Consider the following 115,343-nt stretch of genomic DNA (forward strand, 5'->3'; position numbering starts at 1 on the left):
GCCGCGTTCCTTGGCCATCAGGGTCAGTGCGGCGGTCATGTTGCCGCCGACCGAGTCACCGGCGACGGCGATGCGGGTGGCGTCCAGGTTCTGGGCGGCGCCGTGGTCGACGACCCAGCGGGCGACCGCGTAGTTCTGCTCGATGGCGACCGGGTAGCGGGCCTCGGGGGCGAGGTCGTACTCGGGGAAGACCACGGCGGCCCTCGCGCCCACGGCGAGTTCGCGCACCAGCCGGTCGTGGGTGTGGGCGTTGCCGAACACCCAGCCCGCTCCGTGGATGTAGATGATCACCGGCAGGGTTTCCCGGGCGCCCGCGGGCCTGACGACACGGGCCCGGACGCTGCCCGTGGGACCGCCCTGGACGGTGATCCACTCCTCGTCGGTCTCCGGCTTGTCGATCTCGCCGGACTGCACCTCGTCGACCGCCTTGCGGCCCTCCGCGGGCGGGAGGTCGAAGAGGTAGGGCGGATTCGCGGTCGCCTCGGCGAAGGCCTGGGCGGCGGGCTCGAGGACCGGGCGGGTTTCGGTCATGGCGATCTCCTCGGATGGGGTGCCGCGGGCAGGCTCCGGCGGGGGGATCCCGGCCCGGAGAGGCGGCATACAGGGAGAGTAGCGCTCGATTCAGTCGTGCACAACTAATTAGGCCGCGATATTATCGACTGGACTTCAACGCTAGGGTGGTGCGAACAGATGACCAGCACAGGAATCAGGAGCCGACCCGTGAGCACAGCCCCCGAACCGGCCGACGGGTCGCTGCTCCTGGACGACCAGCTCTGCTTCGCCCTGTACGCCGCCTCCCGTGCGGTCACGGCGCGCTACCGGCCGCTGCTGGACGAGCTGGGCCTGACCTATCCGCAGTACCTGGTCATGCTCGTGCTGTGGGAGCAGGACTCGATCTCGGTCCGTGAGCTGGGCGCCTCGCTCCAGTTGGAGTCCAGCACCCTCTCCCCCCTGCTCAAGCGCCTGGAGGCGAACGGCCTGCTGCACCGCGAGCGGCGGGCGGACGACGAGCGCTCGGTCGCCATCCGCCTCAGCGACGCCGGAGCCCGGCTCCGGGACCGCGCGGGTACGGTGCCGCTCGCCATCGGTGACGCCATGGGCCTGACCCCGGAGCAGGACGCCCTGGCCAAGCAACTGCTCCGCCTGCTCACCTCGAACGTCGCCGCCGACTGAGTTCCCGAGGCGCGGGGCGGAGCAGCCGTCCGCCTACTCGTTGTGCAGCACCTCGGCGACCGTCAGCCGTGCCGCTCTGCGCGCCGGGACGTACGCACCCAGGACGGCGATCGCCACGCCCGCCGGGGCCAGGGCGAGCAGCGCGGGCGCCTGCCACACGTCCGTCATGTACGAGGGCAGGGTGATGTCCACGGCCTCCGCCATCCGCGGGACGACCAGCTCGTGGCCGAGCATGCCCAGCGGTATGCCGACCACGGTTCCGAGGGCGCCGAGCACCGCCATCGAGGTCACCGTCATCGCCGTGACCTGCCGTGGCGTCATGCCGATGGACTTGAGCATGCCGAGGTCGCGGCGGCGGTCGCGGGTGTTGAGGACGACCGTGTTGAAGACGCCGAGGGAGGCGACCACGGCGAGCATCACCGTGAGGACCGTCGCCGAGCCGACGATGGTCTGCGTGACGGTGTTGGCGCCGACCGGGTCCGGTCTGATCCCGGGGTCGGCGGCCCGGGCCGCGCGGGCGTAGGCGGCCGAGTCCGTTCCCTCGCGGAGTTTGACGTGGTAGGCGATGGGCTTCTCCTGGGGGGCCAGGGCGGTCAGCGTCGACTGGTCGGTGACGACGAGTCGACGGTCGTTGTGCATGTACTCCCCCACGATCGCCAGCGTCTGGTGCCGGTCACCCTTCTCCAGACGGACGCGGTCGCCGACCCGCAGGTCGTTGTGGCGCAGGAAGGCCGAGCCGGCCACGATCTCGCCGCTCCGGTGCATCCACCGGCCGTCGGTCAGGACGCTGTCCAGCTGTGGCCGGTCGCCCCGGCGGCCTTCGAGCATCACCTTTTGCGCGGAGCCGGCCATGCGCACCTCGACGTCCGCCCTGGCGGTGACCTCGTCGGCGCCCGGCAGGGACCGCAACAGTGACCGGAGCTCGGCGTCGGTGTGCGTCGGCCGGATCTCCTTGCCGTCCTTGTACGTGCCGACGTACACCGTGACCTGGAAGGCGTCGCGGCCCGCCTCGCCGAATCTCGTCATCGACGTGGCCAGGCCACTCGCAAACGTCACGGTGGTCACACCCAGGACCACTGCGGCGAGGGTGAGGGCACTGCGCCCGGGCCGGGCGAACGGCAGGCCGACTCCCAGGCTCACCGAGCGCGGCAGTCTGCTGCTCGCCAGCCGCCGCTGGATGCCCAGGGCGCGCCCGGCCCGCGGGGCGCTGCCCGCGCTGATCGCCCGCGCCGCGGGCAGCCGGTGCGCGCGGGCCGCCGGGGCGAGCGCGGCGAGGAGGCACACGCCGGGCATGCCGAGCAGGGCGAGGACATTCACCCAGGGCGCGATGCCCACGCTGTCGTGGAACACCCCGGCGTCCGGCCCCGTGAAGACGAACTCGAAGAGAGGGCGGGCCACGAGGTTGCCGGCGACGGTGCCGAGGACACAGCCGACGCCCGCGGGGACGGAGATCATCGTGAGGTACACGGCGAGCACCTGTCCCGGGGTGAAGCCGAGGGCCTTGAGGATGCCGATGTGCCGGAAGCCGGAGATCACCGCGCCGCTGACGACGTTGGCGACGATGAGCACCGCCACGACGATGCCGAGGATGCCGAAGGCCATCAGGTAGGGCGTGAACGCGCGGGCGGAACCGCCGATCTGCTGCTTGAGGGTGAGGTACGACTGCGAGGCGGTCAGCGCGCCCTGCGGCAGCCCGTCGGTGACGGCGGCCAGGTTCGCGCGGAGCCGGTCCTGCGAGGAGGCGTCCGTGAAGCGGAAGAGCATCTGCGTGGTGGTGGGGTGCAGGGCCGTGATCTGCTCGGGGGCGACCCAGGCGTCCGCGGTCCGGCCGAGGTCGAAGGCGAACCCGACGACGGTGAGGTCCGGGCCCGCGGGCACCCGGAGCTTCTTGCCGAGGTCGTCCGCGGTCCAGTCGGGCTGCCGGTTCAGGACGACCTCGCCCGGCCCGGTGGCCCAGCGCCCCGCCCACAGGTCCAGTCGGCCCACCGGGCCCGCCGGGTCGTCGCGGCCCACGACGGTGAGCTCGCCGCCGAGGCCGAAGTCCATGGTCCCGCGCGGCAGTTCGACCGCGGCCTGGGCGAAGGGCCCGGCGGCGGCCTCGACGCCGGGCTGCCGGGCCGCCCGCGCCAGCTCCGCGTCCGAGACCCTGGAGGGATCGAAGGCGGCGGTGACATGCGCGCCGCGCTGCTTACCGAAGGCCTTGTCGAAGGGTGCGGAGGCCGCGTCGACCAGGCCGAGCGCCACCACGATCGCCGCCGTCGAGGTCAGCGTGACCAGGGCGATGACGAGGGTCTGGAGTCTGCGCCGCCGCACCGCCGCGCGGGCGGCCCGCCACACCGCCCTCATGCGGACGGCTCCAGGCTGTGCTCGCCGGTCACCCGGCCGTCGGCGAACTCGACCAGCCGGCTGGCGCAGCGCCGGGCCAGTTGGTCGTCGTGGGTCACCAGGATCAGGGTCTGGCCGATCTGGTTGAGGTCGAGCAGCAGGTCCATCACCTGTTCGCCGGCGCGGCTGTCCAGGGCGCCGGTCGGCTCGTCGGCCAGCAGCAGGGCCGGACGGTTCATCAACGCCCTGGCCACGGCGACGCGTTGCCGCTCGCCGCCGCTGAGCACCGCCGGATAGGCGTTGCGGCGGTCCGCGATGCCGAGTTCGTCGAAGAGCTCCAGGGCGCGTCGGCGGGCCTGCCGCGCCGGCGTGCCGGTCAGCTGCGCGGCCAGCGCCACGTTGTCGAGCGCCGACAGGTCGTCGACGAGGTTGAAGAACTGGAAGATCATGCCGATGCGGCGGCGCCGGTACAGGGCGAGGCCCTTCTCGCTCAACTCCCCCACGTTCTCGCCGTGCACGACGACCGTGCCGCCGGTCGGCCGGTCCAACCCGGCGATCATGTTGAGGAAGGTGGACTTCCCGCACCCCGAGGGCCCCATCACGGCGACCGCCTCCCCCGCCCGGATCTCCAGCGACACTCCGTCCAGCGCGGTCGTCTCGCCGTACTCCTTGCGCACTCCGTCGAGTCGTACGACGGCCTCTCCCCTGTTCTCCCCAGTGATCATGTGCTCTCCTCGGTGATCATGCGGAAGACGCTACGGAGGGTACGACGGCCTGAACATCCCTCCACGGATGGCACATCGGGCGCCCGCTCATCCTGGAGATGCAGGGCCCTCGATCCACAGGCTGATGCGGATCCCGTGCCGGTCTGCCAAGGTGAGGCCCGTGGCGAACGGGGAGACGAACGCGCTGATGGCGGCGCTGGGGGTGGCGTGCGCGGCGGCCGTCGGGCTGGCGGTCGCGCTGTGGCGTACGCGGCGCCGGTGGCAGGCGGCCGTCGGGGAGCGCGGCTGGCTGCTGGAGCGGGAGCGGGAGAGCGCCGCGCGGTCCGCCGTCGCGGCCGAACGCGACCGCATCGCAAGGGAGTTGCACGACATCGTCAGTCACAATGTCAGCCTGATGGTGGTGCAGGCCGGGGCGGCCCGCGAGGTGCTGGGCACGATGCCGGACGAGGCCGCGGCAGCGCTGCGGGCGGTGGAGGAGGCGGGACGCGGTGCGATGACCGATCTACGGCATCTGCTGGGGCTGTTGGCTCCGTCGGCGAGCGGCGAGGACGTGGATCCCGGCCCTGTCGGCGACGCCGGCGACTCGGTGGAGCTGGCTCCGCAGCCCGGCCTCGACCGGCTCGGCCCGCTCGTCGACCGGGTCTCCTTCGCCGGGCTGCCCGTGGAGGTGCGGATCTCGGGTGAGCCGCGCCCGCTACCGCAGGGGATCGACGTGACCGCGTACCGGATCGTCCAGGAGGCGCTGACCAACGCGCTCAGACACGGCGACGGAGGAAAAGCCGAGGTCACCGTGCGGTACGCGGACCACGCGCTGCGCGTGGAGGTCCTGAACTCCGGCCCGAGCGTCCTGACCGGCGCCGCGCCCGCGCGGACGGCACCCCGGCACCCGGACGGCACCGGACGCGGACTGCTCGGCCTGCGCGAGCGGGTCGCGGTCTACGGCGGCGACCTGGACGCCCGGCGCCGGCTCGGCGGCGGCTACCGGGTCAGGGCGCGCATCCCCCTGGACCGCCCGTGACGACGGCCGAGCGGACGCCCCGCGTGCTCATCGCCGACGACCAGAACCTGATCCGCACCGGCTTCCGACTGATCCTGAACGCGCGGGGCATAGAGGTGGTCGGCGAGGCGGCCGACGGCGCCGAGGCGGTGGCGATGGCCCGCGAACTCGGCCCGGACGTCGTGCTGATGGACATCCGCATGCCGAACGTGGACGGCCTGGAGGCCACCCGCCGCATCCTGGCACACGCCCCGCACTGCCGGGTGCTGATGCTGACCACCTTCGACCTGGACCGCTATGTCTACACCGCGCTGTCCCTCGGGGCGAGCGGCTTCCTGCTGAAGGACGTCACCCCCGAACACCTGGCGGCGGCCGTACGGCTGGTCGACACGGGTGACGCCCTGTTGGCCCCGTCCATCACCCGGCGCCTGGTGGAACGCTTCGCCTCGCACGGCGACCGTCCCGGCGTCGCGCCCGCGGATCTCGCCGCTCTGACGCCTCGCGAACTGGAGGTCCTGACCCTGCTGGGCCGCGGCCTGTCCAACACCGAGCTCGCCGCCGAACTGACCCTGAGCGAGGCCACGGTGAAGTCGCACGTGGCCCGCATCTTCGCCAAGCTGGCCCTGCGCGACCGCGCCCAGGCCGTCGTCCTGGCGTATGAGACGGGGCTGGTCAGGCCGGGCGGGCTGCCGGACCGGTGAGACTCACGGACCCTTCCGGTGAAGTACCGGGACGCTTAGCGTACGGCCCATGGATCACCAGGAGCCGTCCGTACGGCACTTCGACCACTGCCCCTGGCTGTTCGCGGGGGAGGCGACCGAGGAGCAGCGCCTCGCCCAGCGGGAACGGCAGCGGGCGATCGGCGGGGACGTCGAGATCGGCGAGCGGTGCTACGTCGCCGAGTCGGCTGCCGTGTTCCCGGACCGGCTGCGGCTCGGGGCCGGCTCGTACATCGCCGCCCACGCCTATGTCACCGGGGAGTTGGCCGCCGGCGCGGACTGCACGCTGAATCCGTTCACCACCGTGCGAGGTGCCGTGGCACTGGGCGACGGTGTACGGATCGGGGCCCACACCTCGCTGCTCGGATTCAACCACTCCATGGACCCCGACCGGCCGGTCCACCGGCAACCGCTCACCAGCAGCGGGATCAAGGTCGGGGACGACGTGTGGATCGGCTCGCACGTGGTCGTGGTGGACGGCGTGACCCTCGGCGACCACTGTGTGATCGGCGCGGGAGCGGTCGTCACGAAGGACCTTCCGGCGTGGACGGTGGCCGCGGGGAATCCGGCCCGCCCGATCCGTGACCGCCGGGACACCGCGCCGGCCCCTGCGGGCGGCACGGATCTCAGCCGCTTCGCCGACACCGCCCGCGCCCAGGCTCCCGGCCTGCTGGCCCGCTGCTGGGACGGCGAGCGGTACGTCGACCGTCCCGGCGCCGCGCCCACCGTCCGGGCGCACTGCGACGCCGTGGAGATCGCCGACCTGCTGCTGGGCTCCGCCCCGGGGCAGTTGACGGCCGACGAGCACAGCGGGCGCCTGGCCGCGCTCCAGGACCCGGCGACCGGGTTGGTGCCCGAGTTCGGCGCGTCCCTGCCGGACGACGGCTTTCCCGGCGAGGGAGCGGCGCTCTACCACGTCCTGTGCGTCGGCTACGCGCTGGACCTGCTGGGCGTGGCCCTCCCCCATCCGGTGCGGGGGGTCCAGGACATGACGGCCTCTCAACTCGTCGCACGGCTGGACGAGTTGCCCTGGCGGGACAACGCATGGGGCGCCGGAGCCTGGATCGACGCCTGGGCCACGGCCGCCCACGGGAACCTGCGGCGCCCTCACGGTGGCGGAACGCAGCCCGGAGCGCTGGAGGCGCTGTTCGGCTGGCTGCTCACCCGTGCCGACCCCTGGACGGGGATGTGGGGCGTCCTCTCACCAGGCGCAGGGCGACTGCAGGTGGTCAACGGCTACTACCGGCTGACGCGCGGGTCGTTCGCCCAGTTCGGACTGCCCGTGCCCCACCCGGAGCGAGTCGTGGACGCCGTCCTGGACCACGCCCGGGACACCCGGTACTTCGGGGCGGGCCAGGAGAACGCCTGCAACGTGCTGGACGTCGCCCACCCCTTGTGGCTGTGCACACGACAGCTCGGGACGGGCTCCGGGGCCGCCGGCTACCGCACCGCCGAGATCCGGGCCTGGGCCGAGCGGCAGCTTGCCCTCGCCCTCACCCGATGGCGGGACGGCCGCGGCTTCGGCTTCGGCTTCGGCTTCGGCCCGGGCACGGTGGGCCCGGGCCCGGAACCGGGCCTCCAGAGCACCGAGATGTGGCTGGCCATCGTCTGGCTCCTGGCCGACCTGCTGGGCCGCTCCGACGAACTCGGCTACCGCCCCCGCGGCATCCACCGGCCCGAGGCGGCCCGCAAAGGTGCCGAGGACCACAGACACCCGGAGCAGGGGCTGCGGCTCTGACGCCGACATCAGGACAGAACACCCACGGCGAACCCACATGCCTTCCCGTAGCCACCGACAACGATCACAACTCGGCCATTGATGTTCCCTTCCGGAAGGGCATGCCCGACTCTGGCCGGGGGCACGGATCGCGTGCCCCCGGGCGTACCGGTGAGCGGGACTGAGGAGTGAGGCGTGGGCAAAGGCGGGGCGACGGTCGTCGCGGTGACCGGCGGCAGTGGTTTTGTCGGCAGTCATCTGGTCCGACGGCTGTTGGAGCGTGGCTACGCGGTGCGCACCACCGTGCGGAGCCTCGCACACACGGTGAAGGTCAGGCCGCTGCGGGAGATGCAGGAGGAGTTCCCGGGCCTGCTGGACCTGTTCGAGGCGGACCTGCTGCGCGAGGGGTCCTTCGACGACGCGATCCGCGGCTGCCGGGTGGTCTTCCATGTGGCGTCGCCGTTCCTCATGCCGGAGAAGATCAAGGACGGCCGACGGGACATGGTGGACCCGGCCCTGCTCGGCACCCGCAACGTGCTGGCGAGCCTGGAGAGAACGCCGACGGTCGAGCGACTGGTCTTCACCTCCACCGTCGGCGCCATCTTCGGCGACTACGCCGACGTGCTGGCCATGGACGGCCAGGTGCTCTCGGAGAAGTACTTCAACACCACCAGCACGGTGCGGAACAACCCCTACCACTACGCGAAGACGGTCGCGGAACGCGCGGCGTGGGAGGCGGAGGCCGCCCAGGACCGCTGGCGCATGGTCTCCGTCAACCCCGGCCTGATCCTGGGCCCTTCCCTCTCCCCCGCGTCGGAGTCCGGCAGCCTCTTCCTGCTGGAGGAACTGTTCAAGGGCTACTTCTTCTACGGAGCACCGGACTTCGCCTTCACGACGGCCGACGTGCGGGAGGTGGCCGACGCGCACATCGCGGCGGCCGAGAACCCCGACGCGAAAGGGCGCTACATCGTCGCGGCCGAGACGATGACGTCGTTCCACGAGATGTCCCGCATCATCCGGGCGCGGCACCCCCGTGCCGTGCGCCTGCCGCGCACCGCGCTCCCGCACTGGCCGGTACGCGTCCTCGGCCCCGCCTTCGGCCTGACCCAGGACTACATCCGGGCGCACCTCGGCATCCGCTTCCGGGTGGACAACAGCAGGAGCGTGCGCGAACTCGGCATCAGCTACCGCCCTGTCGAGCAGACGGTGCTGGACCACTACGAGGCCTGGCAGGGGCAGCGGGCCGCGCGCTGACCGGCGTCGCGTCAGGGGCGGGCGCCGGGCTTGTCCACGCCCGGAACGAGTTCACGCACCGACGCAGGTCCGCCGGAGGCCCGTTGGAGGCCCGTTGGAGGCCCGTCGGAGCAACACGACGAAGGTCACAGTTACGTATCGGGCATTTCACCCTTCAATCTTCACACCAGTCACACAAGTTGGTTAAGTTGGCCGCCTGACCGCACGACTTCCTCCGGCGAACCCCGCCGTGTCGCGCGTTTCTTGGTCGAGTCACCCTCTGACCGGGCCCACCAGCCGCTTCGGCTAGCGGAGTTCGGGCACGGGTTACGGAAGGAGTACGTCTTCCATGGCGCCGGAGCGAACCCCGCGACCCGGAGGGATCAACCTCCCGGGCATGCGCAACTCCGCACTCGCCACGGCGGCTCTCACCTCCGTGGCCCTCCTCTCCCAGACCGCGAGCGCCACTCCCGCGACCGGGGACGACGGACCGAGCCGCGAAGAGGTCCGGCAGCGGGTCGACAACCTCTACAACCGGGCCGAGAGCGACACCGGGACCTTCAACGCGACCCGCGCGGCAGCGATCCCCCGCCAACGCGCCGGTTCGCCCGCCGATGCCGGGCGAGGGGGCGCGGGAGCGGGCCCGGTCACCGACGGCGGTCGCGGACGCGTCGACGCCCGGACCGACGACGCGCGCAGGCAGGCCGATCCCGCCATCACCGACGTCGCCCGGCAGTGGTTCGACGTGGCACGTGCCAAGCTGGGTCCGACCGTTCCGGCAGCCCTGCCGACCGACCGGAGACAGGCCCCACCGGCCGCCGCCCGGCCCGCGCGCCCGGTGGCCGCCCCCGGCATCCCCGCCCCGGCGGCTGCCGACCGCTCCACCCCGGAGCTGACCGCCGGGTCCACACCGGCACTGCCGTCCACGCCCGTGGCGCAGTCGGACACTGGGCAGCAGGCGGCTCCCAGGGCACTGCCCGCCGCCGCGGCCGAGTCGGGGCAGTCCTCGCTGCGGACCTCGAAGGAACGCATCCAGCGCCAACTCGCCACAGCCCGCGACCTGCTGGCCACGCGCACCGCTCAGGCAGCCCAGCCGAGCACGTCGCTCACGGCGATCGGGTCCGGCCCGGCCGAGGACATATGGCCCGCCCCGGCCCCGGAGACCCGCCTCGACCCCGACCCTCTCTGGCAGCAACAGCAGCCGCTCGCCACGGAGACATCCCTTGCCATGGACCTGCCGCTCAGCACGGGCACGTCCTTCACCATGGAGACGCCGCCGGCCACGGATCCGTTCACCGCGCAGGGTGCTCCGCTGACCTCGAACTCGTCCTTCGGTGCGGGCACGTCCTTCGCCATGGAAACGCCGCCGGCCACGGACCCGTTCACCGCGCAGGGTGCTCCGCTGACCTCGAACTCGTCCTTCGGTGCGGGCACGTCCTTCGGCGCGGGGACGTCCTTCGCCATGGAAACGCCGCCGGCCACGGACCCGTTCACCACCACGGGCGCACCCCTGACCTCCAACACGTCCTTCGGCGCAGGCACGTCCTTCGCCATGGAGACGCCGGCGGCCACGGACCCGTTCACCACCGCGGCGACGCCTCCCCCCATGGGCGCTCAGCTCACCGCCAACACGCCCCTCGCCACGAACTCGCCCCTGGTGGACGCGTCGCCCTCCATGGACGCGTCCATCGCCATGGCGCCCCCCACGGCCGCTCCGCTCCCCCCGTCCACGCCGCTGCCCTCGGACGCGTCCCTCACGTTCGCCACCCCCGCCACGGCCGCGCCCACCACCGCACAGCCGCCCTTCGGCACCACCGCGCCTTTCCCCACGGCCGCGCCCTTCCAGCCGGACGGCACCTCCGGCGCGGGCATCCCCCTCGCCCCCGCAGCACCGGCAGCACCGGCACCGGTCGGCCTCACCCAGGCACCGGAAGCCCCGGCCCACGAGCCCAAGGCCTCCCGCGCGCTCGCCTTCGCCCGCGCCCAGATCGGCAAGCCGTGCGTCTGGGGCGCGGCCGGCCCGGGCTCGTACGACAACGCCGGCCTCATCCAGGCCGCCTGGCGGGCCGCCGGCGTCGACCTTCCCCGCGCCACACTCGCCCAGGCGGCCTCCGGCACGCTGGTGCCCCTTGCCGACACGCGCCTCGGCGACCTGGTCTTCTTCTACGACGACCTCAGCCACGTGGGCCTCTACATCGGCAACGGCACGATGATCCACGCGCCGGGCCCGGGGGCGTACATCCGCGAGGAATCCGTCTTCTACGCAGGGGAGTCGGCGATCCGCGGCGCGGTACGGCCCGCCTGAACGTCCGCAGGAACGCAGACGCGACGCGCCGGACCGGCCCCAGCAAGGCCGGCATCGCCGCACCTGCCGCACCCGCCGCACGAGTGCGGCAGCAACAATGCCGGTCGCATCCAACCGACCCCCGTCATCCCGGGCGCCTCAGACGCCTGTCCGCTCCCCCGTCGGCACTCCGGTCACGCACGACTCTGGACGCCTCGTCCGGCCCTGGCCTAAAGTGCGACAGCAAGCGCTTTCTAAGCACTTTCCCACCTGCGCATGACCACGCAAGCGTTCCACTTCCGTCGCTCTTCGGCCTACTCCCCAGCCCCTGCGCCCAGCCCTGCCGGACGGTCCGCACCAGGGGCCGCCGAGGGTGCCCCGGGGCGGAAAGGAAGCGTCTCGTGCCGCACAACGAACCGCAGGGTTCCTCGCAGTCATGGACCCGCAAGTCGTTCCTGCGCGGAATGACGGCTGTCGGGGTCACCCCATTGCTCCCGGGGGTCTTTCCCACGACCGCCCGGGCCGCCGAGGCCGCCCCCTCGCACCGCCCGGCCTTCCCCCTCGTCCAGGGCGGCGTCGCCGCGGACGTGTTCGTGGACGCGGCGGACGACCATGCCGTGGTCCGCGCGGCCGGGGACCTGCCCGCCGACATCGAACGGGTCAGCGGCGTACGGCCGCGGTTGCTGCACTCCCTGCCCGAACGGGCGACGCACCTGGTCCTGGTGGGCACGCTCGGCGCCAGTCCCGTCATCGACCGGCTCGTCGCGGACCGGCGTCTGGACGTGTCCGGGGTGAAGGGGCGCTGGGAGGCGTCGGTGACCCAGGTGGTCGAGCGCCCCTTACCGGGAGTGGACCGCGCCCTGGTGATCGCGGGCAGCGACCGGCGGGGCACCGTCTACGGTGTGTACGACACCTCGGAGCGCATCGGCGTCTCCCCCTGGTACTGGTGGGCCGACGTGCCCGTCGTACACCGCGACACCGTGACGGTGCCTGCGGGACCCCTCAAACGGCGTGAACCCTCCGTCCGCTATCGGGGCATTTTCATCAACGACGAGCAGAACCTCACCACTTGGTCGCGTCGCACCCAGGAGCCGGACAAGAACATCGGCCCCGAGACGTACAAACGCGTCTTCGAACTGCTGCTCCGTCTGAAGGCCAACTACCTGTGGCCGGCCATGCATCCGTACTCCGACTTCTTCAACAAGCACCGCGACAACCCGCAACTCGCCGACCTCTACGGCATCGTCGTCGGCTCCAGTCACCCGGAGGCTCTGCTGCGCAACGGCGTCCACGAGTGGGAGCCGTGGGCGAAGGAGCATCCCGGCGCGGACGGCACCCTGCCCCTCTACGACTACACGGTGAACCCGGGTGTCATCTCCGACTACTGGAGAGCCAGAGCGCGGCAGAACGCGTCGTACGAGAGCAGCTGGACGCTCGGCATGCGCGGGCTGCACGACTCCGCGCTGGAGACGAAGCACGCGACGACCATTCCGGAGAAGGTCGTGGTGATGAACGACATCATCGCGGACCAGCGCCGGATCCTGGCCGAGGAGGTCGGTGCGGCGGCCGAGCCGCAGATCTTCATTCCGTACAAGGAGGTCCTGGACCTGTACAACGCGGGTGTGCGGGTCCCCGACGACGTCACGCTGATCTGGCCGGATGACAACCACGGCAACATGCGCCAGCTGCCGAACGAGGCGGAGCGCGTCCGCGCGGGCGGCAACGGCATCTACTACCACCTCTCCTACTGGGGCCGTCCGCGCAGCTATCTGTGGCTGGACACCACCCAACTGTCCAAGGTGTGGCAGGAGTTGCGCCGGGTGTACGAGCACGGCGCCGACCGGATGTGGATCTTCAACGTCGGTGACGTGAAGTCGATCGAGACCGGGCTGTCCTTCTCCATGGACATGGCCTGGGACGTGGACCGGTGGGACGCCGACGAGGTCGAGGGCTTCCTGGCCGAATGGGCCGGGCGGCAGTTCGGGCGCCGCCACGGACCGGAGATCGCCGCGATCCGTACCGAGTACTACCGGCTCGCCGCCGAGCGGCGCCCGGAGTTCATCGACCGCACCATGTTCTCCGTCATCCACCACGGTGACGAGGCCGGGCGCCGGACGGACGCCTACGGCCGGCTGCTGGAGCGCACCCGGGTCTTGGGCGCCATGCTGCCCGAGGCCTACCGGGACGCCTACTACGAGCTGGTCGAGTACCCGGTGCACGGGGCGTACTTGATGAACCTCAAGTACTACTGGGCGGACCGCAACGCACTCGCCGTGCGGCAGGGGCAGGGGGCCGGCGCGAACCGCTTCGCGGACCTGGCCGAGGCGGCCCACGCCGAGGAAGCGGCGATCACCAAGCGGTACAACACCGAGGTGGCGGGCGGGAAGTGGGACGGGATCGTCAATCCGTACCCCTCCCAGATCCCGAAGGCGCCGGGCCGGCCGGCCGTCACCAGGGTCGCCCGGAAGGAGACCTCGGGGCTCGGGGTGGCGGCCGAGGGGAACGAGACCGGGGTGGACCGGCCGCTGTCCTTCTCCTCCTACACCCGCGGCCGGCGTTTCGTGGACGTCTTCAACACCGGCTTCCTGAGCGTGGACTGGGCGGCCGAGGCCGGTCACCCGTGGATCCGGCTGAGCACGACGGGCGGCACGATCACCGAGCAGACCCGGGTGTGGGTGGAGATCGACTGGGCGCGCGTTCCCGAAGGGGCGCAGGAGTCCACGGTCGTCGTCACCGGTGCGGGCCGGCGTGTCGAGGTGCCGTTGCGGGTGGTCAACGACGGGGAGCGGGCTCGCCGGCGGGCCCGCGGGTTCGTCGAGGCGCACGGATACGTGTCGATCGACGCCGTGCACTTCGAGCACCGGGTGGCGCGCGGCGGATCCCGCTGGCGGACCGTGCGCGGGCTGGGCCGCCGTTCGGGTGCGGTGGAGGCGGTGCCGTCGACGGCCGCACCGGTCACCGGGGACTTCGCCGCCCGGGCACCGGAGTTGCGGTACCGGGTGCGTTTCGCGAGCGCCGGGAGCTTCCCGGTCACCGTCTTCCGGCTGCCCTCCCTGGACGAACGCGGTCACCGCCGGATCGCCGTCGCCCTCGACGACCAGCCGGTCGCCGTGCTGTCCGGACAGTCCGTCGCCACCGGCAACCGCGGCGACGCCTGGGCCCGCAACGTGGAGGAGGGAATCGAGAAGCTGACCGCCACCATCACCGTCACCGAACCCGGCGAACACGTCCTGCGGCTCTTCATGGTCGACCCGTCGATCGCGGTGGACCAGATCGTCGTCGACACCGGCGGCCTGCCCGCCACCTATCTCGCGCCGCCGGAGAGCTATCACCCGGTGTTCAACCCCGATCCCCACCTCTGATTGCCCGGCCCGTCCATTCCCTTCGGATTCGCCGCATGCGAATAAGGAGCACGAAAGACGTCTGAGTGACAGAAGGCGACAATTCTTGGGTGTATTACACACCCAAGGTCGCCCGCTCCACGCGTCTCCGTGCTCCCGTGCGCCCCCGCGCACAGGGGATTCGGGGCACCGTCAACAGCTTGGACTGGGCAGGACATGTCTCGAACGCCAAGTCGGTGGACCGACCACCGACTTTCGCGCGTCGACTGAGACAGGTGGTATTCGATGAGCAATGCCGTACCTGAGACAGAACGAGCATGGACTGTGGGTACTGCTCCGGGCATATTCCCGTCCATCGGCCACTCTATCGCCTTGTTCCGTCGGCCGCTGGAATTCCTGAATTCCCTGCCGGCCCAAGGTGATCTGGTCGAAGTACGTCTGGGCCCGCTCCGCGCCTGGATGGCGTGCCACCCCGAAGTGGCCCACCAGGTCCTCATGGACCCGCGGACCTTCGACAAGGGGGGACCGCTGTACAACAGGCTGCGGCCGCTGATGGGCAACGGGCTGGTGACGTGCGGCAAGGACACGCACCGACGCCAACGCAGGCTGCTGCAACCCGACTTCCGCCCCTCCCGGGTTGCCGGCCACACGGACATGCTGGGCCGGGAGGCGGAGTTGACGTGCCGCGACTGGCGGGCCGGGGACCAGGTCGACGTCAGCGCGACGACGATGGCCCTGACAACCCGGGTGATGAACCACGTCCTCTTCTCCGACTCGCTCGGCGCCGCCGCGGCGGCCGAGGTGGGCGACTGTCTCGCCGTCATCGTCCGGGGCCTGTTCGTCCGCACGGCCGTGCCGGTCGACGCCCTGTTCCGCGTCCCGACGCCCGCGAACCTCCGTTATCGCCGGGCGGTCGCCCGGGTGCACGCGATCGTCGGCGAGGTCGTCGCGGAGCGCCGGCGCGGCGTCCCGGACGGCCACCGGGACGACGTACTCGAAACGCTCCTGTCCGCCGCACGCGACGGATCATCAGAGGTCACCCCACAGGAGGTGCACGACCAGCTCGTCACGCTGCTGCTCACCGGAGCCGAGAGTACCGCCCTGTGCCTGGCCTCCGCTTTCGATCTGCTGGCCCGGCATCCGGAGGCGGAACGCCGCCTGCATGCCGAGGTCGACGCCGTAACCGCCGGCCGGCGACGCCCCGGCCACGACGCGCTGCCGCGGCTCACCTACACCCGGAGCGTCGTCGCCGAGACACTGCGGCACCGACCGCCCGGCTGGCTCTTCACCCGCATCACCACCCGGGAGACGACGCTCGCCGGGCACCGGCTCCCCCGCGGAACCACCGTTCTGTACAGCCCCTACCTGCTGCACCACGACCCCGCCTCGTTCCCCGAACCCGAGCGTTTCCTTCCCGAGCGCTGGCTCCCGGGGCCGCCCGCTGTGCCCCACGGCGCGATGCTCCCTTTCGCCGCCGGCAGCCGGAAGTGCCTCGGCGACACCTTCGCCCTCGCGGAGGCCACACTGGCCCTGGCCACCGTCGCCGGCCGCTGGCGGCTGCGCCACCTGCCCGGATACGCCGAACGGCTGCGCCCGGCAGCGACGTTGGGGCCGCGCTCACTGGTGATGACATGCGAACCGCGTGCGCACGCACCGGCCGGCACAACGCCCCGTGCACGATCCCTCGCTCCCCGAGCGACCGCAGCAGCCCGCGTACAGGAACCCCGAACGGCAGGTGACAACGGTGTCGACGACGCATGAGGAAATCGCAGCGGTTCCGCAGGACGTGATCACGTCCGGCAGCCTCAGGGATCTGATCGACGCCCACCTGTACATGCCCTTCCCGTTCCAGAGCAATCGCCACGCCGCCGAGGCGGCGGCGGGCGTCGACACCTGGCTGCGCGCCTGGGGGCTGACCGACGACCCGGAGGTGGCGGCCATGATCACCGCCACGCGCCCCGCCCAGCTCGCGGCCTACAACAGCCCGTCCATGGACGCCGACCTGCTCCAGATCGTCGCCAACCAGATCGCCTACCAGTTCATCTTCGACGACCGGGCCGAAGAGGTCGGCCGCCGACAGCCGGGGCGGCTGCTGCCCATGCTGACCGAGAGCGTGGAGATCCTGAGGGACGGCCGGCCCCCCAGCACGGCTCTCGGGGCCGCCCTCGCCGACCTCCACCGACAGGTCCGGCAGCGGTGCACTCCCGCGCAGGCGGCCCGCTGGGCGTGGAACAGCCGTGAGTACGTACACGGGCTGTTGTACGAGGCGGTGGCACAGAGCGACTCCGTGCCCCTGGGGACAGGGCTGTGCGGCTCGATCCGTTCGCTCACCGCGGGCATCGAGCCGTTCTATCCCCTGTACGAGGCGGCGCAGCACCGCGAACTCACCCTCGACGACCTCCACCACCCCGGCGTACGGCGGCTGAACCGCCTTTCGGTCGACGCTGCCGTGTGGACGGCCGACCTGTTTTCCGCCGTCAAGGAGCAGCGGGCGGGGGGAGTCATCAATGTCGCCCTCGCCCGGCAGCGGCTGCACCGCTGCCCGCTGCCGACCGCCCTCATGCTGGCCATCCGGCTGATCAACAGCACGATCTGCGAGTTCGAGTCGCTCCACGAGGAAATCAGGCTGGACTTGAGCCCCGCCGGCGTCGGTTATCTGGACGGCATGATCGGCTGGATTCGCGGCTGCTACTACTGGTCCCGCACGGTGCCGCGCTACGCGGACACCTCGGACGCGTATGCCGTTCCATGAAGGTAAGCCGCACATAATACCGGAGGGACGGACACTCGGAGCTCTGCCGTGGATAGTTCACTCGCAATGCCGTTCTCCTGTCCGAACCCGACCGCCGCGTGCACGTGAGGGCGTACGCTCGGCGCCGTCCTCCGCGGATCAACGACAGGAAGCGGTAGCGCACATGGCGCCTGGGCTGCGGCAATCCCTCACCGAATACCGTCCTTTGCTCGAACGCCATCGGGAATTGCGAGCGCTCGACCGCGCCTTGACCGAGCTGCGCGAAGCGGTCGGGGGTGTGCCGCGCACACCGTCCAGCGAACTCCTCGTCTTCGCCGGTCCGGCCGGCATGGGGAAGACCACCCTCGTCGCCGCGGCACGTGCCCGCGCCGTCGCGCACGGCTGCACGGTGCTCTCCGGAAAGGGTGGCGAGAACGAGCAGGGGCTGGCGTTCCACGTGGTGCGCCAACTCCTGCAGCCGGCCCTGGCCACGATGGACGACACGGAGCTTCGCTCGTTCCTGGGGAGTTGGTACGACATCGTCGCGGTCGCGCTCGGCCTCGAGGCGAGCGACACCTCCCACGTGCCTGACCCGACCGGAGTGCGCGACGGCCTCGACTGGGTCATGACCCGTCTGGCGGTGAAGAAGGCGCCCGTCGTACTGCTCGTGGACGACCTGCACTGGGCCGATGCCGAGTCCCTGAGCTGGCTCGCCTCCTTCGCGCCGCGGGCCGCCGATGTCCCCCTGCTGATCGTCGCCGCCTATCGCCCCGACGACATGCCGCCCGAGGCGCATGCCATTCGCACGGTCTTCGAACGCCACGGGAACCGCCCCCATGCCCTGGGGCCGCTGAGTGCCGACGCCGTCGCGCGGATCATCAGGGACAAGGTGGGAGAGCAGGCCGAGGACGACTTCTGCGACGAGTGCTGGACGGTCACCAGTGGCAGCCCGTTCGAGACCGTCGAACTCGCCTTCCGGCTCGCCGAGCGGCAAGTCCGGGGCATGCTGCACGAATTGTCCCTGATGCGGGATCTCGCAGCGGCCGTGAAGGGCCCCGGACTGCTCGAACGCCTGCACCGCCTCGGTACGACCACCGTCCGCTACGCCTGGGCCGCAGCCGTGCTCGGCGGGTCCTTCTCACCGGAGCTCGCCGCGGACCTCGCGGTGATCGGCGTCGAGGAGGCCTCCGAGGCCACGGAGCGGCTGCGCGCGGCCCGGATCCTGGCACACGACCACGGCCCCGGGGGCGGGCTCGAATTCGTCCACCCGCTGATCGCCACGACCATCTACCGGGCCATCCCGTCCGGCCTGCGGGTAGGTCTGCACAACGCGGCCGCGGAGGCCGTCCGCGCCGCCGGGCTCGGCCCCACCGCCGCGGCCCGGCACCTGCTGGAAGTTCCCTGTGAAGGCAAGCCCGAGGCAGTGGAATGCCTGCGGGCGGCCGCCAGTGAGTACCTTCGGGCCGGGGCCCCGGAGGCGGCCCGACGTGCCCTGAGCCGAGCCCTGCGGGAGCCGCCTCCCGCTGAGGACCGGGCCGCACTCCTCCACGAACTCGCGTGCTCGACCTTTCTCATCGAACCCACGGCCACGGTTGGCTATCTCCGGGAGGCACTGACGGAGCCCGGAGTCGACCCCGACCTCCGTGCCTCCATCGCCTACCGGCTGGCCCAGGCCCTGGCCCACACCGACCGACTGGCCGAGGCCGCGACCGTGGCGGCCGACGAGGCACGGCAGGCGACCAACCCGCGGATCCGGCTGCGGATGCAGGCCGACCACTTCGTCTGGAGCGCGTTCCGCATGGACGAGCCCGACTCTCCCGCCCGCTCCCGCCGACTGGCACGCCTGGCCGAGAAGCTGCCCGGGCGCGGACTGGAGGAGCGCTACATCCTGGGCCTGCGGGCGTGGGACGCGCTGGTGCGTGGTGAACCGCGCCGGACCGTCCTCACCTGCGCCGAGGACGCTCTGCGCGGCGGGATGAGCTGGACCGACGAGAACCGTGGCTTCGAGGTACCCGTCTCGGTCGCTCTCACCTTCATGTACTGCGACCAGCCTCTGCGGGCCGAAGAGCTGTTCATCAAGGGCATGGCCGAGTGCGAGGGCAAGGGCTGGCGAGGCTCCCACCTAGCCGTCGGACAGACCCTCTTCGGCTACATCCGCTACCGCCGCGGCTGCCTGGCCGAGGCGGAGGAACTGGCACGGGAGGGCCTGCGCATCGCCGACCGGGTCGAAGGCGCCGTACCCGCCCAGTGGTTCGCCATCGGCATTCTGATCCAGATCCTGCTGGCCCGCGGCCGGGCCGTCGCCGCCCGCCGCCTCGCCGACCAGTACCACTACGGCGACGTCGTCCCCAACGCCGTCATCTATCCCGACCCGCGCACGGTGTACGCCGAACTGCTGCTGGCCGAGGGCCGGCGCTCGGAAGCCGAGTGCCTGCTGTCCGACGTCGGGGAGCGGCTGGAGGCACGGGCCTGGCGCAACCCGTCCTGGTGTGCCTGGCAGTTGGACCTGGCGTCCGCTGTCGCCCCCAGCGCCCCCGACCGGGCGGTCCGTCTCGCCGAGGACGCCTTCAAGCGGGCCCGTGACTTCGGCGCGGCGTCCGTGATCGGCCAGGCGCTGCACGTTCAGGCCGAGGTCACCGGCGGCCCCGCGGCCCTCGGCCTGCACGCACAGGCCGTCGAACACCTGGAGCAGTCCCCCGCCGCCTACGAACTGTCCCGCGCCCTGGTCGGCCACGGCGCCGCGCTGTCCCGGAACAGCCGGCTCCAGGAAGCAGCCGACCGCCTCTACCGTGGCCTGGAGACTGCCGTCCACTGCGGTGCCGAGGCCGTGGCCGCCAAAGCCAGGGAGGAGCTCTCCGCCGCCGGAATGCGCCCACTCCCCCTGCGCTACAGCCAGACGGACACGCTCACCGCCCACGAACGCCGGGCCGCCGAGATGACGGCCCAGGGCCACCCGGTGGCGGTGGTCGCGAAGGAACTGCACCTCACCGAGCAGGGCGTGCGGCAACTGCTGTCCGCCGCCTACCGCAAGGTCGGCACCGACGCCGCGGGGCTCGCCGGGGCGTTGAAGACCTTTCCGCGGCCCATACCGTGACGGGGACAGTGGCGGGACCGGCGGTTACGAGGTCCCCCGAGCCGGCACGGCCAGAACGTGTCCGGCCCACGGGTCGAGGGCCACGAACAGGCCGGGGCCGGTCAGTTCGTCGCCGTCGCGGTCGTACGTCCGGTCCGTGAGGAGGTCGGTCAGGCGGTGCTCGCCGCCTCTGAGGTCGGCCCACGGGAAGGGAAGCCGCGCCTGGGCGGGGCGGTCGGAGTGGTTGACGACGACCACGTGGCGTGTGTCCTGGTCCGCCCAGGTCCACGCCAGCAGGTGACGGTGGGTGTCGTTGTGCGGCAGGGCCGCCGGGGTCAACGGCCGCCAATCGCCTCGGCGTACGGCGGCCGCCACCCGCGGCAGGCGGCCGTAGAACTCGCGCAGGGGCTCGTCGACCGGTTCCCGCGGCCGGCGGGAGAGGAAGACCGGCGGGCGTACCCGGCGGCCCTCGAACTGGCCCTCGTGCCAGAGCGTCGCACCGGGGAGGGTCGCGACGGCGGTGGCTGCCGCCTGACCTCGTACGCCGGGCAGGGTGGCGGCGGCCCTCGGCTCGTCGTGGTTCTCGAGGAAGCGGACGAGGCCGTGCTGGTACGCGACACCCGCCCCTAGATGGGCGCGGACCGAACCGGCGTTCTCGTGGCACAGCCGGTCGTACAGCCGCTTGTCGTAGCAATGGTCGAAGCCCTGCTGCTGGAGGGCCCCTTCGAGGTCCCAGTACGCCTCGGCGACGAAGAGGAGATCCGGGTGGTGGGCGCGCACGCGCGGGATGACGTACGGCCAGAAGTCCTCGGCGGGAGCCGGCCCCGCCCGGTCGCCCCACGTCCTGGCGAAGACGTCGTTCATCACCAGCATCGCCATGTCGCAGCGCACGCCGTCCGCCTGGTCGCCGATGGACACCAGTGTGTCCACGGCCGCCGACCGCAGGTCGTCGGCGAAGGCGTTCACCTGGACCACGTCCGGCCAGGGCGGGAAGTAGGGGTCACGGCCCCGGGCGTAGCTGCGGCCGCCGGCTTCGACGAAGGCGTCCGGCGCGCGGGCCAGGTCGTCCACGGTGCCCTGGATCAGGCGGTCGGGGTGGGCCGTGAGCCAGGGATGGTCGGGGGCCACGTGGTTGGGCACGTAATCGAGGATCAGTCGGAGGCCGCGGGCGGCCAGTCGGTCGCGGGCGGCGGCCAGGCCCTCCGGACCGCCGAGGGAGGCGTCGACGACGTGGTTCCGTACGCAGTACGGCGATCCGGCGATGTCCGCGTCGGTGACGTCGGGCAGCACCTCGCGGAACGACGCCAGCAGGCTCTCGTCACTCAGGGCGATGGCGAGGCCGGCCGGGCTGCGCTCCCAGACGCCCATCAGCCAGACGGTGTCGATGCCGGGCCGTGCGATCTCGTCCCAGACCTGGTCCGGCACCTCGCCCAGGGTGATGCGGCGCCCGTGGCGTTCGCTCAACTCGCCCAGCCAGACGAGGGTGTTGATCTCGAGGATCACTGTCATGACAGGGGTTCCTCCTCCCGGTCCTTCGCGGGCGGTAGGGACTCGCGGCCGTCGCTGTGCCATGTGTCGCATCGCCGCGGGTGAGCGGGTGTGCGGGTGAGCGTGCGGGTGCCACGCCGTTGTCGGCCGTCCGCGAGCCGCCCCGCTCGACCCGTCCGGACTCGGACGGGTCGAGCGGGGCGGACAGGGCCGCGGTCACACGCGGGGCCCACGGTGGCTGCGCCCGTGGTCAGGCGATCTCCACCAGCAGATCGCCACCCTCCACCTGCTGGATCTTGTTGATGGCCAGCCGGGACACCCGTCCGGCCTTCGTGGCGGTGATCGTGGCCTCCATCTTCATCGCCTCGATCGTGGCCACCGTGGCACCGGCCGCCACCTCGTCGCCCTCGGCGACCGCGAGCGTCACCACCCCGGCGAACGGCGCGGGGACGTGGCCCTGGTTGGAACGGTCGGCCTTCTCGGTCACGGGCACGTCGGAGGAAGCGGCGGTGTCGCGGACCTGGATCGGCCGGAGCTGGCCGTTGAGCGCGGACATCACGGTGCGCATACCGCGTTCGTCGGCCTCGCCGACGGCTTCCAGCTCGATGAGGAGCCGCACGCCGGTCTCCAGGTCGACGGCGTACTCCTTGCCGGGCCTGATGCCGTAGAAGAAGTCCTTGCTGTCCAGCACGCTGGTGTCGCCGAAGCTCTGGCGATGCGCCTCGAACTCGCGGGTCGGCCCGGGGAACAGCAGCCGGTTGAGTGTGGCGCGCCGGTCCTTCTCCAGCCCCGTACGGTCCTCCGCGGACAGCTCCTGCACCGGCTTGGCCTCGGCACGGCCCTGGAGCGCCCGGGTGCGGAACGGTTCCGGCCAGCCGCCGGGCGGGGTGCCGAGCTCGCCGCGCAGGAAGCCGATGACGGAGTCGGGGATGTCGAACCGGTCCGGCGTCTCCTCGAACTCGGCGGGCGTCACCCCGGCGCCGACCAGGTGCAGGGCGAGGTCGCCGACCACCTTGGACGACGGGGTGACCTTCACCAGGTGACCGAGGATGCGGTCGGCGGCCGCGTACATCGCCTCGATGTCCTCGAACCGGTCGCCGAGGCCCAGCGCGACGGCCTGGGTGCGCAGGTTGGACAGCTGCCCGCCGGGGATCTCGTGGTCGTAGACGCGTCCGGTCGGCGAGGCCAGGCCCGCCTCGAACGGGGCGTAGATCTTGCGGACGCTCTCCCAGTACGGCTCCAGGTCGCCGACGGCCCTCAGGTCGAGGCCGGTCGGCCGTTCGGAGTAGTCGGTCGCCGCGACGATCGCCGACAGCGACGGCTGCGAGGTGGTGCCGGCCATGGACGCGACCGCCCCGTCCACCGCGTCCGCGCCGGCCTGGATCGCGGCGAGGTAGGTGGCGAGCTGGCCGCCCGCCGTGTCGTGGGTGTGCAGGTGGACCGGCAGGTCGAACTCGCGGCGCAGGGCCGAGACCAGCTTCGCGGCGGCCGGGGCGCGCAGCAGGCCGGCCATGTCCTTGACGGCGATGACGTGGGCGCCCGCGGCCACGATCTGTTCGGCCAGGCGGAGGTAGTAGTCGAGGGTGTACAGCCGCTCGTTCGGGTCGGACAGGTCGCTGGTGTAGCACAGGGCGACCTCGGCGACGGCGGTCCCGGTCGCCCGTACGGCGTCGATCGCGGGCCTCATCTGGCTCACGTCGTTGAGCGCGTCGAAGATGCGGAAGATGTCGATGCCGGTCGCCGCGGCCTCCTGTACGAAGGCGTCGGTCACCTCGGTCGGGTACGGCGTGTAGCCCACGGTGTTGCGGCCGCGCAGCAGCATCTGCAGGCAGATGTTCGGCACGGCCTCACGCAGGGCGGCCAGCCGCTCCCAGGGGTCCTCGGCGAGGAAGCGCAGCGCGACGTCGTAGGTGGCGCCGCCCCAGCACTCCAGGGACAGCAGCTCGGGCAGGGTGCGGGCCACGACCGGGGCGACGGCGAGCAGGTCCTTCGTGCGGACCCGGGTCGCGAGCAGTGACTGGTGGGCGTCGCGGAAGGTGGTGTCGGTGACGCCGATGGTCGCCGACTCGCGCAGCCGGCGGGCGAACCCCTCGGGGCCGAGCTCGGTGAGCTGCTGCTTGGAGCCGGCGGGCGGCTCGGTGTCGGCGAGCCGCGGCAGCTTGGTGGTGGGGTCGATCAGGTCGGGCCGCTCGCCGTGCGGCTTGTTCACCGTCACGTCGGCGAGGTAGGTGAGCAGCTTGGTGCCGCGGTCGGCGGAGTGGCGTGCGGTGAGCAGGTGCGGCCGCTGCTCGATGAACGACGTGGTGACGTGGCCCGCCTGGAAGTCCGCGTCGTCGAGGACCGCCTGCAGGAACGGGATGTTCGTGGCGACCCCTCGGATGCGGAACTCGGCCACGGCACGGCGGGCCCGCCGGACCGCGGTCGTGAAGTCCCGGCCTCGGCAGGTGAGCTTGACCAGCATGGAGTCGAAGTGCGCGCTGATCTCCGTACCGGCGTGGGTGGTGCCGCCGTCCAGGCGGATGCCCGAGCCGCCGGGCGAGCGGTAGGCGCTGATCCGGCCGGTGTCCGGGCGGAAGCCGTTGGCCGGGTCCTCGGTGGTGATGCGGCACTGGAGGGCGGCGCCGTGCAGGGTGACGGTCTCCTGGGAGAGGCCGAGGTCGGCGAGGGTCTCGCCGGCGGCGATGCGCAGCTGCGCCTGGACGAGGTCGACGTCGGTGACCTCCTCGGTCACCGTGTGCTCGACCTGGATGCGGGGGTTCATCTCGATGAAGACGTGGTTGCCGTCGCGGTCGAGCAGGAACTCCACGGTGCCCGCGTTGCGGTAGCCGATCTCGCGGGCGAAGTTCACGGCGTCGGCGCAGATCCGCTCGCGCAGCGCCGGGTCGAGGTTGGGCGCGGGCGCCAGCTCGATGACCTTCTGGTGGCGGCGCTGCACGGAACAGTCGCGCTCGAAGAGGTGGATGACGTTGCCCTGCCCGTCGGCGAGGATCTGCACCTCGATGTGACGGGGTTCGACGACGGCCTTCTCCAGGAAGACGGTGGCGTCGCCGAACGCGGAGGCCGCCTCGCGCGCCGCCGCCTCGATGGACTCGCGCAGCTTGGCGGGTTCCTGGACGCGGCGCATGCCGCGTCCTCCGCCGCCCGCGACCGCCTTCACGAACAGAGGGAAGCCGATGTCCTCGGCGGCCCGTACCAGCTCGTCCACGTCGGCGGAGGGCGCCGAGGAGCCCAGCACCGGTACGCCGGCCGCGCGGGCGGCGGCCACCGCACGGGCCTTGTTGCCCGTCAGCTCCAGGATCTGCGCGCTCGGCCCGACGAAGGTGATGCCCGCGTCCTCGCAGGCCCGCGCCAGCTCCGGGTTCTCGGACAGGAACCCGTAGCCCGGGTAGACGGCGTCGGCACCGGCCAGCCGGGCCGCCCGGATGATCTCCTCCACGGAGAGGTAGGCCCGCACCGGGTGCCCCGGCTCGCCGATCTCGTAGGCCTCGTCCGCCTTCATCCGGTGCAGCGAGTTGCGATCCTCGTGCGGGAAGACGGCGACGGTCCGCGCGCCCAGTTCATAGCCGGCGCGGAAGGCTCGAATCGCGATCTCGCCTCGGTTGGCGACCAGTACCTTGCGGAGCATTCCGGATCCCTTCGAACTGCCGGTGAGGGACACCATGGTCGCGGCAATACCGCCGCCTTGCCATGAGAGGCGGGTCACGTGGGGGTGTCGGTTTCGGGACGGTGTGCGCCGCTCACTCCGGTGAGGGGGCCGAGAGCATCGGGGTGAACGGCGTGACGGGGCGCTCCTGGGGTTCGCCGTCGACGGTGATGCCGACCGCCTCGTTGAAGAAGGCGAGGAGTCCCCTGACGGCGCCCACCGCGGGCAGGGGGTCCGGGTAGCTCCAGACGATGTTCGGCGGAACGTCGGCGCCGGCCCGCCACGACCAGTACCGGGCGGTGCCCTTGTAGGGGCAGCCGGTGCTGTGGTCGGTGGGCTCGAGCAGGTCGAGGCGGACGTCCTCGCGCGGGATGTAGTACCGCGTGGGCAGACCGGTCTCGAAGAGCAGGACCGGGCGGCGGGTGTCCGCGGCGACGGTGCCGTCGATCTCGACCACGACATGGCGGCTGCTGGGGATCGCGTCCACCCGTTTGTGCGGGTCGCGGGGGTGGATGAAGATCTCCTCCTCTTCCTCGTACCAGTGGTCGAGGCCCCGGCCGACGCGCCGGAACCACTCGAAGGCGATGTGGTCGGCGAGGTCGGCGGCGGGGAAGGTCCAGGCGGCGTTCTCCACGGTCTCGCCGTCGGCTTGGAGGTCGTAGAAGATCCGCGAGCCGGTGTGCGTTCCCGTCGGGGGGTTCTTCGCGGGGCGCAGCAGGTCCTCGCGGACGTCTGCGCGGGGGAAGGCGTACAGCGGGACGGGGACGCCGGGTTCCCAGACGAGGACGGGGTGCCGGCTGTCGACGACCGTCACCTCGCCCTTGCGGCCGCGGACCCAGCGTGCGCTGGGCTCCCACAGAAGGCCTTCCGGCGTGGTCCGGACGGCCCGGGCGGTGGGGAATGTGCTCATGACCTGCTCTCCTTTCAACGGCTCCCGTTTCAATGGCTCAGCGGGATGTCAGGAACTCGGACAACCCCGTCAGGAGCCGGTCGACGTCCTCCGTGCAGGTATAGGGCGCGAGGCCGATGCGGAGGCCGCCGGTGTCGCCGAGGCCCAGTCGGCGTGAGGCCTCCACGGCGTAGAAGGATCCCGACGGGGCGTGGACGCCGCGCTCCGCGAGGAAGCGGTACGCGTCCACCGTGCCGTGCTTCTCGAACGTCAGCAACAGGGTGGGGGTGCGGTCGGCCGCCCTGGAGTGGATCGTGACGCCTTCGAGCGAGGACAGGCCCTTGTCCAGTTGCGTACGCAGGCTGTCCTCGTGCGCTTCGAGCGCCGAGTACGCCGCGATCAGGAGCTGCCGCCGGGTGCCGGCGGCACCCGTGTCCAGGCCGGCGAGGAAGTCGACCGCCGCGGTGGTGCCCGCGAGGAACTCGTAGGGCAGGGTGCCCAGTTCGAAGCGCTCCGGGACGGCGTCGGTGGAGGGCAGGAGCTTGTCCGGCCGCAGCGTCTCCAGCAGTTCCGGTCGGGCGGCGAGGACTCCGTGGTGGGGGCCGAGGAACTTGTACGGGGAGCAGACGAAGAAGTCCGCGCCGAGCCGCTCCACGTCGACCGACGCGTGGGCGGTGTGATGGACGCCGTCGACGTAGGTGAACGCCCCTGCGGCGTGCGCCAGTCGGGAGATCTCAGCGATCGCGGGCCGGGTGCCGATCAGGTTGGACGCGGCGGTGACGGCGACCAGCCGGGTGCGTTCGGACAGCACGGCGCGGATGTCGTCGACGGTCAACTCCCCGGTGGCGGGGTCGAAGTCGGCCCAGCGCACGGTGGCACCGGCCCGGTCGGCGGCCTGGACCCAGGGACGGATGTTGGCGTCGTGGTCGAGGCGGGTGACGACCACTTCGTCTCCGGGGGACCACGTCTTGGCGAGGGTGCGGGAGAAGTCGTAGGCGAGCTGGGTGGCGCTGCGGCCGAAGACGATCCCCGACGGCTGCGCCCCCAGCAGGTCGGCCATGGCCCGGCGGGCCTCGACGACGATGCTCTCGGCGTTGCGCTCCCCCGGCACCGTGTGCCCCCGGTTCGACAAGGGGTGCGCCAACGCGTCGGCGACGGCGTCGATGACCGGCCGGGGCGTCTGGGTGCCGCCGGGGCCGTCGAAGTGGGCGGTGCCGGCCGTCAGGGCGGGGAACCGGGAGCGGATGGCGGTGATGTCGTACGTCACGGGATGCTCCTGTCAGGCAGCGCTGTCCCACAGCACGTGCAGGGCGGGGGGCTTGCGGAAGACCAGGCCGTACGGCGCGGTCGGGCGGTCCGGGTCGAGGCGCAGCGCGGGCAGGCGTTCGAGCAGGCTCCGCAGGGCGATGCGGGTCTCCAGGCGGGCGAGGGGTGCGGCGAGGCAGTGGTGGGGGCCGTGCGCGAAGGCCAGGTGGAGGCGGGCGTTCGCGCGGCGGACGTCGAACCGGTCGGGGTCGGGGAAGACGGCCGGGTCCCGGCCCGCGCCCGTGAGGGAGACGGTGACCAGGTCACCGCGGCGGATCGTGGCCGGGCCGAGGACAGTGTCGCGGGTGGCGTAGCGGTCCACGACGGCAGCGCCCGGTTCGAGGCGCAGCGATTCCTCGATCGCGCCGTCCAGCAGGCCCACATCGGCCCGGACGAGGGCGAGTTGGCCGGGATGGCGCAGCAGGTGCAGCAGCGCGTTGGTGATCATCGCCTCGGTGGTCTCGATGCCCCCGAACATCAGGACGGCGGCGTTGGACGCCACCTCGGGCAACCCGAGCCGACCGGCCGCGGAGCCGAGGAGGGAGACAGTGTCCCGGTCCGAGACGGTGGCTTCCACGGCGGCCTTCAGTTGCGCGTACGCCACCGCGCCGGCGGGTCCGGCGTCGAGTCCGGCGGTGATGTCGGAGACCGACCGCACGATGGAGTCGTACCAGGACAGCACGGTGGCGGCGGTGGTGCCGACCAGCCCGAGTGCCTCGGTCACGACGGCGACCGCGAGCGGGCCGGCGAACGCGGTTCGCAGTTCGGCGGCGCCGGCCGGTTCCAGTGCGGTGATGAGCCGGTCGGTCTCCTGCTCGATGTACGAGGCGAAGCCGTCGTGCGTCTCTCGGGGGCGGAACGGAGCGGCGAAGGCGTCACGGTGACGGGCGTGCTCGGCACCGTCCAGGGACAGCATGCTCGGCCCGACGACCTGTGCGGTGGAGAACCGGGGGTCGTCGACCGTGAAGGTCGCGGCGTCCCGCATCACGTCCATCGCGAGATCGCGCCGGGTCACCAGCCAGCCGTCCAGCTCGGGCAGCCAGGACACGGGCTCGTGCGCACGCAGCGACGCCAGGCGCGGATGCGGGTCCTCGGCGAGTTCGGCCAGGGTGGTCGCGGCGCCGAGCGGGTAAGGGCTCGGGCTGGGACCGGGACTGGGGAAATCGATCACAACCAAGGCTAACAAGCGTGCCCGCGGACGAACTTGTCCACCGACCAGGGAAGTTGAATCACCGGTGACAGATCGATGTGGACGACGCTATGCTCCGCGGCGATGACGACTCATTCTGCTGACAGATCGGGGGTCCCGTCCGCGCAAGGTGAGTGCTGATGCTCACCAGGACCGCGAACGAGGATTCCCGCCTTTCCTTCTGGCCGCGCGTGCGAGCGTTCGCCGTGCCGCCCTCCATGATCGAGACCGCGACCGCCCGCCGGCACGTCGGCGACTGGGCGGGGGCGTGTGCCGCCGCTGGCGTCGATGTCGATCTCCAGTTGCGTTCCGTGGCGCGTACCCATGGCCGGGAGCTCGCGTCCCGGATCCGCGCCGATCTCCGCCATCTGGCCCCGGACCTGCTGCGCTGGCACCTGCCGAGGATCGCTCCCGACGGGCTGCTGCGTCCGGGGCTGACCGTCTCGCTGGCCCGGTACGAGGCCGCCGGGCGTGCCGGCCCGGTGCATCTCGTGATCCGTACGCCGCCCGCCTGGGCGGACGCCGGTCAGCGGATCAGCCTCGCGCTGTGGGACGGCTCCCCCGCGCAGGGCGGCGCCGACCGCCATCCGCACCCCTGGCCCAGTCGGCGCTTCCGCCTGGACCTGCACCGCCATCTGTGGGACGTACGCAGAACCGATGAGCTGCGGACCCGGTCCGGGGCCGACGGGCCTGCCGACAGGGACCCACCTCTGCCCGTCCCGGATCTGCCCCCGACGGCGCCGCACGGGCGTCGCTGGGCCGTGCACCGGTGGGCGGCCGAGGCGGGGATCCTGCTGCACGCCGAGGGGCGGTCCTCCGCTGCCGTCGTCGTGCGGCTCGGGAGGCGGCATCGGCTGGTCCTGGAAGTGACGGACGACGTCGGGCCGCCGACCGTCCGGATCGCGGCGCCGAGCGGCGGGGACACCTCCGCGCTGCCGCTGCTGCCCGACGCGGCGACCTGGGTGCCGCCCGACCTGGAGCTGATCCGCAACGGTGCGATCGAGGCCGAGCGGCTGCATCCGCTGGTCGCCTCGGCACTCGTACCGGACTGGTCGCCGCGCGGGCCGTCCCGGGCCTCGGACCGGGCGGGGCACCCGCGTCTCGTGGAGTGCCGGGGCGCCCGGCACCGGATCGGCCTGGTCGACGGGGTGCTGGCCCCGCTGGACCACGACCCCGACGAGATCCGCCGGGAAGAGCTGCTGGTCGCGCTGACCGGCTCGCCGCTTCCCTGTCTGCGGGCGATCGACGAGGCACACCGACGTCCGGACTGCCTCACCGGCGTGCGCGAACGCCTGGACCACGGCGACCTCGCCGGTGCGCTGGCCGTCGTCGAGGGTCTGCTGGGCCCCGACGCGGCGCTGCGCGACGGGGCCCTGCGGGACGAACTCGAGGCCGCCGCGGAGCGGCGGATCACCTACGGGCTCTTCAGGGCCGGCCTGGTCGGACCCGGACCGGACCGCGTCCGCCCGGGGCCTACCCGTCCTCGTCACCACCGCTCGCATCCACGCCACACGACCGGCCGCTGACCTCGGGGACCACAGGTCCCCTCACCACCACTCAACTCCCTGGGGGATCTCCCCCACCCACTGGCCAAAAGGTGACCACACATGCCCACATGCACCCTGTCCGCTGCCCCCTCCGCCCCTGTTCACAACTCCCAACTCGACGTCGCGGGCGACCTGTTGAGCCTGCTGCGCGACACCACCACCGAACCGCGGCCCGACGTCCAACTGGAGGCCCTGACCCTGGCCGTGGCCGCCGACCTGCCCGTCCTGCTGTGGGGCGAGCCGGGCATCGGCAAGACCGCGGCGCTGACCCAGCTCGCCGAGGCCCTGGACCTTCCGCTGACCACGGTGATCGCCAGCGTGCACGAGCCGTCCGACTTCTCGGGGCTGCCCGTCGTCGGGGACGACCCCGCGGAACAGGGTGTGCCGATGGCCCCGCCGGACTGGGCGGTGCGACTGGTGCGGGCCGGCCGGGGGCTGCTGTTCCTCGACGAGCTCTCCACCGCACCGCCGGCCGTGCAGGCCGCGCTGCTCCGGCTCGTCCTCGAGCGGCGCATCGGCGCCCTGCGGCTGCCGCCCGGCGTCCGGATCGTGGCCGCCGCCAATCCGCGGTCCTCGGCGGCCGACGGCTGGGAGCTGAGCCCGCCGCTCGCCAACCGTTTCGTTCACCTTCAGTGGACCCACGACCACGAGGTCGTCGTCCGCGGCCTCGGCGGGACCTGGCCCCGGGCGACCCTGCCGCGGCTCGACCCGGCGAAGCTGCCGCAAGCCGTGGACTTCGCCCGGCGGGCGGTGTGCGGGCTGCTCACCGCCCGCCCCAAGCTCGTGCACCAGCTGCCCAGCAGTGAGACGCGCCGGGGCGGCGCCTGGCCGTCGCCCCGGAGCTGGGAGATGACCCTGTGCCTGACCGCCTTCGCGACCGCCGCCGGCTCCTCCCGGGAAGTGCTCTCCCTGCTGGTCAGGGGCACCGTAGGGGACGGTCCGGGGCTTGAGCTGCTGGCGAGCCTGGACCGGATGGATCTCCCCGACCCCGAGGAGGTGCTCGCCGATCCGGCGGGTGCGGTACTGCCCGAGCGGGGCGATCTTCGCCAGGCCGTACTGGACGGTGTGGTGGCCGCGGTGCGCCGGCGCCCGGACAGGGCCCGCTGGGACGCGGCCTGGGCGCTCCTGGTCCGGGCGGTGGAGACCGGAGCCCCGGACCTGGTGGTCGTCCCCGCGACCACCCTCGCCTCGCTGCGTCAGGAGGACTGGGACGTTCCGGCGTCGATCGAGCGGCTCGCCGGAGTGGTGTCCCTGTCCCGGCGGGCGGACCGTGCGGCGGATCGCGCTGCGGATCGAGCGGCGGCCAAGGGCTCGGTCGCCACAGGGTCCGGACGATGAGTACCGAGGCACCGGCGGCCCTGGACCTCGACAAGCTCTTCGCCGCCCGGCTGCACGCCGCCCGCGTCCGGCCCTACCTGGCGACGGCCCTGTTCGCCCTGCACACCGTCGCGTCGCGGCGGGTGCCGACCATGGCCGTCGACCGGCACTGGCGGTGCTACGTCTCGCCCGCGTTCGTGGACCGGACCCCGGTGGAGGAACTGGCCGGCGTGTGGGTGCACGAGGTGTCGCACCTGCTGCGCGACCATCACGGGCGCAGCGACCGGGTCGCGCGGCAGCGCGGGCTGACCGGCCCGGGGGAACGACTGCGGATGAACATCGCCGCAGACTGCGAGATCAACGACGACGTCTTCGGGGACGGGCTGGTCCGTCCCGAAGGCGCTGTCGTGCCAGCGTCCCTGCACCTGCCCGCGGGACAGCTCATGGAGGACTACCTGCGCCAGTTCCGGCTCGGGCCGCTCACCCAGGACCTTTCCTGGCTGGACTGCGGCAGTGGCGCCGACGGACGGGAACGGGAGTGGGACCTGGGGCCGGACGGCGCGCACGGCCTGAGCGAGCAGGAACGGGACGCGGTCCGGTTCCGGGTGGCGCAGGGCATCACCGGCAGGCCCGGAAGCGCCTCCAAGGGGTGGCAGCGGTGGGCGGAGGAGGCGTTCCATCCGCCGCAGCCGTGGCGGGAGCTGCTGGGAGCGGCGGTCCGCTCCGCGGCCTCCGGCCCGGGTGCGGGCGAGGACTACACCTACGGCCGGCCGTCTCGGCGCTCGGTCGGCGTGCCCGGCGTCGTCCTGCCGAGTCTGCGGCGCAGGCCGCCCCGGGTCTGCGTGATCATCGACACGTCCGGGTCGGTCAGTGACGCCGAACTGGGCAGCGCGGTCCTCGAGGTCGCCGCGATCTCCCGTGCCGTGGGCGGCCGTCGCGACCTGGTCACCGTGCTGCCGTGCGATGCGGCGGCCCGGGTCGTGCACCCGCTGTGCCGTGGTGAGGGCATACCGCTGATGGGCGGCGGGGGCACGGATCTGCGCACCGGCTTCGCCAGGGCGCTGCGAACGCGGCCCCGGCCCGACGTCGTCGTGGTCCTGACCGACGGCCAGACGCCCTGGCCGGACACCCGGCCACCTTGCCGGACGGTGGTGGGTCTGTTCCCCCGGCAGCACACGGGCGGCTCGGGGAACGAGGACGATCCCGACTACGTGCCGGACTCGCCGCCCGCCTGGGCACGCGTCGTGGACATCGGCTAGGCGCCCGCCGCTCCGTCCTGCACCTGGACCCGCCCCCCATGCCCACCCGCGCGAGACGGGCGAGCACGCGAAGGGGCCAGGGCGTGGGGAATCCTCGGGTGTCAGCGCGGCCACCGGGCCAATCCTGGACCAGAGGGTCACGGATGGGTGTGGAGGGACGTGAGATGCAGCAGAGTGATGACTGTCGGGGTGATCGCGCCCCGCCCGGAGGACGACCGGTCCTGCGGGGTGGACGTGGAGGCGGTGAGCCACGACATCCTGGGGTACGACGACGTCCGGGCGCACTTCGCGCCCTGGTGGGAGGAGCGTCATGACCAACGTCGACGTACACCAGCATCTGTGGATCCCGTCGCTGGTGACGGCCCTGCGATCCCGCCGCGAACCGCCGTTCCTGGACGGCTGGACGCTCTTTCTGGACGGTGAGCCGCCTTACGAGATCCCTCCCGCCGACCACGACATCGCCCGTCGTACGGATCTCGCCGCCACCGACGGTCTCGGCAAGGTGCTCGTCTCGCTGTCCGCCCCGATCGGCGTGGAGTGGCTGCCCTCGGCCGAGGCACGGCCCCTGCTCGACGCCTACCACGAGGGCACGGCCGCGCTCCCTGAGCCGTTCGGCGGCTGGGCCGCCGCCTGCGTACGGGACATCGACCCGAGCGCGACGGCCAGGGACCTCGACCGGGGGTTCGCCGGACTCCAGCTCCCCGCGAACGCCCTTGCCGACGCGACCGGATACGCGCGGTGCGCCCCGCTGCTCGAACTGCTCGAGGAGCGGGACCTCCCGCTGTTCGTCCACCCCGGGCCGGCGTCCGGCGAGTCCGCGGGGCCCGGCTGGTGGCCCGCGATGGTGCCCTACGTCCAGCAGATGCACGCCGCCTGGTTCGCCTTCCGCGCCTTCGGCCGGCCGCGCCATCCGCGCCTGCGGGTGTGCTTCGCGTTGCTGGCCGGGCTCGCCCCGCTGCACGCCGAACGCTTCGCCGCCCGCGGCGGCAGCCAGGAGGACGTGGACCCTGGTGTGTTCGTGGAGACGTCGTCGTACGGTCCGCGCGCCGTCGACGCGATCGTCCGCGCCCTCGGTGTGGACGCGGTGGTCCAGGGTTCGGACCGGCCCTACGCGGAGCCGCCGCAACATCCCGGCTTCGGTCTCGGCGGAGCCGCGGCGTACGCCTTCCGCATCGCCAATCCGCGGCGGCTGCTCACCGGAAAAGACTGAGGCTCACCGAACCGGCGCGGCGCCTCGCAGGACATTCGCACAGACGGCTGTAGCGGATGTCGCGCCCGGCCGGTGACGGAGGAGGGATGGCCGCCCTCCCGCCGAGCTCCGTCCGCACCCGGCACCCGTCGGCTTCTCCGCAGCGGCCTGCGCGGCATCTCGTACCACCACCGGCGACACCGCCTCCCGTGACGCCGCCCACCGCCTGGCGGGCGGCGTCGCCGACCGCCTGAGCCCCGCCGACGGCGGTCCGGAGACCAACCAGCTGCGGCGCCCACCCGACAGCAGTCTGGTCCGCCGCCTCGCCCCGTCCGCCGAGTCGGTCGCCGAGCGGGTCTTCGTCTGCCGGCTCCGACGGCTCCGACGGCTCCGACGGCTCCGACGAACGCCACGTGACATATCTCCTGCTATCCACCCAATCACCGGAAACGACCCGATCCATCCACCCGACAAGCCGTCGAGCGGCCCTGCGCACGGCCGAAGAAGGCCGCGCGGCACGCCATCTGATCTTCAACGCGGAGAATTTTGCTGATCGATCATGGCAAGTGGCAGCAGCGAGCCGGTTGTGGCGATCCGGCAGGCGCATACTGGTGACAATGACAAAGTCACCCGTGCCCAAGCGTCATCTGCCGACCAGCCCCTTCCTGGCCCCGGCCTCACCCCCTTCCAAGCAGTTCGCCGTAGGAAGCCGAGTCACACACGACGTGTACGGCCTCGGCCGCGTGACCGCCGTCGAGGAGGGAATCGCGGTCGTCGTCGACTTCGGTTCGCTCGAAGCGCGGATCATGAGCCCGTACAACAAGTTGACTAATCTCTAAACGGCCTCTGCGCACACCGGCGGCACCGCTCTACTTGGCATGCCCGCAATGAAAGTGAGACGTCTCATCGCTACGATCCCGCTGTTCTCCGACCCGGAGCCGACCCACCTCCACACCACGGCGGTATCGCCGCCCCCGATGAGGGATCCCTTCCAGGCGGCGCCGGATGTGGAGGAGGACGCCTCCGACGCCCTGGCGGAATGATCGACTTGCCTGGCAGTCGGCTTCGGGTGGCGGCGGTGATGTGATTCTCATCACCGCGGACCCGGCGGTTTTGCGCTGCGGGCACCCACGAGGTGTCCGATCTTGCTGGGCGGATGTGACCCGGCCGCCCCGGCACGATGTCGATCACCCCAGGAAACTCAACCGCACCTGACGGTCCGGGTTGTCGCGGTTGGTGTCGACCAGGCACACCGACTGCCATGTCCCGAGCTCCAGACGGCCGTTCAGCACGGGCAGCGTCGCGTGCGGCGGAACGACCGCGGGCAGGACGTGGTCGCGGCCGTGGCCGGGGCTGCCGTGGCGATGCTGCCAGCGGTCGTCCGCGGGCAGCAGGGTGTGCAGGGCGGCGAGGAGGTCGTCGTCGCTGCCGGCACCCGTTTCGATGATCGCGATTCCGGCGGTGGCGTGCGGCACGAAGACGTTCAGCAGACCGTCGCGACCGGCGGCCACCTCCCTGAGGAAGGCCTCACAGTCACGGGTGAGGTCGGCGATCCGCTCCGTGGAGCCGGTGGCCACGTTCAGGACTCGGGTGGTGAAAGCGTCTGACATGTCTCCCATCCTGACCCAGGAGCCGCGTTTCACACGCGACCACTCACCCGCCCTCCGATCGGGCGGTCCACTTCGCTGGTACGGGCGTCCACTCCCCTGACAGCCGTGGTCCACTTCGCGAGACGGCCATTGACCATGGCCACGCCATCTGGCTACGTTCGGCCGCATGTCGCGTTCAGCCCTTCTCACCACGCGCGGTCACATCGACCTGCTGCGGGTGGCTTCCGCCGCGTGTCGCCGCGGCTGCTGACGCCTCTTTCCGCCTTCTCGCCGTTTCTCGGCCTCCCTTCGCCCGCGTTCTCGGCCTCCCTTCGCCCGCGCTTCAGCGCGCCCGCGCGCTCTGACCCGCCGGTGACGTCGCGGGGCTGAGACGCGCGCCCCTCTCCCCTGGACGCTCACCTCCCGTGGAGCACTCATGAGCATCAGCCATGCCCCGCCCGGCTCGCCAAAACGCGATATTTCCCCTATATCGCGTCCAGGTGCGACCGTGCCGGAACCGGACCTCGAACCCATCCTCCCCAGCTCCTCCCGCCGCACCCGTGTCCCCCGCTGGCTGCGCCGCACCACCGGTCCGCTCCTGCTGCTGGCTCTGTGGCAACTCCTCAGCAGCACCGGTGTGTTGACCGCCGACGTGCTCGCCTCGCCGGGTCGGATCGCCCAGGTCGCCGGGGACCTGCTCGGCGACGGTTCACTGGGCTCCGCCATGGGCACCTCGTTGCAGCGCGTCGCGGTCGGACTGCTGCTGGGCACCGTGGTCGGCACCGGACTCGCCCTCGTCTCGGGCCTGTTCCGGATCGGCGAGGACCTGGTGGACGCGCCCGTCCAGATGCTGCGGACCGTGCCCTTCGTGGGTCTGATCCCCCTGTTCATCATCTGGTTCGGCATCGGCGAGGCTCCGAAGGTCGCCATCATCACGCTCGGTGTGACGTTCCCGCTCTATCTCAACGTGTACGCCGGCATCCGCGGCGTCGACGCCCAGCTGATCGAGGCCGGGGAGTCCCTCGGCCTGTCGCGGTGGGGGCTCGTGCGGCACGTCGTCCTGCCGGGAGCGCTGCCCGGGGCCATGACCGGCCTGCGCTACTCCCTCGGCATCGCCTGGCTCGCCCTCGTCTTCGCGGAGCAGATCAACGCGGACTCCGGGATCGGCTTTCTCATGGTTCAGGCGCGGGACTTCCTGCGGACCGACGTGATCGTCGTCTGCCTGATCGTCTACGCCTTCCTCGGCCTGCTGGCCGACTTCGTCGTCCGTACCCTCGAAAGGCTGCTGCTGCAATGGCGACCGACGTTCACCGGCCGGTAGACACACGATCGGCGGTACGCGTCGAAGGGCTCACCCGCTCCTTCGACGGCCGCCCGGTCATCGACGAGCTCCAACTGGACCTCAAGGAGGGTGAGTTCGTCGCTCTGATCGGCCGCAGCGGCTGCGGCAAGTCCACCCTGCTGCGCATCCTCGCCGGCCTCGACCGGGACATCGAGGGCACCGTCCTGGTGCCGCGCCGCAAGGCCGTCGCCTTCCAGGCGCCGCGTCTGATGCCGTGGAAGAAGGTGTGGCGCAACGTGCTGCTCGGACTGCCCGGCAAGCCCGAACGCGGCGTCGCCGAGCAGGCCCTCACCGAGGTCGGCCTGAGTCACCGCTCCGACGCCTGGCCCAAGACCCTCTCCGGCGGCGAGGCCCAACGCGCCTCGCTGGCCCGTGCGTTGGTCCGCGAGCCCGATCTGCTGCTGCTCGACGAGCCGTTCGGCGCGCTCGACGCGCTCACCCGCATCAAGGCCCAGCGTCTGGTGGGCGAGTTGTGGCAGCGCCGCGGATGTGCCGTGCTGCTCGTCACGCACGACGTCGAGGAGGCGGTCCTGCTCGCCGACCGTGTCCTGGTCATGGACGACGGAGTCATCGCGCACGAGCAGGAGATCGGCCTCGACCGCCCGCGCGACATCACCGACCCGCGCTTCGCCGCACTGCGCGCCGGACTCCTGGAACGTCTGGGCGTCGACACCGCCGCCGAAGCCGCCTGACCTCCTCTCCACCACCCTCAGCCAGCCAGAACGGAACCACCATGCGACGACGCCTCACCCCCGCCGCACTGCTCCTCCCCTTCGCCCTGCTGCTCACCGCGTGCGGCGGGAACTCGGCTGCCTCCACGGGTGGCGACACCGACGGCCAGGGCTCCCTGACGCTGGACGTCGGTGACCAGAAGGGCGGTTCGGAGGCCATCCTGCGCGCCGCCGGCGAGCTGAAGAACCTCGACTACAAGATCAAATGGTCCACCTTCACCTCCGGTCCGCCGCTGTTGGAGGCCGTCAACGCGAAGGCCGTCGACATCGGCGGCGTCGGCAACACCCCGCCCGTCTTCGCGGCCGGCGCCGGTTCGAAGATCACGGTCGTGTCCGCCTGGCACGGCACTTCCCAAGGCGATGCCATCCTGGTGCCGAACGGCTCGAAACTGACCAGGCCCGAGGACCTCAGGGGCAGGTCGGTCGCCGTGGCGCAGGGCTCGTCCGCGCACTACCAGCTGGTCGCCTCCCTCGAGGCGGCCGGGCTGAGCGTCGCCGACATCAAGGTCAAGTACCTCCAGCCGGCCGACGCGCTGGCCGCGTTCACGTCCGGCAGCGTCGACGCGTGGGCGGTCTGGGACCCGTACACCTCACAGGTCCTCCAGGCCGGGCAGGGCCGCGTCCTGACGACCGGCGAGGGCGTGACGAACGGGCTGACCTTCCAGGTGGCGGCGCCCGGCGCACTGAAGGACAAGAAGAAGACCGCGGCGATCAAGGACTATCTGGAGCGGCTGCGGAGGGCGACCGCCTGGGTCCACGACCATCAGGAGGAGTGGGCGAAGGTCTGGGCGAAGGACACCGGGCTGCCCTACGAGGTGGCACTGGCCTCGGTGCGGCGCACCAACGCGACGCGGATCTCCGTCGCCGTAGACAAGCCGCTCGTCGCCTCCGAGCAGGAGATCGCCGACGCGTTCACCGAGCTGAGGCTGATCCCGCACAAGGTGGACTTCGGCGCCTTCGTGGACACGCGGTTCAACGGTGACCTGCCGCCGTCGACCACGCCGGCCCGCGCCTCCGGCGGCTCCTGACAGGGCGGGCGGACTACCGGGCCCCCGGGAAGATCCACGACCACCTCACTGTTAGTAGAACCGTGAACAACATGCGCGAGGTCGATGTGGTCGTCATAGGCGCCGGTCAGGCAGGACTGGCCGGCGCCTTTCACCTGCGTCGCACCGGCTTCGAGCCGGACCGCGACTTCGTGGTGCTCGACCACTCCCCCGGGCCCGGCGGCGCCTGGCAGTTCCGGTGGCCCTCACTGACGTACGGCAAGGTGCACGGGATGCACTCCCTGCCCGGCCTGGAACTCACGGACGGCGACCCGGCACGGCCGTCCTCCGAGGTCGTCGCCGAGTACTTCGCCACGTACGAGCGCACCTTCGACCTGCGCGTGCGGCGGCCTGTGGACGTGCGTGCCGTGCGCGAGGGCGCCGGCGGGCGGCTGCTCGTCGAGACGTCTGCCGGGAGCTGGGCGACGCGGGCGCTGATCAACGCGACCGGGACCTGGGACCGGCCGTTCTGGCCGCGCTATGCGGGCCAGGAGACCTTCCGTGGAAGGCAGTTGCACACCGCGCAGTACGCCGGGCCCGAGGAGTTCGCCGGGCAGCGGGTCCTGGTGGTGGGCGGAGGGGCGTCCGGCACCCAGCATCTGCTGGAGATCGCTCCGTACGCGGCCGCCACCACCTGGGTCACCCGGCGGCCGCCCGTCTTCCGCGAGGGCCCCTTCGGAGAGGACGCGGGCCGCGCGGCCGTCGCACTCGTCGAGGAGCGGGTGCGGCAGGGGCTGGCGCCGGGCAGCGTGGTCTCGGTGACCGGGCTGCCGCTCAACGACGCGGTCCGGCAGGGGATCGAGGACGGCGTCCTGGACCGGCTGCCGATGTTCGACCGGATCACACCCGACGGCGTGGAGTGGAACGACGGACGTCACGCGCGCGTCGACGTCATCCTGTGGGCGACCGGTTTCCGGGCCGCCATCGACCATCTGGCGCCGATGAAGCTGCGCGAGCCCGGCGGCGGCATCCGGGTCGACGGCACGCGGGCCGTCACCGATCCGCGGATCCACCTGGTCGGCTACGGCCCGTCGGCGAGCACCATCGGCGCCAACCGGGCGGGCCGTGCGGCCGTACGCGACATCAGGCGGCTGCTCGCTCAGGAGCCGGTCGCCGCGTGAGCGTCCCCCGCGGTCACCGCGTGGACCGCGGGCTCGCCTTCCGGTGGGCGTTGAACTCCGCCACGTTGCGCTGGTGCTCGGCGTAGTCGGCGGTGAAGCGCGTGTCGCCGGGCTTGACCGTGACGAAGTACAGCCAGTCGCCCGGCGTCGGGTTGATCGCGGCGCGCACCGCGTCCACGCCCGGGTTGTCGATGGGGGTCGGAGGCAGGCCCATGCGCTGGTACGAGTTGTAGGGGCTCTCGATCCGCGTGTCGGCGGCGGTGGTCTTCAGCGTGAAGCGGTTCAGCGCGTAGTTGAGGGTGGAGTCCATCTGCAGCGGCATGCCGCGCTCCAGGCGGTTGAAGACGACCCGGGCCACCTTGCCCATGTCCGCCTTGGTGGCCGCCTCGGCCTGGACGATGCTCGCGATGGTGACCGCCTGGTAGACGTTCATCGCGTTGCGCTGCGCGCCCGCCGCGATCGGGGCGCCGTTGAACCTGCGGTTCGCGGTGTCGACCATGAACGTCAAAAGCGCCTCGGGCGTCGCCTTCTCCCGGAGCGGATACGTCGCCGGGAAGAGGTAGCCCTCCGGGTTGCCGTCCGCGTCGGCCGGCAGCTTCAGCTGGGCCTTGGCCAGGGATTTCTTGGCACTGCCGGCAGGCAGGGCGAGGGCCTTGTCGACCGCGTCGTACACCTGGCCGGCCCGCCAGCCCTCCGGGATCACCAGCGTCCTGGGCTTCGGCTCCGCGTCACCGTCCAGGCTCAGCAGCGGCACCGCCACGGCGGTGCCGGCCACGACGGCCCCGGTCGCGATGAGGGCGACCCGGCCCCGGCGCGTCAGTCGAATCGTGCTCCGTGGCGGAGTGTTCATGTGCATGCGGGCACGGTAACCCGCTAAAGCACACAAACACGGCATATCGTCATCTTGTCGGCTCCAGTCGGGCGTCCTGGCGGACCAGCGCCGCATACCGCCCGTCCAGCTCCAACAGCTCCTCGTGCGTGCCCTGTTCGGCGATGCGCCCGGCCTCCAGGACCACGATCTGGTCGGCACCCCGAATGGTGGACAGGCGGTGCGCGATGGTGAGGGTGGTGCGGTTGGCGGAGAGTGCGTCGATGGCCTCCTGGACGGCGTGTTCGGTACCGGTGTCCAGGGCGCTGGTCGCCTCGTCGAGGATCAGCACGGGCGGGTCGCGCAGGATCGTGCGGGCGATCGCCAGGCGCTGCTTCTCGCCGCCGGAGAAGCGGTGACCGCGCTCGCCGACGACCGTCTCGTAGCCGTCGGGCAGGGAGGCGATGTGGTCGTGGATCTGGGCCGCCTTCGCCGCCTGCTCGATCTCCTCGTCGGTGGCGTCCGGCTTGGCGAAGCGCAGGTTGTCGGCGACCGTGGCGTGGAAGAGGTAGGTCTCCTGGGACACGACGCCGACCGCGCGCGCGAGGGTGTCGAAGTCGAGGTCGCGGACGTCGACCCCGTCGAGGGTGAGGCGGCCGCCCGTCACGTCGTACAGCCGCGGCACGAGATAGCCGAGGGTGGACTTTCCGGCGCCGGTCGGTCCGACGACCGCGAGGCTGCCGCCGGCGGGGACGGTGACGTCGATGCCGTCGAGGACGGGGCTCACCTTGCTGTCGTAGCGGAACTCGACGTTCTCGAAGCGCACCTCGCCCTTGACATGGTCCAGGCGGACCGGGTGATCGGGCTCGGTGATGTCGATCGGCAGGTCGAGATACTCGAAGATGCGCTGGAAGAGCGCGAGCGAGGCCTGGATCTGTACGCCGGTCGACAACAGGCTGACCGCCGGGCGGAACAGGCCCTGCTGCAGCGAGACGAAGGCGACGATGGTGCCGATGGAGATCTCGGGGCCGCCCGACTGGAGGGCGAGGCCCGCGGTCCAGTAGATGACGGCGGGCATGGCGGCCATGACGATCGAGATGACGGCCATGCGCCAGCGGCCGGCCATGCTCGACCGCACTTCGAGGTCGACCAGTTGCTCGGACTCCTCGGAGAAGGATTTCGTCAGCGAGTCGGAGCGGCCCATCGTGCGGCCGAGCAGGATGCCGCTGACCGACAGCGACTCGGTGACGCTCGCGGCCATCGCGGCCATCTGCTTCTGGCGTTGGGTGGTGATCCTCTTGCGCTCGTTGCCGACCCGGCGGCTGATCCACACGAAGACCGGCAGCAGCAGCAGGGACACGACCGTCAGGCGCCAGTCGAGGACGACCATCGCGATGATCGTGGCGACCACGCTGGTCAGGTTGGAGACGAGGGAGGTGGCGGTCGAGGTGACCGTGGCCTGCATGCCGCCGATGTCGTTGGCGATGCGGGACTGGACCTCGCCGGTGCGGGTGCGCGTGAAGAAGGCGAGGGACATGCGCTGCAGGCGGCCGTAGACCGCGGTGCGCAGGTCGTGCATGACACGCTGGCCGACCGTCGTGGAGATGAGGGTCTGCAGCACGCCGAAGACGCTGGTGAGGACGGCGCTCAGGATCATGCCGAGCGCCAGCAGGCTCAGCAGTCCGGTGCGGCCCTCGGGGATGGCGACGTCCAGCGTCTCCTTCAGCAGGAACGGGGTCGCCACGGTGACCAGGGACGCGGCGCCGACCAGCAGGCCGACGACGCCGAGCCGGGCGCGGTAGGGCTTGAACAGCTTGAGGATGCGGCGCACCTGGCGGGGTTCGTCGGCCGGGGTGCTGGAAGAGGGGGTCCGGGTGATGTCTTCGCGCATGGCTCCTACGGAGGGTGAGGGGGTCGAGACTGACGGAGTTTAGCTCATTGTTACCTATGCTCACAATGTACATAGTCCTGATATTGTTCCCGTATGACCACCCCCGATCCCGACGGCGTGCTCGCCGAGCAGTTGCTGCGGCTCACCCGTCGTGTGCACCGGATCCAGAAGCGGCACCTGGAGCGGCGCGATCTCGGCGTCACGCCGGCCCAGTCCCGCCTGTTGCGCACTCTCGCGCACTGCGACTCGCCGCCCCGCATGGCCGACCTCGCCGACCGGCTGGAGGTGGTGCCCCGGGCGGTGACGACCCTCGTCGACGGTCTGGAGGCGAGCGGCAAGGTACGACGGGTTCCGGACCCGACCAACCGCCGGGTGATCCGCATCGAGCTCACCGACGACGGGCACAAGGCGCTGCAGGAGCTACGGGGTGCGCGCCGGGCCGCCGCGGAGGAGATCCTGGCACCGCTGAGCGACGAACAACGCGAGGTGCTCGGCGGATTGCTGGTCACGCTGGTGGACGGGGCGCCGGTGCGGGGGCGGAACTGCTGAACCCCACATGGCCGCGGCCGCCGCTCCGTAGTGCTGGAGCGGCGGCCGCGGCCTACGGGCGAGGTTCCCTCAACCGGTTTCGGGGGCCGATTCCTTGGACGACTGCGCGGGTACGCCGGAGAGCGCCTCCTCGGGGGCCGCGTCCTTGCGGGCAGACTCCTTGGCGGCTGCGTTCCCGGTCTCGATCGCGGCCTTCCCGGTGGCGGCCTTCTCGATCGCGGCCTTCCCGGTGGCGGCCGTAGGCGCGCTCTCGTCGTCGTCCGCCGACGGCACGATCTCGCCGTCCAGGACCTTCTTCGCCTTGTCGGCGTCCAGGGCGCCTTCCCAGCGGGAGACGGCGAAGACGGCGACGCAGTTGCCGAGCAGGTTCGTCACGACGCGCATCGAGTCCATGATGCGGTCCACACCGAGCAGCAGGGCGACGGCACCGGCCGGGATGGCCCCCAGCGAGGAGGCCGTCGCGGACAGGGCGAGGAAGGCCGAACCCGGGATGCCTGCCATGCCCTTGCTGGTCAGCATCAGCACGAGAATCACGGTGATCTGCTGACCGAGGCTCAGGTCCACACCGACGGCCTGGGCGATGAACAGTGTGCCGATGGACAGGTAGAGCGAGGCTCCGTCGAGGTTGAAGGAGTAGCCCGTCGGCAGCACCAGGCCGACGGCGTCGTCGCGGGCACCGGCCTTGCGCAGTTTCTGCATCACGCGCGGCATGACGGACTCGGTGGAGGCGGTGCCGAGCGCGAGAAGCATCTCCTCGCGGATGTAGCGGACGAACTTCCAGAGGCTGAGCCCGGTGACGACCTTGAGGGCGACGGCGAGCAGCAGGATGAAGAGCGCGGCGGCCACGTAGCACAGGATGATCAGCTTGGCGTACGTCTCGATCACACCGAGCCCGTACTGGCCGATCAGGACGGCCATCGCACCGAACACCGCGATCGGGGCGAGCCGCATGATGAAGCCGACGACCGCGAAGATGATCTCCTGGGCCTGCTCGATGGCGGGCAGGACCTGCGGCACCCTGGTGTGCCCGAGGTGGAGCAGCGCGGCGCCCACCAGGCAGGCCAGGATGAGTACCTGAAGCAGGGAGTTCTCGGCGAAGGCGCCGACGAAGCTGGTGGGAATGGCGTCGACGACGAACTCGGTCGTCGAGGGCAGCGAGCCGCCGCCCGTCTTCGCGTCCACCGCGGAGGTGTTGAGCGTGGACGGGTCGACGTTCATCCCCGAGCCGGGCTGGACGAGGTTGGCGGCGACGAGGCCGATGATCAGGGCGAGGGTGCTGGCGACCTCGAACCAGATCAGCGCCTTGAGCCCGATCCGGCCGAACGCCTTGAGGTCACCGGCCTTGGCGATGCCGACCACGACCACACAGAACACCAGCGGCGAGATGATCGTCTTGATGAGCCGCGTGAAACCGTCGCCGAGCGGCTGGAGATCCGTGGCCACGTCGGGCCACAGCTTCCCGACGACGATTCCGAGCACGAGCGCGCAGGCGACCTGCGCGAAGAGAGAGGTACGCAATATGCGTGCGACGCGTCGCGGCAGAGACGGGACGGACGGCGGCACGGGCACTCCTTGAGGGGGGACGGTGATCCACAGAAGCGGGGGACGGGAACTTCTGCGATACGGAAAGCGGTTTCCGTGCCGATCACTCTGGAGGCGCCGTTGATCGCTCACAAAACCTCTGTGTTGCAACCGCGTAAATCACGTCTCGTGTGACGCATCGCACACAACTCCCTTCAGCAGTCCCTGTGATCCTCGGTCAACACCCCCTGAACGGTGCTCAGCGAGCGGTCGTAGCACCCGCTCGAACCGCGCATCCGGTAGCGCTCACCCGTCGTGCCGACCGCATGCCGCTGGTCGCGCGGCACGTTCACCGTGTAGGTCGCGTCGCCTGCGTAGGTGTCGTCGAGCCGCGACCACGCGGTGCGCCGACCACCCACCGACTCGTCGACCGCCGCACGGTCACCGAGGGTCAGCACGGTGCGCAGCCGGTCGGCCGCGCCCAGCGTGGTCGTGCCGTCCATCGTGTACGTGCGGCGTGTCTGCGTCGTGCGAGCCGGTCCGTGTCCGTCGACGGTGACCGACTCGTCGTCGGTCCACACGGCGTCCAGCGCGTCCATGGCCTCGCCGTCGGTCCAGCGATGCGTGGAGGTGTTCGCGAGGGAGCGGCTGACGGTGGTCGTCACCCGACCGTGCGAGGTGTCGACGTATCCGGCGACGGTCAGCCGGTGGTCGCCCTCGGTGTCCACCCGGTGCTCCACCCCGGGCGTGTACGTCGAGGAGTCGTCGAGGTCACCGGCCCGGTGCACGGTGAGCTTCCCGGTGACGTGCGTCTTCTTCATGTCCTGCCAGACGAGAACGTTCACGGGCACACTCCAGCCGCTCTGCCCCTCGGGCACGCCGACGACGGAGACCTCCACGCGGTGCCGGCGGCCGTCGTTGAGGAGACCGGCGAAGGGCGTCAGGTCGTATTCGATCGGCTTGATGTCGAAGGCGCGCGGTCCCGGAACGACGTACCAGAGGAAGGGATTGGACCAGCCGCCGGTCCACACGGTCGGGAACGGGGCGGCGATGCCCGCGAGTTGCCCGTCGACCTTGACCTGCACCTCGCGGTAGGGACCACCGTCGGCCCGGCAGGAGTACGGCGCCTCCCCGGGAACCGTCAGGTACCAGTACTCCTCGCAGCCGCCGCCGGATCCGGTGGCGTACACCTCGGCGAGGATGCGTTCGCTGTTGCGCGGGGTGGTGAGGCTGGACCGGTCGTCCAGGGTCAGGACCCGGTCCGGCGTGGCGGCCGGCTTGCCCGCGTAGAACGTCAGCGTGACCTTGACGTCGATGATCCCGGTGTACGTGTCGTCGACGACGTTCCCGATGAGCATCTCGACGGCCTGGCTGCCGCGGAGGGTGTCGCTGTAGCGCGTGACGTCCTTCTCGACGGACCACTCGATGCCGTCGGGCGAGGGCTGGGGCGTGGACGTACGGAAGATCTCGACCCCGCCCAGGTGCAGATAACCCAGCCGGTCGAACTGCCGTCCCTTGACGTTGCCGTCCATGCGCAGCACGACCTTGCTCCAGCTGTCGCCGCAGCCCTTCGGCGGCGTGTACGTGCCCTTGTAGGGGGTGAAGTCGCGGAACCGCGCTTCGGCGACGGTGACCTGGCAGGACCTTCCGGCGGGCTTGGTGACGGGCGGGGCGGCCGTGACGGGGTCGTGCCAGTCGCTGCCGAACTCGGCGGGGACTTCGGCTGACTGGCCTGGGGCGGTACCGGATTCCGCGGCAGGCGCGGGTGTCGCCCCGAGGAGGGTGTTCGCCAGGAGGGTTCCTCCCGCGAGCATGGACATGATGATCCGTCTCTTCATGGCCGGTGTTCTACGGCGAGTCGGCCGTCGCACGCAATGAGGCCTCCCGCATGAGCCCTACGTCTTCAGGCGGGCCCTGTCCCCCATCACCACCACGGGACGCCGATCCGGGTCGAGCGTCCGCAGCAGATACCGCATCGCCGGCTCCGGCAGGCTGACGCACGCCGACGTACCGCTGCCGTGGTCCAGGTGCAGCCAGATCCCGCCACCCTTGGAAGTGCCTTCGGGGCGGGTCGGATCGTTCGGCGGGGTGCCCTTGACGCGGTTGTAGTCGATGGCGATGACGTAGTCGAAGTCGTGCCAGTACGACTTCGGCCACCAGCGCGGGGCCGCGAACGCGCTGGATCGCGTGTACGGGAGCCCGGCCCCCGGGTCCGGCAGCACGCCGCCCGCGTCGCTGAGCGTGAACACACCGACCGGGCTGCGGTCGTCGTCCTCGTGATGGTCGGCGGTCCAGCCCTTCTTGCCGTTGTGCGCCGACCAGCTGCGAGTCCTGTCCCAGGCCGTGCCGTGCTTCTTGTACAGCACGGCCTGGGAGTCCGCGGAGTTCCCGCCTTCGCCGTAGACCGCCACGACCTGGCGGGAGTCGGCGGGGATGCGCCGCTGCAGCCGGTCACCGACATCGGGGATGCGGGTCGTGCGCCTCGGGTCGGCGCCGGCCCGGCGGGTCGGGGCGGCCTTCCCGACGGAGCCCGCGTCCCCTTTGCCGCTCGGCTCGGCGCCGCCACCGCACGCGGACGTGACCGCCAGAAGCAACCCACCGACCGCCGACGCCACCACCGCACGCCCTGCACCGCTGCCCCTGCGCATCGCTCCATGGTCCCACCATCACAGGGAGCCGGGTCTGCGCACCGGCAGCCGGTCCGCACCGGTAGCCGGTTCTGTGCACCGCAGCGAAAAACCGGTTGCCCCCGAGCACGTTGCGACGCGAACCTTTCACGGTTTGCTGCCGCCGTTCGCGGATCCCTCCACCCCCCTGACACGAGCCACTGGGACGTCATGCAGATCCAAGACCTTCCGTATCCCGATCCGGGCGTGCCCGACGCGCGCTCAGGTCCCCGATTCCTGTGGTGGCTCTTCCGGAATCAGCTGGGAGGCCAGTTCAAGTCTCTGGCATGGGGACTGCTGCACTTCCTGTCCGTCTCCGCGCTGCCGTTCTGTGTAGGTCTCGCCGTCCAGGCCGTCGTCGACGACTCCGGTCGGCGACTCGCTCTCGCCGGCGGGCTGCTGGCGCTGTGCTGCGCCGGGCAGGCGATCGGCGACACCTTCCTGCACCGCACCGCCGTCACCAACTGGATCACGGCGGCCGCCCGCGTCCAGCAGCTGCTGGCCCACAAGGCCGCCCAGCTGGGCTCCGCACTGACCCGGCGCGTGGCGGCCGGCGAGGTCGTGGCCGTCTCCACGGGTGACGTCGAGAAGATCGGCTGGTTCGTCGAGGCCTGGTCGCGGTTCACCGCGGCGGCGGTCACCATCGTGCTGGTCTGCGTCGGCCTGGTCGTCTACGAACCCGCGCTCGGCGCAGTCGTCGCCGTGGGCCTGCCGGTGCTGGCGCTGTCGGTGCTGCCGCTGCTGCCCCGAGCGACCCGGCGTGCCGACTTCCAGCGCGAGAAGGCCGGACGGGCCACCGAACTCGCCTCGGACACCGTCGCCGGACTGCGCGTGCTGCGCGGCATCGGTGGCGAGGAACTCTTCCTCGACCGCTACCGCCGTGCCTCCCAGGAAGTCCGCCACGCGGCCGTGCGCAGCGCCCGGATGTGGGCCCTCATCTCCGCGATCCAGGTGCTGCTGCCGGGGCTGCTGATGGTCGCGGTCGTCTGGTACGGCGTCCAGCTGGCCCGGCAGGGCCGCATCGGCGTCGGCGAACTGGTCACCGTCTACAGCTCGGTCATGGTCCTCACCTATCCCCTGCGCCACTTCGAAGAGATCGCGATGGCCTACTCCTTCTCGCGCCCCTCGGCCAAACGGGCCGCGCGTGTGCTGTCGCTGGAGCGCGCGACAGACACCGTCGGGTCGCGGGCCGCCGAGGTGCCCTCCGGCGACCTGTACGACCCGACGACCGGTCTGCTCGCCCCCTCCGGCCGGTTCACCGCAGTGGTCTGCGGCGACCCGGACGCGGCCGGGCGCCTGGCGGAACGGCTGGGCGGCCACCCCTCGGAGGCGGGCGCGTCGGTACTGCTCGGCGGGGTGCCTCTCGACGAGCTCCCGCTCGACTCCGCCCGGACGGCCGTCCTCGTCCAGGACAAGGACCCGGTCCTGCTGTCCGGTGCACTGCGCGAGCTGCTCGACGTGCCCGCGTCGGGTGACGTCGACGCCGCGAAGGCCCTGGCGGCCGCACAGTGCGGGGATGTGCTGACCGCCCTGGTCCAGGGATCGCTCGGCGCCGAGGATCCGATGGACGCCCGCATCACCGAACGCGGACGCTCCCTGTCCGGCGGCCAGCGCCAGCGGCTCGCACTGGCCCGGTCGCTGCTCACCGACCCGGAGGTACTGGTCCTGGACGAGCCGACCTCCGCCGTCGACTCGCACACCGAGGCACGGATCGCGGAGAGCGTGCGCGAGCTCCGGGCGGGGCGCACGACGGTCATGTTCACCTCCTCGCCCCTGCTCCTCGACCGCGCCGACCGGGTCGTCCTGGTGCACGACGGCGAGGTCGTGGCGGTCGGCGTACATCGCGAACTCGTCCACCAGGACCCCCGGTACCGGGCGGTCGTGACCCGCGAGACCGACGAAGAGGCCGCCCTGAACGGCGTACTCGAAGAGCTCGACGAACTGACGGAAATCGAGGAGACAGCATGATCGGCGTGGCGCCACCGGCGTACGACCCGGCGGCCCCGACGACAGCGAACACGCTGCCCGTCGGAGCCTCCGCGACCGTACGCGCCTACGTGGCCGAACTGTTCCGTCGACACCGCCGTGCCTTCCTGCTCCTCGTCACCGTCAACACGGTCGCCGTGCTCGCTTCGATGGTCGGCCCGTGGCTGCTGGGCGGCCTCGTGGAGCGGCTGTCGGACGGCGCGCGTGAACTCCGTCTGGAGCTGACCGCCACACTGTTCGTGGCAGCGCTCGTCGTCCAGGCCGTGTTCGTGCGCGCGGTGCGGCTGCGCGGCGCGATGCTCGGCGAGCGGATGCTGGCCGACCTGCGCGAGGACTTCCTCGTGCGGTCGGTCGGGCTGCCGCCGGGCGTCCTGGAGCGGGCCGGGACCGGCGACCTGCTGTCCCGGATCACGACGGACATCGACCGGCTCGGCAACGCGATGCGCGAGGCCGTGCCCCAGCTCGCGATCGGCGTGGTGTGGACGGCCCTGCTGCTGGGCGGGCTGGTGATCACGGCACCGCCGCTGGCGGCCGCCGTGCTGATCGCCCTTCCGCTGCTGGTCGTCGGCTGCCGCTGGTACTTCCGGCGGGCGCCGTCCGCCTACCGTTCGGAGGCCGCCGGATACGCCACCGTGGCAGCCGCGCTCGCCGAGACCGTGGACGCCGGGCGCACCGTCGAGGCCCACCGGCTCGCCCACCGCCGTATCGAACTGTCCGAGCGCCGGATCAAGGAGTGGACCGCCTGGGAGCGCTACACCCTGTGGCTGCGGTCGGTGCTCTTTCCCGTCATCAACGTCACCCATGTCACCGTGCTCGGCTCGGTCCTGATGCTCGGCGGGGTGTTCGCCCTGCAGGGCTGGATCGACGTCGGTCAGCTGACGACCGGCGCGCTGATCGCGCAGATGCTCGTGGACCCGGTGAACCTCATCCTGCGCTGGTTCGACGAGCTCCAGGTCGCCGAGGTGTCGCTGGCCCGGCTCGTCGGCGTCCGGGACATCGAGCCGGATGCCGGGGATGCCGCGGTGGCCCCCGACGGGCGGAACGTGCACGCGGACCGGGTGCACTTCGGCTACGTCGAGGGCGTGGACGTGCTGCGCAAGGTCTCCCTCGAGGTGGCCCCCGGCACCCGGCTGGCCCTGGTCGGCCCCTCGGGCGCGGGCAAGTCCACCCTGGGCAGGCTGCTCGCCGGGGTCTACGCGCCCCGGGACGGCCGGATCACCCTCGGCGGCGCCGAACTCTCCCGGATGCCCGCGGAACGGGTCCGCGAGCACGTGGCCCTCGTCAACCAGGAACACCACGTCTTCGTGGGGGCCCTGCGCGACAACCTGCTGCTCGCCCGGACCGACGCCGACGACGCCGAGCTGTGGGCGGCGCTCGGTGCGGTCGACGCCGACGGCTGGGCTCGTGCGCTCGACGACGGCCTGGACACCGAGGTCGGTTCGGGCGGCCTGGCGCTCACTCCGGCCCAGGCCCAGCAGATCGCGCTGGCCCGCCTGGTGCTGGCCGACCCGCACACGCTGGTTCTGGACGAGGCGACCTCCCTCCTCGACCCGCGCGCGGCCCGGCACCTGGAGCGCTCCCTCGCCCGTGTCCTGGACGGCCGCACGGTGATCGCCATCGCCCACCGTCTGCACACCGCTCACGACGCGGACGTGATCGCCGTGGTCGAGAACGGCCGCATCAGCGAGCTGGGCAGCCACGACGAGCTGGTGACCGCGGACGGCGCGTACGCGGCGCTGTGGCGGTCCTGGCACGGGTGAGCGGGGGTTCCGCCCGCACCGCGGCCGCGGTGCGGGCGGGCGGGCTGGGCCGGGCACGTCCCCGTGCGGGCTGCGTGGAGGCAGGTCCGAAGTGAGCCGTCCGCGGGCCGTCGTGCCCGTGGCGTTGCGCGGTGCCGAAAAGGGGTGGAAGGCTGGAAACCGGCACCGGCTCGGGGAGCGCTCGCGGTGCACGCGGTTCGCCGACGCACGCCGCGTGCGGCCCGTACGCCCGCGGCCGGTCGCCGGCCGCGGGGAGGACGTGCCCGCCCTCATCACCTGGAGGTACCCGTGAACAGCGACGACGGATGGGGGGACGACGTCTACCAGCCCGACGGGTCCGAGATCCAGGACGACGCGGGACTGCTCGACGCGGAGGACACCCTGGACAACGACGGTGTCGACGACCCCCTCGACCGGGGCTGGTCCCCTCCCGAGCGGCCCTGGGCGGTGGAGCACAGCGGCGTGACGGCCGCCGAGCGCCGGCAGGGCGAGACGCTGGACCAGCGGCTCGCCGAGGAGCTGCCGGAGCCCGCCGTCCCGGAGGACGACGGCATCGGCGACTGCGAGGGCACCGACGGGGAACTCCTCGACAACGAGGTCGGCTCGGCCCGCTCCGGCCGCCTCGTGGCACCCGACGAAGGAGCACACGAGGACGAGGAGAGCGCGCTGGTCGCCACGGACGTCGGCATCGACGGTGCCGCAGCCTCCGCCGAGGAGGCCGCGGTGCACATCGTCGACGAGGAGACCCTGTCCGGCTGATCTCGCCGTCCCCGCGCCCTCGGGCGCCTCACCGACGCCGTAGAAGGAGCATCCATGCAGCAGGACAAGCACCCGGACTACCACGCGGTCGTCTTCCGTGACCGTGCCGCGGGCTACGCCTTCCTGACCAGGTCCACCGCGGCCAGCGACCAGACCATCGAGTGGGACGACGGCGAGACGTACCCGGTGGTGGACGTGGAGATCTCCTCGGAGAGCCACCCCTTCCACACCGGCAAGGCACGGACGGTGGACACCGAGGGCCGCATCGCCCAGTTCGAGCGGCGCTACGGGGGCCCGACGGGCTGACACCGCCCCGGCGGGCCGGTCAGCTCGTGTGCGGACGCGGTGCTGGTCGGCTGCGGTGCCGGCGGGATTCGAACCCGCGGACGGGACGGGCAGGCCCGCCCGGTCCCCGTCACTCGGCGTGAGCGGGGCCTCGCTCACGCCGATCGCGATGGGCCGCTCTGCCACGGCACCGCAGCCTGCGGGAACTGCGCAGTCCCGCTCCGGGCAGGGTAGAGACCGGGCCCGGCGCAGCGCGAGCCGTTCACCCGGAGCGTGGCGCGGGTCGGCCCCGCCCCTCAGATGAAGTTGAGCGCCGCCGCGCAGCCGACTCCCCCGAGCAGCATGAACGCCGGCATCAGCACCTTCAGCTCGACCCAGCTGCCGGCCCTGAACCGCATGAACTTCGGCGGGCCGATCGGGTACCAGCGCTTGCGGCCCAGCGGGATCGGCCACAGGACCGGGCAGCCGGAGACGGTCAGCGCGTCCCCGATGTCGTGCACCAGCGCACCGAGCACGATCGGCAGCCCGAGCCAGAGGTACTCCTGGCCCGGATCGGTGAACAGCCAGTCCGAGCCGTTGCCCGTCTTGTCCAGGATGCCGGCGAGGATCCACGAGCTCGTCGCGGCCAGCAGCCAGACCAGGACGTCGGCGCTGGAACCCCGGGTCGCCCGCCACAGCAGGCCCTCGATGGCCAGCACCATGTGCACGAACAGGAGCGCCAGCACCGCCCAGCGCCCGCCGGTGATCGCCGCCACCGAGGCGCCCGCGCCGATCAGCACGGCCCACAGCCAGGTGTGCGTGAGGGTGCGGTGCCCGCCGGAGCGACGTGGGTCGCCCTGCTTCTTCGTGGCCTTGTAGACGGCGTAGGAGAGCTTGTCGACGATCTCGCACAGGCCACCGGAGATCGGCCCGAAGGCGCGCGAGATGGTGGCGGCCTTGTGGTCGAGGTCCGGGGCGAGCGCGGCGCCGGCGCAGATCAGGGCTCCGACCAGGAGGACCGGCCAGGGCATGGTGTGTCCCGTCGCGGCGGCCGCGGCACCGACGCCGAGCCAGGCCGCGGCGCCCGAGAGTGAGTGTGCTGGTCCCATCATCGCCGCTGCCCGCCCCATTGTTCGTGTGCCGCTGTCCAGTTGACCGGGCGCGCTGACGCTCCGTCGCCGACACAGCGTAGCGTTCGCGATCTTCGTACCCGCATCCGATTCCCCTGTCGGGGAGAAGGGCAGGCAAGATGGGTGGGTGACCCTCATCGATCAGCTGCCGCCGACCGCCGACCCCGACGCCCTCTACGACGCTTTCGAGTCGTGGGCCCAGGAGCGCGGTCTCACGCTCTACCCGCACCAGGAGGAGGCTCTGATCGAAGCGGTCTCCGGTGCCAACGTGATCGTGTCGACGCCCACCGGCTCCGGCAAGAGCATGATCGCGGCGGGCGCCCACTTCGCCGCGCTGGCCCGGGACGAGGTCACCTTCTACACGGCTCCGATCAAGGCGCTCGTCTCGGAGAAGTTCTTCGAGCTGTGCAAGATGTTCGGCACCGAGAACGTCGGCATGCTGACCGGCGACGCGTCCGTCAACGCCGACGCCCCCGTCATCTGCTGCACCGCCGAAGTGCTCGCCTCGATCGCCCTGCGCGACGGAAAGCGCGCGGACGTCGGCCAGGTCGTCATGGACGAGTTCCACTTCTACGCCGAGACGGACCGCGGCTGGGCCTGGCAGATCCCCATCCTGGAGCTTCCGCAGGCGCAGTTCATCCTGATGTCGGCCACCCTCGGCGACGTCGCGATGTTCGAGAAGGACCTCACCCGCCGCACCGGCCGGCCGACGTCGGTCGTCCGCTCCGCCACCCGACCGGTGCCGCTCTCCTACGAATACCGGCTGACTCCGCTCACGGAGACACTGACCGAGCTGCTGGAGACCAGGCAGGCGCCGGTCTACATCGTGCACTTCACCCAGGCGCAGGCCGTGGAGCGGGCGCAGGCCCTGATGAGCATCAACATGTGCACGCGCGAGGAGAAGGACCAGATCACCGAGCTGATCGGCAACTTCCGCTTCACCACGAAGTTCGGCCGCAGCCTCTCCCGCTACGTACGCCACGGCATCGGCGTCCACCACGCGGGCATGCTGCCCAAGTACCGCCGGCTGGTGGAGAAGCTCGCGCAGGCCGGTCTGCTGAAGGTCATCTGCGGCACGGACACGCTCGGCGTGGGCGTCAACGTACCCATCAGGACAGTGCTGTTCACGGCGCTGGCCAAGTACGACGGCACTCGCGTACGCACGCTGCGTGCCCGTGAGTTCCACCAGATCGCCGGCCGTGCCGGGCGCGCGGGGTTCGACACGGCGGGCTACGTCGTCGCGCAGGCTCCCGAGCACGTGGTGGAGAACGAGAAGGCGCTCGCGAAGGCGGGCGACGACCCGAAGAAGCGCCGGAAGGTCGTCCGCAAGAAGGCGCCCGAGGGTTTCGTCGGGTGGACGGACAGCACCTTCGAGAAGCTCATCACCTCCGACCCGGAGCCGCTGGCCTCCCGTTTCCGGGTGACGCACACCATGCTCCTGTCGGTGATCGCCCGGCCCGGCAACGCCTTCGCCGCGATGCGGCACCTCCTGGAGGACAACCACGAGCCGCGCAAGCAGCAGCTGCGGCACATCCGGCGGGCGATCGCCATCTACCGCTCGCTGCTGGACGGCGGCATCGTCGAGAAGCTCGACACGCCGGACGCCGAGGGTCGCATCGTCCGCCTCACGGTCGACCTTCAGCAGGACTTCGCGCTCAACCAGCCGCTGTCCACCTTCGCACTCGCCGCGTTCGAGCTCCTGGACCCCGAGTCGCCGTCCTACGCCCTGGACATGGTGTCCGTGGTGGAGTCCACGCTCGACGACCCGCGGCAGATCCTCGCCGCCCAGCAGAACAAGGCGCGTGGCGAGGCCGTGGCGGCGATGAAGTCGGACGGCGTCGAGTACGAGGAGCGCATGGAGCGACTCCAGGACGTCACCTACCCCAAGCCCCTGGAGGAGTTGCTCTTCCACGCGTACGACACGTACCGCAAGAGCCATCCCTGGGTGGGCGACCATCCGCTGTCCCCGAAGTCCGTCATCCGTGACATGTACGAACGGGCGATGTCCTTCACGGAGTTGGTGTCCCACTACGAGCTGGCCCGCACCGAGGGCATCGTGCTGCGCTACCTCGCGAGCGCCTACAAGGCCCTGGACCACACCGTCCCGGACGACCTGAAGTCCGAGGATCTTCAGGACCTGATCGAGTGGCTCGGCGAGATGGTCCGCCAGGTGGACTCCAGCCTGCTGGACGAGTGGGAGCAGCTCGCGAACCCGGAGGAGATGACCGCCGAGGAGGCCCAGGAGAAGGCCGACCAGGTCAAGCCGGTCACCGCCAACGCCCGCGCCTTCCGCGTCCTGGTCCGCAACGCCATGTTCCGCCGCGTCGAGCTGGCCGCCCTGGACCAGGTGCAGCAGCTCGGCGAGCTGGACGCCGAGACCGGCTGGGACGCCGACGCCTGGGGCGAGGCGATGGACAAGTACTGGGACGAGTACGACGACCTCGGCACCGGTCCCGACGCCCGCGGCCCCAAGCTGTTGATGATCGAGGAGGAGCCGCAGAACGGCCTGTGGCGCGTGCGACAGATCTTCGACGACCCGAACGACGATCATGACTGGGGCATCAGCGCGGAGATCGACCTGGCGGCCTCCGATGCCGAGGGCCGTGCGATCGTCCGCGTCACCGACGTCGGCCAGCTGTGAGCACAGGAGAATCCCACCCATGACGAACCCGGCCGTGAAACTGGTCGACCTGCTCGACCTGGAGCAGATCGAGGTCAACATCTTCCGTGGGCTCAGCCCGGACGAATCCCTCCAGCGGGTCTTCGGCGGCCAGGTGGCCGGCCAGGCACTGGTCGCCGCCGGCCGCACCACGGAGGGCGACCGCCCGGTGCACTCGCTGCACGCGTACTTCCTGCGCCCGGGACGGCCGGGCGTGCCGATCGTGTACCAGGTCGAACGGGTGCGGGACGGGCGGTCGTTCACGACCCGCCGGGTCACCGCGGTGCAGCAGGGCCGCACGATCTTCAATCTCACCGCCTCCTTCCACAAGCCTGAGCAGGGGAGCTTCGAGCACCAGCTGCCGCCGTCCCGCAAGGTCCCGGATCCGGATTCCCTGCCGACGGTCACGGACGAGATCCGGGAGCATCTGGGCGCGCTGCCGGAGCAGTTGGAGCGCATGGCCCGCCGCCAGCCCTTCGACATCCGCTACGTGGACCGGTTGCGCTGGACCATCGAGGAGGTCAAGGACGCCGAGCCGCGCAGCGCGGTGTGGATGCGCGCGGTCGGACCGCTCGGCGACGACCCGCTCGTGCACACCTGCGCACTGACCTACGCCAGCGACATGACCCTCCTGGACGCCGTCCGCATCCCGGTCGAGCCCCTGTGGGGTCCGCGGGGGTTCGACATGGCGTCCCTGGACCACGCCATGTGGTTCCACCGGCCGTTTCGCGCGGACGAGTGGTTCCTGTACGACCAGGAGTCGCCGATCGCCACGGGCGGACGCGGTCTGGCCCGCGGCCGGATCTACGACGTTGAAGGGCGCCTGCTCGTGTCGGTCGTCCAGGAGGGGTTGTTCAGGGCCTTGTAGGCCCTTCGGGACCTACCGGCCGTTCACGCCTTGCAGGTCGTTCATGCCGTGCAGGTTGTTCACGCCGTGCGGGCCGGGGGGTGCCGCGGCGGAGCCAACCCAGCAGTTTCCGGGGCGGCTGCGGCTGCGGTTCCCCTGGCAGGGGTCGGCCGTGGTGCGCGGCCGCGGGAACCCGGTCCGTCGCGGGGACCTGTTTCGTCGCCGGACGCGGTGCCGGCCGGTGCTCGCGTGCTTCCTGCACGGCTCGGAGCAGGTCGGCCCGCAGCCAGCCGATCTCGTCCGGGGCGTCAGCCGTCATGATCCGCTGGGCGAGGTGCGCGGCGGGAGAGCCTGGTGTGCCGTGGACGGGCAACCCCGGCTTGAAGCGGTTCACGTGGGAGCGCTCGTAGGGATCGGTGACGAGTTCCGCGATCTGGAGGGGGTCGAGGAAGGCGGCGACCGCCCCGGCCTGCTCCCACGGGTCGCCGGCCTGCCGGAGCAGGAATCCCAGGTGGCGTCCGCGCCAGTTGCGAGCGCGCAGATCCAGGCCGGCGTCCAGTTGGCCGCGCATTCCCTCGGGCATGCGCGCCGTCAGCAGCCGGGTGTTCTTCTCGTCGGCCGCGAACTGCCGTAGCTCCTCGGCCAGATACCGCCAGACCACGGCTCGGTAGCGGTTCAGGTAGAAGGAAACCGGCACCACCAGGCCCAGGCGCGCCAGGCGCGTGAACCTCCCTGGAGACACCTCCATGACGGCCGCCCCCTCCGTGGTGCCCACAGCCCTCACACGTGCCCGCAGGAACTCCGGGAAGCCCTCGTGCGCACAGAGCCGGTCGATCTCGGAGCGCGGGACGCGGCGGCCCCCGCCGCCTTCGTCGGGCACCGTCTGGATGTGGCCGAGGTGGACGGCGAGATCGAACTCGCCTCGCTTGAGCCCCAGTTCCCGTGCCGCGCGACTCGGCGCGCAGACAAGGCCGTGCGAAGTGGTGATGGTGTCGACAGGCATGTCCGGTCTTCCCCGTGGAGTCGGTTGCTCACGCTGTGTGCGCTCGCCGTGACAAAAACCGTAGCCGGTCCGACGGACATCGCGGCAAGCCTGTGGATAACTCCACGAGGGGTGTCGACTTTGCAGGTCAGAGGTCGTTTTCCGGGTTTCGCTCGGGCTGTCGGACGTCCACACCGAGGTGTTCTCCGACCCGATTGACGAGCAGGGTCATCTCGTAGGCGATCTGGCCGATGTCCGCCTCCGCCCCGCTGAGCACACACAGACAGCTGCCGGTGCCCGCCGCGGTGACGAACAGCACCGCGTCGTCGAACTCGACCATCGTCTGCCGCACCCGGCCGGCCCCGAAGTGCCGTCCCGAGCCCTTGGCCAGGCTGTGCAGTCCGGACGAGACGGCGGCCAGGTGCTCCGCGTCCTCGCGGCGAAGACCCGTACTCGCCCCGGTCACCAAGCCGTCGTTGGACAGGACCAAGGCGTGCCGCACGTGTTCGACGCGTTCGGTCAAGTCGTCCAACAGCCAGCCAAGTCCCTGGTTCTGCCCCATGTTTCCCGTCTCCCCGTGTGACGTCTCCTCCTCGCCGGAGGATCTCTCCGCCAGCCTTCCCCACCACCGGCGCCGGGGCAAGGAGGATGGGGGCATGGCACAGAAGATGACCGACGTGGAATGGCGGGAGTTCGTCTCGTACGGCACCCGCACCGGAAAGCTGTCGACCGTGCGGGCCGACGGGAGCCCGCACCTGATGCCGATCTGGTTCCTGCTCGACGGGGACGAGGTCGTGTTCAACACCGGAAAGACCACCGTGAAGGGACGCAACCTGGCCCGGGACGGCCGGGTCGCCCTGTGCGTGGACGACGACCGGCCGCCCTTCGGCTTCGTGGTCATACAGGGCCGCGCCCGGCTCTCCGAGGACCTCGACGAGGTCAGGCACTGGGCGGGGCGCATCGGGGCGCGGTACATGGGCGAGGACCGGGCGGAGGAGTTCGGCACGCGCAACGGCGTACCGGGCGAACTCCTCGTCCGGGTCTCGATCGACAAGGTCCTGGCACAGAAGGCGGTCGCCGACTGAGAGCGACCGCCAGGGTCAGCTGACCGAGTCGAGCAGCCGGGCGGTGTGCATCCGCCCGGCGTACTCGACCAGCCGGATCAGCACCTCCTTTCCCGAGTCACGGTCACGGGCGTCGCAGAGCACCACAGGTGTGCCCTGGTCGAGATCGAGAGCGCGCGAGACGTCCTGGGCGCCGTAGGTCCGGGCGTCCGCGAAGCAGTTGACGGCCACCACGAACGGGATGTGCCGGTGCTCGAAGTAGTCGACCGCGGGGAAGCAGTCCTCCAGTCGGCGGGTGTCGGCGAGGACCACCGCGCCGAGGGCACCCTGCGACAGTTCGTCCCACAGGAACCAGAAGCGGTCCTGGCCCGGCGTGCCGAAGAGGTAGAGGGACAGGCCGGAGCGGATGGTGATGCGGCCGAAGTCCATGGCGACCGTCGTGGTGACCTTCTGGTCCACGCCGTCGGTGTCGTCCACCAACTGACCTGCCTCACTGAGCAGTTCCTCGGTGCGCAGCGGCCGGATCTCGCTGACCGCGCCCACCAGGGTGGTCTTGCCCACGCCGAACCCGCCGGCGACCAGTATCTTCAGCGCCAGCGCGGCCGTGTCGCCGTCCTGGGCGTCGGAGTCATCGGAGACCATCGATCACTTCTCTCGGGAGGGCCGGCAAACGGTTGACGTCGGAGGGTGTGTGCATGGGGACAACTGCGGCTTCTTTCCGGGGGCTCCGGTTCTCGACTTCCATCTACAGCGCTCGCAGTCCCTCGATCACCTCGCGCAGAATCCGCTCGTCGGGCAGCTGCGCGGGCGGCACCGGACGGCTGACGGTCACACAGCCGAGTTCGAGCAGGTCGCCGAGGAGCACCCGGACCACGCCCACGGGCAGGTCGGCGCCCGCCGCGAGTTCCGCGACCGACTGCGTCTCCGGACGGCACAGATCGATCAGGGCCCGGTGCTCCGGCCCCAGAGCGGTGTCGTCGTCGAAGCCGGGCGCCCCCGCGTCCAGCGTGACGAGGGCGATCAGGTCGAAGCGCACCCCGCTGGGGCCGGGTGTGGTGCGTCCGCCCGTCATCGCGTACGGCCGGACGAGTGGGCCGGCCTCGCCGTCGTACCACTGGCTGCCCTGCTCCCGCGGGCCGCCCGTCATGTCCTCGGTCATCTGCGTGGACCGCCTTCTCGCCTCATCCGGCGGCGGGGGGCCGCGCGCCGACGCGGGTGGGCGTGTACAGGTGCTCGCCGACGCGCTTGACCAGTCGTGCCATCTCATAGGCGACGAGCCCTATGTCGGCGGTCACGGTGGTGAGGACGGCGAGGCAGGAGCCGTCGCCCGCGGCGGCCACGAACAGGAAGCCGTCGTCCATCTCCACCATGGTCTGGCGCACGCCTCCGACACCGAAGTGCCGGCCCGTGCCCTTGGCCAGACTGTGGAAACCGGAGGCGACGGCGGCGAGGTGTTCGGCGTCCTCACGCCTCAGGTCGGTCGACGCGCCCACGGCGAGCCCGTCGTTGGACAGCACCACGGCGTGTCGTACCGCGCCCACGCGCACCACCAGGTCGTCCAGCAGCCAGTCCAGTTCGCCGGACCGCTGTGCGGCTCTCATGCTCGGGTCCTGGATCATTCGGGGTCTCCTTCGCTGCTGCTGTCACTGCCGGCCGGGGAATCCGGGGCGTCGCCGCGGCCGGGCTGCCTGCCGCCGCCGCGGGCCCAGCCTTCGCGGTACGCCGCCATGCGGTCCCGTACGAGTTCGGGGGTGCGTTGGTCGTCGCTCCGGGTGGCGGAGGCGTGGGCCGGCTCCTCGGAGCGCCGCTCGCGCAGTTGAGGGGCGAGGTTCGCCTGCCGTACCCGGCGCGGAAGATCGTCCGAGTCCTCGGCGGCGTCGTCCGGCGGACGGTGCAGACGCAAGGCGGTGACTCCGGGGGGTGGGGTGTCGGTCGTGGCCCGGGCCGCGGCCGGTGCCGGTGCCGGTGCGACCAGGGCGGGGCGGTCGGCCGGGGCCGGGACGGACTCGTGGTTCTGTGCGGTGGCGGCCACGCGCGCGAACTCGTGTTCCGCGGGTCGTTCCGCGTCCTCCTCGCGACGGGCGGGCCGTTGTGCCGCGCCGGCGTGGAGCAGGGCTGTGGGCAGCAGGACGACCGCCGTGGTGCCGCCGTAGGGCGAGGTGCGCAGGTGGACCTTGATGCCGTGCCGGGCGGCGAGCCTGCTGACCACGAAGAGGCCGAGCCGGTCGCTGTCGAACAGGTCGAGTGTCTCGGACTGCTCGATGCGTCGGTTGGCCTCGGCGAGGGTGTCCTTGCCCATGCCCAGTCCTCGGTCCTCGACCTCCACGGCGTAGCCGTTGCCGACGGGCTCGCCGGTGACGCGCACGCGTGTGTGGGGCGGCGAGAACTGGGCGGCGTTCTCGATGATCTCGGCCAGGAGGTGGGTGAGGTCGGCGACGGCCGCGCCGACCACGGACGCGTCGGGGAGTTGTCGTACTTCCACGCGCGCGTAGTCCTCCACTTCGGAGACGGCCGCGCGGACCACGTTCGTCAGGGAGACCGGCATGCGCCACGCGCGGCCGGGGGCCGCACCGGAGAGGATGATCAGGCTCTCGGCGTGGCGTCGCATGCGGGTGGTGAGGTGGTCGAGCCGGAACAGGTCGCTGAGCTCGTTCGGGTCGTCGGACCGGCGTTCCATGCTGTCGAGGAGGCTCAGCTGGCGGTGGACGAGGACCTGGCTGCGGCGGGCGAGGTTGACGAAGACTCCCGAGATGCCGCTGGCGAGCTCCGCGCGTTCCACCGCGGCCCGCAGCGCGGCGCGGTGCACGGTGCTCAGGGCCTCGGCGACCTGGCCGGTCTCGTCCTCCGCGGGCGGTCCGGGCGGGGCCTCGGCCTGCACGTCGATCTCCTCGCCCGCGCGCAGCTTCCCCATGGCTTCGGGAAGTTTGCGGCGGGCGATCTCCAGCGCGCTGTTGCGCAGGCTCACCAGCTCGATGACAAGTCCGCGGCCGATGCGTACGGAGATGACGAGGGAGGCGGCGACGGCGACGAGGCCGAGGAGTACCGCGGCGCCGGCGGGAGTGAGCAGACCCCGGGTGAACGGGTCGGCCCGGTCGGCGACATCGCGTCCCGCTTCCTCCTCGATGGTCCGCATGCCGTCCTGCACGCGCGCGTGCGCACCGCTCCAGGCGGCTTCCGGTGCCGCGTCGATCGCGCGGGCGCCCGCGCCGACGGCGAGGATCTTGTCCTCGGTGGCGCCCACGGTGGCGTAGGCGCCGCCGCCGGCGAGGTTGTGCCAGGCGGCGCGCTCGGAGCCCCGCAGGTCGGCGACCGCGGACTCGGTGAGGGCGCGGCGCGTGTCGACGGCTCCGGTGAACAACCGCAGCCGCTCGCCCGAGAGGCCCCCGGTCAGGCGCGCACTGGCGAGGACCACGTCCTCCTGGGCCAGTGCCTCTCCCGCGCGGGAGAACTCGAGCAGCACGCGCGCGTCGGAGCCGAGTTCGGCGTCCTGGATGCCGGTGAGGGCACCTCCCACGGCGAAGGCGCTCCCGATGGTCTTCGTGTACCGGCCGTAGGTCTCGTCCCAGTCCGCGCGGCGGTCGAGCACGGCCGTGCGCAGTGACCGCAGTTGTTCGGCGCCGGTGACGAACGCTTCGAGCCGCCGGGCCACTCCGGCGGGCAGTTCCTCGCTGTCGGCGATGGTGTTGGTGTCCCCGAGCCGCAGCGCGGCCACCGCGCGGTCCGTGCGTTCCGCGAGCTTCTTCAGGTCGCCGTTCCGCCCATCCGACGGTTCGGTCGCGTAGCGGACGGCGGCCGCCCGTTCGGTCTGGAGCGCGGCCACGGCCACGGCGACGGGGGCCCGGATTCCGGCGTCCACGCGCTGCAACTGCCGCAGGCGGGCGACGTCCTGGGCGGTGGTGACGGTGGCGTACGCCCACAGGGCGAGCAGGGAGACCACCGGCACCATGAGCAGGCAGACGATCTTCGCGCGGACGGTCCGCGGGCGCATCATCCGGCGCCCCGCGCGCGCGGGCGCGTCCTCCGGTATCACGCCCACGGATTCGTCCGGGGCTTCGTCGGCCGGCGGTCCGGCATGCGCGCGGCGGCCGCGCGCGGGGGTGTGCAGCGGCGTCTCGGCGCCGGCTGTGGGGGTCCTACGCGGTGTACGCATGGCCTCCTCGCTCGGGAGTGGTTCGGGAGGTGCCGTCCGGGCAGTGCGGGGTACGGGCCGCTAGTGGGCCGCCCCCTCGATCGGCCGCTGGGCGGAGGCGGTGGCCTGGCGCTCACCCGAGGTCGGCGACAGCGCGACGAAGGCCGAGGTCAGGAAGAGGTAGGACCCGAGGCCCACGGCGAGGGGGAAGATGAACTGCATCGCCGTGGCCCCGGGCAGGGCCGCCCCGGAGGGTTCGACGCGCACACTCACCGCGAACATCCCGGTGTAGTGCATGCTGCTCACGGCCGCCCCCATGATGAGCGAGGCGAGGGTGACGGCGACGGGCGACTTGATGTTGAGGGCCGCCCACAGGGCCGCTGTCGCCGCGACGACGGCGATCAGGACGGAGAGTCCGACGAGCACCTGATCGTAGGTGACGGCGCCGTGAAGCCGTACCGCGGCCATGCCCAGGTAGTGCATGCTCGCGACGCCGAGCCCGGTGGTGAGTCCGCCGAGGAAGAGCGCGCGAGTGCGGTCACGGCTGTAGCCGACGGCGAAGACGCCGGCACAGACGACGATCATGGCGACGAGGAGGCTCGCGATCGTCAGCGGCACGTCGTAGCGGATGTCGGTGCCGCCGGCGCTGAAGCCGAGCATGGCCACGAAGTGCATGGTCCAGATGCCCGTGCCGATCGCGGAGGCCGCGGTGACGAGCCAGTTGCGGCGCGAGCGCCCGGTGGCGCCGAGCGCGCGGACGGTGCAGCGCAGCCCGAGTGCGGCGCCTATGCAGGCCATCGCGTACGACAGCACGGGGGTCAGCCACCCCAGGGCGGCGTGGTCCAGGTGTCCCATGGCTCCGGGACGCTAGTCCGGGCAGGGGGGTACAAAGAGGGCGCATTTCGAAAAGTGCTGCAATCTGACGAAGAGCTGTACCTGAACGATCGCGTGGCGCTCGAACGTGTGCGCCCGGACGCCATCCGTGTCGGTGAGGGATCATGCGGAGCATGAGCGACCACCACACACACGTCCAGGAATTCTTCGCCGCGCGTGCCGCCGACTGGGACAGCCGGTTCCCCGACGACGGTCCGGTCTACGCCGCCGCGGTCGCGGACCTCGGACTGCGCGAGGGCGATCGCGTGCTCGACGCGGGCTGCGGCACGGGGCGGGCCCTGACGCCGCTGCGCGCGGCCGTGGGGGTTTCGGGAGTGGTCGTCGGGGCCGATCTGACCCCTGACATGCTGCAGGCCGCCGTACGGGCCGGACGGGACCGGGACGGGCGGTTGCTGCTCGCCGACGTGACCGCGCTGCCGCTGCGTTCGCGGTCACTGGACGCGGTGTTCGGAGCGGGCCTCATCTCACACCTGCCCGATCCGGCCCAGAACCTGCGGGAGTTGGCGCGCGTGGTGCGCCCCGGCGGCACGCTCGCCCTGTTCCACCCGATCGGCAGGGCGGCGCTCGCGGCACGCCAGGGCCGGCGGATCACCCCGGACGATCTGCGTGCGGAGCCCGTTCTCCGTCCGCTGCTGGCCGGATCCGGGTGGCGCCTGACCTCGTACGTGGACCGGGACGACCGGTTCCTGGCTCTGGCCGTCCGCGAGGACTGACGCCGTCCGCCCGGACTCACGCCTCAGCCCGGTCCGGCGATCACCGCCACGAAGACGTCGGGGTTGTCGAACATGACCTTGTGACCGGCGCCGGGCACGGTCACCACGCGCACACCCGCGGCCTCCAGGTCCTTCCTTCCGTCGAGGCCACCGCTGAACTCGCCCTGCGGGTAGTCCCGGGCGACCGACAGCGTTTCCAGGATCGTGCGCATGACGGGGTCCGAGCCGCGCGCAGCCCGACGGCGCTGCGATGCAGGGCGCGCGGGTCGGCCAGCCGCATGGTCGCCGCCCACAAGGGGCCGGCCTTCTCCAGCACGCGCGCGTATCCGCCGTCGACGAACGCGTCCTCCTCGTAGGCGGCGATATCGCTGCTGCCGGCCGCGGGCGGCGGAGAGGCGCCGAGGTTGGCCTCGGTGAGGACCAGCCGCGAGACGAGGTCCGGCCGCCGGCGGGCGAGCACGAGGGCGACCGTGCCGCCCATGCTGTGCCCGATGAGCTCCGTGCCTGCCACGTCGGCAGCGTCCAGTGCCGCCGCCAGGGCCTCCGCGTGGTTCTCCAGCGTGTGTCCGAAGTCGCCGGGCCGGTCGCTGACGCCGTGCCCGGGCAGGTCCACGAACAGGCTGGGTCGTACGCCGAGCTCGGGCCGCGCGGCGATTGCGCGTGGTACACGGTCGAGACCGCGCCGAGCCCGTGCACGTGCACGCGCGCGGGTTGCTGTCCCGGGGGCTCGGTCCACCGGATGCGTTTCCCCTGGCCGTCGAAATCGGCCTGCCTCATGCTGCCCCTCTGGCCCTCGACATCGCGGCTCACTCGCCGGAGATGATCGCTGACGGGCCGGTGTGACGTACCGGGCAGCCCCGCACCCCCGGAACCGGGAGGGTGCCCAGGTCCTCGAGGCGGTAGCCGTTCGGGTAGCCCTTGATCTCCCAGTTGTGGCGCGCGTGGTGTGGTGCGCGCCGCGGCGGCAGCAGCCGGACGGCTCGGCCGCGAAGCCGGACCGCGCGGCGGACGCCCGCGCGGGTGGCGGCGCCGGGAGGCGGGTAGCGGAAGGCCTTCAGGAGCGAGTCGTCGAGCAGGGCGAGCGTCGTGGTGCGCAGGAGCGGCACGAGAGGGCGCGGGTACCAGGAGGCCATGAGGTCGAGTGTGGCGTCGGAGACTCGTCGTGCCTGCGGGTCCCAGGCGAAGTGGGCCTTTTCGTAGGCGTCGAGGCACGCCTCGAACTCCTCGTAGGTCTCCGGTACGTCCTTGATGCCCATGTGCCGTCCCAGTGTGCGGTGGTGGACGGTGGAGGCGACGATCTCGTGACGCGACAGCCGACGCCAGCCATAGGCCTCGATCCAGCGCTTGGGCATCACGACGAACGTGCAGAGCACGTACCGCATGTCGTCGTTGCCGATGTCGTAGCTGCGGTGCATCTGGTTGATGCGACGGATCGCCGTCCGGCCCTGCTCGCTGACGAAACCGTGCTCGACCACGGCGTCGAGAAGCAGCGAGGTGTCGTCGTACCGCTTCTGCGTCCGGTCCGTGAGTTCCGCCGTCTCCGCGAGCAGTCGCCCTATGCTCGGCACGGCGTACGTGCGGTACAGGGCCAGTTCCAGGGCGCGGGTGAAGTCCCAGGGAAACTCGTACGCCACGGAGAGCCGGTAGATCTCGGTGGCGTCCCTCTCCGGGTCCATCGTCCGAATCTGCGCGAGCCGCTCGAAGCGCTTCACCGCGCCGTCCCCCTTCTGTCGCCGAAGCTCCAACTCTACGTTGGGTAGCGGAAGATGAACGGTCAGCCATGGCAACCACACAGGGGGAAGGTGGTCAGCATGTTCGACAGGATCCGCAAGTCCGGTGCCAGATTCGTCCATGCCCTGCGCGCCGAGACGGACACCGGCCGGGACACCCGCTCGCACAACCTGTTCGAAGCCGCCGCCGCGTATGTGTCGGCCTGCGCGGAGGACGACCAGGAGCGGATCGACGAGACCGCCGGCTGGGTGTCGCCGGAGGCGCTGTCCTTCGGGGTGAACGAGTTGGCATGCCGGGCCGTCATCGCGCTCGCCCGGGAGCGCGACGAGTCACCGCGGACGGTGGCGCGCGCACTTCTGGGGCTTCCGGTGGCCTGACGCGCGTGCCCTGGCGGTCGTTTCGCCCCGTCCGGCCGGAAAACTGCAGCTCCGGTGTGCCGGGGAGTCGTGACAAGCGCCTTCCGGGCGCACTAGGGTGCGCGCCGTTGGACGAACCGATGGGGAGGCTGGGATGGCCGGGACGGACGAGGACGCCGTCGCCGCCGCGGACGACGCGCTCTATGTGCTGACGGCGGTGCTGCTGACGCCGGCGAAGTTCCCGAGCGTGCTGGGCGACGACTATCCGGAGGCCTGCGCGACGCTCGGTCTCGCGCCGCTGGCGGACGGGTACGGCCTGGTGCTCGGCCAGGACGGCGAGGGCGCCCGGTGGACGGTCGTCGTCGACGACGTGTCGCTGGTCGCCGTCGCCATCGCGTCCTGGGACTGCGGCATGGAGCACGATCTGTCGCCCGACGAACGCACGGTCGTCGCCGCCCTGCCGGGCTGGCCGCTCGCGGTCGCCGTCGCGGCGCCGGGCGTGCCGGCGCCGCACGACCCCGACCCCGACGTCGCGCAGGGTCCGTCGCTGACGCCTCCGGACACCACCGTCTGGGGGTCGGCCCAGCGGCGACTGGGCGCCGACGAGATCGCCCTCCAGTGGGCGGTCTGGCGTGAGCAGATCGACGACGCGGCCTTCCAGAACCGCGGCGACGACCTCGGCGACGGGAACTCCGGCACCGCGGACGACGACGAGCCGTCCGAGAGCACCGGTGGCGCCCGGGAAGCCGGGAAGGACGGACACGCGGGGCACGGCGGCATCCGGCGTGTCCTCGCGGAGGCCCGCGCCTACGTGGACGCGCCTCCTCCCCTCGGTCGCGTCCGGTCTTCCTTCGCTCCCGGGGACGCGCGGACACTGCGTGCCGACGGTCCCGGCTGGTCACTCGTGGCCAGGACCGACGACATCGCGTTCGTCCTGCTCGACGACGAGCCCGGCGAGGTCCTGCCGGTGGGCCGGGGCCCAGAGCTACCGGGCCTCCTGGAGGCGCTCGACAAGATGGCCGTACGCCCGCTCTGAGCCCGGCCGGGCGACGTCGGGCTCGCGGCTGATCTCCTGAGCACCATGGGGCGTCCGTCCGCCCGCGGACCATGCCGGTCGGCAGGTCCGCGAGCGGCTCCACGGTGGAATCCGGCGCACTGGTCGGCTCGGCCCGAGCCGGCGTGCTGGTGCGTCAGCGGCCCAGCTCCTTTCGCGAGACGCGGCGCAGCCTGCGCCGCTGTGAGGGGTCCAGCGTGAGGTACGCGGCCGCAGGGACTCCCAGGACGATCAGGAGCGCGGCCCACCAGGGCAGCCAGATCAGCAGGATGAGCCCGACCGCCACACCTCCTGCGGCGATCTTCGCCTTCTTCGACATGTGCGTCGCCTCCTCCGCGGCCAGTGCCGCTCTCTGTCCAGAAAAACGGGTCCGCGCCTCTCGCGGTTCCGAACCGCGACCCTGAGACGCCCCTGAGACATCCCCGAGGCGCGCCCCTACTCCGTCCGCAGGAGGTCGCCCACCTGGTGCATGTGCTGCAGAGCCTGTCGGCAGGAGTCGACGAGCCCGGTCTCCGCGTAAGGGATATCCAACTCCCGGCAGCGTGCGCGCACCAGTGGCCGGACGAGCCGCAGCTGGGGGCGGGGCATGCCGGGGAAGAGGTGGTGCTCGATCTGACAGGTGAGGCCGCCGAGAAACCAGTCGGTCACCGCGCCGCCGCGAAGGTTGCGCGAGATGAGGACCTGCCGGCGCAGATGGCCCTACGGTTCGCAGCTCGGATCGGGCATGTGCATGCCCTTGTGGGTGGGCGCGAAGGACAGCCAGGCCTGGTTGCGGGTGAGCCTACGCTTGAAGCCGGTCCGGAGCGCCGCCTGCTCGCCGGTGAAGACGAGGACGTCGGCGGCGCGACGTCGGGGTCCTTGTCGATGTGGTGGGGGTCGGCGTGGTGGCGTGGTGGCGACACCCTTATCGAAAAGTGACACAGGTTACTTCCCCGTCATGCCAGGTGAGGCGCGGCTGTGCTGTATCCTCGGCGGCCGACCCGGTAGTCAAATTTGAGGAATCGGCATCTCTGTGCAGATGATTTCCCCGGCACCATCGACCCAGATCTCCGAACTGGCTCGCTGTTGCGCCCTGTTCGTGCCCGGCGATCCGGCTCGCACCGGCCGTGTCGCCTTCTGGCGGCCCGACGGCGATGTCCCTCCTGCCCTGGCGGCGGGGACCGTCGAAGAGCTCGCCGTCGCCCTGCCCGGCGACGACGGTGTCGAACTGGTGAGCGTGCCGGCCCTCCTGCTGCCGGTGCGCGTCGCGCTGCCGGCGCTCACGCGCGCGCGGGCCTGCGAACACGCACACCGCGCGTCCGCGTTCTGGGGCGCGGCTGCCGTGCTGGCCCTGCACCTCACGGCACGCGGCCTGCTGTTGCCCGGTCTCTCCCCGAGCGACCACGACGCCTGGCGCACGGGCCCTCTGAGGACGGCGGACGTGGAACACATCCGCCGGCTCGCCGCCGCGATGCCGCCCGAGGCGCACGCCGTGCCCATGGACGGCGTCCGGCCCCTGCGCCTGCCCGACCCGGAGCGGCTGTTGCGCGCCTTCCTGGACGCGGTCGCCGACACGCTGCCCCGCTCCCCCGCGGCCCCCCTGGCGACCGGCGGGCCCGCCTACGCGGCGCCGGAACCGCAGCACCTGCCCGAGCAGCGCCCGTGGGCCGCCGACGTCGCCGCGGGCCACGACGCGGGCGTACGGCTCTCGCTGCGGATCGAGGCACCCGGTCCGACCGAGGCCCGGGACGACACGGTGCTGCCGTTCCGGGCCGTGCTGCAGGTGCACAGCGTGAGCGACCCGACGCTCGTCGCGGACGCCGTCGAGGTGTGGACGGGTTCCGGCACGGCGGGTGAGGTGTTCGACGCGGGCGGGCGGATGGACGCCCTGCTCGCGCTCCGCCGCGCCGCACGGGCCTGGCCGCCGCTCGCGCCGCTGCTCTCGGCGTCCGTGCCCGACGCCCTTGAACTCGCCGACGAGGAGGTCACCGAACTCCTCGGGGAGGGGGCCCGCAGCCTCCTCGGCGCCGGAGTCGAGGTGCACTGGCCGAAAGGACTGGCCCGCAGGTTCACCGCCAGCGCGGTGGTCGGTCCGCCGGACGACGAGACGGGGCCCTTCAAGGCCTCGGCGGCCACCCCGTCGTTCCTGTCCGCCGACGCGCTGCTCGCCTTCGACTGGCGGTTCGCGCTGGGCGGCCGGCGGCTCACCCGGGAAGAACTCGACCGGCTCGCCGAGGCAGACCGGCCCCTCGTGCGCCTGCGCGACCAGTGGGTCCTGGTCGACCCCGAGGAGGTGCGCCGAGCCCGCGCCAGGCAGGACCGCAAGGTGACGCCCATCGACGCCCTGAGCGCCGCCCTGACGGGCTCCACCGAGGTGGACGGCCGCCGGGTCGACGTCCATCCCACGGGCTGGCTGGCGGCACTACGGGAGCGCCTCGCGGACCCCGAGGCTCAGGAGCCCGTCGCACAGCCCGCCGCGCTCGCCGCCACGCTGCGGGACTACCAGCTGCGGGGCCTGAGCTGGCTGGCCCGGACGACGTCGCTGGGGCTGGGCTGCTGTCTCGCCGACGACATGGGACTCGGCAAGACCATCACCCTGATCGCGTTGCATCTGCACCGGCAGACCGACGCCGAGTCCGCCGGTCCCACCCTCGTGGTGTGCCCGACGTCCCTGATGGGCAACTGGCAGCGCGAGATCGAGAGGTTCGCGCCCGGCACCCCCGTGCGCCGGTTCCACGGGGCCCGCCGCAGCCTGGACGACCTGGCCGACGGGGAGTTCGTCCTCACCACGTACGGCACGATGCGCCTGGACGCCCGCCGGCTCGGCGAGGTGCCGTGGGGCATGGTCGTGGCGGACGAGGCCCAGCACGTGAAGAACCCGTACTCGGCGACCGCCAGGCAGCTGCGCTCGATCGGCGCACGCGCACGCGTGGCGCTCACCGGCACGCCGGTGGAGAACAACCTGTCGGAGCTGTGGGCGATCCTCGACTGGACGACTCCGGGTCTGCTGGGCAGGCTCGGCAGCTTCCGCACGCGGTACGCGCAGCCCGTCGAGGGCCGTCAGGACCCGGCAGCCGCGGAACGGCTCGCCCGGCTCGTACGGCCCTTCCTGCTGCGTCGCCGAAAGTCCGATCCGGGGATCGCCCCGGAACTGCCGCCGAAGACCGAGACCGACCGTGCCGTGTCACTCACACCGGAACAGGCGGGCCTGTACGAGGCGGTGGTGCGCGAGACCCTCGCGGAGATCGCCGGCGCCGACGACATGGCCCGGCGCGGGCTGATCGTGAAGCTGCTGACGAGCCTGAAGCAGATCTGCAACCACCCGGCACAGTTTCTCAAGGAGGAGCGGCCGACGATCGCCGGACGCTCCGGGAAGCTGGAGCTGCTGGACGAACTCCTCGACACCATCCTCTCCGAGGGGGCGAGCGTCCTCGTCTTCACGCAGTACGTGCAGATGGCCCGGATCGTCGAGCGACACCTGGCGGCCCGCGGCACGCCCTCGCAGTTCCTGCACGGCGGGACGCCCGTTCCCCGGCGGGAGGCGATGGTGCGGCGCTTCCAGGACGGCGAAGTCCCCGTCTTCCTGTTGTCGTTGAAGGCCGCGGGCACGGGCCTGAACCTCACCCGGGCCGAGCACGTCGTGCACTACGACCGCTGGTGGAACCCCGCGGTCGAGGCGCAGGCCACCGACCGCGCGTACCGCATCGGCCAGACCCGGCCCGTGCAGGTGCACCGGCTGATCACCGAGGGGACCATCGAGGACCGTATCGCCGACATGCTCGACCGGAAACGGCAGTTGGCCGACGCCGTGCTCGGCGCGGGTGAGGCGGCACTCACGGAACTGACGGACAGGGAGCTGGCCGAGCTGGTCGAACTGCGAGGAGGCGCACGATGAACGCGTACGACGGTGACACGGAGCGCACGTTCGCCGCGCTGCCTCCCGCGCGCGGGAGGGGCTTCGCACAGACGTGGTGGGGCCTGGCCTGGCTGAAGGCCCTGGAGGACACGGCACTGGACTCGGCGCAGGTGAAGGCGGGGCGCAGACTCGCGCGCGCGGGAGCCGTCGGCGCGGTGTCGGTGCGCCCGGGACGCATCATCGCGGTCGTACAGGACAGCGACGGCACCGCACACCGGGCCGACGTGCTGCTGGCGGAGCTGTCGGACGAGCAGTGGGACCGCTTCCTCGACATGGCCGTCGAGCGTGCCGGGCACGTGGCGGCGCTGCTGGACCGCGACATGCCGCCGCACCTGGTCGAGGACGCGGCTGCGGCCGGCATCGAACTGCTGCCCGGCGTGGGCGATCTGGAGCCGGAGTGCGACTGCGACGCCTGGGACCACTGCGGACACACCGCGGCCCTGTGCCACCAGGTGGCGCGCCTGCTGGACGAGGATCCCTTCGTGCTGCTGCTGATGCGGGGCCGTTCCGAACGCGTCCTGCTGGACGCCCTCCAGAAGCGCAGCGCCGCGCCCGCCACGGTGGCCGCCGAACCGGCGGGCGTGGATGCCGCACAGGCGTACGCCGCCGGGGAGGACCTGCCGCCGCTGCCCGCTCTGCCCGGCCTGCCCGAGGAGCCAGGCGTGCCGTCGCCCCTGGACACCGAGACCCCGCCCGCGCCCGGGATCGATCCGGCGGCCCTGGAGTTCCTGGCCGCCCGGACGGCAGTGGAGGCCCACCGCCTGCTCGGCGAGGCTCTACGGACCGGTCCCGGATCGCCGGTCGCCGAAGGGGAGCTGACGGCGGCTCAAGATGCCGTCCGCCTCGCCGCGGGCGCCCCCGCGAAGGCCGTTCTGGACCGGCTGGCCGACGGGTCGGGACGCGGCCGGGAGCAGCTGGCCCTGGCCGTGCGGGCCTGGCGGCACGGGGGCCCTGCCGCGCTGGCGGTGTGCGAGGAGGAGTGGACCGTGGAAGGCGAAACGCTCGCACGCGTGCGTGCCGTCCTGGACTCGGCCTGGGACGAGGACGAACGGCCGACGCTGCGGGCGCAGGCCAACCGGTGGACGGTCGTCGACGCGCCGGGCCAGGTGCGTCTGGGGCGCGACGGCCGTTGGTGGCCGTATCGGAAGGAGGGCGGTCGCTGGGTGCCCGTCGGCGGGCCCGCCCAGGATCCCGCGACCGCGCTGGCTTCTGCGGAGGCCGGCCCCGAGGAGGAAGCCTCCTGAACGAGATGGAGGGCGTCGCGCGCGTGAGCCATGAGCCGCTCGCCCTCCGGTCGGATGCCGTCCGTGCGGCCACCACACGGCGCCCGACGTCGGTCTGCGCGGACGCCGGTCTGCGGCAGGCATCCATCTGCGGTGCCGTCGGTCTGCGGCTGACGGCGGATTCCGGCTAGGGAAGGACGTCGCCGAGTGACGGGATCAGCGATTCGAAGTCGCTCGGCAAGTCGCTGGGGAAGTCGCTCGGCAGCTCGGTGGGGAACTGCGACGGCAGATCGGTCGGCAGACTGCTGGGCAGCTCGGTCGGGAGACTGAACGACGGCGAGGCGGCGCGGCTCGTGCCCGCGCTGCTCTCGGGGGGTGCCTTCTCGTCCGGCGAGTCACTGTTGCCTGACGCCATGAGGACCACCGCGGCAACGGCCACCGCGGCCGCGATCACGGCCAGGATGACGAACAACGGGTTTCGGCGTCTTGCCGGGCCGCCGGACGGCCCGCCCGGTGCACCGGTGGGAGACATCGGCTGGGTCGACGAGAAACCACCGTGTGAGGAGCCCTCGTACGAAGCCGAACCCCCGTACGGGGTCGGTCCACTGTGGCCGAAGCCTTCGGGAGGCGGTCCGAAACCGTCGCCCGGAGGCGGCGTGTCACCCGGTGGCCCGGGCGGCTGAGGCGGTACGGGCGGCATGGCCATAGCGTCCAGAGTCGCCTCGAAGCGGTCATGGCGCGAGCCCCGCGCGGAAGTTGATGCGGCCTCATGCCCTGGACCGCATGATTCCGGAACATTCCGCGCGGGATCGCTCAAAAGCCGAGGCCATCCAAAAGCCGAGGTCACTCAGAAAACCCGAGGTCACAGAGACCCTGACGTCACTGAGACCCCGAGGTCACCCAGCTGCCGAGCACCCTCGGAAGCCGCGGCACGCGCGCGTGCGGTCAGCCGCGCGCCCCCAGCAGGTGGTCCATCGCCAGCTGGTCGAGCCGCTCGAAGCCCATGCCGCGCGCGGCGGCCGACTCCACGTCGAAGTCCTCGAAGGCGCCGCGGTCGGCGAGAAGGGACTTCAGGCCGTCGGCCGCGGTGGGCTGGGCCAGCTCGTCCAGACGCGAGGAGCGCAGGGCCTCCTGGACCTCCGGGTCGGCCCGGAAGGCGGCCGCGCGGTCCTTGAGGATGAGGTAGTTGCGCATGCAGCCCGCGGCCGACGCCCACACGCCGTCGAGGTCCTCGGTCCGCGGCGGCTTGAAGTCGAAGTGCAGGGGGCCGTCGTAACCGGCGCTCTCCAGGAGGTCGACCAGCCAGAAGGCGGCACGCAGGTCGCCGCCGCCGAAGCGCAGGTCCTGGTCGTACTTGATGCCGGACTGGCCGTTGAGGTCGATGTGGAAGAGCTTGCCCGCCCACAGCGCCTGCGCGATGCCATGCGGGAAGTTCAGGCCGGCCATCTGCTCGTGGCCCACCTCCGGGTTGACGCCGTACAGCTCGGGACGCTCAAGGCGCTCGATGAACGCCAGCGCGTGGCCGACCGTGGGCAGCAGGATGTCGCCGCGCGGCTCGTTCGGCTTGGGCTCGATGGCGAAGCGCAGGTCGTAGCCCTGCTCGGTGACGTACTCACCGAGGAGGTCGAAGCCCTCCTTCATGCGGTCCAGCGCGACGCGTACGTCCTTGGCGGCGCCGGACTCGGCACCCTCGCGCCCGCCCCAGGCGACGTAGGTCTTGGCGCCCAGCTCGGCCGCCAGGTCGATGTTCCGGATCGTCTTGCGCAGGGCGTAGCGGCGTACGTCGCGGTCGTTCGCGGTGAACGCGCCGTCCTTGAAGACGGGGTGCGTGAACAGGTTGGTGGTGGCCATCGGCACCTTCATGCCGGTCGCGTCGAGGGCCTCCCGGAAGCGCTTGATGTGCGCCTCGCGCTCGGTGTCCGAGGACCCGAAGGGGATCAGGTCGTCGTCGTGGAAGGTCACGCCGTGGGCGCCGAGCTCGGCCAGGCGCTGCACCGTCTCGACCGGGTCGAGGGCACGCCGCGTGGCGTCGCCGAACGGGTCCCTTCCCTGCCAGCCGACGGTCCACAGGCCGAAGGTGAACCTGTCCTCAGGGGTGGGCTGGTAGTTCATGCCGCGGCTCCTTGCGTGCTGAGACTATTTCGTCATGGCCGTTTACAAATTAGTATGCGAACGCATCTCTGGGAAGACAGACCCCGCAGAGCCGCGGAAAAATTTAGGGAGAGCGCGATGTCAGCAGCCGAGGGTCCGCTCGTCGTCGGCGTGGACACGTCCACGCAGTCCACGAAGGCGCTGGTCGTCGACGTGGCGACCGGACAGGTCGTCGCGAGTGGCCAGGCCCCGCACACGGTGACCGCCGGGGCCGGCCGCGAGAGCGACCCGCGTCAGTGGTGGGACGCCCTGTGCGAGGCCCTGCGTCAGTGCGGGGACGCGGCGCGCGAGGCGGCCGCGGTGTCCATCGGCGGGCAGCAGCACGGGCTCGTCACGCTCGACGCGCGGGGCGAGCCGGTCCGCCCGGCCCTGCTGTGGAACGACGTGCGCTCGGCGCCGCAGGCCCGGCGGCTGACCGAGGAGCTGGGCGGCGCGAAGTTCTGGGCCGAGCGCACCGGCTCCGTGCCGGCCGCGTCCTTCACGGTGACGAAGTGGGCGTGGCTGGCCGAACACGAGCCGGAGGCGGTCCGGGCGGCCAAGGCCGTACGCCTCCCCCACGACTACCTCACCGAGCGCCTCACGGGGCAGGGCACCACCGACCGCGGCGACGTCTCCGGGACCGGCTGGTGGGCGTCGGGCACGGAGTCGTACGACCAGGAGATCCTCGCCCACGTGGGGCTCGACCCCGCCCTGCTGCCCCGGGTGGTCCGGCCCGGCGAAGTGGCCGGTACCGTGCGCGGCGGCCACGACCTGCCGTTCTCCAGGGGCACCCTGGTGGCCCCGGGCACCGGCGACAACGCGGCCGCCGCGCTGGGCCTGGGCCTTCGGCCCGGTACGCCGGTGATGAGCCTCGGCACTTCGGGCACGGTGTACGCCGTGTCGAAGCGCCGCCCCGCGGACCCGACCGGCACCGTGGCGGGCTTCGCCGACGCCCACGGCGACTGGCTGCCGCTGGCCTGCACCCTGAACTGCACCCTCGCCGTGGACCGGGTCGCGGCCCTGCTGGGGCTGGACCGCGAGGCCGTCGAACCCAGCACCGGCGTCACCCTCCTCCCCTACCTGGACGGCGAGCGCACCCCCGCACTGCCGAACGCCTCGGGACTGCTGCACGGGCTGCGCCACGACACGACCGGCGGACAGCTGCTGCAGGCCGCGTACGACGGAGCCGTGCACTCGCTGCTCGGCGCTCTCGACCTGGTCCTCGACGGGGACGCGGACCGCTCGACCCCGCTGCTGCTGATCGGCGGCGGCGCCCGGGGCACGGCCTGGCAGAACACCGTACGGCGGCTGTCCGGGCGCCCGGTGCAGGTGCCCGAGGCCAAGGAGCTGGTGGCGCTCGGCGCGGCGGCTCAGGCGGCCGGCCTGCTGACCGGCGAGGACCCGGCCGCGGTCGCCCGGCGCTGGAACACGGCCGCCGGGCCGGTGCTGGAGGCCGTCGAACGGGACGAGGCGACGCTGGCCAGGATCGCCGGGGTACTCTCCGACGCGGCGCCGCTGCTGGAGCGGGGGACGGGAGACCACTGAGGGCGCTCTTGTGACTGGCGGGCGCCCTTCTCGTGGCCATCGGCCGCCCCACCTGCGGGTGACCGTCGAAGACACCGACCAAGGACGGACGGAGGCATGACCGCACCGCTGCACGAGGGCCACCCGGCCGGTCCCGGCCGTGCCCTGCCCGACACCCAGCAGGGCATGCGCCGCCGCAACCTCGCCCGGGTGATGCACACCGTCAGCGCCGAGGGGCCGCTGTCCCGTGCCGCCGTCGCCTCCCGCATCGGTCTGACCCGTGCCGCGGTGTCGACCCTCGTCGACGAGCTCATACGCTCCGGACTGCTGGAGGAGCTGGGCCCCGAGCGGCCCGGCCGGGTGGGCCGGCCGGGATCGGCACTCGCCGTCAGCGGACACGGTCCCGCCGGGATCGGCGCCGAGATCGGCGTCGACCACCTCGCGGCCTGCGCGGTCGACCTGCGCGGTCAGGTGCGGTCCAGGGCCGTGCGGTACGGCGCGAACCGCGGCCGTGCCCCCGGTCCCGTGATCGAGGAGCTCACCGGACTGGTCCGTGCCGTGATCGACGAGGCGGAGCGCGAGGGCCTGTGGCCCGCGGGGCTCGCCGTGGCCGTGCCCGGGCTGGTGGCGCGCGACGCCCGTACCGTCGTACGGGCCCCGAACCTCGACTGGCACGACACGGACCTCGGCGCCCTGCTGCCGTCGGCCTTCCCGCTGGCCGTCGGCAACGAGGCCAACTTCGGTGCGTTGGCCGAACTCTGGCTCGGTGACGGCACCCCGCGCGACTTCCTGCACGTGTCGGCGGAGATCGGCATCGGCGCGGCGGTCGTGGTGGACGGACGGCTGTTGCACGGAACGCGCGGATTCGCGGGCGAACTGGGGCATGTGCCAGTGCGGCCGGACGGGCCGAGCTGTCCGTGCGGCGGGCGGGGCTGTCTGGAGCAGTACGCCGGCGAGGAGGCGGTGCTGCGGGCGGCCGGTCTGGAGCCGGGCGAGGACCGCGTCGGCCTGCTCGCGGGGCGCGCAGCGGACGGTGACGAGAACGTACGGCGGGCGCTGCGCGACGCGGGAGAGGCGCTCGGTATCGCGCTGACCGGGGCGGTCAACCTGCTGGACCCGGTGGGCGTCGTGCTCGGCGGTGCGCTGGCCGGGCTCGCGCCGTGGCTGCTGCCGTCCCTGCGGGAGGAGCTGGCCCGGCGCACGGCGGGGCCGGCGTGTCCGGTGTCCGTGTCCCGGCTGGGTTCCGAGGGACCGTTGCTGGGGGCCGCGCACTCGGTGGTGCGGGGCGTCCTCGACGACCCGGCAGGCGTCGCCGAACGGGCCTGATTCCCGGCCGGCTCCCCCCATGCGGGTGAGGAGGTTTTCCACAGTCTCGCCCTTGTCCACCGAAGTACGGCGTGCGCTGCTGCCCAACCGGCAGGCGTCATACGGTGATTCACGAGAAGTGCGGCCGTCGTGTCACGTCGACGGCGGGCGTCTGCCCCGGAGCGGCGGGGCCGCCTTTCGGATGAGCGCGGTCGAAACGGTTGTCCGGGCGCGCACCCGGCGTGACGATGTCCCCGAGCGCATCGCCCTTCAGGGAGGCCGATTTGAGCGATCCCTGGGTGGCCCTCGAGCCGGGGGCCGACCCCGCCGAGCGCATGCGGATGCTGCGGCGCGCGCATGAGACGTTCACCGAGGCGGGCACGGTGCCGCGGCCGGTGCGATCGGTGGTGGCCGACTCGTGGCGGCGTTCCGCGCGGGCCGGCGTCGGGCCGGACGGCACCGCGAGCGTGGAACTCATGGACGGAAATCTCGGCGCCTACCGGGCCGAGCATCCGCTGGCGCGGGTGATGCCGCTGTTCCGTGAGTTGCTGGGCACGTTCGCCTCCGACGGCGAGCACCTCCTCGCGGTGTGCGACGCGCACGGCAGGCTGCTGTGGGTGGAGGGCCATCCGGCCACTCGCGCACAGGCGGAAGGGATGAACTTCGTGCCGGGTGCCCGGTGGGCCGAGACGGCGGTCGGCACGAACGCGCCGGGTACGGCGGTCGCCGTCGACCGGCCGGTGCAGGTGTTCGCGGCAGAGCACTTCATCCGCCGGGTGCAGCCCTGGACGTGCGCGGCGGCGCCGGTGCACGATCCCCGTTCCGGGCGGGTGCTCGGTGCGGTGGACATCACCGGCGGGGACGGGCTCGCACATCCGCACAGCCTGGGTTTCGTGCAGGCCGTCGCGCGGGCCGCCGAGTCCCACCTGGCGCTGTTCGCCCTCGAGGGGCCCGCCGCCGACATGGCCGAGCTGACCGCGCTGGGCCGCGACGAGGCACTGTTGCACACCACCGGCCGCACGATCAGGCTCAGCCGTCGGCACAGCGAGATCGTGGTGCTGCTGGCCCGCCATCCGGAGGGACTGACCGGCGACGAGCTGCTGTGCGCGCTGTACGAGGACGAGTCGGTGACGCCGGTGACGCTGCGCGCCGAGTTGGCGCGGCTGCGCCGGGTGCTCGGCCCCGGCCTGCTCGCGTCACGGCCGTACCGGCTCACCGTGCCGGTCGAGTCCGATGTCGCGGTGGTGGAGCGGCGGTTGGAGACCGGTGCCGTCACGGCGGCGGCGACCGCGTACCCGGGCCCGCTGCTGCCGGGCTCCCAGGCCCCGTCGGTGGTCAGGCTCAGGCGCCGTCTCGCCGACGGTCTGCGTACGGCGCTGGTCGCCCGCCGCGATCCCGACCTGTTGGCGGACTGGGCGCACGCCCCCTGGGGCGAGGACGACCTCGACATATGGCAGGCACTCGCCGCGGTCCGGCCGACGGCGACGATCCGGGCCCGCCTCGCCGGGCTCGAGTCGGAACTGGCGGCGCCGACGGCATGGTCGCGCTCGTCGGGGCGCTGACCGAGGCCGCGTCGGCTGCCGGGGCCACGGCCGACCGCGCCACCCGTACCCGACCCCTGGTGCACGCAACGTACCTGCAACCTCTCGCTCCCTAACCTCGCGCCGAGAGCTGCCCAACGGCGGGCAGCGCTTCTGAAGGAGGCCGACAGATGACCCGTTACGCGGCGCCCGGTACCGAGGGCGCGATCGTCTCCTACCAGGCGCGCTATGACCACTTCATCGGGGGCGAGTACGTGCCGCCGGCCCGCGGACAGTACTTCGAGAACCCGTCGCCGGTGAACGGGCAGCCGTTCACGGAGGTCGCACGCGGCACGGCGGAGGACGTGGAACGGGCCCTGGACGCGGCGCACGCGGCGGCGCCCGGCTGGGGCCGCACGTCGGTGACCGAGCGTTCCGGCATCCTGCTGAAGATCGCCGACCGTATGGAGGCCCACCTCGAACCCCTGGCCGTCGCCGAGAGCTGGGAGAACGGCAAGCCGGTGCGGGAGACGCTGGCGGCGGACATCCCGCTCGCCATCGACCACTTCCGCTACTTCGCGGGCGCGATCAGGTCCCAGGAGGGCTCACTGGGCGAGCTCGACGACGACACCGTGGCCTATCACTTCCATGAGCCACTCGGCGTCGTCGCGCAGATCATCCCGTGGAACTTCCCCATCCTGATGGCGACGTGGAAGCTGGCCCCGGCCCTCGCGGCGGGCAACGCGGTCGTCATCAAACCCGCCGAGCAGACGCCGGCCTCCCTCCACTACTGGATGAGCCTGATCGCCGACCTTCTCCCGCCGGGCGTGGTGAACATCGTCAACGGCTTCGGCGCGGAGGCGGGCAAGCCGCTCGCGTCCAGCCCGCGGGTCGCGAAGGTGGCGTTCACCGGGGAGACCACGACGGGGCGGCTGATCATGCAGTACGCGTCGGAGAACATCAAACCGGTCACCCTGGAGCTCGGCGGCAAGTCGCCCAACATCGTCTTCGACGACGTCTGGGCGAAGGACGACGACTTCCGCGACAAGGCGCTCGAAGGCTTCACGATGTTCGCCCTCAACCAGGGCGAGGTGTGCACCTGCCCGTCGAGGGCCCTCATCCAGCGCGGCAACTACGCCGAGTTCCTGGAAGCGGCCGTGGCCCGCACCGAGCTGATCAAGCCGGGCCATCCCCTCGACACGGACACGATGATCGGCGCCCAGGCCTCCAACGACCAGCTGGAGAAGATCCTCTCCTATCTGGACATCGGCCGGCAGGAGGGGGCGAGGGTCCTCACGGGTGGAGAACGCGTCGAGTACGACGGCGAGTTGAAGGGCGGCTACTACGTCCAGCCGACGATCTTCGAGGGCGACAACCGCATGCGGATCTTCCAGGAGGAGATCTTCGGCCCGGTGGCTTCGGTGACGTCCTTCGACGACTTCGACGACGCGGTGAAAATCGCCAACGACACGCTGTACGGTCTCGGCGCGGGCGTCTGGACCCGGGACATCAACACGGCGTACCGCGCCGGCCGGGCGATCCAGGCGGGACGCGTCTGGACGAACTGCTACCACGCGTACCCGGCGCATGCCGCGTTCGGCGGCTACAAGCAGTCCGGGATCGGACGCGAGACGCACAAGATGATGCTGGAGCACTACCAGCAGACGAAGAACCTTCTTGTTTCATACAGCCCGAAGAAACTTGGGTTCTTCTAGAGCTGCAAGTCGGTTGTCCGGAGGGAGGTTTTCCCTCCGGACAACCCAGATCCTCAGCCACCCCAAGACCCTCCGGCGCGAACCGTTGCAAACCCGCGCAGTCCCCGGACTCGTGTCCCTTCCTGTACGGCCAAGGCTTGAGCACAAGTGCCCATTCACACCGCAAGCCTGGACGCAGGCTGATCCCGAGGGGCTTGTCGGCGCCCGCGCCGAGGCCGCCGGCCTGGCTCTTCGCCGAGCTCGGCGAAGAGGCTGTCGCGCTGTCGGCGGCGGTTGAGCTCGCCGAAGGATGTCACCTCGACCGTGTCGTGCCCGCCATCGCGGACAGGCCGAGCGGTGCGAGTGTGCGCAGCAGGCGCCGTAGAGCTTCCTCGTCGGCGCCGGTCTCCTCCGTCGGCGGCCCGAGGGGCCGAGGCCCTTCGCGAGCTTGGTGGCGCTGTTCAACTTGGCCACGACATACAGCGCCTGGGAGACCTGGAAGCCTGCCAGCATCTGGGTCATCAGCGTCGCCTCCGAGGAGGCCGGGGGTACGGCTCCGACGGCGTCGCTCGTTCGGCGGTGCTCAACGCGTCTCATCTCCAGGAATCACCGTGGCACAGGCATGAGCACCGTGCTCGTGACAGGTGCTGCGTGGGGGCACCGACAACCTTTCCAGCGCATGGGGCACGTCGTAAGCGCGACACCTGCTCAACCAGTGCTCACATGTGCCCACCGCCCGTATCGCGCAACCCGCCGCACGACTTCGGTGCGGTTCGGGCACCAGGAGGCGGAAGGGTTCAGCCACGGGTTGCGACCGCGGCCCCTCCGAAGATCAGCCCCTTGGTCAAGGGCCGCTGCGTGAACGTCGTCGGGAAGATCGGCTCGGGAGCGCTGGCCGCGTTCGGGGCGAAGTCACCTGTCTCGAAACGCACTCGCCGGTGCCGGCGGGTGGGTGCACGGCTCCCAGGAGCAGCTCGGCCTCTCGCTCCACGGGGTTCGCGGGTCATCATCCGTACATGCGCCAAAACAACAGCACTCTGAGGATCGTTGCACCCCTGGTCAGTGTGGCGGCGGCGGTGGCCTGTCAGCAGGTGCCCGGTGAACAACCCGCCTCCGCCGGCCCGACGACGTCGAGTCAGTCACCCACCAGCAGCGGGACGGGTAACTCGGGTGAGCTCCACACGTACGTCGGGATGTGGGTCACCGCGGACGATCGGATCCGCCAAGAGCTCCTCCCGAACGGCCGCTATGACGAAGCGCGGGGCAACCGTGAAAGCGCCTATACCGGCCGCTACTGGGTCAGGGGGAATCACATCGAGTACGCGGACGACACGGGCTTCACGGCCGACGGAACGTTCCAGGGTGACGTCCTTCACCACGGCGGATACGTCTTTTATCGCGAGGACAGTCCGGCACACCGCAAGGCCACTGACAGGCCGGCGGAAGCAGCCGTGTGAGCCCGCCGGAACGCAGATGGCTCGTCACAGGTCACGGCATGGGCCTCGAGACGGCAGGCTGCTGTTCTGCAGCCCGGCCGAAGGCGGTGCGACCCCACTGTTTGGTGATGGTGAACGAGATGTCACCCTCCGCCATACGGTGGGTCAGCCGCTTCATACGGGCCTGCAGGGCGCGCCGGCTGAGCGGACGCTGTGCATCGCCGAGAAGGAGGCACAGGTCGTGACAGCACCATGGATGCCTCACGGCCTGGATGAGCTCCAGAAGAATCTGCTGAGAGGCGTGCTTCACGTTCAGTGTGGGATTCAGGCACTGATTGTCGTCGTCCGTGGAATGAAGCGGGGAAAGCACTGCAAGCCAGCGGCGCTCGGCGGCTATTCGGCTGGCCAACTCCTTGGGCGACGCACTGCGAGACAGTACGTTGGCGGCGCCGGCCCGCAGTAAGGAGACCGAGTCGGTGTCCTGTGGTACCAGTACGACGACCGTGGACAGCCTGCTGAGTACCTGAACGCGCTGCGGCAGGTCAGGGACCAGGCTGGTGTCCGGTACATCCAGAAGTGCCAGGGGTTGCGGCCGCCGCAGCAGGGAAAGGTAGGCGCCTGTCGATCCCCAAGGATGGGGGAACGTCGGCATGACGCCCTGGCTCCTCATGTCGCGCAGCAAGGCCGCTGTTCCGTCTCGCTGCATCGAGAAAACCGCGTCGACCGGGGCCGGAATTCCGGAGTCGACCGACGGGGAAGGTTGCGGCGCGTACGGAGCCTGAGGGATGGGCATTACGGAAACCCGACGTAGTACAGGTAGTGGATGACGGCCAAGAGCATCCTCCGAATCATCGGGCCGCGTACAGGCAAGGCGATGTTCATAAAGTGCTCAATCAGTAATCATGATCCCGCACTGAGTGCGCTGCGTGATCGCGCGGTCACCCTTTTGGTGTGGATGGCGGAGGAATTGCGAAAATCAACCAGCTGTCGGCGGACGCTTCTGGTGCGTCGCGAAAGCGCGGTGGCACGACTGGAATGGGCTGAGTTCGACGCGGCAATTACGGGGCGCCAGGCGGGGGAACGTCACGCTCACCCGCCCGTCGGTAGCGGCGTCAGTCCTCGGGCGACTGCGTGAGCATCGCGAGGGTCAGGACGTTGCCGCCGATGCCCCAGCCGCCGTCGGTGACCTCTTCGACCAGAACCATGGTGTTGGCGCGGGCCCGTTCGCCGTAGATCTCGACGTAGAGCTCGGTGGTGCGGGTGACGATCTCTTCCTTCTGCTTCTCGTCGAGGGTTCCTGCGGGGACCTTGAAATTGGCGAACGGCATGGTGGTTCTCTTTTCTGGATGGGTTGCAGGGAGTTGCCTGCGCATGCGCGGTGTCCAGGTGCCGACGGGCATCGGCGTCGGCGGATTCCTGGCAGGGGACGTCGAGTTCGACTGCGTACGGGCCCGGTCACCGGGATGGTCCTGGCGGTGTCGGAGGGCATGGCCGTCCTTGCGGTTGAGCGGGTGCGGAACACGTACGGCATCGGCGCCGAGGTCGGTCAGACGATGCCGCCGTTGGCGCGGACGACCTGGCCGTTGACCCAGTGACCGGCCGGTGAGGCGAGGAAGGCGACGACCTCGGCGATATCCGCGGGGGTGCCAAGTCGTTCCAGCGGGGGCTGGGCGGCCATGCGGGCGATGGTCTCCTCGTCCTTGCCGTCGAGGAACAGGTCGGTGGCCGTTGGACCGGGGGCGACGGCGTTGACGGTGACGTCCCGGCCGCGCATCTCCCGGGCGAGGATCATCGTGAGCGCCTCGACGGCACCCTTGGCGGCGCTGTAGGCGCCGTAGCCGGGAAGTGCCAGGCCCACTATGGAAGTCGAGAAGGTGATCATGGCCCCGCCGCTGCGAACCCTGCGGGCGGACTGCTGGGCGACGACGAAGCTCCCGCGGATGTTGGTGCGGTGGAGCGCGTCCAGTTCCGCCAGATCCAGGTCGGCGACAGGGGACAGGTACAGTCGGCCGGCCGCGTGGACGACCACGTCGACCCCACCGAACTCGGACTCGGTGGTGTCGAACAGTGCGGCCACCTCCTGCTCGTCGGCGACATCGGCCTGGACGGCCACGGCCCGGCCCCCGGCGGCGGTGACCTCCTTGACGGCCGCCTCGGCCAGATCACGATTGCCGGCGTAACCGACGACGACGGCGAATCCGTCGGCGGCCAGCCGGCTCACCGTCTCGCGGCCGATACCGCGGGATCCGCCGGTGACGATGGCGACGCGGGGCTGGTCTGCACGGTCGTTGAGCGCGGCACGACTCGCCGCGGTTTCCTGGGAGGACAAGGGGACTCCAGTGAGAGACGCCAGAGGCGGACTGGCACGACGGGTGGAGCGGGGCGTGGCGCGTCGGCGTTGTCACCGGCTGCTCCCCGCTTGCGTCTCCAGCGTGGGCCGGTGCTGCCGTGGCAGCCAGGGCTGTCTTCACCCAGGGGTTGCCACCCCCTGGCTCCGAACTCAGGCGCGCGTCACGATGGGGAGCGTGAACCACTCCGAACTCGCCGCGTTCCTGAAGTCCCGGCGCGCCCGAATCCGCCCTTCCGACGTCGGCCTTCCCACAGGGCCGCGGCGCCGGGTGCCCGGACTGCGACGCGAGGAAGTCTCCCAACTGGCAGGCCTGTCCGCCGACTACTACACCGAGCTGGAACGGGGCCGCGGCACCCAGCCCTCGGCCCAGGTGCTGGCCGCTCTGGCCCGGGCGCTGCGACTGAACGGCGACGAACGCGACCACCTGTTCCACCTCGCCGACCGGATGGTTCCGCCGGCTGCGCACGGCCCGACCGCGCACGTCCAGCCGGCCCTGCTCGGCCTGCTGGACCAGCTCACCACCACGCCCGCCCAGGTCATCACCGACCTGCACGAAACCCTGGTGCAGAACCACCTGGCCGTCGCCCTCGTCGGCCGGCCCCCGGCGCTGCGCAGCCCCGAAGCGAGCTTCGTCCACCGCTGGTTCACCGACCCTGCCGCCCGTGCCCTCTACCCGGCCGAGGACCACCCCCACCACTCGCGGGTCTTCGTCGCCGATCTCCAGGCGGTCGCCGCACGACGCGGCGGCGACACCCGAGTGCACGAGATGGTGGCCGCCCTACGACGGCGCAGTGAAGAGTTCACCACCCTGTGGGACACCCACGACGTCGCCCTGAGACGGACCGACCACAAACGCATCGTGCACGCCGCGCTGGGCGTCATCGAGCTGGACTGCCACAGCCTGTTCAGCGAGGACGGACGCCAGCGCCTGCTGTGGTTCAGCGCCCCGCCCGGCACCGAGGGCGCCGCCCAGCTGGAACTTCTCTCGGTCATCGGCACCCAGGACATGACTCCCAGCGCGACCGAACTCGGACAGTCACAAGCCTGAGCGGGGTCCGGAACTGACTGGGTAGCCATGGCGCATGGGCGTGATGCGCCGTTCGGTCCGACGCGCGCACGGGTATCTCGGCCTGTCAGTGCTCAGGCGATGTCCACCGCCGCCGGATGAGGAGGGGAAGGCTTCGACGTCGGCCTGGTCGCACGCGACCACGACAGCCCGCATCACATGCAGGACACACTGGCGAAGGAAGGCTTCACTGCCCGCGGTGCGCCAACGGACATCACCCGCCTGCAGGCCGCATCCACCGCACTGACGGAAATGGCGGAGCACCTCGGCCCGATCGACGTGCTGCTGTACAGCCCGCTGCCTTCCCCGGACTGGATCAAGCCCGTCACCCGCACCACCTCCGAGGACGTCCGACTGCCACTGGGCCTGAGCGTCCTCGGGGCCATCGACTGCGTTCAGACCGTGCTGTCCGCCACGCGGGAACGTGGCCGCGGAACCCTGCTGTTCACCACAGGAGGTGCCGCCATCACCCCCAGCGCCGCACGTGCCGGTTCCGCCGTCTCCTACTCGGCGGATGTGGCGTACGGCCGCCTACCGCACGAAGAGCTCAGCTTTGAAGGCCAGTGCCACCGATGGCTGACAGCAGCCGTTCTCGGGTCAACTCCAAGAGCTCGGGCACCGGGCTGAAGCTCGTGTGCAGAATGCGCAGTGTGCCGGCGAGTGTGCTCAGACCGAGGGTCTGTTCTCCCTCGAATCCGAAGAGGACCGAAGGTCCCCACAAGCTGTTGAGGGTCAACGAACCGTAGGACGTCCCGATGGGCAGGGCTCCGAGATTGGTGAGCAGCAGTTCGTGGGGTGCGGCGGCGGCGAGCATACCGGCCATGTCAGCCGGGGCCGGGCGGCTTCGCAGGACACCTGTCCACAGAGCGAGCGACTGAAGCAGCGCGCTCTTGTGGCGGAACGGGGCGAGGGTGTCGGTGAAGGACCGGGCCGCCTCCCACGGGTCGCTCCACTCGCCGACCTGTGCGGTGGTGGCCGGGGCGAGGATGTTTCCCATGCCGTCGGCCGGCGTGGGAAGGAGCCCGCGCAGGCTGAGGGGCGAGTGCACCCGGAGCGGGACGGTCGACCAGTCCGCGTTGAGTTCGGCCGCCGCGCCCAGGGCCGCGGCGGCGACAGCGCCGTGCACGGTCGTGCCTTCTGCCCGGGCGCGTTCGCGCAGTGCGGCTGTCTGGGTCCGGCTCAGAGCGGCGGCGTCGATGGAGAGCGCGGCGTCCGGGTCGGGTGTCCGGTAGCTGCCGGGCCTGTCGGAGAGGGGGATGTCCATGTCACTCGGCAGAGTGGTGGCTGCGGCGGCGATCTCTTGAGCCAGGAAGTGGTCCACCGGATGTCCAGGATGCCCTTCGGCCGCCCCCTCGATGCTTCCGCCGCTGACGAGTGTCAACAGGTCTCTTACGAGATATGCCTGTGACAGGCCGTCGACCACCGCATGGTGCGCGACGAGCACCAGCGCGCACCGTTCGGGGCTGTACAGCAGGACGGCCCGTACGGGCGGCATCGTGGCCGCATCGACTCCGTCTCGCATCTCGGTGGCCAGTTCGTGTTGCCACCCGGTCGCCGCCAGGTCGGTCACTCGCAGCGGAATCTGTGCGGCGTGACCGAACGAGAACCGGGGGCCGTTGCCGCTGTCGCGGATACGGGCGCCGAGGAGGGCGTGGCGGCGCTGGAGGGTGTTCAGCGCCGTTCGCCATTCATGCACCTCGGTCGGGCCCGCGACTTCGATGGCGGTGGCCGAGTGGGTGGGGCGGTTCTGGTTCATCAGCCACATGAAGTGCTCAGCGACCCCGAGCGGCCGTTCTGCGGGCATGCCGGTGGACTGTGTTGGGGCCGTCGTCACGATGGTGCTCCTCGGGCGAACGAGGTCCGCACACGCTCCGGATCAGGTGAGTGCGCGGACGGTGGATACGGCTCCACCCTCAGCCATCATCCAGGCCCGGACCAGCCCTTTCCCTGTCCGCTGGTTGTTCACTTCGCGCTCAGTCGACTTGTACGCCCGGCCACCCGCGCCGTTGTGCTCCAGCTCCCACAGTCGGCCGGCCACACGGCCGAGCCCGCGGCAGAACCTCCACGGGTTCGTCGGAGTTCTGGGCGGTCACCAGACGACTGCGGATCAGAGGGCTTTCGGCCAGTGCGTCGGTTCGGTGCCGATGCGCGGGGCGCCGCGCACCTCGAACGCGTCGGAGCGAACCCCTTCCACGGTCACTCGGGCATTCCATGAAACCGTCGGCCCGTCGGGCCTGTTCAGTGAGCCGCTCGTTGTCGCCCAGTGAGCCCACGACGGTTCGACACCCGACGCCGCGAGTGCACCGGCCTTCGCGGAGTCCCGGACACGAGACGAATGCGCGGTGCCCCGGTTGGGCGAGTGTTGTGGGACGTTCACGGGCTCCGACGCGAGACCACGGCGTGGCGGGTGTCCTCGGACACGGGTCGGGGTTGATGGCCGCTGCCGTGTTGACGTCGGCGGCAGCGGCGCCGATCACCTGCTCGGCAAGGTTGGTGGCGTTGCCCGCCGACCGCACACCGGCCACCTCCGTGGCCCCGGTCGGATCGGTGGTCGGCACGTAGGTGCCGATGTTCTGTGTGCCGAACTGCTGCGAGGTCGTGCGCAGACCGAGCGCGACGAGTACGTCGGCGCGGGCATGGGCGTTGGGCGGGACGGCGACGGCCCGCACCGCGACGGCCCGCCCGTCGTGATGGCTATGAGTGCCGAACTGTCGGCTTCAAGGGCGCTGGTCACCGGCGCTGCCGCGGGCATCGGCCGTGCGGTGGCCCTGCGGTGGCCGTGCGGCTCGCCGCAAAGGGCGCGGTCGCCTTCTCACTGGTCATCCATGCATCGTCCGTGATCGGGGGTTACACCGAACGATTACGGTCCCGGTCCCGGTCGGCGGGGAGAAACGGTGCGCCGTTCAGTTCATGGCTCCACATGACATCACTGATGTGCTTCACGGCGGCTGTCAGGTGCCGACGGTAGGTGCTGAAGGACATGCCGAGGCGCCTGGCCGCGGCTTCCTGAGTGGGTGCGGCCTTGCTGTACGTGGTCATGACGACGTGGTGGCGTCTCTCTCCGCCACGCTCATCCCGCAGGGTGTCGATGGCGTGCAGCAGGGCGTCGTGCAGGCGCTGGCCGTGCTCCGCGACGCGGCGGGTGCGGCTCAGGGGGTTTCGTGCCAGTTGACTGGGCCACCACAGCGCGCGCAGGGCGTCCCGTACGGCTGCGTCGAACTCCGAGCGGGCCAGCACGACGTGCTCGGCCTGTTCCTGAGCAGTTCCACCCGAAGGCGTGACGGCACCCGCGCCGGTCAGCAGAGCTTCGTGTCTCTCCGCCATCCACGCCATCACGGGTTGGGTACGCCAGTCGTGGGCGAACAGACGGTACCCGTGGCGGCCGACCGCGGGCCTGGCATCAATGGGCAGCATCTCGGGGCGCTCCAGGTAACCATTACCGAAGCCGTCGTCCCGTATCACGACGAACGACCATGCGAGATGGTCGGCCCGGATGATCTCACCCATCGCACGCCACCTGGCCAGAGTGCTGGACGCCGACGGCCGCTGGTACGCCTGCGGGTCCACGTCGAACCGCGCGATGGCCATGTGCTCCCCTGCTCGCAACGGCTTGTCGGCGCGTGCGTGGGCCCAGGCGGCGGCCACCACCGGATCGACGTCCTCCCCCTCAGGCCCGTTGAACTGCAGCCACGCGGAGCAGGCAACGATGTCATCGGTCCGAGTCGACCGGTAGACCTTGAACGCTTTGGGCTGCCGATCCAGCCAGAACCGGGCGATCGCGGCCGATTCGGCGCCCTCCGCCTCATGGACCAGCTCCACCACGCGTTCCTGGTCGGCAGGAGTACAGGGCAGCTCCCGCACCAGGTCGCAGGGGTGTCCCTCGAAGGTGTCGGAGACATGGCCGGCTGCGCCGACATCCCGTTGCAGGTACATCAGGGCCTGCATCGCCTGGAGCATCTGTACGGCGGGCACCTCCCGGACCCGGCCGAGCAGATACTGGTGCATCCGCCCACGCAGGGCCATGAATTCGTCCGGATCACGCCACCGGAGATCAGCCACCAGCACCTCGCGCACCACATCATGCGGAAGGAGTCCCGACGCGGTGGACTCGATGAACGGCTGGGCGCGCAGCCAGGCAAAGAGTTCGGCAGCCCGCTCGCCCGTCATCGCCCGCAGCAGGGCCTCGGAGGTGACCTCGGCCTGAGCGCACACCTCCAACGCCGTGCGATGTTCCGGGCTCGGCGGATCCCCCACAACTTGCGACAGCAGCGTCGCGATCACCTCCCCTCCTGGTGACCAGTCGGCCGCCCGCGGTGTCCCCTCCGCGTCCTGCTGTACGGCGACCGCCGCCGCCAGGGACAGGGCCAGCGGATTGCCGCCGGTGAACGACAGCACCGCGTGGTGCGCTCCAGCCGGGACGCCGCGCACCCGCAGAAACGCCGCGGCGTCGCCCGCGGTCAGGTTTCGCAGCGGCACCACATGCAGAAAGTCGCCCCATCCGGGATCGGCGACCCAGCGCGGATCGGGGGCCACGCGTCCGGCGATCACTACGACCCCGCCCAGCGGTAGGCGCGGCAGGAACTGCTCCCACAACCAGTGCTCCAGGCCCTGGCAGTGCTCAAAGGCGTCGACCAGAAGCACCGCGCCCGGCTCGCTGGTGGCTTTTCCCGCGACGTACTCGAAGTCCTGCGGCGTCGCGATGACCGTACGGCCGTCCACCTCGACCACCAGCCGCCCCGCCTCCCGCGCCTCGAGGGCGAACCGCCGCAGCAGCGTGGACTTGCCGATCCCCCCGGGCCCGTGCAGATAGACAACAGACGCACCGGAGGGATCCCCCACCAGCAGGGACCGGAACAGCGCCCGCTCCACCGCCCGCCCGACGAAAGCCCGATCCCGCGCCGCGACCACACGGTCACCCAACGAGCCGCCGCACCCCATATCAGCGAGCCCCTCACAACGCGAACCTCTGACCGGATAAGTGACGTCGGTCATTTCTGGTCAACCGAAGTAATGGGACGTGCGTCGGTATGACTTGGTTCACGCCTCCGCCGGTGGCGGCGGTCAGCACATAAGGCAGCCACTTGGAAATCCTAGAAAAGAAGTTGAACGTGCCGGCGGCTGATAAGCAGCACGAGCCCGAAGGAACAGCCAGGGAGATCACAGGAATTCACCCGAGGCCGTTGGTTGGTGGTACCAAACCACCGGGTGGCACGGGAAATCACCAACGGACGAACGTTCCGCTGCCGTTGATGCGATGATCCAGTCGCTGATGAAGCGAGGGCGGCGGAGTCCCGCTGCGTCACCGTCCGCCGTTCTTCTGCCACGGGGACAGGGACTCCGCCGAGGGGGCTGTCCCGCCGACCGGGCGGCCGGCTTCTCCGCTGACGGGCTCCGCGTGCACGCTCCCCAGAAGTGCCAGCGCGTCAGCCGACGGACTGCCCGGTTCGGCGTAATACACGATGAGCCGCTGGCCGGGGTCACGGTCCACCGTGAAGGTCTCCACGACCAGTTCCAAGGAGCCGACGACAGGATGCGAGAAGCCGCAGATGTCGCTTCCCTTTTCGAAGATCTCGTGGTCCGCCCAGTAGCGCCGGAAGTCCGGGCTGGCCGCCGACACTTCCCTCACGAGCCTTGTCAGCCGTGGATCGTTGGGGGCCGTGCCGGCGGTGGCGCGCAGTGAGGCCGCGACAGCACGGGCCGCCTTGTGCCAATCAACGTGGAAGCTGCGTGCCACCGGATCGAGAAAGGTGGTCCGCACGTAGTTGCCGGTGATGGTGAAGCCGCTGGTCAAGGCCTCGGCAAGAGCGTTCCGCGCCAGCACGTTGTGCCACCGGTCCAGCACCATCGCCGGCTGCCCCGTCCACATCTGGAGCAGGCGCTGCAAGCCGGGCGCTACAGCTTCCTGATCGTTCTCCGGGCGCAGTGTCGCAGGGGCGCGGCCGGCGAGCAGATACATGTGGTTGATCGCCGGCGCATCAAGGCCGAACACGGACACCAGTGCCTCGAGAATCTGCGGCGAGGGCGACCGCTCCCGTCCCTGCTCGAGGCGCACGTAGTACTGCGTGCTGATCCCGGCCAGTGCGGCGACCTCCTCGCGTCTGAGCCCTGGTGTACGACGCAGGCCTCCCGGAGGCAAGCCGACGTCCAGCGGGCTGACGGCGGCACGTCGGGCTCGTAGGAAATCTCCGAGTGCATTCACGGTCCTCACGTTAGGCGGCGTGGTGCCTGCCAGGGAGGGCGAGATCCTGACAGGCAGGCCCAGTGGGCAACCGGGGGTTCCGCGGTGCCGGTTTGCGGCCGGCCCTGCCCGGAAGACCGCGGCGGCGATTCCCGGGCGATCGCACGACAGCGACATGGCGGCCGGGGAGGGAACGGAATACTTCGCCGCCGACGCCGTCCTCGCTATTCGCGACGTCCCTGCCTATTAGCAGCCGTGGACCGGTCCCGACAGGATGCTCTGGAACATCTGGCTGCCTTGAGAAGTCCTGACGAGTAGTGAGCAGGGTTTGACCTGTTGATGACCGTGTGGCCTACGGAACGCTGGCGGAGTGAGGCAGATGCGCACACGTCTGCCTCGCATCCACTCGTCAGCTACGGAAAGCGCCATGACAGTTCAGGACAAGCGCATCATCGTGACCGGCGGCTCCCGGGGAATCGCCGCGGCGGCCATCGCGTCATTTGCCCGAGCCGGAGCCCGGGTCGCCGCACTGGGAATCAGCGACGAACCGGGCAGGACTCTCGCCGAAAAGATCACCTACGAGGGGCCTGGCACCGTCTCCTACTTCCACGCCGATGTCTCGGACAAGTCCGGGGTGACCACGGCCGTGGCCGCCGCCGCCGAGGAGCTGGGCGGCGTCGACGCCCTGGTCAACGTGGCCGGCATCGAAAGGGGGGCGCCTGCGGAGAGCATTTCCGAAGAGGACTGGGACCGTGTCTTCGCGGTGAACGCCAAGGGCACCTTCCTCACCGCTCAGGCCGTCTTCCCGTACCTGCGGGAGAACGGCGGCACCATCATCAACTTCGGTTCCGACGCCGCCCTCATCCCCTATCCGAACGGAGCGCACTATTCTGCGTCCAAGGGGGCGGTGCTCTCGCTCACTCGTACCCTCGCCGCGGAATGGGGGCGCTACGGGATCCGGGTGAACTCTGTCGATCCGGTGATATGGACGGGGATGTACGACGGGTACCGGGCGCGGATGACCGAGGAGGAACTCGCGGCCCACGACGCCGAGCAGGCCCGCACGATCCCGCTGGGAGGCAAGCTGGGTGATCCGGACTCCGACCTCGCCCCGGTCCTCAACTTCCTCGTCTCCGACGGCTCCCGCTTCATCACCGGCCAGATCATCTCCGTGAACGGTGGCGCCGTGCAGGTCCGCTGACCCCGTGTCTCGGGCCCGCATCAGGAGCGGGTCCGCCGGGTGCAACCTCAACACGCGGAACCACCACGATCGCGCACGCGGTGCAGCCGAGATCTCGGGCATGGGGCCGCCCGTGAGATACCGAGGTCCCGCGCCGCCTCACGGGTCACCTTGTATCCCCTCGACGTCCGGGACCCCGCGCGGGTCGCCGGGTGGTCAGCGACCTGGCCGCCTCGGTCGTCATCAACGCGTCGAGTGGCGAGTCCGACTGGGCCCTCACCGCGGACGGCGCGGTCCGCGTCGCGATGGCAGCCATGGAGCAGGGCTGCCGCCTGGTCCATGGCTCCAGCGACGCAGTGGTCCCCTCAGGTGCGGGTCCAGCGTTGGTTGCTGCCGTTCGAGCAGGAGTAGAGCTGGATCAGGGTGCCGTTGGCGGTGCCGCCTGCGACGGCGTCGAGGCAGAGGCCGGACTGGACGCCGACGATGGATCCGTCGGAATTGAGGCGCCATTTCTGGTTGTCGCCGCCCCAGCAGCCGTAGATCTGGACTTTGGTGCCGTTGCCGGTGCCGGCGGCGTCCAGGCACTTGTTGCCGTAGACCCTGAGTTCACCGGCGGCGGTGTACGTCCACTGCTGGTTCGTGCGGTTCTGGCAGTCCCACAGGTTGAGCTGGGTGCCGTCGGTGGTACTGGCGCCGGGCACGTCCAGGCAGCGGCCCGAACCGACGCCCTTGATCGGTCCGGAATCCGAAGGGGGCGTGGAGGAGCCGCCGTTGAGTGCGTTGAGGACGGCGGTGTAGGCGGGCTTCTTGCTGCCGTCGCCGTTGAACAGCAGCGGCGTGTGCTCCGGTCGCCAGGAGTCGGTGTCGCGCACACCCCAGACGGTGATTCCGAGGCAGCGCGGAACGGCCAGACAGTCGTTGGTCACGTTGGCGTAGGTCGTGGCCGGGGCGCCCTGGATGTCGAGTTCGGTGATGGCCACGTCGACGCCGAGGGCGGCGAAGTTCTGCAGGGTGGTGCGGAAGTTGCTGTTGTAGGGGCTGCCGCTGTTGAAGTGCGACTGGAAGCCGACGCAGTCGATCGGCACGCCGCGCTGCTTGAAGTCCCGGACCATGGCGTACATGGCCTGGGTTTTGGCCCAGGTCCAGTTCTCGACGTTGTAGTCGTTGTAGCAGAGCTTGGCGGCCGGGTCGGCGGCGCGGGCGGTGCGGAAGGCGACCTCGATCCAGTCGTTGCCGGTGCGTTGCAGGTTGGAGTCGCGCCGGGCTCCCGAACTGCCGTCGGCGAAGGCCTCGTTCACGACGTCCCACTGGGCGATCTTGCCCTTGTAGTGGGCCATCACGCCGTTGATGTGGCCGATCATCGCCTGGCGCAGCGTGCTGCCGCTGAGGCTCTGCATCCAGCCGGGCTGCTGGGAGTGCCAGGCCAGGGTGTGGCCGCGCACCTGCTTGCCGTTCTGCACCGCCCAGTTGTAGACCCGGTCACCGGCGGTGAAGTTGAACTGGCCCCGCTGCGGTTCGGTGGCGTCGATCTTCATCTCGTTCTCGGCCGTCACCGAGTTGAACTCACGGCCCGCGATCGTCGTGTACGCCGAGTCGCCCAGCCTGCCCGAGGCGATGGCGGTGCCGAAGTAGCGGCCGCTCTGCGCCGCCGCGGCGCCGAGCGTGTTCTCGGCTGCGTGTGCGGTCGGCGGCGCGGCCAGTGCGGCGACCGTAACAAGGACACCGACGACCAGAGCCAACAGCAGGCCGCGGATCTTTCGGCGGACTACGGGTCTGGGAAGGGCATACGAGCCCATGGCTGTGCCTCCAAGGTAGAAATCACGGAAGGGCTGAAACGCAGGGGAATGCGTCGTCCGCTCCCACTCGGCAGACGGACGGGGGCGGGCCGGAGCCCGGGCAGCACGGATTTACCGGACACCTCGGTCATGGGACCGGGACGATCTCGACCGGCACGGACGGCTTCCGCTCGGCCGTCGAGTGACGTACGGCGGGCGGCGGCGGTGTTTCGACACAGGCATGGGGGCACTCCATCGCGACTCAGCCGGGGGACCGCCACGTGGCGTCGCGCACCTCTCCATCTACGCGGAGAGCCAGGATGCGCAGGTGCGGACCTCACCGGAACGAAATGGGGTGGCGCAGGTGTGTTGGGCGCAGGCATTTTGGGGGGATGCACGGATCCGTCGTGCAGCTGTGCGTGGATCTGCCGTGCAGTAGCGCAGATTACTCAGGGCCGACATGGTTCGCGATCTCGAACCATGGCCGGTTTCTCCGACACGGATGATTGATGTATTGACGGTGGATCGTCAATACTCCCCGCACAAAAAGTTTCCGTTCCCCGCCCGAAACTTTCCGGGTCTCGGCGAGCCGGACCGCGAATCCCGACGCCGCAGCCGGCACATGCGGCAGGGCCGGGGCAGGGACGAGTGCGCGGACGCCGCTTTCTCGACGTCTCTCCTCCGCGCGGACGCCTTGGACGGGTGAGCCGTGCCGCGTACAGGAGTGTTTCCGGTCGGCGCGGCAGCTTGTCGAGCCCGAAGGGGAGGCGCTGTTTGTGGACAGATCGGCGACAGGCCTTGACCAAGGCGCCTCACATTCCTAGCTTGTGGCGTCAAAGCTTCCGGGAATTCTTCGAAATGTTTCGGGTTCCTCCCACTCCCCGGCAGTCCGCTCCGCGGTTCATCGGGTCACCTCACCCCCCGCCCCCAAAGGAGTGCTCCCTGATGTGGTTTCGCCGCCCGTCCCCGGTCCGTGCAAGACGCTTACTCGCCGTCCTTGGGCCCTTGCTGCTCGTGGCCACCTTCCTCGGCGCCCAGCCCGCCCGCGCGGCAACCGTAGATCCCAACGCCTCGTATGTGCTGGTCAACCGCAACAGCGGCAAGGCCCTGGATGTCTACAACCTGGCGACCAACGACGGCGCCCGCATCACCCAGTGGACCAGGAACGATCAGAACCAACAGCAGTGGCAGTTCGTCGATTCCGGGGGCGGCTACTACCGCGTCAAGTCCCGCCACTCGGGCAAAGTGCTGGACGTCCACAATTGGTCCACCGCGAACGGCGGCTCGATCGTCCAGTGGGCCGACCTGAACGCCACCAACCAGCAGTGGCGGCTGGCCGACAGTTCGGACGGCTACGTGAGGCTCATCTCGCGCCACAGCAACAAGGCCCTCGAAGTGCAAGGCGCCTCCACCGCCGACAACGGGAACATCGTCCAGTACGACGACTGGGGCGGCACCAACCAGCAGTGGCAGTTCGTCAAGGTCGGCGGCGACAACCCCGGCCCGTGCGATCTTCCGTCGACCTACCGCTGGACATCAACCGGCGCGCTGGCGCAGCCCAAGCCGGGGTGGGTCTCGCTCAAGGACTTCACCGTCGTCCCCTACAACGGCAGGCAACTCGTCTACGCGACGACGCACGACACGGGGACGAGTTGGGGTTCGATGAACTTCGGCCTGTTCACCAACTGGTCGGAGATGGCCTCGGCCGGCCAGAACACGATGTCAGCTTCCACCGTCGCGCCCACGCTCTTCTACTTCGCACCGAAGAACATCTGGGTGCTCGCCTACCAGTGGGGCGGGACCGCCTTCTCCTACCGGACGTCTACCGACCCCACCAACCCGAATGGCTGGTCTTCCCAGCAGGTGCTCTCCACCGCCAGCATCAGCGACTCCGGAACAGGACCCATCGACCAGACGCTCATCGGTGACGGCACGAACATGTACCTGTTCTTCGCCGGCGACAACGGCAAGATCTACCGGGCCAGTATGCCGATCGGGAACTTCCCGGGCAGCTTCGGCGCGACCTCGACAGTGGTCATGAGCGACACCACGAACAACCTGTTCGAAGCCCCGCAGGTCTACAAGCTGCAGGGCCAGAACCGCTACCTCATGATCGTCGAGGCGATCGGCTCGCAGGGCCGCTACTTCCGCTCGTTCACGGCCACCAGTCTGAACGGCTCCTGGACACCCCAGGCGGCGACCGAGAGCAATCCCTTCGCCGGCAAGGCCAACAGCGGCGCCACCTGGACCAACGACATCAGCCATGGCGAACTGATCCGTACCGGCCCCGATCAGACCATGACCGTCGATCCCTGCAATCTGCAGTTGCTCTACCAGGGGCGCAGCCCCAACTCCGGCGGGGACTACGGCCTCCTGCCCTACCGTCCGGGTCTGCTGACACTGCAGCGCTGACGGCGTGACTCGAGTCCGGCTCCGTACGGAGTCGGCGTGGCGGGCTCGGCCTTCCGTCGAGCCCGCCCGGTCACGCGACAACGTCAGCGCTCATACGGCGGCGGCGGAGCGCGGACCGGGCAACGCTCACCAGCCCGAGGGCCATCCCGTACCGCTGCCGCCGCCGGTGGTGGTGGTGGCGACGGTCCAGGCGCACGGGTCGCCTGGTGCGCTGCGGCGGACGAGCCACGCCGGCGAAGGGAATCCGCACCTGCCAGGCTTGTCCTACACCGATCGCTCCTTCGCCCCAAGGGGCCGCGTCCATGAAGCCGGTCCGGCCGGCCCGAGGGCCACCGGATACAGTGCGCGAGACGGCAGCCTGGTCAGATAGGGGAAGCGTGACCGACACCAGCAACACCCGACCCCCCGACAGCGAAGCGCAAGCTCCGCGGCAGAGCCGACTGCACCGCCTGATGCGCTACCTCCCCCTGATCGCCCCCGTACTCCTGTGGACCGTGCCCTGCTGGGTGCTCCTGTTCACCGGCCAGAACTGGCCGCTGCTCGTCACGTCGGCCGGCACCGCCCTGTTCGTCCTCGGCCTCGTCGGGATGCCGCTCGCGATGGCGCGCGGCCACGGCCGGCGTCAGCAGGACCGGGCAGCGATCGTCGGTGACACCCTGCTGGGCACGAGCTGGGTTCTGTTCACCTGGTCCGTTCTGCTCGGCGTCCTCTTGCGGCTCGCCCTGACCGTGGCCGGCGTCGGCGACGGTCAGGACCGGGCCCGAATCGTCACTTGGGCCGTCCTCGGCGTCACCGCCGTGCTGCTCGCCTGGGGGTACGCCGAGGCCCGCCGCGTGCCACGCGTGCGCCGAGTCGACGTGCAACTCCCGCGCCTGGGTGCGGGGTTGGACGGCCTCCGCGTCGTCCTCATCACCGACACCCACTACGGCCCGCTGGATCGCGCCCGCTGGTCGGCACGGGTGTGCGAGACGGTGAACACCCTGGACGCCGACCTGGTCTGCCACACCGGCGACATCGCGGACGGCACGGCCGAACGCCGCCGCGCCCAGGCCGCCCCACTCGCGACCGTGCGGGCCACCCGGGCCCGCGTGTACGTCACCGGCAACCACGAGTACTACAGCGAGGCCCAGGGCTGGGTCGACCTGATGGACGAGCTGGGCTGGGAGCCGCTGCGCAACCGCCATCTGCTGCTCGAACGCGGAGGCGACGCCCTCGTGGTCGCCGGCGTGGATGACGTCACGGCCGAGTCCTCCGGCCTGACAGGCCACCGCGCCCACCTCGCCGGAGCGTTGAGCGGCGCCGACCCCGACCTGCCCGTCCTGCTCCTGGCGCACCAGCCCAAGTTCATCGACCGGGCAGCAGCCGCCGGCATCGACCTCCAACTCTCCGGCCACACCCACGGCGGCCAGATCTGGCCCTTCCACCACCTGGTCCGCATCGACCAGCCCGCCCTCGCCGGCCTCAGCCACCACGGCCCCCGCACCCTCCTCTACACCAGCCGCGGCACCGGCTTCTGGGGCCCGCCGTTCCGCGTCTTCGCCCCCAGCGAGATCACCCTGCTCGTACTCCGCTCCCCGCACCTGCCCACCTCGATGTAGCACTCGTCGGGGCGACACATCCCCTTGGAGCAGTCCACAAGCCGAGGGATGCGCTGCGTCGACAGATGACCAGGCCCGTCTCGCTGAGGACAAGATCCGGACCATTCCCGGGGCCGACGGCTCCAACGAGCCCTACCTCGCCACGTTTCACGCCCATCCTCGTGATGGCGGAGGTCAGTTGCTGCACCGCGGCGGAGAGCTCTTTCCGGCTTGCGGAGATGCCGGCTCACCCGGACCATGGCGCCCGCCGAGGTGCCGAAGGAGCCGATCCGCGCCAGACCGTCCTGTGCGGCCTCGTCCAGGGACGTCAGCTGCTCCAGGAGTTCCTCCGCTCCCTCGCCGCACTCGTCCGGCGGCATCATCTCGATGAGCCCCAGCGCGGCCCGCACCTCGCTGTCCAGAGTCGCCATCCGCTCTATGCCCGCGGCGAAGTCGTCGAGCAGACCGGGCGCGTCCTCGTCCTCCCCCGTCCCGCCCTCACCGACCTCCGAGGCGGAAATTGGTTCGTCACCGGTCTCGAGACCGCCAACACCCGTGTCGGCATGCGGAGTTCGAAGCCTTCCCGGAGCCCGACCTTCAAGGCGTCGCACAGGTCCCCAGGATCGTCGCCGGGATGGCGGTGCGAAAGGTGGCGGTCACGGACTGGATGCCCCGTCCTGTACCGGATAGGCGGTCAGGCTCATGACGGGCAGTAGGGCCCGGCAGCACCCGGACGCAGAACTCCTCCGGTGCACCGGCAGCGGTGGCGGTCACCGTCTTCACCGAACGCCTTACCGATCAGTCCGGTTCTCTCGTGTCGCCCTGTCGAGCCAGCTCTCGAAGACCCCCCTGTCGTCACCGCGACGGACCAGGCAGGCGTGCCGAGCATGTGAACGAGGCGGTCGCGGAAGGGCGGGCGCGTGTCCAGCACACGGGCGACGGGCCCCACTCGGCGGCGGTGGGAGCGTCCAAGTTGCGCAGCACGGCCAGGGTCAAGTCGGCCCAGGTGATGGTCTTCTCCGTCGCGTTCGCGGTGGAGTCGACGAGACGCAGGGCGTCGATCAGTGGTGCGTGGCTCGGCCCTACGTGGAGCAGGAGGCTTCTCCGTTGGCATACGAGATCGTCAGGTGTTGGACGCTCCAGGGGTAGCGGTCGGCTTCCTCGCCTCGGCTGACGCGGTTGATCTCCCGGACCGGTAGACGGCCCTGCATTTTCGCCATATGCGCTTACAGATGGGTCTCGAAACGGCAGACTGCACGCACGTGAGACCTTGGGGGTTCGTGTGAGCCGTGCGCTGTTACGTCTTCGTCTTGCCATCGGCGCGCGGAGTACGGCATGTGTGATGACCGCATGCAGTGGATCGGCCGACGTTGACCGAGGCGGTGCCCATTCGCCGGCGGAAGGTGCACCGGACGCGGCAGCATCGACCACTGACGGCCCCTCGGGTTCCAAACGCCCCCCACCAGAGCTGGCCGTGACGGCCGGTCAGGAACTGGTGACATCCGCGGCCTACCAGGTGCCGCACCCGATGTCGGACGGTCGTATGCTCGCGATCTTCAGTACGCCGGCAGGCGGAAGACAGCGATGGATGTGTTCCTTCTACGGAACGGGCAGAAGGCCGGCTCGATCGATCTTGAGACGTCCTGCCACGGAACTCGACCTGTCCGCCGCCTCCGACGGTACCTACGCGCTGGTCGCCCCGGGCTTGCAGTCCTATGTCGTCGACCTTGCCGATTGCGGCTTGCGGAAGGTGCCAGACTCGACAAGGTCCTGGCCAACCGGCTGTCTTCGGCACGAAGACGCAGGAACAGTTGCGCTTCGACAGCGCAGACTTCGAGTGCCCGGACGTCTTCCCCGGTGCCCTGATGTACACGGACGAGGAACCGGAAGACGTCACCACCTACCAGTACAGGATCGCGGCGCCATGACCTCTGTAACAGTCGACTACTTCATCAGCTTCACCGGCGTCAACGCCGACTGGGCGGCGTGGATCAACGACGCCCTCGAAGACGCCGGTTACCGAACCGTTGTTCAACTGCTGGACTTCACCGCAGGCGGGAACTTCGTCGCCGACATGGACATGGCTCTGCACAATTCTGAGCGAATCATCCTCGTCCTCACTCCCGATTTCCTGAAGTCCGGGATGACGAAAGCTGAGTGGACGGCTGTTTTCAGTCGGGATCCCGACGGCTCGCGCCGACTGATCGTTCCGGTGATGGTGGAGGCCACGTCGGTCGGGGGACTGCTCGGCCCCCGCACCTACATCTCACTTGTCGGACTGGACCCGGACACCGCCCGCCGTACCCTCCTGGACGGTTTGCTGCCCGCCCGCTCCCGCCCCCGTTCCCGCGCTCCCTTTCCAGGTGCTCGATGACAGTCGACTTCTTCATTTCCTACGCCGACGACGACCTCCCCTGGGCCGAATGGATCGGTTGGCAACTGGAGAACGAGGGATTCACCATCCGTCTGGGGGCTTGGGACCATGAGATCGCCGGAGGCAACAGTGTGCTGGCACGTGACCGGGACCTCCAGGTCGCGAAACGGCTGATCGCCGTGGTTTCGCCCTCCTACCGCCTCTCGCCGCAGAGCGATGCGGAGTGGTCGTCCTTCCTGCGTGACGACCCGTCCGGTGAAGGGCTCACCGTCGTTCCGGTGCAGGTCGAGCCCGTCTCGCGCAGTGCGTTGTTGGGCAATCTCACTCCCGTGGTCCTGCACGGTCTGTCAGAGAAGCAGGCAGCGACGGTACTCAGACAGGCCGTCACTCAGACGCGCCTCAAGCCTTCGCAGAACCCGGGGTTCCCGGGACGCAGAGCACCGCAGTTCCCGCGGCGCGCCGCCCCCACCGGCATGCGCGCCGACACGAAGTTCTTGCTGGCTCTGCTGCTTTTCGACGGCGCTCTCTTCTTGTACGGCGCGACCAGTTACACCGGTGATGGGGGCAGCGCCGAACTGAAACGGGCGATTTTCGCGATCGTCGCGTTCGTCTTCACGGTCGGCACTGTCAAACGATGGTTCACCCGCCGCTTCTGACCCCCGACGCGACGACCGGAGACGGTGACTGGGCCCCCCGAGAGTTGGGGGCCCCAGTCCTATTCGGCGGAGGGCAGGATACGAATCAGCGCCCCGTCTTCGGAGTAGTAGGAGTACTCGCCGAGCGGAACGCCGCAGTCGCTGCGTTCATCGGTGTAGGAGATCTGATCGCCGGTGCGAGGGTCGATCACCACCAACTGGCCGTTCGCCCTGACGGCCACACCCGCGGCGTTGGCCGCGCACACGTAAAGGCCGGGAAGGCTCCACAGCTTTTTCCCGTCTGCCAGCGAGAGGCCCATGTCCTTCTGCACATCGGGAGCGACCCCCTCTTTGTTGACGGCCGCCAGATCAGGGATCACCACGACACCGGCCTTCTCCGCGAGCGTGACCTTCTGGGTGATCGGCCCGGTGTACGACGTCCCTTTGATTTCCCAGTTCACTTTTCCGGTGGCCAGCGACCGGGACTGCAGCGCATAGGAAAGCGGGCTGCCGGAGATACGGCGGGCGAGGAACAGAGTGGACCCGTCGGACGACGTGGCGAAATCACCAGGCGCATCGGAGAGGTCAGCGATGATGTCGTGGTCTGAGAAGGAGAACAGTTCTCGTCCGGTCGCCGGGTCGGTGACCGGTACCGATTCCATCCCGTTCAGGCAGTTGGCGCAGACCCCGTCGTACACCAAAATGGTGTTTCCTACAGCGCGGGGAAAGATTCCGTAACCGAGCGCCCGCGAGGTGCCGTCGGTGAGACTGATGACCCATTCGCCATAAGCCAGCCACTCCTCGTTCTTGGTCACCGTGGCTTCTTCCGCGTACTGACAGCCCGCGAATTCCTCGGAGTCAGCGACGAGCGGTTTCCGCCATCGCTCCTTGTACGTCGTGGTGTCGGTGGCGACGATCGACAGCGACCGGCTCGCCGGTTCCAGACCGGCGGCCGGCTTGTCCGTGACCTGGGCCCAGATCAGTGAGCCCGAATCGGGCGCGGAACCGATGACACCCAGGACACAGCCACCCGCGAATTCCGTGACGCTCGACCGTGCAATTTCCTTCCCGTCCGCAGTATGCGTGACCATACTGTCGTCGCTGACGGACACGAAGAAATCATGGGCCGGATACACCTTGTCGACATCATCGAGCACGGCGGACTTCGTAAAAAGCGCTTCGCTTCCAGAACCCGAATTATCAGTGCCTCCGGAACCTCCCGAACCTCCGGAATCGTCGGATCTGGTCGGCGTGGTACCCGAGGAGGCAGCATCTGAAGCAGAAGGGCTGTTCTCGCTTCCCCCCTGGGAGCCACAAGAAATCAGCAGAAGAAGTGCCACTGGAACGACAGAAAGCAATCTTTTGTGTGCCACCGCATTAGCCTAGCAAGACAACTGGGTAGATGCCCCGGGAAGTTCAGAAACGACTACCTTCGACCGTGACACCGCAATCGCGGACCGCACGCCTCTCGCCCTGCTGAGCCGGGCGTGCATCGAGAAATCGAGCTGGATGGCAGGCCTGTGCTCCTACTGACCCGCCTCGGCGCAGTGGAAAGGCGAAAGTTCGGCTTCCGCCCACACACGCCCTGACCAGCCGACTGCGCCGGTTCGAGACCCGGTGCCTCGTCACCCGCACCAGCGCGGAGATCCCCGTGTGATCCACGGGGCCATGCAGCGGGCTGCGCCAGAGTCGTCCGGGGCGGCCGCCCGCACCGGCATCTGCCTCACAAGCACCCGCCACCCGACCGGCCCGCTCCACCAGACCGGCCCGCTCCGCCGGGCCGGGCGCGACCGGGGCCTGCACGCACCGGTGCGCGTCGGGCGACCGCCGCTGGTTCACTGCGGGTGACGAAAGTGTCACCGTCACCGTCACCGTCACCGTCACCGTCACCGTCACCGTCACCGACGGCAGGCTGCCGTTCCGCAACTCATGTCCAGCGTGCGCCTCAGACCTTCGCGGGTGTCGTCGGCGGCATGAAGTGGGGGAAGCAGCGCCAGCCAGCGACGCTCGGCGGCTGTGCGGCCGGCCAGCTCCTTGGGTGCCGTACGGCGGGACAGTACGTTGGCGGCGCCGGCCCGCAGCAAGGAGACCGAGTCCGAGCCATCGGGTACCAGGGCGATGACCGTGGACAGTCTGCTGAGTACGTGGACGCGCCGCGGCAGGTCGGGGACCCGGCTGAGGTCCGGCACGTCCAGAACTGCCAGGGGACGCGGCCGGCGTAATAAGGAAAGGTAGGCGCCGATCGATCCCCAGGGGTGGGGGAACGTCGGCATGATGTGCTGACTCCTCAGGTCCCGCAGCAAGGCTGCCGTTGCGTCCCGCTGCAGCGAGAAGACCACATCGACCGGGCCTGGCATGCCTGAGTCGACCGATGGGGAATCCATCGCCCCGTGCAGAGTCTGAGAGTTGAGCATTACGGAAGCCCGACGTAGGACAGACAGTTGATGATGACGAAGAGCATCGGGCGTCCGATGGGGTTGCCTACGGACAAGGCCCTGTTCGCCAAGTGCTCAACCAGTAGTCATGCTCTCGATGAGCGGCTGCAGCCGGCCGGCACCGCGCCCTCGGCGTCGCCGGCTTCCAGGCGGTCGCGGCACGGCACGCCGAGGACACCGGGGTGCACGGGGTGGTGGCGGCGCCACGACGGCGCAGCAAGGAGTTCGCGGCGCCCGCTGTGGTTCAGCGCCCCGGCACCGAAGCCGACGAGCCTGGGAGTATCGCGGCCACCCTGCGCAGCGGCACGGGAGGGGGTGCGCGGCTACTGTCGATGGCATGGACAGCGACAACCTGCTGGGGCAGTTTCTGCGAGCTCGACGGGGCCTTGTGCGGCCCGAGGAGCAGGGCCTGCGCGTGACCGGCCACCGCCGTGTGGCGGGCCTGCGCCGGGAGGAAGTGGCCACGCTGGCCGGGCTGAGCACCGACTACTACATACGCCTGGAGCAGGGCCGCGAGAGAAGCCCCTCGGTACAGGTGGTCGACGCGCTGGCCCGGGCACTTTTGCTGGACGACGACGCCACGGCCCATCTGCACCGACTGGCCCGGCCCGTGCCGGGACGTTCCCGCAGGATTGCCCGGCGTCAGCGGGTGAGTCCCGTTCTGCTGCGGATGATGAACACCTGGACCGGGACGCCTGCCGTGATTCTGGGGCGCTGTATGGACGTCCTCGCGCACAACCCCCTCGGCGGCGCCCTGTTCGCCGGCCACACCTACAGCGCGGACCTGATACGGCTCGTCTTCCTCGACCCCGACGCCCGGGACTTCTACCCGGACTGGGACCGGGTCGCCGCCAACACGGTCGGCGGTCTGCGCGAGGCAGCGGGAACCGACTACGACGATCCGCGGTTGGTCGAGCTGGTGGGCGAGTTGTCGCTCAAGAGCGAAGCGTTCCGCAGGTTGTGGTCGCGTCATGACATCCGCCAGAAGCGGCGGGAGACCAAACGCTTCCGGCACCCTGTCGTCGGTGAACTCACCCTGGACTACGAGTCCTTGACCATCAACAGCGCGCCCGGGCAACAACTCGTCGTCTACCAGGCCGAGCCCGGCGGTCCCTCCGACCACGCACTGTCACTGCTCGGCAGCCTCACCGTGACGCAGACGGCGCACGGTGCGGATCCCGTACAGCGGGACATCGCCACAGGCGACTGAATACGCCTCGGCCGTTGCCTATGCTGCGGCGCGCCACGGGACCTGTACGCCACAGGCGCCGCCGTCGCCCCTTCCAGTGCCGCGCGCGAGTTCCGTCGTCCCGGGCCGGGCTGCGCGGCGGCAGCACGACCCGGGCGGCCGAGAACGCTACGGGCGCTGCCGCACAGGCCGGATGACCAGCTCGTTGACGTCGACATCGGCGGGCTGACCGATCGCATAGGAGATCGCACGAGCGATGGCATCGGGCGGGATGGCAGCCGAGCGGTAGTCCTTCATCGCCGCCGCGGCTCCTGGTTCGGTGATGGTGTCGGCCAGTTCGGACTCGACGACGCCCGGTGAGACGGTGGTGACCCGGATGAACGGGTCAGCCTCCTGCCGCAGGCCCTCTGTGATCGCCCAGGCCGCGTACTTCGTGGCGCAGTACACGGCAGCCGTGGGAACCACGGAGTAGGCACCGACGGACGCGATGGTGATGAAGTGCCCGCTGCTCTGACGCTGGAAGTGCGGCATGGCCGCCGCTATGCCGTACAGCAGTCCCTTGACGTTGACATCGACCATCCGGTCCCATTCGTCCACCAGCAGTGAGTCCAGCCGCGACAGCGGCATGACGCCGGCGTTGTTGACCATCACGTCGATGTGCCCCAGAGCGGTGACGGCCTCGTCGACGAAGCCGGCCATGTCGGCCCGGTCGGTGACGTCGAGTCGTCGTACGTCGATGCTGCCGCCGTCGGCCCGGATGCTCTTGGCCAAGTCGGCCAGCCGATCCTCCCGACGCCCGCCGGCGACGACGTGGTGCCCTTCCGCGGCGAGCCGCCTGGCGATGCCTTCGCCGATGCCGCTTGTGGCACCCGTGACGAGTACGACCTTCCGGCTGTCCTGCTCTGTGATCTCCGGGGTTGTGCGAGTCACCGCGTCCTCCTTGCTCAGCCAGGGCTGAAGCCCTGCCAACGGATCGTTCACCTGCGAACTTGCCGTGCTTTGGAGGGCAGGAGAAGGCCGGGATCCTCCTAGGAATGCTGCACCCACCCCGACGGCCGGTGTGGTTGAGCCAACCGCCGGGACTGGGCGACGAGTCGGTTCGATCCTGCCGGCCTCGCTGCTCGGGCCGCTGATCGGTGACCGGCCGATCAGCGGGCCGGCCGACCCGGCCTACGAGTCGGTGAGAAGCAGTGGTGAAGCACGGCCGGGCGGCGGGGTCAGTGGCCGGCGAACTGGACCGTCGTGGGCTGTACGACGTTCGGACGGATCGCGAGCCCGTCGACCGTGAGCCGTTCTCCGAAGATGTCGGTGACCCTGATCGCGCCGCCGCACCCGGTGCCGTCTTCGGAGATGAAGTAGTTGTAGCCGGTACGGGAGAGCTGACGCCAGCCGCTGCCGGCGCGGACCTCCAGACGGGCCACCGGATTCCGGTGCCCTATGGCCTGGATACCGCACCAGTAGCGGCTGGACCCCGTCTTGTACCGGACCGACATCGTGCCGGAGCTCGCGGGGCTCACCAGCTTCCACGTGATCGCGATCCGGCCGAGCGTGGGGTCGGCGAGCTTGGCGAAGGCCTCGGCACTGAGGTCGATCTGCCCTGGAGCGCACTCCCCCGGGCATTCGTTGGTGATGCGGACGGTGACGGAGGTCCCGTCGGCCGCGCGGACGGACACGTACGCGCCGCAGGCCTTGGCCGACTCGTAGTCGGTGGAGTTCATCGCGCCGGTCATGACGTCGTCGCTCGGGTCGTACAGGCAGGCGCCTCCGCCGTCCGAGTCGTAGAAGGTGGCGACGCCTTCGTAGGTGGCGCCGGGCCGTATGCGTCCCGCCAACGGTGCGCCGGCGGACGCCGCCTGCCGGGCGTCCGTGGGCGACGGCTTCGCCGACGCGGTGGTCGCGTCGGCGGACGGCGTCCGTGAGGTGGCCTTGGCCGAGGGCTTCGCCGACGCGGTGGTCGCACTGCCGGAGGGGCGCGCAGACCCCGTCGCGGTCGGGGCGATCGCCGAGGTGCCGGCGACCGGGGTGGGCGCGGCGCGCCTGGTGTCGGCCTCGCCGTCGGGGAGGAGCACCACGACCAGGGAGGCGACTATGAGCGCCGCGGCAGCCGAGAGGAACAGCCAGCGCCTGTACACCGGACCTCCTTGACGGCCGCCACCGGGAGTGGTGAGTGACGGGCGCAGTGATCGTGCCAGACCCGGGGCAGGGCGGCAAGCCCGGTTCCGGGGCGCAGTTGGGGCCGGGAGCGGTCCGGGCGCCGTGTGATGGGGGCGCCCGGACCGCTCGCTGCTTCCGGTCACGGCCTCCATTCATGGCTTCCGGTCACGGCTTCCGGCACGTCAGGCCCCTGGTGGGGAGCGTTCCGGACTCCAGGTGGGCGTTCACCTTCAGGTCGACGCAGTCGTTGCCGTAGACGCCGTAGACGCCGTGGGCGGGTGCCACGCAGGGTGAGCAGACGGGAACCGGTCATCCGTCGGTGCGGGGCCCGGGCGCCCCGGTAGGTGGTGGCGGTGTCACCGGTGGCCAAGACGATCAGTGCCGCGGCCCGGTTGGCGATCCTGGTCGGTTGCTCCCCTGGCGGTGCGGGCCAGAAGGCGCACGGGGCGAGGTTGTGAGTGGCGGGGGGAACCGATCCCGTCCGGCGCGCTGGTGCTGCTCGACCTGTACGGCCAGAACCACGACCCCGACCTCTGGACCGATCCGTACGCCTTCGCCCCGCGACGCTCCCTGGAGCGGCCGCCCCAGCGCGACGAGCTCGTTCCGCAGGGCGGTGGCGACCGGTCCACCGGTCACCGCTGCCCCGGCGAGGACGCCACGATCGCGCTGCTGACGGCCCTCGGCCCACGGCTGGCCCGCCTGGAGTACGACGTGCCCGACCAGGACCTGCGGATCCCGCTGACCCGCGTACCGGCCCGTGTACGCAGCGGACTCGTCATGGAGGCGGTCCGTGTACCGGCGCCCGCTCACCTGGCCGCGAGGGCGGCGGGCTGAACCAGGAGGAGCTGAACCAGGAGGAGGCCATCCGATGATCACCGGCGAGCATGTCCGCGAGCTGCTGAACCGTGAGGACGACGCCGTGCTGGTGCTGCTCGGCGGCCGGGCCGAGGTGGTTCCGGCGCCGGACCTGGACTCGGAGCGCTGTCGTGGCGCGATGCCCGTGGTGTCCGGCCGGGATCTCAGGGAACGCCTGGACGCCGACCCGTCGGCGTCCGGCGATCCCGACGCGGTGGCGGCCGCCCTCGACGCGACCGTGCGGGAGCAGGGCGGCTGAGGACGACGGCCGCCCGGCGGGCGGCCCGTGCGCGGGTACGCCGTACAGCTTGCCGCTGTACGGCGTACCCGCGCTGCGAACCGCTCACGGCCGGCCGCCGGTCAGGTCCCCGTATGGGTCAGAACCCGACGGCCGGCGGTCACGGCCGCTCCCGCCACCGCGGCGGCGACGGCCGTCCTGCGCAGCGCGGTGCGCCGGCGCCCGCCCCAGCCGCCGTGCACCGCTCCCTCGCCGGGAGCCGGTACGTGCAGCGCTCCGTGCGTGGCCGGGGCTTCCTCGCGGGACAGATGGGTCTTGTCCGTCTGCCGTGCCATCGCCCGCTCCGCGAGTCCCGGCGCCAGCCGGGACTGACGTACCAGAGCCCGGCCCGCGGGGCCGACCACCACTTCGCGGTGCGGGTGCCGGACCTGGTCCACGACCGCTCGGGCGACCCGTTCCGGGCTGTAGACCGGGGGCATGGCGACCACCTTGCGCCCGGTGAAGTTGGCCGCCTGCTCGAAGTGCGGGGTGTCGATGGTCGCGGGCATGACCGTGCACACGTGAATGCCCTTCACCCCCTCCACCCGCAGTTGCTGCCGAAGGCTCGATCCGAGCCCCTGGACGGCGTGCTTCGACATGCTGTACGGGTGGCTGTAGGGCTGCGCGACGGCACCCACGATGGACGAGATGTTGATCAGCGTGCCCGTCCCCTGCTCCCGCATCACCCGCAGAGCCGCTCGCGCCCCGTGCACGTAGCCCATCACATTGACGTCCAGGACCCTGCGGAAGTCCTCCAGCGGCACGTCCTCGAACCGGCCGAAGGCGTTGACGGCCGCGTTGTTGACCCAGACGTCGATCCGCCCGAACTCCTCCACGGCACGCCGCGCCAGGTCCTCGACCGCCTTGACGTCCGTCGTGTCGGTCGGCACGACCAGCGTCCGTGCCCCGCGGTGCTTCGCGCACTCCTGGGCGGTCGCCTCCAGCGCCTCCTCACGGCGCGCGGCCAGCACCACGGCGCATCCCTTGCGCGCGAACGCCTCGGCCGTGGCCTGTCCGATCCCGCCGGACGCTCCGGTCACCACCACCACGTGATTTCGCCACCGCATCCCGTACCTCCTCAGATCTGCCCGAGCCGGACGCCTCGTGTCCGGCTCCGCAGCGGACCGGGTACCCGGCACCGCCGAGTCATCTCGGCTGTCACCGGCCCGTTCCGTGCTGCAGCACCAGGAGTGCGACGTCGTCGGTGCGCTGCTCCGTCGCACGGGCCTTCCGCAGCAGCTCGTCGATGAGCAGGTCCAGGTCCCGGTCGTCGGCCTGGGCGAGGTGGTGGGCGAGGTCGGCGATGGAGTCGTCGAGGTCGACGGTCGGCGTCTCGACGAGGCCGTCGGTGTAGAGGACGAGCAGCCCGCCCGGGGTGAGCGGGATCTCGGTCAGGGGGAAGACCGCGTCGGGGTCGATCCCCAGGAGCGGACCGGGCGTGACGTCGACGGGCCGGGTGTCGCCGTCGGGCAGGCGCAGGATCGGTGGCGGATGGCCGGCGTCGGCCAGGGTCACGCGCCCGCGGGCGAAGTCGAGGTGGGCGTAGAGGCAGCTGGTGAACAGGTCGGGGCCGAGATCGGTCAGGAGCCGGTTGGTCCTGGCCAGGACCTGGTCGGGAGCGGTGCCGAGGGTCGCGTGGGCGTGGACACCGGTGCGGACCTGGCCCATCAGGGCGGCGGCGGCGACGTTGTGGCCCTGGACGTCGCCGATGACGGCCGCGGCTGCCGTGTCGCCCAGCCGGATCAGGTCGTAGAAGTCTCCGCCGATGTCCATGCCGCGGGTCGCGGGCAGGTAGCGGGCGGCGACCCGCAGGCCGGTGATGTGGGGCAGGGTGCGCGGGAGCAGGGCCTGCTGGAGGCCGTGGGCGAGCTCGTGCTTGGTGTCGTACAGGCGGGCGCGGTCCAGGGCCTGTGCGACGAGCCCGGCGAGCGACGTCAGGACGGCGCGTTCCTCGGCAGGGAACTCGTGGGGGCTGTCGTAGGACAGGATGCAGATGCCGACGGGCCGGCCGGAGATGATCAGCGGCAGGAAGGCCCAGGCCTGCTTGCCGCTGATCAGCGGGGCTTCGGGGTAGATGCGGCGCATCTCCTCCGGGTCGGAGAAGAACGCGGGGATGCCGCTGGCCAGGGCGTGCCCGGCCGGGGTGAAGTCGGTGTCCAGGGGCAGGGCGTCGAGGCGCTCGATGGTGTGGGGGGCGTAGCCGCGGTGGCCGTTGATGCGCAGCCGGCCGCCGTCGGCGGTGGACAGGACCAGACCCTGGGCGCCGAAGGCGGGCATGATCTGGTCGGCGACCAGGTCGACGACGTCCTGCACACCGACGACCTCGGTCAGCCCGGCGGCCAGGTGGGTGAGCTGGTAGAGCCGGCCCGCGCGGGTCGGTGTGACGGTGTGCGTGGACCAGCGGCGTGCCGGTACGGGCGGGGGCTGGGCACCGCTGGGGACGATGCGGATGCTGATGCCGCTGGCGTCCGGGTAGAGGTGGAACTCCAGCCACTGGTCCGGCGGGCGGCACGCGGTGAACGAAACGGCCTCGCGGCTGATCACCGCGGCACGGTAGCGGTCCTCGTAGGCGGGATCGTCGAGCCAGCGCAGGGACTGCCACGGCAGGGTGCCCAGAAGCTGACCGGCTTCGCCGCCCAGCAGCCGGCAGGCGCCGGAGCTGAGGTAGGTGAAGTGCCCCTCCAGGTCCAGGGCGCAGCTGCCGCCGGGCAGGCGCTCCACGAAGTCGGCGGCGGCCGTCGCCGGGCTCGGGGACAGGTGGCCGGTACCGGTGGGGACGACACGAGGCAGGGCGCCGGGGGCCGGGGTCCCGCCGTGTTCGTCGGCTTCCTGCAGCAGCCGGGCCAGGCGTCGGCAACGGGAGGCGATGTGTCCCCGCTCCCGTCCGGTCATGTACGGCGGACGGGTGGCCGGCCACATCAGCAGCAGTACGCCCCAGCGCCGGGCGCCGGTGACCGGTGCGGCGACCAGCGCCAAGGGATAGGGCAGCACCATCGCGGTGCGCGGATAGGAGCGGGCCATCTCCTCCTGGCTGCCCACCCACACCATCCGGTCCTCACGGACCGCCTCCGCCACCGGTGCCGGAGCCGCCGTGGACACCCTCGCCCACGGTGCGGCGAACTCGGCCGGCGCCCCGCACAGCACGTCCAGCCACAGCAGTTGCTCGTCCGGTGCGAGCAGGTAGAGGGCGCCGATGGACGCGCCGGTTCGGCGGACCGTCTCCGCGAACACGGCATCCAGTTCCTGCGTATCGGCGGCCGGGTCACCCCTGCCGGTCACGAGGCACCTCCGGCGTCGCAGGGGATCTTCCCGGACGGCCGCGGGCGCCCCGTTGCTCCGCTGGCACGGCGTACCCGTGCCGGACGTACCCGACCTCGGCCATATGAGGACGTTACGCCCATAGGGGGCGGCAGGCACGCCCTCCCGCGCACGCGCCAGGGCTTCGCACAGCAGGTGACTTCGCACGGCAGGTGACGCGTTCACGGTTCACACCGGCGTCGTGCGGCTCTCACCGGGTGTCGGCGATGCCACCGGTCACCGCGATCACCTCGCCGACCGTGAAGCTGGAGTCGGCGTCGGAGGCGAGGCAGACATACGTCGGTGCGATCTCTTCGGGCTGGGCGGCGCGGCCCACTGGCGCCTCGCTGCCGATGTGCGCCAGCCCGTCCGGCGGCATGTGCTGGTCCGCCTCGTTGAGCGGCGTCCAGGTGGGCCCCGGTGCCACCACGTTCGCGCGCACACCCCGTTGGGCCAGGTGACTGGCCATGGACTTGTTCAAGGTGACCAACGCGGCCTTGGACGCGGCGTAGTCGATCATCGTCGTACTGCCCTTGAGGGCTTCCTCCGTCGCGGTGGCGATGACGGCGTCGCCGGGCCGGAAATGGGGCAGTGCCGCCATGACCAGGTTGAAGTACGCGTAGACGTTGGTCTTGAACGTCCGGTCGAAGTCCTCAGCCGTCAGCTGTTCCAGTTCCAGCTTGCTGTTGAGATAGGCGGCGTTGCTCACCAGGATGTTCAGAGCGCCGAGTTCGGCCACGGTCCGCTCGACGGCTTCGCGGCAGAACGCCGGGTCGGTGAGGTCGCCGGGCAGCAGCAGGCAGCGCCGGCCCTGTTCGTCGATCTCGCGCCGGATCCGCTCCGCGTCCACCTGCTCCTCCGGCAGGTGGACGATGGCGACGTCCGCGCCCTCCCTCGCGTACAGCAGCGCGACCGCCCGTCCGATGCCGGAATCACCACCGGTGACCAGCGCGACCTTCCCCTCCAGCTTTCTGCTGGCCCGATAGCGGCTCGCCCGGTAGCTCGGCGCGGTACGCATGTCGGCTTCCAGGCCGGGCCACTTCTGCTTGTCGGAGTCGTAGGGCGGAGCGGGTTCGGAGACGACCTGCGGTGCGGAGTCTTCGTGCTCGGACCGCAAGGCTTCCCTTTCGTCGGTGCGCCCACGACGGGCACGAGTGGCTTCCTCCCTCTCGCGCCGCGCCGCACTTTCCCCCACCGCGTGCCCGATACGGAGAGGGCCACGCTTTCCGTCCGGGTCCGCATGTGCCCCGGCGTGTGCCCGGGTTCCCCGGGGTACTCGGTACCGCGCCGATGTCACCCGAGGCGCCGCCGATCACGAAGGGGGAGCCCTGATGGACGACAGACCGAACCCGACCGACACGGACCTGCTCGGCATCTACCTCAACGATCACCTCGCAGCAGCCACCCTCGGCGTGGACCGGGCCCGGATGCTGGCCGACGCCGAGTCCGAGCGGGACCCCGAGCTCGCCCACGCGGTGCGGCCGATCCGCGACGAGATCGCCGAGGACCGGGCGGACCTGCTGAAGATCATGCGAGGGCTCGACGTCCCCGTACGCCGCTACAAGATCGTCGCAGGGCGACTGGCCGAGAGGGCGGGCCGGCTCAAGACCAACGGCCGGCTCGTCCGCCGTTCTCCGCTCACCCCGATGCTGGAGGTGGAGCTGCTGCGCCTGGGCGTGGAGGGGAAGGCGGCCGGCTGGCGGACGCTGCGCACCCTCGCCGACGCCGACGACCGTCTCGACCCCGGGCACCTCGACGACCTGCTCGCACGCGCCCAGCGCCAGCTGGACACGCTGGAACGGCTGCGGCTGCGACAGGTCACGACGGTCTTCCAGCAGACCGACGACCGGTCCGACGACGTCCGCCCCGTCCCCCAGGAGGCACGCTCATGAACGACCACACCCCCTCCCAGGCCGAAGGCGAACGCGAGGAGACCGACACCCGGAACACGGCCGACGGCCCGGCTGCGGACCACCCGACGCCCTCCCAGGCCGAGGGCGACCGCGATGACGCGGACGACACCGGCGGCTCCGGCGACGGGTCCTGACTCCCGCCCTGGCGAGCGCCCTCACGCACTGGCGAGCAGCTGCGGCGAGAGTTCCTTGATCATGGTGGTGGTCCAGCGCATCTGACGCAGCGTCCGCGGGTGGCAGGAGCCGGCCAGCCGGAGCAGCCGGTCGTCCGACGTGGCCTGTGCGACCTGCGCGAGCATCTGCCAGTGCAGCGAGTTCCGCGTGGCGGCCAGGTGCAGTTCGCGCAGGTCGTACAGGAGGAGCAGCCCGGTCTCCGGGCGGCGGCCGAGGGCTTCGGCGGCCTTCTCCTTCAGCGCGGTGAGCGCTGAGGACGAAGGGTCGCCTTGTGGGCCGGGCAGGTCGAGGTCGTAGTGGCGGCCCACGTCGGCGAGCCGGGTGGCGTGCTCACGGGACCAGCGGGACAGGTCCGTCGCCACATGGTGGATCTCGTGCTCGGTGCGGTGACGTGCCGCGGTCGTCAACAGGTCCCGCCGCAGCGTGCGTTCGCCGTCGTGGAGGATGCGCAGCGTGGTGGTGATGCCGCTCATGTCCTGCTCCCCGCCGTGTCGGTGGTGCTCCCGGCCCGGGCCCCGGTGTGACGGCGGGCGAGGAGGGTGACGCGGGCCGCGGCGGTCTTGAACAGGGGCTGTTTGGAGACCGGGTCCCAGTCGGTGACGGTGCCCTCGTTGGCGGCGCGGCCCGCGGCTCCGTCGGGCGGGCGGTGGCCCGCGGGCGTGTCCCAGTAGCCGTAGTGGAAGGGCAGGAACACCACGCCGTCCCGGACACCGGTGGTGCGCAGCCGGGCGCGCACCGCTCCGCGAGGGGTGCTGACCTGGACGAGATCGCCGTCGGACAGGCCCTGGTGGGCCGCCTCGGTGGGAGACAAACTCCGGCGGCCAGTTCGGCGAAGCCGACGGTGTGCGTGTCGAGGTACGCGCGGTCGATCCGGTCGGTGCGGATGATCTCGTGCAGCAGCGCGTTGAGCAGGGCCAGGTTCGTCCCCGCCCGCGGGGGCAGGTGGACGGCCGACTGGCGGGCCACCGGAGTGTGGCGCGGGTCCACGCAGACCAGGCGGGGCGGCTCGGGGCCCGCCAGCCGGTCCAGGACGCGGGTC

Annotated in this window: 93 protein-coding genes, 1 tRNA gene and 5 pseudogenes (1 of these 99 running past the window's edge); 51 read left to right on the forward strand and 48 right to left on the reverse strand. The window is 71.0% G+C overall.

The annotated features are described in order from the left end of the window. Positions 1-531: alpha/beta hydrolase (locus tag ACZ5XS_RS08770; protein WP_468649162.1), on the reverse strand; the 531-nt coding region annotated here is incomplete at its 3' end. Between the two features lie 189 nt (positions 532-720). Between ACZ5XS_RS08770 and ACZ5XS_RS08775 the strand changes: the two genes are divergently transcribed. Beyond that, complete coding sequence (locus ACZ5XS_RS08775; protein WP_468649164.1) at positions 721-1,173, forward strand: MarR family winged helix-turn-helix transcriptional regulator; 453 nt, start codon at positions 721-723, stop codon at positions 1,171-1,173. Positions 1,174-1,206: 33 nt separating this feature from the next. Here the strand turns inward: ACZ5XS_RS08775 and ACZ5XS_RS08780 are convergent, their stop codons facing one another. Together ACZ5XS_RS08780 and ACZ5XS_RS08785 are read right to left on the reverse strand one after the other, a co-directional pair. Next, positions 1,207-3,519, reverse strand: coding sequence for an ABC transporter permease (locus ACZ5XS_RS08780; RefSeq protein ID WP_468649166.1), 2,313 nt, complete (start codon positions 3,517-3,519; stop codon positions 1,207-1,209). Continuing rightward, positions 3,516-4,223, reverse strand: a complete 708-nt coding sequence (locus tag ACZ5XS_RS08785) for an ABC transporter ATP-binding protein (RefSeq protein WP_468649168.1) — start codon at positions 4,221-4,223, stop codon at positions 3,516-3,518. Before ACZ5XS_RS08785 ends, ACZ5XS_RS08780 begins: the two co-directional genes overlap by 4 nt. A gap of 160 nt (positions 4,224-4,383) precedes the next feature. On the opposite strand from ACZ5XS_RS08785, the gene ACZ5XS_RS08790 reads away from it, so the two are divergent. The 9 genes from ACZ5XS_RS08790 to ACZ5XS_RS08830 all read left to right on the forward strand — a co-directional run bounded on the left by ACZ5XS_RS08790 (position 4,384) and on the right by ACZ5XS_RS08830 (position 20,339). Continuing rightward, on the forward strand, positions 4,384-5,241 hold the full coding sequence (locus ACZ5XS_RS08790; protein WP_468649170.1) for a sensor histidine kinase: 858 nt from the start codon (positions 4,384-4,386) through the stop codon (positions 5,239-5,241). Next, complete coding sequence (locus ACZ5XS_RS08795; protein WP_468649172.1) at positions 5,238-5,921, forward strand: response regulator; 684 nt, start codon at positions 5,238-5,240, stop codon at positions 5,919-5,921. The genes ACZ5XS_RS08790 and ACZ5XS_RS08795 overlap by 4 nt, the downstream gene beginning before the upstream one ends. Before the next feature lie 49 nt (positions 5,922-5,970). After that, positions 5,971-7,677 (forward strand): acyltransferase, encoded by a 1,707-nt coding sequence (locus tag ACZ5XS_RS08800; RefSeq protein WP_468649174.1) that lies wholly within the window; start codon positions 5,971-5,973, stop codon positions 7,675-7,677. A gap of 174 nt (positions 7,678-7,851) precedes the next feature. Next, the gene (locus ACZ5XS_RS08805; RefSeq protein ID WP_468649176.1) at positions 7,852-8,910 is read left to right on the forward strand and encodes an NAD-dependent epimerase/dehydratase family protein; all 1,059 of its coding nucleotides are present in this window, start codon (positions 7,852-7,854) and stop codon (positions 8,908-8,910) included. 376 nt (positions 8,911-9,286) lie between these two features. Then, positions 9,287-11,194 (forward strand): C40 family peptidase, encoded by a 1,908-nt coding sequence (locus ACZ5XS_RS08810; RefSeq protein WP_468649178.1) that lies wholly within the window; start codon positions 9,287-9,289, stop codon positions 11,192-11,194. A gap of 443 nt (positions 11,195-11,637) precedes the next feature. Then, complete coding sequence (locus tag ACZ5XS_RS08815; RefSeq protein ID WP_468649664.1) at positions 11,638-14,535, forward strand: glycosyl hydrolase 115 family protein; 2,898 nt, start codon at positions 11,638-11,640, stop codon at positions 14,533-14,535. A 351-nt stretch (positions 14,536-14,886) separates the two neighbouring features. After that, entirely contained in the window at positions 14,887-16,275 is a 1,389-nt protein-coding gene (locus ACZ5XS_RS08820) for a cytochrome P450 (protein WP_468649180.1), read from the forward strand. Continuing rightward, entirely contained in the window at positions 16,259-17,266 is a 1,008-nt protein-coding gene (locus ACZ5XS_RS08825; RefSeq protein WP_468649182.1) for a (-)-alpha-amorphene synthase, read from the forward strand. Before ACZ5XS_RS08820 ends, ACZ5XS_RS08825 begins: the two co-directional genes overlap by 17 nt. Before the next feature lie 163 nt (positions 17,267-17,429). Beyond that, entirely contained in the window at positions 17,430-20,339 is a 2,910-nt protein-coding gene (locus ACZ5XS_RS08830) for an ATP-binding protein (RefSeq protein ID WP_468649184.1), read from the forward strand. A 24-nt stretch (positions 20,340-20,363) separates the two neighbouring features. On the opposite strand, the gene ACZ5XS_RS08835 is transcribed toward ACZ5XS_RS08830, so the two are convergent. The 5 genes from ACZ5XS_RS08835 to ACZ5XS_RS08855 form a co-directional block, all read right to left on the reverse strand. Beyond that, complete coding sequence (locus ACZ5XS_RS08835; protein ID WP_468649186.1) at positions 20,364-21,827, reverse strand: alpha-amylase; 1,464 nt, start codon at positions 21,825-21,827, stop codon at positions 20,364-20,366. A 229-nt stretch (positions 21,828-22,056) separates the two neighbouring features. Further along, on the reverse strand, positions 22,057-25,431 hold the full coding sequence (locus ACZ5XS_RS08840; RefSeq protein ID WP_468649188.1) for a pyruvate carboxylase: 3,375 nt from the start codon (positions 25,429-25,431) through the stop codon (positions 22,057-22,059). Positions 25,432-25,543: 112 nt separating this feature from the next. After that, positions 25,544-26,359, reverse strand: a complete 816-nt coding sequence (locus ACZ5XS_RS08845) for a DUF427 domain-containing protein (RefSeq protein WP_468649190.1) — start codon at positions 26,357-26,359, stop codon at positions 25,544-25,546. Between the two features lie 37 nt (positions 26,360-26,396). Beyond that, positions 26,397-27,605: a cysteine desulfurase-like protein gene (locus ACZ5XS_RS08850; protein WP_468649192.1), complete on the reverse strand. Its 1,209-nt coding sequence runs from the start codon at positions 27,603-27,605 to the stop codon at positions 26,397-26,399. Between the two features lie 12 nt (positions 27,606-27,617). Beyond that, positions 27,618-28,820 (reverse strand): cytochrome P450, encoded by a 1,203-nt coding sequence (locus tag ACZ5XS_RS08855; protein WP_468649194.1) that lies wholly within the window; start codon positions 28,818-28,820, stop codon positions 27,618-27,620. A gap of 152 nt (positions 28,821-28,972) precedes the next feature. On the opposite strand from ACZ5XS_RS08855, the gene ACZ5XS_RS08860 reads away from it, so the two are divergent. The 6 genes from ACZ5XS_RS08860 to ACZ5XS_RS08885 all read left to right on the forward strand — a co-directional run bounded on the left by ACZ5XS_RS08860 (position 28,973) and on the right by ACZ5XS_RS08885 (position 35,187). Beyond that, the gene (locus ACZ5XS_RS08860) at positions 28,973-30,358 is read left to right on the forward strand and encodes a hypothetical protein (protein WP_468649196.1); all 1,386 of its coding nucleotides are present in this window, start codon (positions 28,973-28,975) and stop codon (positions 30,356-30,358) included. Positions 30,359-30,439: 81 nt separating this feature from the next. Beyond that, positions 30,440-31,717, forward strand: coding sequence for an AAA family ATPase (locus ACZ5XS_RS08865; RefSeq protein WP_468649198.1), 1,278 nt, complete (start codon positions 30,440-30,442; stop codon positions 31,715-31,717). Next, entirely contained in the window at positions 31,714-32,955 is a 1,242-nt protein-coding gene (locus ACZ5XS_RS08870) for a vWA domain-containing protein (protein WP_468649200.1), read from the forward strand. Before ACZ5XS_RS08865 ends, ACZ5XS_RS08870 begins: the two co-directional genes overlap by 4 nt. 310 nt (positions 32,956-33,265) lie before the next feature. After that, complete coding sequence (locus tag ACZ5XS_RS08875; RefSeq protein ID WP_468649202.1) at positions 33,266-34,165, forward strand: amidohydrolase family protein; 900 nt, start codon at positions 33,266-33,268, stop codon at positions 34,163-34,165. Positions 34,166-34,761: 596 nt separating this feature from the next. Continuing rightward, a complete protein-coding gene (locus ACZ5XS_RS08880; protein ID WP_468649204.1) occupies positions 34,762-34,983 on the forward strand; it encodes a hypothetical protein in 222 nt (73 codons plus the stop codon). A gap of 48 nt (positions 34,984-35,031) precedes the next feature. Next, the gene (locus tag ACZ5XS_RS08885) at positions 35,032-35,187 is read left to right on the forward strand and encodes a hypothetical protein (RefSeq protein WP_468649206.1); all 156 of its coding nucleotides are present in this window, start codon (positions 35,032-35,034) and stop codon (positions 35,185-35,187) included. 144 nt (positions 35,188-35,331) lie between these two features. Here ACZ5XS_RS08885 and ACZ5XS_RS08890 read toward each other — a convergent pair whose 3' ends face one another. Beyond that, a complete protein-coding gene (locus tag ACZ5XS_RS08890; protein ID WP_468649208.1) occupies positions 35,332-35,754 on the reverse strand; it encodes a secondary thiamine-phosphate synthase enzyme YjbQ in 423 nt (140 codons plus the stop codon). A 166-nt stretch (positions 35,755-35,920) separates the two neighbouring features. Here ACZ5XS_RS08890 and ACZ5XS_RS08895 point away from each other — a divergent pair, with 166 nt between their 5' ends. From ACZ5XS_RS08895 to ACZ5XS_RS08915, 5 genes are all read left to right on the forward strand, one after another. Continuing rightward, the gene (locus ACZ5XS_RS08895; RefSeq protein WP_350234457.1) at positions 35,921-36,004 is read left to right on the forward strand and encodes a putative leader peptide; all 84 of its coding nucleotides are present in this window, start codon (positions 35,921-35,923) and stop codon (positions 36,002-36,004) included. A gap of 165 nt (positions 36,005-36,169) precedes the next feature. After that, positions 36,170-37,054, forward strand: a complete 885-nt coding sequence (locus ACZ5XS_RS08900; protein WP_468649210.1) for an ABC transporter permease — start codon at positions 36,170-36,172, stop codon at positions 37,052-37,054. Further along, positions 37,027-37,767, forward strand: coding sequence for an ABC transporter ATP-binding protein (locus ACZ5XS_RS08905; protein ID WP_468649212.1), 741 nt, complete (start codon positions 37,027-37,029; stop codon positions 37,765-37,767). Before ACZ5XS_RS08900 ends, ACZ5XS_RS08905 begins: the two co-directional genes overlap by 28 nt. Before the next feature lie 41 nt (positions 37,768-37,808). Then, positions 37,809-38,834, forward strand: coding sequence for an ABC transporter substrate-binding protein (locus ACZ5XS_RS08910; protein WP_468649214.1), 1,026 nt, complete (start codon positions 37,809-37,811; stop codon positions 38,832-38,834). A gap of 62 nt (positions 38,835-38,896) precedes the next feature. Then, on the forward strand, positions 38,897-39,973 hold the full coding sequence (locus tag ACZ5XS_RS08915) for an NAD(P)-binding domain-containing protein (RefSeq protein ID WP_468649216.1): 1,077 nt from the start codon (positions 38,897-38,899) through the stop codon (positions 39,971-39,973). Positions 39,974-39,986: 13 nt separating this feature from the next. Here ACZ5XS_RS08915 and mltG read toward each other — a convergent pair whose 3' ends face one another. Together mltG and ACZ5XS_RS08925 are read right to left on the reverse strand one after the other, a co-directional pair. Then, entirely contained in the window at positions 39,987-40,829 is an 843-nt protein-coding gene (gene mltG / locus ACZ5XS_RS08920; protein ID WP_468649218.1) for an endolytic transglycosylase MltG, read from the reverse strand. Between the two features lie 43 nt (positions 40,830-40,872). Then, positions 40,873-42,672, reverse strand: coding sequence for an ABC transporter ATP-binding protein (locus ACZ5XS_RS08925; protein WP_468649220.1), 1,800 nt, complete (start codon positions 42,670-42,672; stop codon positions 40,873-40,875). A gap of 93 nt (positions 42,673-42,765) precedes the next feature. Between ACZ5XS_RS08925 and ACZ5XS_RS08930 the strand changes: the two genes are divergently transcribed. Then, positions 42,766-43,221, forward strand: a complete 456-nt coding sequence (locus ACZ5XS_RS08930; RefSeq protein WP_468649222.1) for a MarR family winged helix-turn-helix transcriptional regulator — start codon at positions 42,766-42,768, stop codon at positions 43,219-43,221. 69 nt (positions 43,222-43,290) lie between these two features. On the opposite strand, the gene ACZ5XS_RS08935 is transcribed toward ACZ5XS_RS08930, so the two are convergent. The 3 genes from ACZ5XS_RS08935 to ACZ5XS_RS08945 all read right to left on the reverse strand — a co-directional run bounded on the left by ACZ5XS_RS08935 (position 43,291) and on the right by ACZ5XS_RS08945 (position 47,390). Next, entirely contained in the window at positions 43,291-44,784 is a 1,494-nt protein-coding gene (locus tag ACZ5XS_RS08935; protein WP_468649224.1) for a cation:dicarboxylate symporter family transporter, read from the reverse strand. 173 nt (positions 44,785-44,957) lie between these two features. Continuing rightward, complete coding sequence (locus ACZ5XS_RS08940; RefSeq protein WP_468649226.1) at positions 44,958-46,580, reverse strand: peptide-N4-asparagine amidase; 1,623 nt, start codon at positions 46,578-46,580, stop codon at positions 44,958-44,960. A gap of 57 nt (positions 46,581-46,637) precedes the next feature. After that, positions 46,638-47,390 carry a L,D-transpeptidase family protein gene (locus ACZ5XS_RS08945; RefSeq protein ID WP_468649228.1) on the reverse strand — a complete coding sequence of 251 codons (753 nt, stop codon included), beginning with the start codon at positions 47,388-47,390 and terminating at the stop codon, positions 46,638-46,640. Between the two features lie 189 nt (positions 47,391-47,579). Here ACZ5XS_RS08945 and ACZ5XS_RS08950 point away from each other — a divergent pair, with 189 nt between their 5' ends. The 4 genes from ACZ5XS_RS08950 (at position 47,580) to ACZ5XS_RS08965 (ending at position 52,219) form a co-directional block, all read left to right on the forward strand. Continuing rightward, on the forward strand, positions 47,580-49,376 hold the full coding sequence (locus ACZ5XS_RS08950) for an ABC transporter ATP-binding protein (RefSeq protein ID WP_468649230.1): 1,797 nt from the start codon (positions 47,580-47,582) through the stop codon (positions 49,374-49,376). After that, positions 49,373-51,154, forward strand: coding sequence for an ABC transporter ATP-binding protein (locus ACZ5XS_RS08955; protein WP_468649232.1), 1,782 nt, complete (start codon positions 49,373-49,375; stop codon positions 51,152-51,154). Before ACZ5XS_RS08950 ends, ACZ5XS_RS08955 begins: the two co-directional genes overlap by 4 nt. 288 nt (positions 51,155-51,442) lie before the next feature. Beyond that, positions 51,443-51,913, forward strand: coding sequence for a DUF5709 domain-containing protein (locus ACZ5XS_RS08960; protein WP_217241939.1), 471 nt, complete (start codon positions 51,443-51,445; stop codon positions 51,911-51,913). Positions 51,914-51,967: 54 nt separating this feature from the next. Then, positions 51,968-52,219: a type B 50S ribosomal protein L31 gene (locus tag ACZ5XS_RS08965; protein WP_468649234.1), complete on the forward strand. Its 252-nt coding sequence runs from the start codon at positions 51,968-51,970 to the stop codon at positions 52,217-52,219. A 53-nt stretch (positions 52,220-52,272) separates the two neighbouring features. Here ACZ5XS_RS08965 and ACZ5XS_RS08970 read toward each other — a convergent pair. Together ACZ5XS_RS08970 and ACZ5XS_RS08975 are read right to left on the reverse strand one after the other, a co-directional pair. Next, positions 52,273-52,390 (reverse strand) — tRNA-OTHER (locus tag ACZ5XS_RS08970). A gap of 104 nt (positions 52,391-52,494) precedes the next feature. Further along, positions 52,495-53,289: a metal-dependent hydrolase gene (locus ACZ5XS_RS08975; RefSeq protein WP_468649236.1), complete on the reverse strand. Its 795-nt coding sequence runs from the start codon at positions 53,287-53,289 to the stop codon at positions 52,495-52,497. A 145-nt stretch (positions 53,290-53,434) separates the two neighbouring features. Between ACZ5XS_RS08975 and ACZ5XS_RS08980 the strand changes: the two genes are divergently transcribed. Both ACZ5XS_RS08980 and ACZ5XS_RS08985 read left to right on the forward strand, forming a co-directional pair. Beyond that, entirely contained in the window at positions 53,435-55,948 is a 2,514-nt protein-coding gene (locus tag ACZ5XS_RS08980; protein ID WP_468649238.1) for a DEAD/DEAH box helicase, read from the forward strand. A gap of 19 nt (positions 55,949-55,967) precedes the next feature. Further along, a complete protein-coding gene (locus ACZ5XS_RS08985; RefSeq protein ID WP_468649240.1) occupies positions 55,968-56,834 on the forward strand; it encodes an acyl-CoA thioesterase in 867 nt (288 codons plus the stop codon). Here the strand turns inward: ACZ5XS_RS08985 and ACZ5XS_RS08990 are convergent. Both ACZ5XS_RS08990 and ACZ5XS_RS08995 read right to left on the reverse strand, forming a co-directional pair. Then, positions 56,821-57,816 (reverse strand): DUF6397 family protein, encoded by a 996-nt coding sequence (locus ACZ5XS_RS08990; protein WP_468649242.1) that lies wholly within the window; start codon positions 57,814-57,816, stop codon positions 56,821-56,823. The genes ACZ5XS_RS08985 and ACZ5XS_RS08990 overlap by 14 nt on opposite strands. Before the next feature lie 127 nt (positions 57,817-57,943). Continuing rightward, on the reverse strand, positions 57,944-58,357 hold the full coding sequence (locus tag ACZ5XS_RS08995) for a roadblock/LC7 domain-containing protein (protein ID WP_468649244.1): 414 nt from the start codon (positions 58,355-58,357) through the stop codon (positions 57,944-57,946). Positions 58,358-58,451: 94 nt separating this feature from the next. Here ACZ5XS_RS08995 and ACZ5XS_RS09000 point away from each other — a divergent pair, with 94 nt between their 5' ends. Continuing rightward, positions 58,452-58,880: a PPOX class F420-dependent oxidoreductase gene (locus ACZ5XS_RS09000; protein WP_468649246.1), complete on the forward strand. Its 429-nt coding sequence runs from the start codon at positions 58,452-58,454 to the stop codon at positions 58,878-58,880. Between the two features lie 15 nt (positions 58,881-58,895). On the opposite strand, the gene ACZ5XS_RS09005 is transcribed toward ACZ5XS_RS09000, so the two are convergent. The 5 genes from ACZ5XS_RS09005 to ACZ5XS_RS09025 all read right to left on the reverse strand — a co-directional run bounded on the left by ACZ5XS_RS09005 (position 58,896) and on the right by ACZ5XS_RS09025 (position 63,843). Further along, the gene (locus ACZ5XS_RS09005; RefSeq protein ID WP_468649248.1) at positions 58,896-59,501 is read right to left on the reverse strand and encodes a GTP-binding protein; all 606 of its coding nucleotides are present in this window, start codon (positions 59,499-59,501) and stop codon (positions 58,896-58,898) included. A gap of 103 nt (positions 59,502-59,604) precedes the next feature. Beyond that, the gene (locus tag ACZ5XS_RS09010; protein ID WP_468649250.1) at positions 59,605-60,018 is read right to left on the reverse strand and encodes a DUF742 domain-containing protein; all 414 of its coding nucleotides are present in this window, start codon (positions 60,016-60,018) and stop codon (positions 59,605-59,607) included. 22 nt (positions 60,019-60,040) lie between these two features. Beyond that, on the reverse strand, positions 60,041-60,478 hold the full coding sequence (locus tag ACZ5XS_RS09015) for a roadblock/LC7 domain-containing protein (protein ID WP_468649252.1): 438 nt from the start codon (positions 60,476-60,478) through the stop codon (positions 60,041-60,043). After that, positions 60,475-63,009 (reverse strand): sensor histidine kinase, encoded by a 2,535-nt coding sequence (locus ACZ5XS_RS09020; protein ID WP_468649254.1) that lies wholly within the window; start codon positions 63,007-63,009, stop codon positions 60,475-60,477. The genes ACZ5XS_RS09015 and ACZ5XS_RS09020 overlap by 4 nt, the downstream gene beginning before the upstream one ends. Positions 63,010-63,069: 60 nt before the next feature. Then, the gene (locus ACZ5XS_RS09025; RefSeq protein ID WP_468649256.1) at positions 63,070-63,843 is read right to left on the reverse strand and encodes an MHYT domain-containing protein; all 774 of its coding nucleotides are present in this window, start codon (positions 63,841-63,843) and stop codon (positions 63,070-63,072) included. A gap of 152 nt (positions 63,844-63,995) precedes the next feature. Here ACZ5XS_RS09025 and ACZ5XS_RS09030 point away from each other — a divergent pair, with 152 nt between their 5' ends. Continuing rightward, the gene (locus tag ACZ5XS_RS09030; protein ID WP_468649258.1) at positions 63,996-64,595 is read left to right on the forward strand and encodes a class I SAM-dependent methyltransferase; all 600 of its coding nucleotides are present in this window, start codon (positions 63,996-63,998) and stop codon (positions 64,593-64,595) included. A 23-nt stretch (positions 64,596-64,618) separates the two neighbouring features. Here the strand turns inward: ACZ5XS_RS09030 and ACZ5XS_RS09035 are convergent. Beyond that, positions 64,619-65,372, reverse strand: a pseudogene (locus ACZ5XS_RS09035) (alpha/beta fold hydrolase). Positions 65,373-65,401: 29 nt separating this feature from the next. Then, the gene (locus ACZ5XS_RS09040) at positions 65,402-66,307 is read right to left on the reverse strand and encodes an oxygenase MpaB family protein (RefSeq protein WP_468649260.1); all 906 of its coding nucleotides are present in this window, start codon (positions 66,305-66,307) and stop codon (positions 65,402-65,404) included. Positions 66,308-66,406: 99 nt separating this feature from the next. On the opposite strand from ACZ5XS_RS09040, the gene ACZ5XS_RS09045 reads away from it, so the two are divergent. Beyond that, positions 66,407-66,703 carry a hypothetical protein gene (locus tag ACZ5XS_RS09045; protein ID WP_217241953.1) on the forward strand — a complete coding sequence of 99 codons (297 nt, stop codon included), beginning with the start codon at positions 66,407-66,409 and terminating at the stop codon, positions 66,701-66,703. Between the two features lie 133 nt (positions 66,704-66,836). Next, entirely contained in the window at positions 66,837-67,718 is an 882-nt protein-coding gene (locus ACZ5XS_RS09050; RefSeq protein WP_468649263.1) for a hypothetical protein, read from the forward strand. A gap of 154 nt (positions 67,719-67,872) precedes the next feature. Here ACZ5XS_RS09050 and ACZ5XS_RS09055 read toward each other — a convergent pair whose 3' ends face one another. Continuing rightward, positions 67,873-68,055 carry a hypothetical protein gene (locus ACZ5XS_RS09055; RefSeq protein WP_217241955.1) on the reverse strand — a complete coding sequence of 61 codons (183 nt, stop codon included), beginning with the start codon at positions 68,053-68,055 and terminating at the stop codon, positions 67,873-67,875. Between the two features lie 116 nt (positions 68,056-68,171). Next, positions 68,172-68,626 (reverse strand): annotated as a pseudogene (locus ACZ5XS_RS09060) (acyl-CoA desaturase); the annotation flags it as partial. A gap of 128 nt (positions 68,627-68,754) precedes the next feature. On the opposite strand from ACZ5XS_RS09060, the gene ACZ5XS_RS09065 reads away from it, so the two are divergent. Continuing rightward, positions 68,755-71,610, forward strand: a complete 2,856-nt coding sequence (locus ACZ5XS_RS09065; protein ID WP_468649666.1) for a DEAD/DEAH box helicase — start codon at positions 68,755-68,757, stop codon at positions 71,608-71,610. Next, positions 71,607-72,875, forward strand: coding sequence for an SWIM zinc finger family protein (locus tag ACZ5XS_RS09070; protein ID WP_468649265.1), 1,269 nt, complete (start codon positions 71,607-71,609; stop codon positions 72,873-72,875). Before ACZ5XS_RS09065 ends, ACZ5XS_RS09070 begins: the two co-directional genes overlap by 4 nt. Before the next feature lie 166 nt (positions 72,876-73,041). On the opposite strand, the gene ACZ5XS_RS09075 is transcribed toward ACZ5XS_RS09070, so the two are convergent. Beyond that, entirely contained in the window at positions 73,042-73,326 is a 285-nt protein-coding gene (locus ACZ5XS_RS09075) for a hypothetical protein (RefSeq protein ID WP_468649267.1), read from the reverse strand. A gap of 473 nt (positions 73,327-73,799) precedes the next feature. Further along, positions 73,800-74,966, reverse strand: a complete 1,167-nt coding sequence (gene xylA / locus ACZ5XS_RS09080) for a xylose isomerase (protein WP_468649269.1) — start codon at positions 74,964-74,966, stop codon at positions 73,800-73,802. A gap of 117 nt (positions 74,967-75,083) precedes the next feature. Between xylA and xylB the strand changes: the two genes are divergently transcribed. From xylB to ACZ5XS_RS09105, 5 genes are all read left to right on the forward strand, one after another. Continuing rightward, positions 75,084-76,529: a xylulokinase gene (gene xylB, locus ACZ5XS_RS09085; protein ID WP_468649271.1), complete on the forward strand. Its 1,446-nt coding sequence runs from the start codon at positions 75,084-75,086 to the stop codon at positions 76,527-76,529. Between the two features lie 96 nt (positions 76,530-76,625). Continuing rightward, the gene (locus ACZ5XS_RS09090) at positions 76,626-77,834 is read left to right on the forward strand and encodes an ROK family protein (RefSeq protein ID WP_468649273.1); all 1,209 of its coding nucleotides are present in this window, start codon (positions 76,626-76,628) and stop codon (positions 77,832-77,834) included. Positions 77,835-78,097: 263 nt separating this feature from the next. After that, the gene (locus tag ACZ5XS_RS09095; RefSeq protein ID WP_468649275.1) at positions 78,098-79,375 is read left to right on the forward strand and encodes a winged helix-turn-helix domain-containing protein; all 1,278 of its coding nucleotides are present in this window, start codon (positions 78,098-78,100) and stop codon (positions 79,373-79,375) included. A 149-nt stretch (positions 79,376-79,524) separates the two neighbouring features. After that, positions 79,525-81,048: an acetaldehyde dehydrogenase ExaC gene (gene exaC, locus ACZ5XS_RS09100; RefSeq protein ID WP_468649277.1), complete on the forward strand. Its 1,524-nt coding sequence runs from the start codon at positions 79,525-79,527 to the stop codon at positions 81,046-81,048. Positions 81,049-82,118: 1,070 nt separating this feature from the next. Next, entirely contained in the window at positions 82,119-82,484 is a 366-nt protein-coding gene (locus tag ACZ5XS_RS09105; RefSeq protein ID WP_468649668.1) for an Atu4866 domain-containing protein, read from the forward strand. 31 nt (positions 82,485-82,515) lie between these two features. Here the strand turns inward: ACZ5XS_RS09105 and ACZ5XS_RS09110 are convergent, their stop codons facing one another. The 3 genes from ACZ5XS_RS09110 to ACZ5XS_RS09120 form a co-directional block, all read right to left on the reverse strand. Continuing rightward, positions 82,516-83,115, reverse strand: coding sequence for a hypothetical protein (locus ACZ5XS_RS09110; protein ID WP_468649279.1), 600 nt, complete (start codon positions 83,113-83,115; stop codon positions 82,516-82,518). A gap of 460 nt (positions 83,116-83,575) precedes the next feature. Beyond that, complete coding sequence (locus ACZ5XS_RS09115) at positions 83,576-83,791, reverse strand: tautomerase family protein (protein ID WP_468649281.1); 216 nt, start codon at positions 83,789-83,791, stop codon at positions 83,576-83,578. Between the two features lie 218 nt (positions 83,792-84,009). Then, positions 84,010-84,792 (reverse strand): SDR family oxidoreductase, encoded by a 783-nt coding sequence (locus tag ACZ5XS_RS09120; RefSeq protein ID WP_468649283.1) that lies wholly within the window; start codon positions 84,790-84,792, stop codon positions 84,010-84,012. 196 nt (positions 84,793-84,988) lie between these two features. Here ACZ5XS_RS09120 and ACZ5XS_RS09125 point away from each other — a divergent pair, with 196 nt between their 5' ends. Together ACZ5XS_RS09125 and ACZ5XS_RS09130 are read left to right on the forward strand one after the other, a co-directional pair. Then, entirely contained in the window at positions 84,989-85,861 is an 873-nt protein-coding gene (locus ACZ5XS_RS09125) for a helix-turn-helix transcriptional regulator (RefSeq protein ID WP_468649285.1), read from the forward strand. 138 nt (positions 85,862-85,999) lie between these two features. Beyond that, positions 86,000-86,506: pseudogene (locus ACZ5XS_RS09130) on the forward strand (SDR family NAD(P)-dependent oxidoreductase); the annotation flags it as partial. Here the strand turns inward: ACZ5XS_RS09130 and ACZ5XS_RS09135 are convergent. The 3 genes from ACZ5XS_RS09135 to ACZ5XS_RS09145 form a co-directional block, all read right to left on the reverse strand. Then, a complete protein-coding gene (locus tag ACZ5XS_RS09135) occupies positions 86,427-87,713 on the reverse strand; it encodes a phthiocerol/phthiodiolone dimycocerosyl transferase family protein (RefSeq protein ID WP_468649287.1) in 1,287 nt (428 codons plus the stop codon). The pseudogene ACZ5XS_RS09130 and the gene ACZ5XS_RS09135 overlap by 80 nt on opposite strands. Positions 87,714-88,726: 1,013 nt before the next feature. After that, positions 88,727-90,799 (reverse strand): ATP-binding protein, encoded by a 2,073-nt coding sequence (locus ACZ5XS_RS09140; RefSeq protein ID WP_468649289.1) that lies wholly within the window; start codon positions 90,797-90,799, stop codon positions 88,727-88,729. A gap of 379 nt (positions 90,800-91,178) precedes the next feature. Further along, complete coding sequence (locus ACZ5XS_RS09145) at positions 91,179-92,087, reverse strand: helix-turn-helix domain-containing protein (protein WP_468649670.1); 909 nt, start codon at positions 92,085-92,087, stop codon at positions 91,179-91,181. Positions 92,088-92,484: 397 nt separating this feature from the next. Here ACZ5XS_RS09145 and ACZ5XS_RS09150 point away from each other — a divergent pair, with 397 nt between their 5' ends. Continuing rightward, positions 92,485-93,258 (forward strand): SDR family NAD(P)-dependent oxidoreductase, encoded by a 774-nt coding sequence (locus tag ACZ5XS_RS09150; RefSeq protein WP_468649291.1) that lies wholly within the window; start codon positions 92,485-92,487, stop codon positions 93,256-93,258. Between the two features lie 344 nt (positions 93,259-93,602). Here the strand turns inward: ACZ5XS_RS09150 and ACZ5XS_RS09155 are convergent, their stop codons facing one another. After that, positions 93,603-95,033, reverse strand: a complete 1,431-nt coding sequence (locus tag ACZ5XS_RS09155) for an endo-1,4-beta-xylanase (RefSeq protein WP_468649293.1) — start codon at positions 95,031-95,033, stop codon at positions 93,603-93,605. A 924-nt stretch (positions 95,034-95,957) separates the two neighbouring features. On the opposite strand from ACZ5XS_RS09155, the gene ACZ5XS_RS09160 reads away from it, so the two are divergent. The 4 genes from ACZ5XS_RS09160 (at position 95,958) to ACZ5XS_RS09175 (ending at position 102,031) form a co-directional block, all read left to right on the forward strand. Beyond that, positions 95,958-97,424: a non-reducing end alpha-L-arabinofuranosidase family hydrolase gene (locus ACZ5XS_RS09160; protein ID WP_468649295.1), complete on the forward strand. Its 1,467-nt coding sequence runs from the start codon at positions 95,958-95,960 to the stop codon at positions 97,422-97,424. 377 nt (positions 97,425-97,801) lie between these two features. Further along, positions 97,802-99,022 carry a metallophosphoesterase gene (locus ACZ5XS_RS09165; protein WP_468649297.1) on the forward strand — a complete coding sequence of 407 codons (1,221 nt, stop codon included), beginning with the start codon at positions 97,802-97,804 and terminating at the stop codon, positions 99,020-99,022. A 1,903-nt stretch (positions 99,023-100,925) separates the two neighbouring features. Beyond that, positions 100,926-101,375: a toll/interleukin-1 receptor domain-containing protein gene (locus tag ACZ5XS_RS09170; protein ID WP_468649299.1), complete on the forward strand. Its 450-nt coding sequence runs from the start codon at positions 100,926-100,928 to the stop codon at positions 101,373-101,375. Then, positions 101,372-102,031: a toll/interleukin-1 receptor domain-containing protein gene (locus ACZ5XS_RS09175; protein ID WP_468649301.1), complete on the forward strand. Its 660-nt coding sequence runs from the start codon at positions 101,372-101,374 to the stop codon at positions 102,029-102,031. The genes ACZ5XS_RS09170 and ACZ5XS_RS09175 overlap by 4 nt, the downstream gene beginning before the upstream one ends. Positions 102,032-102,090: 59 nt before the next feature. Here ACZ5XS_RS09175 and ACZ5XS_RS09180 read toward each other — a convergent pair whose 3' ends face one another. Continuing rightward, positions 102,091-103,167: a hypothetical protein gene (locus ACZ5XS_RS09180; RefSeq protein WP_468649303.1), complete on the reverse strand. Its 1,077-nt coding sequence runs from the start codon at positions 103,165-103,167 to the stop codon at positions 102,091-102,093. Between the two features lie 741 nt (positions 103,168-103,908). Continuing rightward, positions 103,909-104,283, reverse strand: a complete 375-nt coding sequence (locus ACZ5XS_RS09185) for a hypothetical protein (protein WP_468649305.1) — start codon at positions 104,281-104,283, stop codon at positions 103,909-103,911. Positions 104,284-104,782: 499 nt separating this feature from the next. On the opposite strand from ACZ5XS_RS09185, the gene ACZ5XS_RS09190 reads away from it, so the two are divergent. After that, complete coding sequence (locus ACZ5XS_RS09190) at positions 104,783-105,655, forward strand: helix-turn-helix transcriptional regulator (protein ID WP_468649307.1); 873 nt, start codon at positions 104,783-104,785, stop codon at positions 105,653-105,655. A gap of 147 nt (positions 105,656-105,802) precedes the next feature. Here the strand turns inward: ACZ5XS_RS09190 and ACZ5XS_RS09195 are convergent, their stop codons facing one another. The 4 genes and pseudogenes from ACZ5XS_RS09195 to ACZ5XS_RS09210 form a co-directional block, all read right to left on the reverse strand. Continuing rightward, the gene (locus ACZ5XS_RS09195; RefSeq protein WP_468649309.1) at positions 105,803-106,564 is read right to left on the reverse strand and encodes an SDR family oxidoreductase; all 762 of its coding nucleotides are present in this window, start codon (positions 106,562-106,564) and stop codon (positions 105,803-105,805) included. A 287-nt stretch (positions 106,565-106,851) separates the two neighbouring features. Further along, the gene (locus ACZ5XS_RS09200) at positions 106,852-107,766 is read right to left on the reverse strand and encodes an expansin EXLX1 family cellulose-binding protein (RefSeq protein ID WP_468649311.1); all 915 of its coding nucleotides are present in this window, start codon (positions 107,764-107,766) and stop codon (positions 106,852-106,854) included. Positions 107,767-107,953: 187 nt separating this feature from the next. Then, the gene (locus ACZ5XS_RS09205; protein ID WP_468649313.1) at positions 107,954-108,073 is read right to left on the reverse strand and encodes an alpha/beta hydrolase; all 120 of its coding nucleotides are present in this window, start codon (positions 108,071-108,073) and stop codon (positions 107,954-107,956) included. Between the two features lie 55 nt (positions 108,074-108,128). After that, a pseudogene (locus ACZ5XS_RS09210) lies at positions 108,129-108,188 on the reverse strand (hypothetical protein); the annotation flags it as partial. 23 nt (positions 108,189-108,211) lie between these two features. Here ACZ5XS_RS09210 and ACZ5XS_RS09215 point away from each other — a divergent pair. Then, on the forward strand, positions 108,212-108,622 hold the full coding sequence (locus ACZ5XS_RS09215; RefSeq protein WP_468649315.1) for a cytochrome P450: 411 nt from the start codon (positions 108,212-108,214) through the stop codon (positions 108,620-108,622). 34 nt (positions 108,623-108,656) lie between these two features. After that, entirely contained in the window at positions 108,657-108,902 is a 246-nt protein-coding gene (locus ACZ5XS_RS09220) for a hypothetical protein (RefSeq protein WP_468649317.1), read from the forward strand. Between the two features lie 101 nt (positions 108,903-109,003). Here the strand turns inward: ACZ5XS_RS09220 and ACZ5XS_RS09225 are convergent, their stop codons facing one another. The 3 genes from ACZ5XS_RS09225 to ACZ5XS_RS09235 form a co-directional block, all read right to left on the reverse strand. Then, on the reverse strand, positions 109,004-109,987 hold the full coding sequence (locus ACZ5XS_RS09225) for an SDR family oxidoreductase (RefSeq protein ID WP_468649319.1): 984 nt from the start codon (positions 109,985-109,987) through the stop codon (positions 109,004-109,006). 91 nt (positions 109,988-110,078) lie between these two features. Further along, on the reverse strand, positions 110,079-112,199 hold the full coding sequence (locus ACZ5XS_RS09230) for a SpoIIE family protein phosphatase (RefSeq protein WP_468649320.1): 2,121 nt from the start codon (positions 112,197-112,199) through the stop codon (positions 110,079-110,081). Between the two features lie 229 nt (positions 112,200-112,428). Next, entirely contained in the window at positions 112,429-113,334 is a 906-nt protein-coding gene (locus ACZ5XS_RS09235; protein WP_468649322.1) for an SDR family oxidoreductase, read from the reverse strand. Positions 113,335-113,548: 214 nt separating this feature from the next. Between ACZ5XS_RS09235 and ACZ5XS_RS09240 the strand changes: the two genes are divergently transcribed. Beyond that, positions 113,549-114,109, forward strand: coding sequence for a hypothetical protein (locus tag ACZ5XS_RS09240; RefSeq protein WP_468649324.1), 561 nt, complete (start codon positions 113,549-113,551; stop codon positions 114,107-114,109). Further along, entirely contained in the window at positions 114,106-114,264 is a 159-nt protein-coding gene (locus ACZ5XS_RS09245) for a hypothetical protein (protein WP_468649326.1), read from the forward strand. The genes ACZ5XS_RS09240 and ACZ5XS_RS09245 overlap by 4 nt, the downstream gene beginning before the upstream one ends. 21 nt (positions 114,265-114,285) lie before the next feature. Here the strand turns inward: ACZ5XS_RS09245 and ACZ5XS_RS09250 are convergent, their stop codons facing one another. The 3 genes and pseudogenes from ACZ5XS_RS09250 to ACZ5XS_RS09260 all read right to left on the reverse strand — a co-directional run. Then, positions 114,286-114,777 carry a hypothetical protein gene (locus ACZ5XS_RS09250; protein ID WP_468649328.1) on the reverse strand — a complete coding sequence of 164 codons (492 nt, stop codon included), beginning with the start codon at positions 114,775-114,777 and terminating at the stop codon, positions 114,286-114,288. Next, positions 114,774-115,115 carry a molybdopterin dinucleotide binding domain-containing protein gene (locus ACZ5XS_RS09255; RefSeq protein ID WP_468649330.1) on the reverse strand — a complete coding sequence of 114 codons (342 nt, stop codon included), beginning with the start codon at positions 115,113-115,115 and terminating at the stop codon, positions 114,774-114,776. Before ACZ5XS_RS09255 ends, ACZ5XS_RS09250 begins: the two co-directional genes overlap by 4 nt. Continuing rightward, a pseudogene (locus ACZ5XS_RS09260) lies at positions 115,106-115,343 on the reverse strand (molybdopterin-dependent oxidoreductase) (its annotated part continues 659 nt past the right edge of the window); the annotation flags it as partial. The gene ACZ5XS_RS09255 and the pseudogene ACZ5XS_RS09260, both read right to left, overlap by 10 nt.

The organism is Streptomyces sp. NPDC033131, assembly GCF_055578365.1.

What these genes read in the sequence shown, in the direction of transcription:
- ACZ5XS_RS08780 (WP_468649166.1), bottom strand. Translation starts at nt 3,519, where the DNA reads ATGAGGGCGGTGTGGCGGGCCGCCCGCGCGGCGGTGCGGCGGCGCAGA.
- ACZ5XS_RS08785 (WP_468649168.1), bottom strand. Translation starts at nt 4,223, where the DNA reads ATGATCACTGGGGAGAACAGGGGAGAGGCCGTCGTACGACTCGACGGA.
- ACZ5XS_RS08800 (WP_468649174.1), top strand. Translation starts at nt 5,971, where the DNA reads ATGGATCACCAGGAGCCGTCCGTACGGCACTTCGACCACTGCCCCTGG.
- ACZ5XS_RS08810 (WP_468649178.1), top strand. Translation starts at nt 9,287, where the DNA reads ATGCGCAACTCCGCACTCGCCACGGCGGCTCTCACCTCCGTGGCCCTC.
- ACZ5XS_RS08815 (WP_468649664.1), top strand. Translation starts at nt 11,638, where the DNA reads ATGACGGCTGTCGGGGTCACCCCATTGCTCCCGGGGGTCTTTCCCACG.
- ACZ5XS_RS08830 (WP_468649184.1), top strand. Translation starts at nt 17,430, where the DNA reads ATGGCGCCTGGGCTGCGGCAATCCCTCACCGAATACCGTCCTTTGCTC.
- ACZ5XS_RS08835 (WP_468649186.1), bottom strand. Translation starts at nt 21,827, where the DNA reads ATGACAGTGATCCTCGAGATCAACACCCTCGTCTGGCTGGGCGAGTTG.
- ACZ5XS_RS08840 (WP_468649188.1), bottom strand. Translation starts at nt 25,431, where the DNA reads ATGCTCCGCAAGGTACTGGTCGCCAACCGAGGCGAGATCGCGATTCGA.
- ACZ5XS_RS08845 (WP_468649190.1), bottom strand. Translation starts at nt 26,359, where the DNA reads ATGAGCACATTCCCCACCGCCCGGGCCGTCCGGACCACGCCGGAAGGC.
- ACZ5XS_RS08860 (WP_468649196.1), top strand. Translation starts at nt 28,973, where the DNA reads ATGCTCACCAGGACCGCGAACGAGGATTCCCGCCTTTCCTTCTGGCCG.
- ACZ5XS_RS08865 (WP_468649198.1), top strand. Translation starts at nt 30,440, where the DNA reads ATGCCCACATGCACCCTGTCCGCTGCCCCCTCCGCCCCTGTTCACAAC.
- ACZ5XS_RS08870 (WP_468649200.1), top strand. Translation starts at nt 31,714, where the DNA reads ATGAGTACCGAGGCACCGGCGGCCCTGGACCTCGACAAGCTCTTCGCC.
- ACZ5XS_RS08875 (WP_468649202.1), top strand. Translation starts at nt 33,266, where the DNA reads ATGACCAACGTCGACGTACACCAGCATCTGTGGATCCCGTCGCTGGTG.
- ACZ5XS_RS08880 (WP_468649204.1), top strand. Translation starts at nt 34,762, where the DNA reads ATGACAAAGTCACCCGTGCCCAAGCGTCATCTGCCGACCAGCCCCTTC.
- ACZ5XS_RS08885 (WP_468649206.1), top strand. Translation starts at nt 35,032, where the DNA reads ATGAAAGTGAGACGTCTCATCGCTACGATCCCGCTGTTCTCCGACCCG.
- ACZ5XS_RS08890 (WP_468649208.1), bottom strand. Translation starts at nt 35,754, where the DNA reads ATGTCAGACGCTTTCACCACCCGAGTCCTGAACGTGGCCACCGGCTCC.
- ACZ5XS_RS08895 (WP_350234457.1), top strand. Translation starts at nt 35,921, where the DNA reads ATGTCGCGTTCAGCCCTTCTCACCACGCGCGGTCACATCGACCTGCTG.
- ACZ5XS_RS08900 (WP_468649210.1), top strand. Translation starts at nt 36,170, where the DNA reads ATGAGCATCAGCCATGCCCCGCCCGGCTCGCCAAAACGCGATATTTCC.
- ACZ5XS_RS08905 (WP_468649212.1), top strand. Translation starts at nt 37,027, where the DNA reads ATGGCGACCGACGTTCACCGGCCGGTAGACACACGATCGGCGGTACGC.
- ACZ5XS_RS08910 (WP_468649214.1), top strand. Translation starts at nt 37,809, where the DNA reads ATGCGACGACGCCTCACCCCCGCCGCACTGCTCCTCCCCTTCGCCCTG.
- mltG (WP_468649218.1), bottom strand. Translation starts at nt 40,829, where the DNA reads ATGCACATGAACACTCCGCCACGGAGCACGATTCGACTGACGCGCCGG.
- ACZ5XS_RS08925 (WP_468649220.1), bottom strand. Translation starts at nt 42,672, where the DNA reads ATGCGCGAAGACATCACCCGGACCCCCTCTTCCAGCACCCCGGCCGAC.
- ACZ5XS_RS08930 (WP_468649222.1), top strand. Translation starts at nt 42,766, where the DNA reads ATGACCACCCCCGATCCCGACGGCGTGCTCGCCGAGCAGTTGCTGCGG.
- ACZ5XS_RS08940 (WP_468649226.1), bottom strand. Translation starts at nt 46,580, where the DNA reads ATGAAGAGACGGATCATCATGTCCATGCTCGCGGGAGGAACCCTCCTG.
- ACZ5XS_RS08945 (WP_468649228.1), bottom strand. Translation starts at nt 47,390, where the DNA reads ATGCGCAGGGGCAGCGGTGCAGGGCGTGCGGTGGTGGCGTCGGCGGTC.
- ACZ5XS_RS08950 (WP_468649230.1), top strand. Translation starts at nt 47,580, where the DNA reads ATGCAGATCCAAGACCTTCCGTATCCCGATCCGGGCGTGCCCGACGCG.
- ACZ5XS_RS08955 (WP_468649232.1), top strand. Translation starts at nt 49,373, where the DNA reads ATGATCGGCGTGGCGCCACCGGCGTACGACCCGGCGGCCCCGACGACA.
- ACZ5XS_RS08965 (WP_468649234.1), top strand. Translation starts at nt 51,968, where the DNA reads ATGCAGCAGGACAAGCACCCGGACTACCACGCGGTCGTCTTCCGTGAC.
- ACZ5XS_RS08975 (WP_468649236.1), bottom strand. Translation starts at nt 53,289, where the DNA reads ATGATGGGACCAGCACACTCACTCTCGGGCGCCGCGGCCTGGCTCGGC.
- ACZ5XS_RS08985 (WP_468649240.1), top strand. Translation starts at nt 55,968, where the DNA reads ATGACGAACCCGGCCGTGAAACTGGTCGACCTGCTCGACCTGGAGCAG.
- ACZ5XS_RS08990 (WP_468649242.1), bottom strand. Translation starts at nt 57,816, where the DNA reads ATGCCTGTCGACACCATCACCACTTCGCACGGCCTTGTCTGCGCGCCG.
- ACZ5XS_RS08995 (WP_468649244.1), bottom strand. Translation starts at nt 58,357, where the DNA reads ATGGGGCAGAACCAGGGACTTGGCTGGCTGTTGGACGACTTGACCGAA.
- ACZ5XS_RS09000 (WP_468649246.1), top strand. Translation starts at nt 58,452, where the DNA reads ATGGCACAGAAGATGACCGACGTGGAATGGCGGGAGTTCGTCTCGTAC.
- ACZ5XS_RS09005 (WP_468649248.1), bottom strand. Translation starts at nt 59,501, where the DNA reads ATGGTCTCCGATGACTCCGACGCCCAGGACGGCGACACGGCCGCGCTG.
- ACZ5XS_RS09010 (WP_468649250.1), bottom strand. Translation starts at nt 60,018, where the DNA reads ATGACCGAGGACATGACGGGCGGCCCGCGGGAGCAGGGCAGCCAGTGG.
- ACZ5XS_RS09015 (WP_468649252.1), bottom strand. Translation starts at nt 60,478, where the DNA reads ATGATCCAGGACCCGAGCATGAGAGCCGCACAGCGGTCCGGCGAACTG.
- ACZ5XS_RS09020 (WP_468649254.1), bottom strand. Translation starts at nt 63,009, where the DNA reads ATGCGTACACCGCGTAGGACCCCCACAGCCGGCGCCGAGACGCCGCTG.
- ACZ5XS_RS09025 (WP_468649256.1), bottom strand. Translation starts at nt 63,843, where the DNA reads ATGGGACACCTGGACCACGCCGCCCTGGGGTGGCTGACCCCCGTGCTG.
- ACZ5XS_RS09030 (WP_468649258.1), top strand. Translation starts at nt 63,996, where the DNA reads ATGAGCGACCACCACACACACGTCCAGGAATTCTTCGCCGCGCGTGCC.
- ACZ5XS_RS09045 (WP_217241953.1), top strand. Translation starts at nt 66,407, where the DNA reads ATGTTCGACAGGATCCGCAAGTCCGGTGCCAGATTCGTCCATGCCCTG.
- ACZ5XS_RS09050 (WP_468649263.1), top strand. Translation starts at nt 66,837, where the DNA reads ATGGCCGGGACGGACGAGGACGCCGTCGCCGCCGCGGACGACGCGCTC.
- ACZ5XS_RS09055 (WP_217241955.1), bottom strand. Translation starts at nt 68,055, where the DNA reads ATGTCGAAGAAGGCGAAGATCGCCGCAGGAGGTGTGGCGGTCGGGCTC.
- ACZ5XS_RS09065 (WP_468649666.1), top strand. Translation starts at nt 68,755, where the DNA reads ATGATTTCCCCGGCACCATCGACCCAGATCTCCGAACTGGCTCGCTGT.
- ACZ5XS_RS09070 (WP_468649265.1), top strand. Translation starts at nt 71,607, where the DNA reads ATGAACGCGTACGACGGTGACACGGAGCGCACGTTCGCCGCGCTGCCT.
- xylA (WP_468649269.1), bottom strand. Translation starts at nt 74,966, where the DNA reads ATGAACTACCAGCCCACCCCTGAGGACAGGTTCACCTTCGGCCTGTGG.
- xylB (WP_468649271.1), top strand. Translation starts at nt 75,084, where the DNA reads ATGTCAGCAGCCGAGGGTCCGCTCGTCGTCGGCGTGGACACGTCCACG.
- ACZ5XS_RS09090 (WP_468649273.1), top strand. Translation starts at nt 76,626, where the DNA reads ATGACCGCACCGCTGCACGAGGGCCACCCGGCCGGTCCCGGCCGTGCC.
- exaC (WP_468649277.1), top strand. Translation starts at nt 79,525, where the DNA reads ATGACCCGTTACGCGGCGCCCGGTACCGAGGGCGCGATCGTCTCCTAC.
- ACZ5XS_RS09110 (WP_468649279.1), bottom strand. Translation starts at nt 83,115, where the DNA reads ATGCCGACGTTCCCCCATCCTTGGGGATCGACAGGCGCCTACCTTTCC.
- ACZ5XS_RS09115 (WP_468649281.1), bottom strand. Translation starts at nt 83,791, where the DNA reads ATGCCGTTCGCCAATTTCAAGGTCCCCGCAGGAACCCTCGACGAGAAG.
- ACZ5XS_RS09150 (WP_468649291.1), top strand. Translation starts at nt 92,485, where the DNA reads ATGACAGTTCAGGACAAGCGCATCATCGTGACCGGCGGCTCCCGGGGA.
- ACZ5XS_RS09155 (WP_468649293.1), bottom strand. Translation starts at nt 95,033, where the DNA reads ATGGGCTCGTATGCCCTTCCCAGACCCGTAGTCCGCCGAAAGATCCGC.
- ACZ5XS_RS09160 (WP_468649295.1), top strand. Translation starts at nt 95,958, where the DNA reads ATGTGGTTTCGCCGCCCGTCCCCGGTCCGTGCAAGACGCTTACTCGCC.
- ACZ5XS_RS09170 (WP_468649299.1), top strand. Translation starts at nt 100,926, where the DNA reads ATGACCTCTGTAACAGTCGACTACTTCATCAGCTTCACCGGCGTCAAC.
- ACZ5XS_RS09175 (WP_468649301.1), top strand. Translation starts at nt 101,372, where the DNA reads ATGACAGTCGACTTCTTCATTTCCTACGCCGACGACGACCTCCCCTGG.
- ACZ5XS_RS09185 (WP_468649305.1), bottom strand. Translation starts at nt 104,283, where the DNA reads ATGCCGACGTTCCCCCACCCCTGGGGATCGATCGGCGCCTACCTTTCC.
- ACZ5XS_RS09190 (WP_468649307.1), top strand. Translation starts at nt 104,783, where the DNA reads ATGGACAGCGACAACCTGCTGGGGCAGTTTCTGCGAGCTCGACGGGGC.
- ACZ5XS_RS09220 (WP_468649317.1), top strand. Translation starts at nt 108,657, where the DNA reads ATGATCACCGGCGAGCATGTCCGCGAGCTGCTGAACCGTGAGGACGAC.
- ACZ5XS_RS09225 (WP_468649319.1), bottom strand. Translation starts at nt 109,987, where the DNA reads ATGCGGTGGCGAAATCACGTGGTGGTGGTGACCGGAGCGTCCGGCGGG.
- ACZ5XS_RS09240 (WP_468649324.1), top strand. Translation starts at nt 113,549, where the DNA reads ATGGACGACAGACCGAACCCGACCGACACGGACCTGCTCGGCATCTAC.
- ACZ5XS_RS09245 (WP_468649326.1), top strand. Translation starts at nt 114,106, where the DNA reads ATGAACGACCACACCCCCTCCCAGGCCGAAGGCGAACGCGAGGAGACC.
- ACZ5XS_RS09250 (WP_468649328.1), bottom strand. Translation starts at nt 114,777, where the DNA reads ATGAGCGGCATCACCACCACGCTGCGCATCCTCCACGACGGCGAACGC.